The organism is Rhizobium sp. P43 (genome assembly GCF_056730705.1).
Window position 1 is genome coordinate 1,845,692 of the sequence record NZ_CM161539.1, and the last position, 108,826, is coordinate 1,954,517.

120 protein-coding genes, 4 tRNA genes and 2 pseudogenes (2 of these 126 cut by a window edge) are annotated in these 108,826 nt (G+C 61.3%); 49 read left to right on the forward strand and 77 right to left on the reverse strand.

The features are described from left to right. From AC1PUL_RS09180 to AC1PUL_RS09200, 5 genes are all read right to left on the reverse strand, one after another. On the reverse strand, positions 1-628 hold the 5' portion of the coding sequence (locus AC1PUL_RS09180; RefSeq protein ID WP_480467998.1) for a flavin monoamine oxidase family protein. 785 nt of this gene lie to the left of the window's left edge; the window shows 628 of its 1,413 coding nt (coding positions 1-628); its start codon is at positions 626-628; its stop codon lies beyond the left edge, outside the window. Further along, a complete protein-coding gene (locus tag AC1PUL_RS09185) occupies positions 618-2,114 on the reverse strand; it encodes a diguanylate cyclase domain-containing protein (RefSeq protein WP_480468000.1) in 1,497 nt (498 codons plus the stop codon). The genes AC1PUL_RS09180 and AC1PUL_RS09185 overlap by 11 nt, the downstream gene beginning before the upstream one ends. Before the next feature lie 83 nt (positions 2,115-2,197). Then, positions 2,198-3,511 (reverse strand): replication-associated recombination protein A, encoded by a 1,314-nt coding sequence (locus AC1PUL_RS09190; RefSeq protein ID WP_480468002.1) that lies wholly within the window; start codon positions 3,509-3,511, stop codon positions 2,198-2,200. Then, entirely contained in the window at positions 3,508-4,914 is a 1,407-nt protein-coding gene (locus AC1PUL_RS09195) for a DegQ family serine endoprotease (RefSeq protein ID WP_480468004.1), read from the reverse strand. Before AC1PUL_RS09195 ends, AC1PUL_RS09190 begins: the two co-directional genes overlap by 4 nt. Positions 4,915-5,020: 106 nt before the next feature. Next, on the reverse strand, positions 5,021-6,115 hold the full coding sequence (locus AC1PUL_RS09200) for a serine hydrolase domain-containing protein (RefSeq protein WP_480468005.1): 1,095 nt from the start codon (positions 6,113-6,115) through the stop codon (positions 5,021-5,023). Between the two features lie 143 nt (positions 6,116-6,258). On the opposite strand from AC1PUL_RS09200, the gene AC1PUL_RS09205 reads away from it, so the two are divergent. Further along, positions 6,259-6,387: a hypothetical protein gene (locus AC1PUL_RS09205; protein ID WP_480468007.1), complete on the forward strand. Its 129-nt coding sequence runs from the start codon at positions 6,259-6,261 to the stop codon at positions 6,385-6,387. A 94-nt stretch (positions 6,388-6,481) separates the two neighbouring features. On the opposite strand, the gene ilvD is transcribed toward AC1PUL_RS09205, so the two are convergent. Then, the gene (gene ilvD, locus AC1PUL_RS09210) at positions 6,482-8,317 is read right to left on the reverse strand and encodes a dihydroxy-acid dehydratase (RefSeq protein ID WP_480468008.1); all 1,836 of its coding nucleotides are present in this window, start codon (positions 8,315-8,317) and stop codon (positions 6,482-6,484) included. A 240-nt stretch (positions 8,318-8,557) separates the two neighbouring features. On the opposite strand from ilvD, the gene AC1PUL_RS09215 reads away from it, so the two are divergent. From AC1PUL_RS09215 to AC1PUL_RS09250, 8 genes are all read left to right on the forward strand, one after another. Further along, entirely contained in the window at positions 8,558-9,052 is a 495-nt protein-coding gene (locus tag AC1PUL_RS09215) for an RICIN domain-containing protein (protein ID WP_480468009.1), read from the forward strand. A gap of 146 nt (positions 9,053-9,198) precedes the next feature. After that, complete coding sequence (msrP, locus tag AC1PUL_RS09220; RefSeq protein WP_480468010.1) at positions 9,199-10,149, forward strand: protein-methionine-sulfoxide reductase catalytic subunit MsrP; 951 nt, start codon at positions 9,199-9,201, stop codon at positions 10,147-10,149. After that, positions 10,149-10,793: a protein-methionine-sulfoxide reductase heme-binding subunit MsrQ gene (msrQ, locus tag AC1PUL_RS09225; protein WP_480468012.1), complete on the forward strand. Its 645-nt coding sequence runs from the start codon at positions 10,149-10,151 to the stop codon at positions 10,791-10,793. Before msrP ends, msrQ begins: the two co-directional genes overlap by 1 nt. 29 nt (positions 10,794-10,822) lie before the next feature. Further along, entirely contained in the window at positions 10,823-11,230 is a 408-nt protein-coding gene (locus AC1PUL_RS09230; RefSeq protein WP_480468014.1) for a thioredoxin family protein, read from the forward strand. A gap of 4 nt (positions 11,231-11,234) precedes the next feature. Beyond that, positions 11,235-11,954: a cytochrome c biogenesis CcdA family protein gene (locus AC1PUL_RS09235; protein WP_480468016.1), complete on the forward strand. Its 720-nt coding sequence runs from the start codon at positions 11,235-11,237 to the stop codon at positions 11,952-11,954. 170 nt (positions 11,955-12,124) lie between these two features. Next, positions 12,125-12,562 (forward strand): YciI family protein, encoded by a 438-nt coding sequence (locus AC1PUL_RS09240; protein ID WP_480468018.1) that lies wholly within the window; start codon positions 12,125-12,127, stop codon positions 12,560-12,562. A 6-nt stretch (positions 12,563-12,568) separates the two neighbouring features. Then, positions 12,569-12,997: a VOC family protein gene (locus AC1PUL_RS09245; RefSeq protein ID WP_480468019.1), complete on the forward strand. Its 429-nt coding sequence runs from the start codon at positions 12,569-12,571 to the stop codon at positions 12,995-12,997. An 80-nt stretch (positions 12,998-13,077) separates the two neighbouring features. Beyond that, positions 13,078-14,346 carry an RNA polymerase sigma factor gene (locus tag AC1PUL_RS09250; protein WP_480468022.1) on the forward strand — a complete coding sequence of 423 codons (1,269 nt, stop codon included), beginning with the start codon at positions 13,078-13,080 and terminating at the stop codon, positions 14,344-14,346. A gap of 76 nt (positions 14,347-14,422) precedes the next feature. Here AC1PUL_RS09250 and rplQ read toward each other — a convergent pair whose 3' ends face one another. The 31 genes from rplQ to rpsL all read right to left on the reverse strand — a co-directional run bounded on the left by rplQ (position 14,423) and on the right by rpsL (position 33,935). After that, entirely contained in the window at positions 14,423-14,845 is a 423-nt protein-coding gene (rplQ, locus tag AC1PUL_RS09255; protein WP_185810439.1) for a 50S ribosomal protein L17, read from the reverse strand. A gap of 116 nt (positions 14,846-14,961) precedes the next feature. Then, positions 14,962-15,972 carry a DNA-directed RNA polymerase subunit alpha gene (locus AC1PUL_RS09260; RefSeq protein WP_185810440.1) on the reverse strand — a complete coding sequence of 337 codons (1,011 nt, stop codon included), beginning with the start codon at positions 15,970-15,972 and terminating at the stop codon, positions 14,962-14,964. Positions 15,973-16,070: 98 nt separating this feature from the next. Continuing rightward, entirely contained in the window at positions 16,071-16,460 is a 390-nt protein-coding gene (rpsK, locus tag AC1PUL_RS09265) for a 30S ribosomal protein S11 (protein ID WP_136597303.1), read from the reverse strand. A 129-nt stretch (positions 16,461-16,589) separates the two neighbouring features. Continuing rightward, positions 16,590-16,958 (reverse strand): 30S ribosomal protein S13, encoded by a 369-nt coding sequence (gene rpsM / locus AC1PUL_RS09270; RefSeq protein WP_113462289.1) that lies wholly within the window; start codon positions 16,956-16,958, stop codon positions 16,590-16,592. Positions 16,959-17,189: 231 nt separating this feature from the next. Beyond that, a complete protein-coding gene (locus tag AC1PUL_RS09275; protein ID WP_480468025.1) occupies positions 17,190-17,840 on the reverse strand; it encodes an adenylate kinase in 651 nt (216 codons plus the stop codon). Beyond that, positions 17,837-19,177 (reverse strand): preprotein translocase subunit SecY, encoded by a 1,341-nt coding sequence (secY, locus tag AC1PUL_RS09280; RefSeq protein WP_480468027.1) that lies wholly within the window; start codon positions 19,175-19,177, stop codon positions 17,837-17,839. Before secY ends, AC1PUL_RS09275 begins: the two co-directional genes overlap by 4 nt. A 238-nt stretch (positions 19,178-19,415) precedes the next feature. After that, positions 19,416-19,895 carry a 50S ribosomal protein L15 gene (rplO, locus tag AC1PUL_RS09285; protein ID WP_113462292.1) on the reverse strand — a complete coding sequence of 160 codons (480 nt, stop codon included), beginning with the start codon at positions 19,893-19,895 and terminating at the stop codon, positions 19,416-19,418. A 16-nt stretch (positions 19,896-19,911) separates the two neighbouring features. Beyond that, complete coding sequence (rpmD, locus tag AC1PUL_RS09290) at positions 19,912-20,121, reverse strand: 50S ribosomal protein L30 (RefSeq protein WP_113462293.1); 210 nt, start codon at positions 20,119-20,121, stop codon at positions 19,912-19,914. A 14-nt stretch (positions 20,122-20,135) separates the two neighbouring features. Beyond that, entirely contained in the window at positions 20,136-20,705 is a 570-nt protein-coding gene (rpsE, locus tag AC1PUL_RS09295; RefSeq protein ID WP_185810443.1) for a 30S ribosomal protein S5, read from the reverse strand. A 143-nt stretch (positions 20,706-20,848) separates the two neighbouring features. Continuing rightward, positions 20,849-21,211 carry a 50S ribosomal protein L18 gene (gene rplR, locus AC1PUL_RS09300; protein WP_162549194.1) on the reverse strand — a complete coding sequence of 121 codons (363 nt, stop codon included), beginning with the start codon at positions 21,209-21,211 and terminating at the stop codon, positions 20,849-20,851. A 12-nt stretch (positions 21,212-21,223) separates the two neighbouring features. Next, positions 21,224-21,757 carry a 50S ribosomal protein L6 gene (gene rplF, locus AC1PUL_RS09305; protein WP_480468029.1) on the reverse strand — a complete coding sequence of 178 codons (534 nt, stop codon included), beginning with the start codon at positions 21,755-21,757 and terminating at the stop codon, positions 21,224-21,226. A 43-nt stretch (positions 21,758-21,800) separates the two neighbouring features. Further along, a complete protein-coding gene (rpsH, locus tag AC1PUL_RS09310; RefSeq protein WP_136597312.1) occupies positions 21,801-22,199 on the reverse strand; it encodes a 30S ribosomal protein S8 in 399 nt (132 codons plus the stop codon). A 12-nt stretch (positions 22,200-22,211) separates the two neighbouring features. Next, entirely contained in the window at positions 22,212-22,517 is a 306-nt protein-coding gene (rpsN, locus tag AC1PUL_RS09315) for a 30S ribosomal protein S14 (RefSeq protein ID WP_162549192.1), read from the reverse strand. Positions 22,518-22,550: 33 nt separating this feature from the next. Beyond that, complete coding sequence (gene rplE / locus AC1PUL_RS09320; protein ID WP_480468030.1) at positions 22,551-23,108, reverse strand: 50S ribosomal protein L5; 558 nt, start codon at positions 23,106-23,108, stop codon at positions 22,551-22,553. After that, the gene (gene rplX / locus AC1PUL_RS09325; RefSeq protein ID WP_480468031.1) at positions 23,101-23,409 is read right to left on the reverse strand and encodes a 50S ribosomal protein L24; all 309 of its coding nucleotides are present in this window, start codon (positions 23,407-23,409) and stop codon (positions 23,101-23,103) included. Before rplX ends, rplE begins: the two co-directional genes overlap by 8 nt. 14 nt (positions 23,410-23,423) lie before the next feature. Beyond that, entirely contained in the window at positions 23,424-23,792 is a 369-nt protein-coding gene (rplN, locus tag AC1PUL_RS09330) for a 50S ribosomal protein L14 (protein WP_006728677.1), read from the reverse strand. Positions 23,793-24,021: 229 nt separating this feature from the next. Beyond that, positions 24,022-24,258 carry a 30S ribosomal protein S17 gene (gene rpsQ, locus AC1PUL_RS09335; protein ID WP_113462300.1) on the reverse strand — a complete coding sequence of 79 codons (237 nt, stop codon included), beginning with the start codon at positions 24,256-24,258 and terminating at the stop codon, positions 24,022-24,024. A 13-nt stretch (positions 24,259-24,271) separates the two neighbouring features. Then, positions 24,272-24,472: a 50S ribosomal protein L29 gene (rpmC, locus tag AC1PUL_RS09340; protein ID WP_028735898.1), complete on the reverse strand. Its 201-nt coding sequence runs from the start codon at positions 24,470-24,472 to the stop codon at positions 24,272-24,274. A gap of 11 nt (positions 24,473-24,483) precedes the next feature. Continuing rightward, positions 24,484-24,897, reverse strand: a complete 414-nt coding sequence (gene rplP / locus AC1PUL_RS09345) for a 50S ribosomal protein L16 (protein ID WP_006728680.1) — start codon at positions 24,895-24,897, stop codon at positions 24,484-24,486. 39 nt (positions 24,898-24,936) lie between these two features. After that, positions 24,937-25,668, reverse strand: a complete 732-nt coding sequence (rpsC, locus tag AC1PUL_RS09350) for a 30S ribosomal protein S3 (RefSeq protein ID WP_480468032.1) — start codon at positions 25,666-25,668, stop codon at positions 24,937-24,939. Beyond that, complete coding sequence (gene rplV, locus AC1PUL_RS09355) at positions 25,668-26,057, reverse strand: 50S ribosomal protein L22 (RefSeq protein WP_162549187.1); 390 nt, start codon at positions 26,055-26,057, stop codon at positions 25,668-25,670. Before rplV ends, rpsC begins: the two co-directional genes overlap by 1 nt. Before the next feature lie 2 nt (positions 26,058-26,059). Continuing rightward, complete coding sequence (gene rpsS, locus AC1PUL_RS09360; protein ID WP_102019766.1) at positions 26,060-26,338, reverse strand: 30S ribosomal protein S19; 279 nt, start codon at positions 26,336-26,338, stop codon at positions 26,060-26,062. A gap of 15 nt (positions 26,339-26,353) precedes the next feature. Next, entirely contained in the window at positions 26,354-27,190 is an 837-nt protein-coding gene (gene rplB, locus AC1PUL_RS09365; protein ID WP_162549186.1) for a 50S ribosomal protein L2, read from the reverse strand. 17 nt (positions 27,191-27,207) lie between these two features. Then, entirely contained in the window at positions 27,208-27,501 is a 294-nt protein-coding gene (locus AC1PUL_RS09370; RefSeq protein ID WP_054158100.1) for a 50S ribosomal protein L23, read from the reverse strand. Next, a complete protein-coding gene (gene rplD / locus AC1PUL_RS09375) occupies positions 27,498-28,118 on the reverse strand; it encodes a 50S ribosomal protein L4 (protein WP_298469149.1) in 621 nt (206 codons plus the stop codon). Before rplD ends, AC1PUL_RS09370 begins: the two co-directional genes overlap by 4 nt. A gap of 13 nt (positions 28,119-28,131) precedes the next feature. After that, positions 28,132-28,770: a 50S ribosomal protein L3 gene (gene rplC / locus AC1PUL_RS09380; RefSeq protein WP_298469152.1), complete on the reverse strand. Its 639-nt coding sequence runs from the start codon at positions 28,768-28,770 to the stop codon at positions 28,132-28,134. Between the two features lie 170 nt (positions 28,771-28,940). Next, complete coding sequence (gene rpsJ / locus AC1PUL_RS09385; RefSeq protein ID WP_006728688.1) at positions 28,941-29,249, reverse strand: 30S ribosomal protein S10; 309 nt, start codon at positions 29,247-29,249, stop codon at positions 28,941-28,943. Between the two features lie 377 nt (positions 29,250-29,626). Continuing rightward, complete coding sequence (gene tuf, locus AC1PUL_RS09390; protein ID WP_185810194.1) at positions 29,627-30,802, reverse strand: elongation factor Tu; 1,176 nt, start codon at positions 30,800-30,802, stop codon at positions 29,627-29,629. Between the two features lie 72 nt (positions 30,803-30,874). Continuing rightward, positions 30,875-32,974 (reverse strand): elongation factor G, encoded by a 2,100-nt coding sequence (gene fusA / locus AC1PUL_RS09395; protein WP_480468034.1) that lies wholly within the window; start codon positions 32,972-32,974, stop codon positions 30,875-30,877. 32 nt (positions 32,975-33,006) lie between these two features. Continuing rightward, positions 33,007-33,477, reverse strand: coding sequence for a 30S ribosomal protein S7 (gene rpsG, locus AC1PUL_RS09400; protein WP_113462470.1), 471 nt, complete (start codon positions 33,475-33,477; stop codon positions 33,007-33,009). Positions 33,478-33,563: 86 nt separating this feature from the next. After that, complete coding sequence (rpsL, locus tag AC1PUL_RS09405) at positions 33,564-33,935, reverse strand: 30S ribosomal protein S12 (protein ID WP_003507760.1); 372 nt, start codon at positions 33,933-33,935, stop codon at positions 33,564-33,566. 508 nt (positions 33,936-34,443) lie between these two features. Between rpsL and AC1PUL_RS09410 the strand changes: the two genes are divergently transcribed. Next, positions 34,444-34,737, forward strand: coding sequence for a transcriptional regulator (locus tag AC1PUL_RS09410; protein WP_480468042.1), 294 nt, complete (start codon positions 34,444-34,446; stop codon positions 34,735-34,737). Positions 34,738-34,883: 146 nt separating this feature from the next. Here AC1PUL_RS09410 and rpoC read toward each other — a convergent pair whose 3' ends face one another. The 9 genes from rpoC to AC1PUL_RS09455 all read right to left on the reverse strand — a co-directional run bounded on the left by rpoC (position 34,884) and on the right by AC1PUL_RS09455 (position 47,266). After that, positions 34,884-39,095 carry a DNA-directed RNA polymerase subunit beta' gene (gene rpoC / locus AC1PUL_RS09415; RefSeq protein ID WP_480468044.1) on the reverse strand — a complete coding sequence of 1,404 codons (4,212 nt, stop codon included), beginning with the start codon at positions 39,093-39,095 and terminating at the stop codon, positions 34,884-34,886. A 195-nt stretch (positions 39,096-39,290) separates the two neighbouring features. Beyond that, the gene (gene rpoB / locus AC1PUL_RS09420) at positions 39,291-43,424 is read right to left on the reverse strand and encodes a DNA-directed RNA polymerase subunit beta (protein WP_480468046.1); all 4,134 of its coding nucleotides are present in this window, start codon (positions 43,422-43,424) and stop codon (positions 39,291-39,293) included. A gap of 248 nt (positions 43,425-43,672) precedes the next feature. Further along, entirely contained in the window at positions 43,673-44,050 is a 378-nt protein-coding gene (gene rplL / locus AC1PUL_RS09425) for a 50S ribosomal protein L7/L12 (protein WP_138289762.1), read from the reverse strand. Between the two features lie 68 nt (positions 44,051-44,118). Continuing rightward, entirely contained in the window at positions 44,119-44,637 is a 519-nt protein-coding gene (gene rplJ / locus AC1PUL_RS09430) for a 50S ribosomal protein L10 (protein WP_148160991.1), read from the reverse strand. Between the two features lie 343 nt (positions 44,638-44,980). Beyond that, positions 44,981-45,676 carry a 50S ribosomal protein L1 gene (gene rplA, locus AC1PUL_RS09435; RefSeq protein WP_480468048.1) on the reverse strand — a complete coding sequence of 232 codons (696 nt, stop codon included), beginning with the start codon at positions 45,674-45,676 and terminating at the stop codon, positions 44,981-44,983. 2 nt (positions 45,677-45,678) lie between these two features. Continuing rightward, positions 45,679-46,110: a 50S ribosomal protein L11 gene (gene rplK / locus AC1PUL_RS09440; RefSeq protein WP_006728786.1), complete on the reverse strand. Its 432-nt coding sequence runs from the start codon at positions 46,108-46,110 to the stop codon at positions 45,679-45,681. Between the two features lie 148 nt (positions 46,111-46,258). Beyond that, positions 46,259-46,789: a transcription termination/antitermination protein NusG gene (gene nusG / locus AC1PUL_RS09445; protein ID WP_480468050.1), complete on the reverse strand. Its 531-nt coding sequence runs from the start codon at positions 46,787-46,789 to the stop codon at positions 46,259-46,261. 16 nt (positions 46,790-46,805) lie between these two features. Beyond that, positions 46,806-47,006, reverse strand: coding sequence for a preprotein translocase subunit SecE (secE, locus tag AC1PUL_RS09450; RefSeq protein WP_006728788.1), 201 nt, complete (start codon positions 47,004-47,006; stop codon positions 46,806-46,808). A gap of 184 nt (positions 47,007-47,190) precedes the next feature. Continuing rightward, positions 47,191-47,266 (reverse strand) — tRNA-Trp (locus AC1PUL_RS09455). A 322-nt stretch (positions 47,267-47,588) separates the two neighbouring features. Between AC1PUL_RS09455 and AC1PUL_RS09460 the strand changes: the two genes are divergently transcribed. Continuing rightward, the gene (locus AC1PUL_RS09460) at positions 47,589-47,963 is read left to right on the forward strand and encodes a pentapeptide repeat-containing protein (RefSeq protein ID WP_480468052.1); all 375 of its coding nucleotides are present in this window, start codon (positions 47,589-47,591) and stop codon (positions 47,961-47,963) included. A 133-nt stretch (positions 47,964-48,096) separates the two neighbouring features. On the opposite strand, the gene tuf (AC1PUL_RS09465) is transcribed toward AC1PUL_RS09460, so the two are convergent. From tuf (AC1PUL_RS09465) to AC1PUL_RS09475, 3 genes are all read right to left on the reverse strand, one after another. Beyond that, positions 48,097-49,272 carry an elongation factor Tu gene (gene tuf / locus AC1PUL_RS09465; RefSeq protein WP_185810194.1) on the reverse strand — a complete coding sequence of 392 codons (1,176 nt, stop codon included), beginning with the start codon at positions 49,270-49,272 and terminating at the stop codon, positions 48,097-48,099. A gap of 223 nt (positions 49,273-49,495) precedes the next feature. Further along, a tRNA-Gly gene (locus AC1PUL_RS09470) sits at positions 49,496-49,569 on the reverse strand. A 21-nt stretch (positions 49,570-49,590) separates the two neighbouring features. Then, positions 49,591-49,675 (reverse strand) — tRNA-Tyr (locus AC1PUL_RS09475). Positions 49,676-49,881: 206 nt separating this feature from the next. Here AC1PUL_RS09475 and rlmB point away from each other — a divergent pair. The 3 genes from rlmB to AC1PUL_RS09490 are packed head-to-tail and all read left to right on the forward strand — an operon-like array spanning position 49,882 to position 52,807. Further along, positions 49,882-50,763 (forward strand): 23S rRNA (guanosine(2251)-2'-O)-methyltransferase RlmB, encoded by an 882-nt coding sequence (rlmB, locus tag AC1PUL_RS09480; RefSeq protein ID WP_480468054.1) that lies wholly within the window; start codon positions 49,882-49,884, stop codon positions 50,761-50,763. After that, a complete protein-coding gene (locus AC1PUL_RS09485; protein WP_480468056.1) occupies positions 50,763-51,554 on the forward strand; it encodes an HAD-IIB family hydrolase in 792 nt (263 codons plus the stop codon). The genes rlmB and AC1PUL_RS09485 overlap by 1 nt, the downstream gene beginning before the upstream one ends. Positions 51,555-51,592: 38 nt before the next feature. After that, positions 51,593-52,807 (forward strand): glycosyltransferase family protein, encoded by a 1,215-nt coding sequence (locus tag AC1PUL_RS09490; protein WP_480468057.1) that lies wholly within the window; start codon positions 51,593-51,595, stop codon positions 52,805-52,807. Between the two features lie 24 nt (positions 52,808-52,831). On the opposite strand, the gene AC1PUL_RS09495 is transcribed toward AC1PUL_RS09490, so the two are convergent. Both AC1PUL_RS09495 and AC1PUL_RS09500 read right to left on the reverse strand, forming a co-directional pair. Continuing rightward, a complete protein-coding gene (locus AC1PUL_RS09495; RefSeq protein WP_480468058.1) occupies positions 52,832-53,806 on the reverse strand; it encodes an MliC family protein in 975 nt (324 codons plus the stop codon). 83 nt (positions 53,807-53,889) lie between these two features. Further along, a tRNA-Thr gene (locus AC1PUL_RS09500) sits at positions 53,890-53,965 on the reverse strand. A 194-nt stretch (positions 53,966-54,159) separates the two neighbouring features. Here AC1PUL_RS09500 and AC1PUL_RS09505 point away from each other — a divergent pair. The 3 genes from AC1PUL_RS09505 to AC1PUL_RS09515 all read left to right on the forward strand — a co-directional run bounded on the left by AC1PUL_RS09505 (position 54,160) and on the right by AC1PUL_RS09515 (position 56,229). Then, complete coding sequence (locus AC1PUL_RS09505; RefSeq protein WP_480468060.1) at positions 54,160-54,933, forward strand: NAD kinase; 774 nt, start codon at positions 54,160-54,162, stop codon at positions 54,931-54,933. Between the two features lie 7 nt (positions 54,934-54,940). Next, a complete protein-coding gene (locus AC1PUL_RS09510) occupies positions 54,941-55,417 on the forward strand; it encodes a hypothetical protein (protein ID WP_480468062.1) in 477 nt (158 codons plus the stop codon). 92 nt (positions 55,418-55,509) lie between these two features. Then, a complete protein-coding gene (locus tag AC1PUL_RS09515; RefSeq protein ID WP_480468063.1) occupies positions 55,510-56,229 on the forward strand; it encodes a methyltransferase domain-containing protein in 720 nt (239 codons plus the stop codon). A 57-nt stretch (positions 56,230-56,286) separates the two neighbouring features. Here the strand turns inward: AC1PUL_RS09515 and prfB are convergent. From prfB to AC1PUL_RS09530, 3 genes are all read right to left on the reverse strand, one after another. Then, positions 56,287-57,415 (reverse strand): peptide chain release factor 2 gene (gene prfB, locus AC1PUL_RS09520; RefSeq protein WP_298469298.1). Its coding sequence is split into 2 segments (ribosomal slippage): positions 56,287-57,345 and positions 57,347-57,415, totalling 1,128 coding nucleotides; the frame shifts between segments, so codons are not numbered across the junction. Positions 57,416-57,521: 106 nt separating this feature from the next. Continuing rightward, on the reverse strand, positions 57,522-59,975 hold the full coding sequence (locus tag AC1PUL_RS09525) for a penicillin-binding protein 1A (protein WP_480468065.1): 2,454 nt from the start codon (positions 59,973-59,975) through the stop codon (positions 57,522-57,524). A gap of 240 nt (positions 59,976-60,215) precedes the next feature. Further along, on the reverse strand, positions 60,216-61,460 hold the full coding sequence (locus AC1PUL_RS09530) for an N-acetylmuramoyl-L-alanine amidase (protein WP_480468547.1): 1,245 nt from the start codon (positions 61,458-61,460) through the stop codon (positions 60,216-60,218). Positions 61,461-62,156: 696 nt separating this feature from the next. Here AC1PUL_RS09530 and AC1PUL_RS09535 point away from each other — a divergent pair. After that, on the forward strand, positions 62,157-65,066 hold the full coding sequence (locus AC1PUL_RS09535) for an Rne/Rng family ribonuclease (RefSeq protein ID WP_480468066.1): 2,910 nt from the start codon (positions 62,157-62,159) through the stop codon (positions 65,064-65,066). 67 nt (positions 65,067-65,133) lie between these two features. Here the strand turns inward: AC1PUL_RS09535 and AC1PUL_RS09540 are convergent, their stop codons facing one another. Both AC1PUL_RS09540 and AC1PUL_RS09545 read right to left on the reverse strand, forming a co-directional pair. After that, positions 65,134-65,667, reverse strand: a complete 534-nt coding sequence (locus tag AC1PUL_RS09540; RefSeq protein WP_480468067.1) for a GNAT family N-acetyltransferase — start codon at positions 65,665-65,667, stop codon at positions 65,134-65,136. Between the two features lie 145 nt (positions 65,668-65,812). Then, complete coding sequence (locus AC1PUL_RS09545; RefSeq protein ID WP_480468068.1) at positions 65,813-66,979, reverse strand: pyridoxal phosphate-dependent aminotransferase; 1,167 nt, start codon at positions 66,977-66,979, stop codon at positions 65,813-65,815. Between the two features lie 189 nt (positions 66,980-67,168). Here AC1PUL_RS09545 and AC1PUL_RS09550 point away from each other — a divergent pair, with 189 nt between their 5' ends. From AC1PUL_RS09550 to AC1PUL_RS09580, 7 genes are all read left to right on the forward strand, one after another. Next, the gene (locus tag AC1PUL_RS09550; RefSeq protein WP_298469285.1) at positions 67,169-67,930 is read left to right on the forward strand and encodes a DsbA family protein; all 762 of its coding nucleotides are present in this window, start codon (positions 67,169-67,171) and stop codon (positions 67,928-67,930) included. A 140-nt stretch (positions 67,931-68,070) separates the two neighbouring features. Then, positions 68,071-68,511, forward strand: coding sequence for a type II 3-dehydroquinate dehydratase (aroQ, locus tag AC1PUL_RS09555; RefSeq protein WP_480468070.1), 441 nt, complete (start codon positions 68,071-68,073; stop codon positions 68,509-68,511). Between the two features lie 23 nt (positions 68,512-68,534). Next, complete coding sequence (gene accB, locus AC1PUL_RS09560; protein ID WP_480468072.1) at positions 68,535-69,005, forward strand: acetyl-CoA carboxylase biotin carboxyl carrier protein; 471 nt, start codon at positions 68,535-68,537, stop codon at positions 69,003-69,005. 4 nt (positions 69,006-69,009) lie between these two features. Next, on the forward strand, positions 69,010-70,362 hold the full coding sequence (gene accC / locus AC1PUL_RS09565) for an acetyl-CoA carboxylase biotin carboxylase subunit (RefSeq protein WP_480468073.1): 1,353 nt from the start codon (positions 69,010-69,012) through the stop codon (positions 70,360-70,362). Between the two features lie 5 nt (positions 70,363-70,367). After that, complete coding sequence (aat, locus tag AC1PUL_RS09570; protein WP_480468074.1) at positions 70,368-70,982, forward strand: leucyl/phenylalanyl-tRNA--protein transferase; 615 nt, start codon at positions 70,368-70,370, stop codon at positions 70,980-70,982. 116 nt (positions 70,983-71,098) lie between these two features. Continuing rightward, on the forward strand, positions 71,099-71,467 hold the full coding sequence (locus AC1PUL_RS09575) for a type II toxin-antitoxin system RelE/ParE family toxin (RefSeq protein WP_480468075.1): 369 nt from the start codon (positions 71,099-71,101) through the stop codon (positions 71,465-71,467). Further along, positions 71,464-71,799 (forward strand): helix-turn-helix domain-containing protein, encoded by a 336-nt coding sequence (locus tag AC1PUL_RS09580; protein ID WP_480468077.1) that lies wholly within the window; start codon positions 71,464-71,466, stop codon positions 71,797-71,799. Before AC1PUL_RS09575 ends, AC1PUL_RS09580 begins: the two co-directional genes overlap by 4 nt. Before the next feature lie 84 nt (positions 71,800-71,883). Here the strand turns inward: AC1PUL_RS09580 and AC1PUL_RS09585 are convergent, their stop codons facing one another. Next, positions 71,884-72,471 carry a DUF1349 domain-containing protein gene (locus tag AC1PUL_RS09585; protein ID WP_480468078.1) on the reverse strand — a complete coding sequence of 196 codons (588 nt, stop codon included), beginning with the start codon at positions 72,469-72,471 and terminating at the stop codon, positions 71,884-71,886. Positions 72,472-72,714: 243 nt separating this feature from the next. Here AC1PUL_RS09585 and AC1PUL_RS09590 point away from each other — a divergent pair, with 243 nt between their 5' ends. Next, a complete protein-coding gene (locus AC1PUL_RS09590) occupies positions 72,715-73,038 on the forward strand; it encodes a Rap1a/Tai family immunity protein (RefSeq protein ID WP_480468080.1) in 324 nt (107 codons plus the stop codon). A 131-nt stretch (positions 73,039-73,169) separates the two neighbouring features. Here AC1PUL_RS09590 and AC1PUL_RS09595 read toward each other — a convergent pair whose 3' ends face one another. Further along, positions 73,170-73,457 (reverse strand): hypothetical protein, encoded by a 288-nt coding sequence (locus tag AC1PUL_RS09595; RefSeq protein ID WP_480468082.1) that lies wholly within the window; start codon positions 73,455-73,457, stop codon positions 73,170-73,172. A gap of 603 nt (positions 73,458-74,060) precedes the next feature. Here AC1PUL_RS09595 and AC1PUL_RS09600 point away from each other — a divergent pair. Together AC1PUL_RS09600 and AC1PUL_RS09605 are read left to right on the forward strand one after the other, a co-directional pair. Next, positions 74,061-74,804 (forward strand): cytochrome c oxidase assembly protein, encoded by a 744-nt coding sequence (locus tag AC1PUL_RS09600; protein WP_480468083.1) that lies wholly within the window; start codon positions 74,061-74,063, stop codon positions 74,802-74,804. Continuing rightward, the gene (locus AC1PUL_RS09605) at positions 74,804-75,304 is read left to right on the forward strand and encodes a CopD family protein (RefSeq protein WP_480468084.1); all 501 of its coding nucleotides are present in this window, start codon (positions 74,804-74,806) and stop codon (positions 75,302-75,304) included. Before AC1PUL_RS09600 ends, AC1PUL_RS09605 begins: the two co-directional genes overlap by 1 nt. Here AC1PUL_RS09605 and AC1PUL_RS09610 read toward each other — a convergent pair. Then, complete coding sequence (locus tag AC1PUL_RS09610) at positions 75,282-75,788, reverse strand: DUF2231 domain-containing protein (protein WP_480468085.1); 507 nt, start codon at positions 75,786-75,788, stop codon at positions 75,282-75,284. The two genes, AC1PUL_RS09605 and AC1PUL_RS09610, sit on opposite strands and share 23 nt — an antisense overlap. A 30-nt stretch (positions 75,789-75,818) precedes the next feature. Between AC1PUL_RS09610 and coxB the strand changes: the two genes are divergently transcribed. From coxB to AC1PUL_RS09625, 3 genes are read left to right on the forward strand one after another with little or no spacing between them, the layout of a single operon-like run. After that, positions 75,819-76,529: a cytochrome c oxidase subunit II gene (gene coxB / locus AC1PUL_RS09615; protein ID WP_480468087.1), complete on the forward strand. Its 711-nt coding sequence runs from the start codon at positions 75,819-75,821 to the stop codon at positions 76,527-76,529. Next, a complete protein-coding gene (ctaD, locus tag AC1PUL_RS09620; RefSeq protein ID WP_480468088.1) occupies positions 76,526-79,051 on the forward strand; it encodes a cytochrome c oxidase subunit I in 2,526 nt (841 codons plus the stop codon). The genes coxB and ctaD overlap by 4 nt, the downstream gene beginning before the upstream one ends. A gap of 1 nt (position 79,052) precedes the next feature. Next, on the forward strand, positions 79,053-79,388 hold the full coding sequence (locus AC1PUL_RS09625; protein ID WP_480468089.1) for a hypothetical protein: 336 nt from the start codon (positions 79,053-79,055) through the stop codon (positions 79,386-79,388). A gap of 9 nt (positions 79,389-79,397) precedes the next feature. On the opposite strand, the gene AC1PUL_RS09630 is transcribed toward AC1PUL_RS09625, so the two are convergent. The 5 genes and pseudogenes from AC1PUL_RS09630 to AC1PUL_RS09650 form a co-directional block, all read right to left on the reverse strand. Then, positions 79,398-79,871 (reverse strand): VOC family protein, encoded by a 474-nt coding sequence (locus AC1PUL_RS09630; protein WP_480468548.1) that lies wholly within the window; start codon positions 79,869-79,871, stop codon positions 79,398-79,400. A 130-nt stretch (positions 79,872-80,001) separates the two neighbouring features. Further along, a complete protein-coding gene (locus tag AC1PUL_RS09635; RefSeq protein ID WP_480468090.1) occupies positions 80,002-80,241 on the reverse strand; it encodes a hypothetical protein in 240 nt (79 codons plus the stop codon). A 435-nt stretch (positions 80,242-80,676) separates the two neighbouring features. After that, a pseudogene (locus tag AC1PUL_RS09640) lies at positions 80,677-81,111 on the reverse strand (DUF2155 domain-containing protein); the annotation flags it as partial. A 93-nt stretch (positions 81,112-81,204) separates the two neighbouring features. Then, positions 81,205-81,603: an NADH:ubiquinone oxidoreductase subunit NDUFA12 gene (locus AC1PUL_RS09645; RefSeq protein WP_298469253.1), complete on the reverse strand. Its 399-nt coding sequence runs from the start codon at positions 81,601-81,603 to the stop codon at positions 81,205-81,207. A gap of 108 nt (positions 81,604-81,711) precedes the next feature. Next, positions 81,712-82,179 carry an N-acetyltransferase family protein gene (locus tag AC1PUL_RS09650; RefSeq protein ID WP_480468091.1) on the reverse strand — a complete coding sequence of 156 codons (468 nt, stop codon included), beginning with the start codon at positions 82,177-82,179 and terminating at the stop codon, positions 81,712-81,714. Positions 82,180-82,246: 67 nt separating this feature from the next. Here AC1PUL_RS09650 and AC1PUL_RS09655 point away from each other — a divergent pair, with 67 nt between their 5' ends. Beyond that, positions 82,247-82,672 (forward strand): hypothetical protein, encoded by a 426-nt coding sequence (locus AC1PUL_RS09655; RefSeq protein WP_480468093.1) that lies wholly within the window; start codon positions 82,247-82,249, stop codon positions 82,670-82,672. Between the two features lie 23 nt (positions 82,673-82,695). On the opposite strand, the gene AC1PUL_RS09660 is transcribed toward AC1PUL_RS09655, so the two are convergent. Both AC1PUL_RS09660 and gatB read right to left on the reverse strand, forming a co-directional pair. Beyond that, on the reverse strand, positions 82,696-83,193 hold the full coding sequence (locus AC1PUL_RS09660) for an N-acetyltransferase family protein (RefSeq protein ID WP_480468094.1): 498 nt from the start codon (positions 83,191-83,193) through the stop codon (positions 82,696-82,698). Positions 83,194-83,198: 5 nt separating this feature from the next. Further along, the gene (gene gatB / locus AC1PUL_RS09665) at positions 83,199-84,704 is read right to left on the reverse strand and encodes an Asp-tRNA(Asn)/Glu-tRNA(Gln) amidotransferase subunit GatB (RefSeq protein WP_480468095.1); all 1,506 of its coding nucleotides are present in this window, start codon (positions 84,702-84,704) and stop codon (positions 83,199-83,201) included. Positions 84,705-84,851: 147 nt separating this feature from the next. Here gatB and AC1PUL_RS09670 point away from each other — a divergent pair, with 147 nt between their 5' ends. Next, entirely contained in the window at positions 84,852-85,184 is a 333-nt protein-coding gene (locus AC1PUL_RS09670) for a DUF1294 domain-containing protein (protein ID WP_480468096.1), read from the forward strand. Here AC1PUL_RS09670 and AC1PUL_RS09675 read toward each other — a convergent pair. Further along, positions 85,146-85,655 (reverse strand): N-acetyltransferase family protein, encoded by a 510-nt coding sequence (locus AC1PUL_RS09675; RefSeq protein WP_480468098.1) that lies wholly within the window; start codon positions 85,653-85,655, stop codon positions 85,146-85,148. The two genes, AC1PUL_RS09670 and AC1PUL_RS09675, sit on opposite strands and share 39 nt — an antisense overlap. A gap of 274 nt (positions 85,656-85,929) precedes the next feature. Between AC1PUL_RS09675 and AC1PUL_RS09680 the strand changes: the two genes are divergently transcribed. The 3 genes from AC1PUL_RS09680 to AC1PUL_RS09690 are packed head-to-tail and all read left to right on the forward strand — an operon-like array spanning position 85,930 to position 86,753. Beyond that, positions 85,930-86,187, forward strand: a complete 258-nt coding sequence (locus AC1PUL_RS09680; RefSeq protein ID WP_480468549.1) for a YjhX family toxin — start codon at positions 85,930-85,932, stop codon at positions 86,185-86,187. A gap of 49 nt (positions 86,188-86,236) precedes the next feature. After that, entirely contained in the window at positions 86,237-86,521 is a 285-nt protein-coding gene (locus AC1PUL_RS09685; RefSeq protein ID WP_480468100.1) for a BrnT family toxin, read from the forward strand. After that, a complete protein-coding gene (locus AC1PUL_RS09690; protein WP_480468102.1) occupies positions 86,496-86,753 on the forward strand; it encodes a BrnA antitoxin family protein in 258 nt (85 codons plus the stop codon). Before AC1PUL_RS09685 ends, AC1PUL_RS09690 begins: the two co-directional genes overlap by 26 nt. Here AC1PUL_RS09690 and AC1PUL_RS09695 read toward each other — a convergent pair. From AC1PUL_RS09695 to AC1PUL_RS09710, 4 genes are all read right to left on the reverse strand, one after another. After that, positions 86,750-87,205, reverse strand: a complete 456-nt coding sequence (locus AC1PUL_RS09695; protein WP_480468104.1) for a GNAT family N-acetyltransferase — start codon at positions 87,203-87,205, stop codon at positions 86,750-86,752. The genes AC1PUL_RS09690 and AC1PUL_RS09695 overlap by 4 nt on opposite strands. Before the next feature lie 20 nt (positions 87,206-87,225). Beyond that, positions 87,226-88,707: an Asp-tRNA(Asn)/Glu-tRNA(Gln) amidotransferase subunit GatA gene (gene gatA / locus AC1PUL_RS09700; protein ID WP_480468106.1), complete on the reverse strand. Its 1,482-nt coding sequence runs from the start codon at positions 88,705-88,707 to the stop codon at positions 87,226-87,228. Between the two features lie 78 nt (positions 88,708-88,785). Further along, a complete protein-coding gene (gene gatC / locus AC1PUL_RS09705; protein WP_480468108.1) occupies positions 88,786-89,073 on the reverse strand; it encodes an Asp-tRNA(Asn)/Glu-tRNA(Gln) amidotransferase subunit GatC in 288 nt (95 codons plus the stop codon). A 66-nt stretch (positions 89,074-89,139) separates the two neighbouring features. After that, positions 89,140-89,844, reverse strand: a complete 705-nt coding sequence (locus AC1PUL_RS09710; protein WP_480468110.1) for a metal-dependent hydrolase — start codon at positions 89,842-89,844, stop codon at positions 89,140-89,142. A 147-nt stretch (positions 89,845-89,991) separates the two neighbouring features. Here AC1PUL_RS09710 and AC1PUL_RS09715 point away from each other — a divergent pair, with 147 nt between their 5' ends. Both AC1PUL_RS09715 and ruvX read left to right on the forward strand, forming a co-directional pair. Beyond that, positions 89,992-90,288 (forward strand): alkylphosphonate utilization protein, encoded by a 297-nt coding sequence (locus AC1PUL_RS09715; protein WP_298469223.1) that lies wholly within the window; start codon positions 89,992-89,994, stop codon positions 90,286-90,288. 19 nt (positions 90,289-90,307) lie between these two features. Next, positions 90,308-90,805, forward strand: coding sequence for a Holliday junction resolvase RuvX (gene ruvX / locus AC1PUL_RS09720; protein WP_480468112.1), 498 nt, complete (start codon positions 90,308-90,310; stop codon positions 90,803-90,805). On the opposite strand, the gene AC1PUL_RS09725 is transcribed toward ruvX, so the two are convergent. Beyond that, entirely contained in the window at positions 90,739-91,074 is a 336-nt protein-coding gene (locus AC1PUL_RS09725) for a DUF6105 family protein (RefSeq protein WP_480468113.1), read from the reverse strand. The two genes, ruvX and AC1PUL_RS09725, sit on opposite strands and share 67 nt — an antisense overlap. Then, a complete protein-coding gene (locus AC1PUL_RS09730) occupies positions 91,071-91,316 on the reverse strand; it encodes a hypothetical protein (RefSeq protein ID WP_480468115.1) in 246 nt (81 codons plus the stop codon). The genes AC1PUL_RS09725 and AC1PUL_RS09730 overlap by 4 nt, the downstream gene beginning before the upstream one ends. Positions 91,317-91,459: 143 nt before the next feature. On the opposite strand from AC1PUL_RS09730, the gene AC1PUL_RS09735 reads away from it, so the two are divergent. Continuing rightward, the gene (locus tag AC1PUL_RS09735) at positions 91,460-92,395 is read left to right on the forward strand and encodes an AEC family transporter (RefSeq protein ID WP_480468116.1); all 936 of its coding nucleotides are present in this window, start codon (positions 91,460-91,462) and stop codon (positions 92,393-92,395) included. Here the strand turns inward: AC1PUL_RS09735 and AC1PUL_RS09740 are convergent. Then, positions 92,377-94,021: pseudogene (locus AC1PUL_RS09740) on the reverse strand (acyl-CoA dehydrogenase family protein). The gene AC1PUL_RS09735 and the pseudogene AC1PUL_RS09740 sit on opposite strands and share 19 nt — an antisense overlap. 220 nt (positions 94,022-94,241) lie before the next feature. Between AC1PUL_RS09740 and AC1PUL_RS09745 the strand changes: the two are divergent. From AC1PUL_RS09745 to dprA, 4 genes are read left to right on the forward strand one after another with little or no spacing between them, the layout of a single operon-like run. Continuing rightward, entirely contained in the window at positions 94,242-95,198 is a 957-nt protein-coding gene (locus tag AC1PUL_RS09745; RefSeq protein WP_480468117.1) for an aspartate carbamoyltransferase catalytic subunit, read from the forward strand. Next, a complete protein-coding gene (locus tag AC1PUL_RS09750; RefSeq protein WP_480468118.1) occupies positions 95,195-96,487 on the forward strand; it encodes a dihydroorotase in 1,293 nt (430 codons plus the stop codon). The genes AC1PUL_RS09745 and AC1PUL_RS09750 overlap by 4 nt, the downstream gene beginning before the upstream one ends. Before the next feature lie 13 nt (positions 96,488-96,500). Beyond that, positions 96,501-97,118, forward strand: coding sequence for a glycerol-3-phosphate 1-O-acyltransferase PlsY (plsY, locus tag AC1PUL_RS09755; RefSeq protein ID WP_298469202.1), 618 nt, complete (start codon positions 96,501-96,503; stop codon positions 97,116-97,118). A gap of 9 nt (positions 97,119-97,127) precedes the next feature. Continuing rightward, the gene (gene dprA, locus AC1PUL_RS09760) at positions 97,128-98,285 is read left to right on the forward strand and encodes a DNA-processing protein DprA (protein ID WP_480468119.1); all 1,158 of its coding nucleotides are present in this window, start codon (positions 97,128-97,130) and stop codon (positions 98,283-98,285) included. Here dprA and AC1PUL_RS09765 read toward each other — a convergent pair. Further along, positions 98,238-98,471: a hypothetical protein gene (locus AC1PUL_RS09765; protein ID WP_480468121.1), complete on the reverse strand. Its 234-nt coding sequence runs from the start codon at positions 98,469-98,471 to the stop codon at positions 98,238-98,240. The two genes, dprA and AC1PUL_RS09765, sit on opposite strands and share 48 nt — an antisense overlap. Positions 98,472-98,716: 245 nt before the next feature. Between AC1PUL_RS09765 and topA the strand changes: the two genes are divergently transcribed. From topA to rpmG, 5 genes are all read left to right on the forward strand, one after another. Continuing rightward, positions 98,717-101,410, forward strand: coding sequence for a type I DNA topoisomerase (gene topA / locus AC1PUL_RS09770; protein ID WP_480468122.1), 2,694 nt, complete (start codon positions 98,717-98,719; stop codon positions 101,408-101,410). A 77-nt stretch (positions 101,411-101,487) separates the two neighbouring features. After that, entirely contained in the window at positions 101,488-103,770 is a 2,283-nt protein-coding gene (rnr, locus tag AC1PUL_RS09775) for a ribonuclease R (RefSeq protein WP_480468550.1), read from the forward strand. A gap of 22 nt (positions 103,771-103,792) precedes the next feature. Next, on the forward strand, positions 103,793-104,242 hold the full coding sequence (locus AC1PUL_RS09780; protein WP_480468124.1) for a DUF983 domain-containing protein: 450 nt from the start codon (positions 103,793-103,795) through the stop codon (positions 104,240-104,242). 239 nt (positions 104,243-104,481) lie between these two features. After that, positions 104,482-105,666, forward strand: a complete 1,185-nt coding sequence (locus tag AC1PUL_RS09785; RefSeq protein WP_480468126.1) for an MFS transporter — start codon at positions 104,482-104,484, stop codon at positions 105,664-105,666. Between the two features lie 90 nt (positions 105,667-105,756). Beyond that, positions 105,757-105,924 (forward strand): 50S ribosomal protein L33, encoded by a 168-nt coding sequence (gene rpmG / locus AC1PUL_RS09790; protein WP_006727600.1) that lies wholly within the window; start codon positions 105,757-105,759, stop codon positions 105,922-105,924. A 775-nt stretch (positions 105,925-106,699) separates the two neighbouring features. Here rpmG and AC1PUL_RS09795 read toward each other — a convergent pair. Together AC1PUL_RS09795 and AC1PUL_RS09800 are read right to left on the reverse strand one after the other, a co-directional pair. After that, on the reverse strand, positions 106,700-108,073 hold the full coding sequence (locus AC1PUL_RS09795) for a PleD family two-component system response regulator (RefSeq protein WP_480468128.1): 1,374 nt from the start codon (positions 108,071-108,073) through the stop codon (positions 106,700-106,702). A gap of 12 nt (positions 108,074-108,085) precedes the next feature. After that, positions 108,086-108,457 (reverse strand): response regulator, encoded by a 372-nt coding sequence (locus AC1PUL_RS09800; protein ID WP_480468129.1) that lies wholly within the window; start codon positions 108,455-108,457, stop codon positions 108,086-108,088. A gap of 138 nt (positions 108,458-108,595) precedes the next feature. Here AC1PUL_RS09800 and AC1PUL_RS09805 point away from each other — a divergent pair, with 138 nt between their 5' ends. Next, positions 108,596-108,826 carry the 5' portion of a DUF3572 domain-containing protein gene (locus AC1PUL_RS09805; protein WP_480468130.1) on the forward strand. The gene runs 63 nt beyond the window's last position, so only the first 231 of its 294 coding nucleotides appear in the window; the start codon lies at positions 108,596-108,598; its stop codon lies off the right edge, out of view.

The following is a 108,826-nucleotide window of genomic DNA, read 5'->3' on the forward strand; positions in this document are numbered from 1 at the left end:
TCTGTGCGAGAGGGGCGCCGAACTCGCCCTCATAGGCATCGGTCAGCGCCCAGTTGCCGATCGGCTCCTGCAGCATAGCGGGGTCGAGGATGTCGATGACGTCGAGCAGCGAGAATTTTGGGTCGCCATCGGCCTCTTCGACCGCCTTTTCGCCGATGCGCTCGAGGTCGTCGAAGACATCGTCGATCTCGAAGTCCTCGGGCTCGGTGCCGCCACGCTCGAACACCTGCCACTGCTCGTCGTCGATGAAGAAGGGCGTGGCGCCGGCCTCGGTCGACAGGTCGGCCACCGGATTGCCGTTGAAGCCGTGGATGAAGTTTGCACCGTGCTCGACGGGAACGCCAAGGCTGCGATCAGTGAAGATGCGCCCGCCGATGCGGTCGCGGGCCTCAAGCACGATGACTTCGGCACCGGCTTCGGCAAGCCTTGCTGCTGCGGTCAGCCCTGCCATGCCGGCACCGACGACGATGACCTTCAAGCCCTTGCCCGGACCATCGACGGGCGCACCGGACGCGGTTCTTGCGGGACGCGACTGTTGGGCCAGCGCCTGGCGGGAGAAGGGCAGCGCCGACAGGCTCGAGGCCGCCAGCAACAGCAGAAACCGGCGGCGGAGCAGGTCAGGCCGCATCGACTGCGACCTCGACTGGGCTTTCAGCCAGATCTTCGGCAAAGAAGGCCCGACCGCGGCCACCCTCCTTGGAGGTGTAGAGCGCCCGGTCTGCCATTTCCATGATGTCGGCCGAGGAGGCGCCGCTTTCCGGGGCGGTTGCAATTCCAAGGCTGATGCCGACATCGACGACGATACCGTTCGACAGCGTGATCGGCTGCGAGATCGAGGCGATGATCGTCTGGGCGAGCAGCGAGAGGCGCGAGCGGTCGCGGAAAGCGTTGATCAGCATGACGAATTCGTCCCCGCCGATGCGGCTGACAAGGCCCCGATCGCCCACGGCCTCGCGGAGCCGGTCCGCGACGATGCGGATCACTTCATCGCCCGCGGCGTGGCCGTGAATGTCGTTGACGGCCTTGAAGCGATCGAGATCGCTGGCAATCACGGCAAAGGGCGCATGGGCCAGCCGGTCGGCAGCGTCGTTCAGCGCCTTTTCAAAGTGCAGGCGGTTGGCGAGCCCCGACAGGGCGTCGCGGTGGGCAAGCTCGCGGTTGCGGCGTTCGCTCTCCTCAAGCCGCTGCGACAGGCGGCTGATATAACGGCCGAGGATGAAGCTTGCGGCAAACAACAGGCCGCAAAGCAGGACAACCGCCGGCACAACGATATTCCAGATGTCGGCACCCGGCGTAAAAAGCTTCCAGTCGAAGCTTCCGAGCAATTTGCCGTCAACGCTCCTGACCGGTATCAGACCGTCGGCATTGCGGTTGAAGGTCAGGTCTTCAAATTGCGTCTGGCTGTTGATGTCCTTGACGAATTCCGTGTCAATCGGCCGGGCCGAGACGAGAATGACCGGATCACCCTCCGGCAGGGCCACCTCGCCATCATCGGGCACGATCGCCATGGCCGTTGTCAGCATGACATCGCCGTCGATTTCGGCAAAGCCGAAGGCGGCGACGGTGTGGATATCGGACGAGGGCACCGGTTTCTGACCGAAGCCGCCCTCGATCGTGGTGCGGTGTTCCTGGTGACGGGCAATCGCCTGCTCTGCGACCGCGCGCAGATGGTCACCGGGCGCGAGGTCTCGGGCAGTCAGATCCACCTCGTCCTGCCAGGCCGACATCAGAAGCCGACCACCGGGCCCAATCAGAAAACTGCGTTCGTGGCCAAAGTCGTACCACAGCGAGGAGACGAATTCCTCGACGACATAGGAGGGCCGAAACTTCAGCGTGATGTATTTGACGGAGCGATCCCAGCGGGCAAGGCCCAGCTGATCCCGGGCAAGAAGCGTGTGCCGATCGCGCAGGACATTGTCGAGAAGCACGAGTTGCTTGTCGGCTGCGATATCATCGGCCTTGCGCGAGGCGATGTAACCGACGAAGAGCAGGGAGAGCGCGGACAGGGTGATCAGAACGCAGGCGAACACCTTGACCAGAGCGGGCAGACCAAAGCGCGGCGCGCGATCAGCGCCACCGGTGTCCAGAGTCGAGAAGCCGTCATTCCCTGTCATACCAGTTCCCCTTGTTGGCGGGGCATACTAGTGCAGAGCGCTTAAAACCAGCTTAAGCTGACATGACGATAGGCAAGTCCGCGTCAGCCGCCGCCCCGCTCACGGCGAAGTTTCGCCCACCAGTCGAGGCGCTTTCTGATTTCTCGCTCGAAACCGCGCTCCGGGGGATCGTAGAAGGTCTGGCGGCCCATCTTTTCCGGGAAATAGTCCTGGCCGGAAAAGGCGTCCGGCTGGTCGTGGTCGTAGAGGTAACCGTCACCATAGCCTTCGCCCTTCATCAGCTTGGTCGGGGCATTGAGGATATGTTTGGGCGGCAGCAGCGAGCCATGTTCCTTGGCGGCCCGCATGGCCGCCTTGTAGGCGACATAGACGCCGTTCGATTTCGGCGCGGTGGCGAGATAGACGCAAGCCTCGGCGAGCGCCAGCTCGCCTTCCGGCGACCCGAGATAATCAAAGGCATCCTTGGCGGCATTGCAGACAACAAGCGCCTGCGGATCGGCCAGACCGATATCCTCGACCGCCATGCGCACGAGGCGGCGGCCGAGATAAAGCGGATCTTCGCCGGCATCGAACATGCGGCAGAGATAGTAGAGGGCAGCATCGGGGTCGGAACCGCGCACGGCCTTGTGCAGCGCGGAGATCAAATTGTAGTGACCGTCCTGGCCCTTATCGTAGACCGGCGCGCGGCGCTGGACGATCCGGCCCAGACCCTCGGTGTCGAAGACTTCGCCCGGTCGGGCGGCACGCCAGACTTCTTCGGCCAGCGTCAGCGAGGCGCGTCCATCGCCATCGGCCATGCGGATCAGGCTTGCGCGGGCGTCGCTATCCAGCGGCAGCGGCTTGGCTTCGGTCTCTTCGGCACGCTTCAGAAGCGTCTCGATGCTCGCCTCATCATGCGGCTTGAAGGTCAGCACCCTCGCCCTCGACAGAAGAGCGGCGTTGAGTTCGAAGCTCGGATTCTCGGTCGTGGCACCCACGAGAATGACCGTGCCATCCTCCATGACCGGCAGGAAGCTGTCCTGCTGGGCGCGGTTGAAACGGTGAATCTCGTCGACGAAAAGCAGTGTCTGGCGGCCCTCCATGCGGCGCAGACGGGCGCTTTCAAAGACCTTCTTGAGATCCGCCACGCCGGAAAAGATTGCCGAGATCTGCTCGAAGGCGAGACCCGCCTCGCCCGAGAGCAGCCGGGCGACGGTGGTCTTGCCGGTGCCCGGCGGGCCCCAGAAGATCATCGAGCCGAGCGAGCCGGAGGCGATCATCCGGGCGAGAACGCCGTCCTCGCCGGTCAGGTGCTCCTGACCGGTGACCTCGCTCAGGCTTTTCGGCCGCAGGCGATCGGCGAGCGGGCGACGCTCGGCCATTTCCTTCGACATCTGCGGCGCAAAGAGATCACTCATCGGAAGATCTGCCGGATGCGCTGGCCGTCGCGCTCGATTTCGACACGCCAGAAGCCGGGATCGGCCTGAGCAAGCTCGGCGAGCTCATCCACTGAGCGGATCGCCTCGCCATTGACGGATACGACGATGTCGCGCAGTGAAAAGCCGAGACGGGCAGCGGGAGAGCCACGAAGCACGTCGGTCACGACCACGCCGGTGACCTCGGATGGCATCTTCAATTCATAGGCCAGGCGTGGCGACAGATTGCCGGCGCGTATGCCGGCAAAGGGGCTTCGGCCTTCGATCAGCTGGATGTCGCGCGGACGGGTTTCGGGGGCTGCAGCGAGCGTCAGCGGAATTGTCGTCTCTCGCCCGTCCTGCTGGACGGTCAGCTCGGCAATCCGGCCAAGACCGGCAGTCGTCAGGCGGTAACCGAGGGCATCCGGATGCTCGACGGGAATGCCGTTCACCGCAGTGATCACCTGCCCCGGCTTCAAGCCCGCCTTTTCGGCCGGGCCACCCTCGACGACGCGCACGACAAGCGCGCCACGCACAGTCTTAAGGCCCAGCGCCTCAGCGACATCCGAGGTCACCGGCTCGAAGCTTGCACCGACATAGGGGCGCTCGAACGAAGCGTCGCCACGATCGGCGGCATCGAGGAAAACGCGGACGAGATTGGCTGGGATGGCAAAGCCGACGCCGTTCGAGCCGCCGCCGCGCGAGAAGATCGCCGTGTTGATGCCGATCAGTTCGCCATTCATGTTGACCAGCGCGCCACCGGAATTGCCGGGATTGATCGCGGCATCGGTCTGGATGAAGAAGCCGAAATCGCCCTCGGTCACCTGGTTGCGGGCAAGTGCGGAGACGATGCCGGAAGTGACCGTCTGGCCGACACCGAAGGGGTTGCCGATGGCAAGCACGAGATCGCCGACCTCGGTCGCATCGGAATTGCCGATCGGCAGCGTCGGCATGACCTCATTGGTCTCGAATTTCAGTACGGCGAGATCGAGCCGGTCGTCCTTCAGCACGACCTTGACGGGGAATTCCCGGCCATCGGCAAGCGCCACCTTGATGTCATCGGCGCCATCGATGACGTGGTTGTTGGTGACAACAACACCATCGGCCTCGACGATCACGCCCGAGCCGAGCGAGGACTGTCGCTCCGTGCGGTTGGGCATGCGCTGGCCGAAGAACTGCTCGAAGAAGGGATCGCCGGCAAACAGGCTGGGGCGGGTCTCGACCAGGCGCTCGGCATAGACATTGACGACCGCGCCACGCGCCTGCTTGACCAGCGGCGCGAAGGAGAGCTGCATCTCGATCTGGCTTTTCGGCACGGTCCTTTCCTGCGCCAGCGCCGGGGCAGCCAGCGGCACGATCAGGGCGGCGATGACGGCGAAAGGTTTGAGGCAGCGGAGATACTGCATGCGAAGATCCTTCATGCGATATGGACGTTCTAGTCCCGGTTCGTGCGCCGGCAAATAGGCAGAACCAAGGAAGGTGCATCGCAGATGGGGATAATCCGCGTCTGGCTCAAGTCCTGACGGTTTCAATGATACGCGTCATCAATCCGTGCAATTCGTCACGGTAGCCCGTACGGGCGGATGGTGCTGCCTCGTTGGAGGTCATGGCAACGGTCAGGCCGAGGCTCGGGGTGATGTAGAGCATCTGGCCGCCATAGCCCCAGGCATAGTTCACCTGTTCGCCGCCCATCTCCTTCAGGAACCAGGCATAGCCATAGCCATCGCCGTTGAAGACGGAATTGGTCCGGCGAATCCAGCTTTCCCGGATCCAGGCTTCGGAGATCAGGCGGGTGCCGTCTTCGGTCACGCCGCCGCGACGATAGAGCTCGCCGAAAGCATGCAGCGAGCGCGGCGTCATCGCCATCTGATTGCCGCCAAGATAGTAGCCCTGGGGGTCGCGGTGCCAGGAGCCGATGCGGAAGCCTTCCAGCGGCTCCAGCCATTCGCGGGCGAGTGCCAAAGTCGGCTTGCCGGACACCTTGGTGAGGATCACCGACAGAAGATGGGTGGAGGCCGTCGAGTAGAGCATGCCGCCGCCCGGCTCGTCGACGAAATCGGCGGCAAGTGCAAAGCGCGTCCAGTTGCGGCTGGCAACCCAGCGGCCGTAATTCGGGCCCGACATGCGATCGAGGCCCGATCGCATCGAGAGCAGATGGTCGATGGTGATCCTCGACAGACGCGGATCGGGATTGGCAGGAAACTCGGAGCGCAGAACCGTTTCGATGCGCTGGTTGACCCCCTCCAGCAGACCCTTGTCGATGGCGATGCCGACAAGGGCCGAGACGACGCATTTCGAAGCCGACTTGATATTGGCCGAACCGGTGAGCGAGCTGTTGCCATAGGCGCGCTCGGCGAGCGTTTCGCCGTTTCTGGTCGCGATCACGGTCTCCAGCGTTTCGAGCCGGCGGGCTTCTTCCAAAAGTGCTGAAACGCGCGGACGCAGAGCGTCCAGATTGATGGGTGCTGGAGGTGCTGGAGGTGCGAGCGGCGGAGACGGCGGAGATGCCGGCGGAGCGGCATCGGATTGCGCAAAAGTGGATCTCGCCTGGATGGCCGAGAAGGCGCCGGCGGCGAGCATGAGGGAAAGCAGGGTTCGTCTGTTCATGCTCCCAAGGTAGTCACCTCGACCGTCGAAGGAAGGGCCAAAAAGGGAATACTCACCGGATCGTGAGGCCAGTCAGTGGATTGTCAGAGCGAAGGCTCCGGGCGCGGCCGTCGTTGCTCCCGCGTCAGTCAAGAAGAGCGATGATGTGCAGAAACTGCTTCACCCATCTCGGCCTCGCCGCCGCCTATGCCAGCCGCTTGGCGGAGCTGCGCAATGCGGTCGGCGACGTCATCCAGATGATGAAGGCGCAGAGCGTCCCGACGTCCAATTAGCAAATTGCCGAATTTACTAAACCTCTTCGCGCCTCAAGAAAAAAAGCCGGGCCACTTTCGCGCCCGGCTTTTCTAATGCGATGAAGCTTGCCGCTTATTCCGGCAGCTGACGCACGGCGCCCTTGTCGGCGGAGGACGCGAAGGCGGCATAGGCCTTGAGCGCGGTCGTGACATTGCGCTTGCGCGTTTCGGCCGGGAACCAGCCCTTGACATCCTGTTCGGCGCGGCGACGCTCCAGTTCGGCCGGATCGACGACGAGATTGATCGTGCGGTTCGGAATGTCGATGTCGATCAGGTCGCCTTCGCGCACCAGGCCGATCGCGCCACCCTGGGCGGCTTCCGGCGAGGCATGGCCGATCGAGAGGCCCGAGGTACCACCCGAGAAGCGGCCGTCGGTGACGAGCGCACAGGCCTTGCCGAGGCCCTTCGACTTCAGATAGCTCGTCGGATAGAGCATTTCCTGCATGCCCGGGCCGCCCTTCGGCCCTTCATAGCGAATGACGACGACATCGCCGGCAACGATCTGGTTCGACAGGATCGCCTTGACGGCCGAATCCTGGCTTTCGAAAACGCGGGCCGGGCCCTTGAACTTCAGGATCGACTCGTCGACGCCGGCGGTCTTCACGATGCAGCCGTCGAGCGCGATATTGCCCTTCAGAACGGCAAGACCGCCATCCTTGGAGAAGGGATGTTCGACGGAGCGGATGACGCCTTTTTCGCCGTCGGTGTCGAGATCGTCCCAGCGCGAGGCCTGAGAGAAAGCCTGGGTGGTGCGCACGCCACCGGGAGCCGCCTTGAAGAATTCGCGCACGGTTTCGGAATTGGTGCGGGTGATGTCCCAGCGGTCGATGGCGTGGCCAAGGGTTTCGGCATGTACGGTCGGGCAATCGCGGTTGATCAGGCCGCCGCGATCGAGTTCGCCGAGGATGCGCATGATGCCGCCGGCGCGGTGGACGTCTTCCATATGCACGTCCTGCTTGGCCGGTGCGACCTTCGACAGGCAGGGCACCTTGCGCGACAGGCGGTCGATATCGTCCATGGTGAAATCGATGCCGCCTTCATGGGCGGCCGCCAGAATGTGCAGAACGGTGTTGGTCGAGCCGCCCATGGCAATGTCGAGCGCCATGGCGTTTTCGAAGGCGGCCTTGGAGGCGATGTTGCGGGGCAGAACGCTTTCGTCATTCTGCTCGTAGTAGCGGCGGGTGATGTCGACGATCAAGTGGCCGGCCTCGACGAAGAGGCGCTTGCGGTCGGCATGGGTGGCGAGCGTCGAGCCGTTGCCGGGCAGCGAGAGGCCAAGGGCTTCAGTCAGGCAGTTCATCGAGTTGGCGGTGAACATGCCCGAGCAGGAGCCGCAGGTCGGACAGGCTGCCTTTTCGATCTCGTCGACTTCGGCGTCGGAGATCTTGTCATCGGCGGCGGCAACCATGGCATCAACGAGATCGAGCGCGACCTTGCGGCCATGCAGCACGACCTTGCCGGCTTCCATCGGGCCACCCGAGACGAAGACGGCGGGGATGTTGAGGCGCATGGCGGCCGAAAGCATGCCGGGCGTGATCTTGTCGCAGTTGGAAATGCAGACCATGGCGTCGGCGCAGTGGGCGTTGACCATGTATTCGACCGAGTCGGAGATGATCTCGCGCGACGGCAGCGAATAGAGCATGCCGTCATGGCCCATGGCGATGCCGTCATCGACGGCGATGGTGTTGAATTCCTTGGCCACGCCGCCGGCGGCTTCGATTTCGCGGGCGACGAGCTGGCCGAGGTCCTTCAGGTGGACATGGCCGGGCACGAACTGGGTGAAGGAATTGACGACGGCGATGATCGGCTTGCCGAAGTCGCCGTCCTTCATGCCGGTGGCGCGCCAGAGGCCGCGCGCGCCGGCCATGTTGCGGCCATGCGTGGTGGTTCTCGAACGATAGACGGGCATAGGGTGATCCTCTTTTGTCTTTTTCTGACCGTTCCGAGTGTCCGGACGCGGCCAAGCGGCTTCATTTGCTGCACTTCTACCCGATTTGGTAGATCGAAGCACCATCAGAAGCTGGAAAAGCGGTACGCTTTCCGAAACGTGATTTGCGACGGTGCAGACGAAAAGCTGCAAAGTTTGGACGTGGTGGACAGCCGACATCTGCCTAAGCTGGCCGGATATCAAACCTGTCCGGGGAATTTCATGACCAAAGCCCTCAGCCGCCTCCTGTTTTCCTGCATAATCGCCACCGCCCTGCCCGCGCAGGGGCAGATGTTGCCGGATTATCCCATCTTCCTGCGCAATGCGGCCAGCGGCCTTTGCCTCGATATCTTTCAGAACGACACCCGTCCGGGTGGCCAGCTCATTCAGTGGGACTGCCACAGCAATCCCAATCAGCAGTGGATGCTCTATCCGCTCGGCCAGGCCTATCAGATCGTCAATCGGAACAGCGGCTTATGCCTCGATGTGCGCGGGGCGCAGCGCGGCAACGGGATCGATGTCATCCAGTGGAACTGCAGCGGCCAGGCCAATCAGCTCTGGTACGTGACGCCGGGGCCGAACGGCCTGTTCATCCGCAACGTCAACAGCAACAGGTGCCTGGATGTGCGCAGCTCCTCGACGCGATCCGGTGAACGGCTGATCCAATGGGACTGCAATGGCGGGATGAACCAGGCCTTTGGTGCTGAAGTCGGCTGAGGTTGTCGGCGGCATCAGGCGTTTCTTACAGGGCGGGCGCTACACAAAATTGTTCCCGCCTGCCTTCTTTTCGGCGCCATGAAACTCTGTTCTCCTTGGAGCCGTCTCCTATGTCATGTGACATAGAGAGCCCCAAGAGGTTTGCCATGCCCCGTTACCAGCCGCCAAAGATCAGCAGTTCCGAGATCACGCCAAAGTCGCTCTATCTCAGACGCCGGGAGTTCATGGGCGTGGCAGCCGGAGGCCTTGCGGCGGTCGGGCTGGGATCGCAGGCACTTGCCGCCCCGATTGCCGCCAAGCCGAGCATCTACAAGCTCGACGAGAAGCTGACATCCAAGCAGGACGTGACGACCTACAACAACTTCTATGAGTTCGGGACGGGCAAGGAAGATCCGGCGAAGAATGCGGGGTCGCTGACCACGCGACCCTGGACGATCGAGGTCGGCGGACAGGTTGCCAAGCCGCAGGTGATCGACATCGAGGCGATCATGAAGGATTTCGAGATGGAGGAGCGCGTCTATCGGATGCGTTGCGTCGAGGCCTGGTCGATGGTCATCCCTTGGATCGGCTTCCCGCTCTCCGCCCTGCTCGACCGGGTGGAGCCGCTTGGGTCGGCGAAGTATGTGGCGTTCGAAACGCTTGTCCGTCCCGAGGAGATGCCGGGACAATCCGGGCTCTTCCAGGCGCTGGAATGGCCCTATGTCGAGGGGCTCAGACTGGACGAGGCCCGCCATCCGCTGACGATCCTGGCAACGGGCCTCTACGGCGAGACCCTGCCGAACCAGAACGGCGCGCCGATCCGGCTGGTCGTGCCGTGGAAATACGGCTTCAAGGGCATCAAGTCGATCGTCAAGATCACGCTGACCGAAGAGGAGCCGCCGACGAGCTGGAACATCGCCGCACCGCAGGAATATGGCTTCTATGCCAACGTCAATCCTGCCGTCGACCATCCGCGCTGGAGCCAGGCGACCGAGCGGCGGATCGGCGAGGCCGACGGGCTGTTCGGTGGGGCGCGGATCGATACGCTGCCGTTCAACGGCTATGCCGACGAGGTGGCGAGCCTCTACGCCGGTATGGATCTGACGAAGTTCTACTGATGGCCACGCTTGCACTCCCTGCCCTGCCCGCCCGCTACAAGCCGGCATCGATCTGGGCGCTCTATGCGGTCGGACTAATGCCGGGGCTATATGCCTTCTATCTCGGGATCTATGGCGGGCTGGGTGCCGATCCGGTGCGGGCCTTCGAACACCTGCTAGGGCTCTGGGCGCTGAAGTTCCTGTGTCTCGGGCTTGCGTTTACGCCACTGCGTGATCTGTTCGGCGTCAATCTCATCGCCTATCGGCGCGCGCTCGGGCTTCTCGCCTTCTACTATGTGCTGGCGCATTTTGCAGTCTATCTGACGCTCGATCGGGGCATGATCCTGTCGTCGATCGCCGGCGACTTGCTGAAGCGGCCCTATATCATGCTGGGCATGGCGGGGCTGTTGATGCTGATCCCCTTGGCGCTAACCTCGAACCAGTGGTCGATCCGGCGGCTCGGCCCGCGCTGGAACAGTCTGCACAAGCTCACCTATCCGATCCTGATCGTCGCGATCCTGCATTACGCGCTGTCGCTGAAGGTCATCGATCCGGAAGCAGCCTTCTACATCGTCGTGACGATCGTGCTTCTCGGCTACCGGCTGGTCAGGCCGAAGATCATGGAGCGGCGCAGGGCTAAACGCAGGGCGGCAACAAGCGTTTGAGAGATCATTCGAAAACAAGGGGTAACACGATGAAAATCACTCGATACACATGGACTGCGGCTCTCTCCGGCGCCGCGATGCTGCTTGCCACAGCCGGCTTTGCCAACGCCATCGAGATCGCTCCGTTTGAGACCTCCGCGCTCGAAGCGGCCAAGGCGGATGGCAAATCGGTGGTCGTCGATGTCACGGCAAGCTGGTGCAGCACGTGCCGGGCCCAGACGAGGATCATCGACACGCTGGCTGGCAAGCCCGAATTCAAAGACGTGCTGGTATTGAAGCTCGACTACGACAAGCAAAAGGACGAGATGCGCAGTCTCGGGGCGCAAAACCGTTCGACACTGATCGCTTTCAAGGGGGCAGAGGAGACGGGCCGCAGCGTCGCGGACACCAACCCGGCCTCGGTCGAGCAGCTGTTCGTATCGACACTCGGACGATGATCCGATGCTGAGCAGCAGTCTGCTTGCCTTTCTTGCGGGCCTCCTGTCCCTGCTCAACCCCTGCACACTGCCGCTCATCCCGATCGTGCTGGGCACGGCCATCAACCGGCATCGCTACGGACCCGTCGCGCTTGCGGCGGGTCTGACGCTGTCCTTCGTGACGATCGGCCTCTTCGTTGCGCTGGTCGGTTTCTCTATTGGCCTCGACTTCACCGTGTTCCGCCTGGCGGCGGGCGTGATCATGATCGTGTTCGGTGCGGTTCTCATCCTGCCGATGGCGCAGCATCGGGTGGCAGCGGCTGCCGGACCGGTTGCCGCGTGGTCGCAGGCGCGCTTCGGACAGGTCGATGACAAGGGCATCAAGGGACAGTTCCTCGTTGGCCTGTTGCTTGGCGCGGTCTGGAGCCCCTGCGTCGGCCCGACCTTGGGCGCAGCCTCACTCATGGCATCGCGTGGTGAAAACCTTGTGCAGGTGACCATGACCATGGTCGCCTTTGGGCTGGGTGCGGCACTCCCGCTGCTGATCATGGGCCTGTTGTCACGTGAGGCGCTTGCGCGCTCGCGTCATCGTCTGCTGACAATCGGTCAGGCCGGGAAGAGCCTGATGGGTGGGGTCCTGTTCATCACCGGCGCCCTCGTCGTCTCCGGCTTCGACAAGACCATCGAGATCTGGATCCTAGAAAACGCGCCGGCGTCTCTGATCGATCTGACGACCAGGATCTAGAGCCGGGCCCCATTAGCTTGAGCGATCGAGAGACGGAGGGGCATGCATTCCCTTCCCTTTCGACTTCGCTCCTTCAGATTTTTTTCGCATGCCGTGTCGAAATAGGGTTAGCTCGTTCGTTGGGGGAGCAGGATCGCAAAAGCGGTTCTCGCAACGAAAGGAGAGACGACATGCGTGTGATGGTGATGGTCAAGGCAACGGAAGACAGCGAAGAAGGCATCATGCCGCCGCCAAAGCTGTTCGAGGACATGGGCAAGTTCAACGAGGAACTGGTGCAGGCTGGCATCATGCTTTCGGGCGATGGTCTCAAGCCCTCGAAAATGGGCAAGCGGGTCGCCTTCGACGGTCCGGATCGCCGGGTTATCGACGGACCCTTTGCCGAGACACGGGAGCTGGTCGCCGGCTACTGGATCTGGGAGGTGAAGGACATGGACGAGGCGGTCGCCTGGGTCAAACGCTGCCCGAACCCGATGATGACGCCAAGCGAGATCGAGATCCGGCCCTTCTACGAGATGGAGGATTTTGCCGATGTCGCGAGCCCCGAGGGCCAGGCAAGCCATGACCGCGCAGCCGAAGGACTTGCCGCGCAGCAGAACTCGAAGGGCTGAGCCATCATGAGCAAGATGCTCTTCATCAACCTGCCGGTCACCGATCTCGACACCTCGACCCGCTTCTACGAGGCACTGGGGGCAAGGAAGAACCCGCAATTCTCGAACGACAATGCGGCCTGCATGATGCTGACCGACACGATCGGCGTGATGATCCTGACGCATGACTTCTACCGGACCTTCACGAGCCGTCCGATTGCAGACGCCAAGGCGACGAGCCAAACGCTTCTGGCGCTGACCGTCGAGGCGCATGCGGATGTCGACCGGGTTGTGGGCGCGGCAAGCCGCGCCGGCGGACGTGTCGATCCCAACCCGCCGCAGGATCACGGCTTCATGTGGAGCCGCTCGGTGGAGGATCCGGACGGGCATGTCTGGGAGATCTTCTGGATGGACCCGGCGGCTGCAGCCGGCGACACGACCAGCGTCGACGCCTGAACGCGATGTCTTCGGTTGACCGGGCGTGTGGCCGGTCCATACTGCTGACCATGAGACGAGACGGAGACGCGCGTTCGGCCTTGCCTGATCGGGTCGAGGCCATCGCCCGCGACATCGAAGGCATCTATCGCATGGAGCGGGTCCGGCTCACCGCCGGGCTCGCTCGATATGTCGGTGACCTCGGCCTCGCCGAGGAGCTGGCGCAGGAGGCGCTGGTTTCGGCGCTTGCGGCATGGCCGGCTTCCGGCATCCCACCAAATCCCGGCGGCTGGCTGATGACGACGGCGAAGCGCCGGGCGGTGGATCTCTGGCGCCGACGCCGGATGATGGCGCGGCACGAGGCAGCGCTGGCGCATGATATCGAGACCGGCAGGGCAGACGAACATGCGACCGTGGAGACAGCGCTGGACGACGAGATCGGTGACGAGCGGCTGGCGCTGATCTTCACCGCCTGCCATCCGCTGCTCTCCCGCGACCAGCGCACGGCGCTGACGCTGAAGATCATCGGCGGGCTGACGACGGAGGAGATCGCTAGCGCCTTCCTCACGCTGGAAACGACCGTAGCGCAGCGGATCGTCAGGGCGAAGAAGATCCTGCGTGAGGGCGACGTGGCCTTCGAAGTGCCTTTGGGCGCGGCGCGCGATGCCCGCCTCGCCTCGGTGCTGGAAGTGATCTACCTGATCTTCAACGAGGGTTATGCGGCAAGCCGGGGCGAAGACCTGATCCGGACGCAGCTTTGCGACGAGGCGATGCGGCTCGGCCGCATCCTGGTGGGCCTGGCACCTGAAGAGCCGGAAGCGCATGGGCTGCTTTCGCTGATGGAGCTTCAGGCCTCGCGTTTCAAGGCACGGCTCGGAGCGGATGGCAGCGCGCAAACGCTGGAAACTCAGAACCGGCGGCTTTGGGACAGGTTGCTGATCCAGCGCGGTGTGGACGGCCTGGCGATGGTCAGCCGACTGGGCGGCGAAGACGGGATCTATGCCCTACAGGCGGCGCTCGCAGCCGTGCATGCGCGGGCCGCAAAATTTGAAGATACGGACTGGGTCAGAAGTGCTGCGCTCTACGACCGGCTGCTGGAACGCGTCCCCTCGCCTGTCGTGGCGCTGAACCGCGCCGTGGCCCATGCCATGGCGTTCGGACCGGAGACGGGGCTGGCACTGCTGGCGGAGATCGAGGCTGAGCCGCAACTTGCCGACTACCTGCCGCTCTATGCGGCAAAGGGGGATTTCCTGTTTCGGCTGGCGCGGAGGGCGGAAGCACAGGCGGCGTTCGAACGGGCAGCCAGTCTCAGCGATAATGCGGTGGAGCGGGCATTTCTAATGGGGCGTGTTGCCGACTGTGGCCGTTGAATTGCGGTCCGTCAAACGCAAAAAACCGGGTGATCGCTCACCCGGCTTTTTTCATCCTTCCCTTACGGGAGGTAACTTACGCTGCTTCAGCTTCGGCTTCAGCGGCGACGCGGGCCTTGTCGGCTGCGCCCTTGGCGTCAACGTCGCGCTCGACGAACTCGATGACAGCCATGGCGGCGTTGTCGCCCTGGCGGAAACCGGCCTTCATGATGCGCAGGTAGCCGCCGTTGCGGGTTGCGTAACGCGAAGCGATGGCGTCGAAGAGCTTCTTGACGGCATCAACGTCCTTGATCTGCGAGATGGCCTGACGACGAGCGTGCAGGTCGCCGCGCTTGCCGAGGGTGACCAGCTTCTCGACGATCGGGCGAATTTCCTTCGCCTTCGGGAGCGTGGTGACGATCTGCTCATGGGTGATGAGCGAAGCAGCCATGTTGGCGAACATCGCCTTACGGTGGCTGGCGGTACGGTTCAGCTTGCGGCCGGCTTTTTGGTGGCGCATTGCTATTCTCCTTTAAGTGCAGGCTCTGTCTCAGAGGCTGCCGTTTCCTGACACATACGAGCATGCGCTCGCATTTTGACGGGGAAAGGCAGGCTTAGAGGCTGCCTTCACTGTTATCAATACTGGTCTTCGTAACGCTTCGCGAGATCTTCGATGTTCTCGGGCGGCCATGCCGGTACTTCCATACCGAGGTGCAGGCCCATGGAAGCGAGAACTTCCTTGATTTCGTTGAGCGACTTGCGGCCGAAGTTCGGCGTACGCAGCATTTCTGCCTCGGTCTTCTGGATCAGATCGCCGATGTAAACGATGTTGTCGTTCTTCAGGCAGTTTGCCGAGCGGACCGAAAGCTCCAGCTCGTCGACCTTCTTGAGCAGCGCCGGGTTGAAGGCGAGCTCGGTGACGGCTTCCTCTTCGGCTTCCTTCTGCGGCTCGTCGAAGTTGACGAAGACCGAGAGCTGGTCCTGGAGGATGCGGGCAGCGAAAGCGACGGCGTCTTCACCCGTGACCGAGCCATCGGTTTCGATGGTCATGGTCAGCTTGTCATAGTCGAGAACCTGGCCCTCGCGGGTGTTTTCGACCTTGTAAGACACCTTCTTGACCGGCGAGTAGAGGCTGTCGACCGGGATCAGGCCGATCGGAGCATCTTCCGCGCGATTACGCTCGGCCGGGACGTAGCCCTTGCCGTTGTTGACCGTGAACTCCATGCGGATCTCAGCGCCCTCGTCGAGGGTGCAGATCACATGGTTGGGGTTCAGGATCTCAATGTCGCCGACCGTCTGGATGTCACCGGCGGTTACAACGCCCGGACCCTGCTTGCGGACAACCATGCGCTTGGCATCGTCGCCGTCCATCTTGATGGCGATTTCCTTGATGTTCAGGACGATGTCGGTGACATCTTCACGAACGCCCGGGATAGACGAGAACTCGTGCAGAACGCCGTCGATCTGGACAGCCGTAACGGCTGCACCACGGAGCGACGACAGGAGAACGCGACGCAGAGCGTTGCCGAGCGTCAGGCCGAAGCCACGCTCAAGCGGCTCGGCGACGAGGGTCGCCTTGGTGCGGCCGGAGGAGGAAAATTCCACCTTGTTCGGCTTGATCAGTTCCTGCCAATTCTTCTGAATCATGATTTTACCTTCCGTTCGCCATCACCATTCAATCGTGACGGCCGAATATGAGAAGCACCGGGAAGGCGTATAAGCCTGCCCGGCAAGACGAAGGATGATCAGACGCGACGCTTCTTGCGCGGACGGCAACCATTGTGCGGGATCGGCGTCACGTCGCGGATGGACGTGATCATGAAGCCGGCAGCCTGGAGGGCGCGCAGAGCGGATTCACGACCGGAGCCCGGGCCGCAAACTTCAACTTCCAGCGTCTTCATGCCGTGTTCCTGGGCCTTCTTGGCGCAGTCTTCGGCAGCGATCTGGGCAGCGAACGGGGTCGACTTGCGCGAACCCTTGAAGCCCTTCGCACCAGCAGACGACCAGGCAATCGCGTTGCCCTGTGCGTCGGTGATGGTGATCATCGTGTTGTTGAAGGTCGAGTTGACGTGGGCGACGCCCGTCGAGATGTTCTTGCGTTCGCGACGGCGGACGCGTGCGGCTTCCTTGGCCATGGTCTTCCTTTCAGTTGATCTAATCACCGCCGTAATGCCAGCGGCTACACCAATCGAGGCAAAAGGATTTAGGCAGTCGCCAGTAGTATCCCTACTGCCCACTGCCTATTGCCAACTGCCTCGAAAAAATTACTTCTTCTTACCAGCGATCGCCTTCGCCGGACCCTTGCGGGTGCGGGCGTTGGTGTGCGTGCGCTGACCGCGAACCGGCAGACCACGACGATGGCGCAGGCCACGGTAGCAGCCGAGGTCCATCAGACGCTTGATGTTCATCGCGGTTTCGCGACGCAGGTCACCTTCGACCTGGTAATCGCGGTCGATGGTTTCGCGGATCTGGAGTACTTCAGCGTCGGTCAGCTGGTGAACGCGCTTGTCAGCCGGAAGACCGACCTTCTCCATGATTTCCGATGCGAACTTCGGGCCGATCCCGTGAATATAGGTCAGCGCGATAACAACGCGCTTCGCAGTCGGGATGTTGACGCCAGCGATACGTGCCACGCCTATTCTCCTTGCTTCCAGTTGCCATCCGGCAAGTGGTGTCTCGTTACACGGCCCAAAGGGACCGCAATTACAAATCGGGTTCTCGACAAACCAAAACGATCGAACCCGGTCTCCCAGCGTTTTGGAAGAACGCGCCGATCGCAGTCATGTCGCGAGTTGGCGCGGTCTTTAACGGAATCGGTTGCCAAAAGCAACCGGCCCCGCGAAGATTCTTGGATCAGCCAGCCTTCAGAGCTTAGCGAGAATGGCTTCGATCTCACCGGTGACGGCATCGATCTCGCCCATGCCGTCGACCGAATGCAGCTTACCCTTGGCGTGGTAATAGCCGATCAGCGGCGAAGTTTCCTTGTAATAGGCCTGCAGGCGGGTGCGGACCGTATCACGATTGTCGTCGGGGCGACGCTTGAAGTGGGTGGAACCGCACTTGTCGCAGACGCCTTCAACCTTCGGCTTGAGGTTTTCGTCGTGATAACCGGCACCACAGTTGGCGCAGGTGTAACGACCGGCGATTCGATCTGCCAGGATCTCGTCGTCGACGCGGATCTCGACCACGGCCGAGAGGTCAAGATTCTTGCCCTTCAGCATGGCCTCGGTCGCGTCCGCCTGCACGAGCGTGCGCGGGAAACCGTCGAGGATGAAACCCTTTGCACAATCGGGCGCATCGATGCGCTCGGCGACGATGGCGATGACGATGTCGTCGGAGACAAGCTTGCCGGCGTCCATGACGGCCTTGGCGCGCTTGCCGACTTCCGTGCCGGCGGAAACCGCGGCACGGAGCATGTCACCGGTGGAGAGCTGCGGAATGCCGTGCTTCTCCACGATCCGCTGGGCCTGGGTCCCCTTCCCCGCGCCCGGCGGTCCTAACAGAATCAGTCTCATCGTCCCCTCTTTCCTCCACGCAACTTCGACTTCTTGATCAGGCCCTCATACTGCTGGGCGATCAGATGTCCCTGCACCTGTGCTACAGTATCAAGGGTGACGCTGACAACAATCAAAAGCGAAGTACCACCAAGGGCTAATGGGATCCCGGTGCGCGCGATGAGGATTTCGGGCAGTACGCAGACAAAGACGAGGTAGACGGCGCCGACGACCGTGATGCGGGTCAGCACGTAGTCGATGTATTCGGCGGTGCGGTCACCGGGGCGGATGCCCGGGATGAAGCCACCATGCTTCTTCAGATTGTCGGCCGTATCCTTCGGATTGAAGACGATGGCCGTGTAGAAGAAGGCGAAGAAGGCGATCAATGCACCGTAGAGCAGCATGTAGACGGGATGACCGTGCTGCAGCGCTGCAATGATCGTGGTCGCCCAGCCCGGAAGCTCGCTGGTGCCTGCAAAGCCGGCAGCCGTTGCGGGCAGCAGCAGCAGCGAGGACGCGAAGATCGCCGGGATAACGCCTGCAGTGTTCAGCTTCAGCGGCAGGTGCGAGGTGTCGCCCTGGAACATGCGGTTGCCGACCTGGCGCTTCGGATACTGGATCAGCAGCCGGCGCTGGGCGCGCTCGACGAAGACGATCAGCGCGATAACGGCGATCGCAACGAAGATGACCGTGAGGATCAGCAGGGTCGAGAGTGCGCCGGTGCGGCCGAGTTCCAGCGTATGGGCGATCGCCATGGGCAGGCTGGCTGCGATGCCGGCGAAGATGATCAGCGAGATGCCGTTGCCGATGCCGCGCGAGGTGATCTGCTCACCGAGCCACATCAGGAACATGGTACCGCCGAGCAGCGTCAGGACGGTCGAAATACGGAAGAACCAGCCCGGATCGGCGACGATGCCCTGGCCCGATTCGAGGCCGACAGCTATGCCGTAGGCCTGCAGGGTACCGAGCAGAACCGTGCCGTAGCGGGTGTACTGGTTGATGATCTTGCGGCCCTGCTCGCCCTCTTTCTTGAGCTGCTCGAGGGCCGGAACGACCGAGGTCATCAGCTGCACGATGATCGATGCGGAGATATAGGGCATGATGCCCAGCGCGAAGATCGCCATGCGCTCGACGGCGCCGCCGGCAAACATGTTGAAGAGACCGAGGATACCACCGGACTGGCCCTGGAAGGCCGCAGCGTAAGCTTCGGGATTGAGGCCGGGCAGCGGAATATGCGTGCCGAGGCGATAGACCAGCAATGCGGCCAAAGTGAACCACAGACGCTTCTTCAGATCTTCCGCCTTGGCGAAAGTCGAGAAGTTGAGGTTCGAGGCCAGTTGTTCCGCTGCAGAAGCCATAGAATTCTCCGCAAACCTGAACCGGTGACGACGACGTGCCAGACCGGAAGGCTATTCGTTCAAACTGTTTTCAGAAACCAGAGCGCGGGAGAAGTTGCGAATAACCGCATGCCTCACACACTTGTTTTCCAGATGACCCGGAAGACGAAACGACGTCCATTCCGTCCTGGGATCGTGAGGCTCACATATGGGAGCAAAATCGCCCGGTGTGAAGCACCCCGGGCGATTTGTCTGTCACTTATTCAGCGGCTTCCTTGGCTGCTTCGAGCAGCTTGATGGAACCGCCAGCCTTTTCGATCTTCTCGACGGCGGCCTTGGAGGCGCCGGCAACTTCGATCGTCAGCTTGGCCTTCAGTTCGCCATCGGAAAGAACGCGAACGCCGTCCTTGGCGCGACGGATCACACCGGCGGCCTTGAGCGAAGCTGCGTCAACCGTTGCCTTGGCGTCGAGCTTGCCAGCATCGATCGCGGTCTGGATACGGCCGAGCGAAACGGTGACGTATTCCGATGCGAAGATGTTGTTGAAGCCGCGCTTCGGCAGGCGACGGTAGATGGGCATCTGACCGCCTTCGAAGCCGTTGATGGCAACGCCCGAACGAGCCTTCTGACCCTTCACGCCGCGACCACCGGTCTTGCCCTTGCCGGAACCGATACCGCGACCTACGCGGATACGCTCCTTGGAGGCGCCTTCGTTGTCTTTGATTTCATTCAGTTTCATGATGACTTCCCCCGTCTCACTTCTCGTCGACGACGCGAACGAGATGCTGGACAGCACGGATCATGCCGCGAACCGAAGGAGTGTCCTCCAGGGTGCGGACCCGGTGCATCTTGTTGAGGCCCAGACCGATGAGCGTCTTGCGCTGCACTTCCGGACGGCGAATGGGCGAACCGATCTGCTCGATCGTGATCGTCTTTGCTTCAGTCTTCTTCGTAGCCTTAGCCATGGATCCGACTCCTCTTATTCTTCAGCTGCGTTGCCAGAGGCAGCGCGGCGAGCCTGGAGGGTAGCGTACTTCAGGCCACGCTGAGCAGCGATGTCCTTCGGGTGCACCTGGTGCTTCAGGGCGTCGAAGGTGGCGCGAACCATGTTGTAGGGGTTCGACGAACCAGTCGACTTGGCGACGACGTCGTGCATGCCGAGCGTTTCGAAAACGGCGCGCATCGGGCCACCGGCGATGATACCGGTACCGGCCTTGGCGGAGCGAAGGAGAACCTTGCCGGCGCCGTGACGGCCGTTGACGTCGTGATGCAGAGTGCGGCCATCACGCAGGGGAACGAAAATCATGTCGCGCTTGGCGGCTTCGGTAGCCTTGCGGATGGCTTCCGGCACTTCACGTGCCTTGCCATGGCCGAAGCCTACGCGGCCCTTCTGGTCGCCGACGACGACGAGGGCTGCAAAGCCGAAACGACGGCCGCCCTTGACGACCTTGGCGACGCGGTTGATCGCGACAAGCTTGTCGACGAACTCGCTATCGCGCTCTTCACGGTTCTGGCGATCTTCGCGCGAACCACGCTTTTCTTGTGCCATTGTCCTTTTCCTTTTTCTTTTCCGGGTGCAATCGGCAGATTACGCAAAGTTCCACCCTGCCCTTCCGGTGCAAGGTGGAATCCGGTGTGACCGGCTTAAAGCCGGAAATCCACCCGGACGCAAGCCCGGGTGGAAACTTCTGATTAGAAGGTCAGGCCACCTTCACGAGCCGCTTCGGCGAGAGCCTTGATGCGGCCGTGATAGATGAAGGCGCCACGGTCGAACACAACTTCCTTGACGCCAGCCTTGGTGGCGCGCTCGGCGACCAGCTTGCCGACGGCAGCAGCTGCTGCGATGTCCGCACCGGTCTTGAGCGAGCCCTTCAGGCCGCCATCGAGAGTCGAGGCTGCCGCGAGGGTCTTGCCAGCGACGTCGTCGATGATCTGAGCGTAGATGTTCTTCGACGAGCGATGTACCGACAGACGCGGACGGCCATTGGCCACCGCCTTGATCTGACGCCGTACGCGGTTGGCACGACGAACAAGTGCTTCTTTTCTGCTTGCCATTTCGCGCGTTCCTTACTTCTTCTTGCCTTCTTTGCGGACGATCCGCTCTTCGGCATACTTGACGCCCTTGCCCTTGTAGGGCTCGGGGCCGCGGTATTCACGGATCTCAGCGGCGACCTGGCCAACCTGCTGCTTGTTGATGCCGGTCACGATGATTTCGGTCGGCTTCGGAACAGCAATGGTGATGCCCTGCGGCGGCTCATAGACAACGTCGTGGCTGAAGCCGAGAGCCAGCTGCAGGTTCTTGCCCTGGAGCGACGCGCGGTAACCAACGCCGTTGATTTCGAGCTTGCGCTCGTAGCCGTCCTTAACACCCTTGAAGATGTTCTCGATCATCGTGCGGGACATGCCCCACTTGGAACGAGCATTCTTGGAGTTGTTGTTCGGCTGAACGACAACAGCGTTGTCTTCGAGCTTCACTGAGATTTCGTCATTTGCGACGAAGAAAAGTTCACCCTTCGGGCCCTTCGCCGTGACCTTCTGGCCATCGACGGCGGCAGTCACACCAGCCGGAACCGGAACGGGCTTCTTACCGATACGAGACATAGTTTTTATCCTGTCTGTTCGCTATGGAGATCCCCTGCCCGTCTTAGAAGACGGAGCAGAGTACCTCACCACCAACGTTCTGTTCGCGAGCCTGGTGATCGGCCATCACACCCTTCGGAGTCGAAAGGATGGTGATGCCGAGGCCGTTCGCGACCTGCGGGATGGACTTAACCGAGACATAAACTCGGCGGCCCGGCTTGGATACGCGGCCGATTTCGCGAATGACCGAAGCACCTTCGTAGTACTTCAGTTCGATCGTGATCTCAGACTTGCCATTGTCGTAATCGACCTGGCTGTAGCCACGGATGTAACCTTCGGCCTGCAGAACGTCGAGAACGCGGGCACGGAGCTTGGAGGCCGGGGTGGTGACGGAGCTCTTGCGGCGAGCGGCACCATTCCGGATACGGGTGAGCATATCGCCCAACGGATCAGTCATCGTCATATTGGCCTCTCCTTACCAGCTCGACTTCACAACGCCCGGCACCTTGCCGGTGTTGCCAAGCTCGCGAAGCGCGATACGCGACATTCCAAGCTTGCGGTAGAATGCACGCGGACGACCGGTGACTTCGCAACGGTTGCGAATACGGGTCTTGGAGCCATCGCGCGGCAGTTCTGCCAGCTTCAGGGTGGCCTTGAACCGCTCTTCAATCGAAAGAGACTGGTTCATGATGATCGCCTTCAGGCCTGCACGCTTGGCAGCCTGGTTGGCGACGGTCTTGCGGCGGCGCTTGTTCTTTTCAACTGCGCTTGTCTTCGCCATATCGAAGTTCCTCTTCTACGCTCGTCGTTACGGTTACTGACGGAACGGGAAGTTGAACTCTTTCAGAAGAGCCCGAGCTTCGTCGTCGTTGGTCGCCGTCGTGCAAACGATGATGTCCATGCCCCACATCTGATCAACCTTGTCGTAGTTGATCTCCGGGAACACAATGTGCTCCTTGATGCCCATGGCGAAGTTGCCACGGCCGTCAAAGGACTTCGGGTTCAGGCCGCGGAAGTCGCGAACGCGCGGAAGCGCGATGTTGACCAGGCGGTCCAGGAACTCATACATGCGGGCGCCGCGCAGGGTGACCTTTGCGCCGATCGGCATGTTTTCGCGGACCTTGAAGCCAGCGATCGAGTTGCGAGCGCGCGTGATGACCGGCTTCTGGCCGGCGATCGCTGCGAGGTCGGCAGCAGCAACAGTGGGCTTCTTGGAGTCGGCAGTTGCCTCGCCCACGCCCATGTTGATGACGATCTTGTCGAGCTTCGGGATCTGCATCTCATTGGCGTAGGAGAACTGCTCCTGAAGCGCCTTGCGGATGCGGTTTACGTATTCGGCCTTGAGCCGCGGCTCATACTTTGCCTCAGCCATCGATCACTTCTCCCGAACGCTTGGCCACACGAACCTTCTTGCCGTCGACGACCTTGAAACCGACGCGGGTCGGCTTGCCGTCCTTGTCGACGATCGCGATGTTCGACAGGTGGATGGAGGCTTCCTTGCTGATGATGCCGGCTTCCGCGGTCTGCGTCTGGCGCTGGTGGCGCTTGACAATGTTGATGCCGCGAACGACCGCACGGTCTTCCTTCGGCATGACCTGGAGGACTTCGCCCGAACGGCCCTTGTCCTTGCCAGCGAGTACGACGACCTTGTCGCCCTTACGAATCTTGTTCATCGCTGTAGCTCCCCTTACAGTACTTCCGGAGCCAGCGAGATGATCTTCATGTGGTTCTTGGCGCGAAGTTCGCGCGGAACCGGTCCGAAGATACGGGTGCCGATCGGCTCTTTCTTGTTGTCGATAAGAACGGCTGCGTTGTTATCGAATCTGATGACGCTGCCGTCGGCGCGACGGATGTCCTTGGCGGTGCGAACGACAACCGCCTTCATCACGTCACCCTTCTTCACGCGGCCGCGCGGGATCGCTTCCTTGATCGAAACGACAATGATGTCGCCGATGGAAGCGTACTTGCGCTTGGAGCCGCCCAGCACCTTGATGCACATGACACGACGTGCGCCGGAATTATCCGCCACGTCGAGGTTAGTCTGCATCTGAATCATGTCAGGTCGCCTTCTTGTTGTAACCCGAACGGTTGGGCCGAGGCCCCCTATCCAGGCTTATGATAAATTTCTGGTGTGCGCGGGAAGATGGATACAGGGTGGTTTCCCATATGGGACCTTCCGTGCGCTCAAAGCAAAAGAACGCCCGATTCCGAGCGTTCTCAGCCAGTGGCCTGCTTCATACAGATTTCTGCGCAAGGTGCAAGCCCTTGCGCAGGAAGTCCGTAAATTAAGCCTGGGCGGAAATTACCGTCCAGCGCTTGTCCTTGGAAATCGGTGCACATTCCTGGATGGAAACGACGTCACCGGTCTTGTACTGGTTGGTTTCGTCATGTGCCTTGTACTTCTTGGACCGGCGAACGGTCTTCTGAAGCAGCGGGTGGGCGAATCGACGCTCAACGCGAACAACGACAGTCTTGTCGTTCTTGTCGCTGACAACTACGCCCTGCAGAATGCGTTTCGGCATATTCTTCTGGTCCTTAGGCCTTGGCTTCTGCCGCCTTCTGGCGGGCAATGGTTTTCACGCGTGCGATGTCACGACGGACTTCCTGTATACGGGAAGACTTCTCGAGCTGGCCGGTGGCCTTCTGGAAGCGCAGGTTGAACTGCTCCTTCTTCAGCTTAGCAAGCTCGTCGTTCAGCTGGTCGGCGCTCATGGCGCGTACGTCTGCGGCTTTCATCGACTTGATCCTCACTCTGCAATGCGCTGTACGAAGCGCGTCGTGACAGAGAGCTTGGCGGAACCGAGGCGAAGAGCCTCGCGCGCGATCTCTTCCGAAACGCCGTCGATCTCGAACATGATACGGCCGGGCTTGACCTTGCATGCCCAGTATTCGACCGAACCCTTACCCTTACCCATACGAACTTCGGTCGGCTTGGCCGTGACCGGAACGTCAGGGAATACGCGGATCCACACGCGACCAGCACGCTTCATGTAGCGGGTGATCGCACGACGGGCTGCTTCAATTTCGCGAGCGTTCACGCGGTTCGGTTCCAGAGCCTTGAGGCCGAATTCACCGAATGCCAGATCAAAACCGCCCTTGGCGACGCCCTTGATGCGGCCCTTGAACTGCTTGCGGTACTTTGTACGCTTTGGCTGCAACATTTTCTTACTTCTCCGAGCTTATCTTTCGCCAGCGTTCAATCAAGCGTTCTCGCGGCGACGGTCGCCACGATCACCGCGTTCACGGCTTGCGGGACCCTGAGCATCACCCTCAAGTGCACGGCGTTCCGATGCCATCGGATCGTGCTCGAGGATTTCGCCCTTGAAGATCCAGACCTTCACGCCGCAAATGCCGTATGCGGTTTCGGCTTCAGCCGTACCGTAATCGATGTCTGCACGCAGGGTGTGGAGCGGAACGCGACCTTCGCGGTACCATTCGGTACGAGCGATTTCGGCACCACCGAGACGGCCGGCGCAGGTGATCTTGATGCCTTCGGCACCCAGACGCATGGCCGACTGAACGGCGCGCTTCATGGCGCGACGGAAAGCGATACGACGCTCGAGCTGCTGGGTGATCGACTGGGCAACGAGCGTTGCGTCGATTTCCGGCTTACGCACTTCAACGATGTTGAGGTGCGTTTCCGAGTTCGTCATCGACGAGATCTTCTTGCGAAGCTTCTCGATGTCTGCACCCTTCTTGCCGATGATCAGACCCGGGCGAGCCGAGTGGATCGTGACGCGGCACTTCTTGTGCGGACGCTCGATGACGACCTTGGCGATGCCGGCCTGCTTCAGCTCTTCCATCAGATACTTGCGGATCTTCAGGTCTTCGTGGAGCAGCTTGCCGTATTCGGCGTTGTCGGCGAACCAACGGCTATCCCAGGTGCGGTTAATCCCGAGGCGGAAGCCAATCGGATTGATTTTCTGACCCATTATGCGGCCTCCCCTTTGGCTTCGACTTCGCGCACAACGATGGTGAGGTGCGAGAACGGCTTTTCGATGCGCGATGCGCGGCCGCGGCCACGAGCGTGGAAACGCTTCATGGTGATCGACTTGCCAACATAGGCCTCTGCGACGATCAGCTGATCGACGTCGAGATCATGGTTGTTCTCGGCGTTGGCGATCGCGGATTCCAGGGTCTTCTTGACCGTGCCGGCGATGCGCTTGCGGGAGAATTCCAGGTCAGCGAGAGCGCGCTCGACCTTCTTGCCGCGGATCAGCGCGGCAACCAGGTTGAGCTTCTGGGGGCTGACGCGGATCGTGCGGGCGACTGCCTGCGCTTCGTTGTCCTTCAGCCGGCGTTCGGCTTTTGCCTTGCCCATTGTTACTTCCTCTTCGCCTTCTTGTCCGCACCGTGACCGTAATAGGTCCGGGTGGGAGCGAATTCACCGAACTTGTGGCCGACCATGTCTTCGTTGACCGAGACGGGCACATGCTTTGAGCCGTTGTAGACGCCGAAGGTGAGACCGACGAACTGCGGCAGGATGGTGGAGCGACGGCTCCACATCTTGATCACTTCATTGCGGCCGGTCTCGCGAACCTTCTCAGCCTTCTTGAGAAGATAGCCGTCGACGAACGGGCCTTTCCATACTGAACGAGCCATTTCTGACTACCTCTCTTACTTCTTCTTCAGGTGGCGCGAGCGCATGATGAACTTGTCGGTCGACTTGTTCGAACGAGTACGCTTGCCCTTGGTCGGTTTGCCCCACGGGGAAACCGGGTGACGACCACCGGAGGTACGACCTTCACCACCACCGTGCGGGTGGTCGACCGGGTTCATGACGACACCGCGGTTGTGCGGAGTCTTACCGCGCCAGCGGGTACGACCGGCCTTGCCGTCGTTGATGTTGCCGTGGTCCGGGTTGGACACGGCGCCAACGGTGGCGAGGCAGGCGCCCGGAACGAGGCGCTGTTCACCCGAGTTGAGACGCAGGATCGCCATGCCGGCATCGCGGCCGACGAGCTGGACGTAAGTGCCAGCCGAACGTGCGATCTGACCGCCCTTGCCGGGCTTCATTTCGACGTTGTGAACGATCGAGCCGACCGGGATGTACTGCAGCGGCATGGTGTTGCCGGGCTTTACGTCGACGGCCTTGTCGGACGAGATGACCTTGTCGCCGGCAGCAATGCGCTGCGGCGCCAGGATGTAGGCCTGCTCGCCGTCGGTGTAGGTGACGAGTGCGATAAAGGCCGAACGGTTCGGGTCGTATTCCAGGCGCTCGACGGTGCCTTCGACGTCGAACTTGCGACGCTTGAAGTCAACCAGACGATAGGTGCGCTTGTGACCACCACCGATGAAGCGAGCCGTGATGCGGCCGAGGTTGTTACGACCACCGCTCTTGGAAAGACCTTCCGTCAGCGCCTTGACCGGCTTGCCCTTCCACAGGCCCGAACGGTCGACGATGACCAGCTGACGCTGGCTGGGGGTCGTCGGATTGTAGCTTTTCAATGCCATTGTTCTTGTTCCCTACCTCAGACGCCCGTCGACACGTCGATGGACTGACCTTCGGCGAGCGTCACGACGGCCTTCTTGACGTCCTTCTGCTTGCCGGCGAAGCCGCGGAAACGCTTGGTCTTGCCCTTGCGGACGAGCGTATTGACGGCGGTGACCTTGACGCCGAAGAGGGCTTCGACAGCAGCCTTGATTTCCGGCTTGCTTGCACCCTTGGCGACGTTGAAGACGACCTGGTTGTACTCAGACACCATGGTCGACTTTTCCGTGATCGACGGAGATACGATCACGTCGTAGTGGCGAAGATCCGTCATTTGAACCGCTCCTCCAGAGCTTCCACAGCAGCCTTGGAAAGCACGAGCTTGCCACGGCGCAGGATGTCATAAACGTTGATGCCCTGAACCGGGAGAACATCGATGTTCGGGATGTTCGAAGCGGCGAGCTTGAAGTTGCTGTCGATTTCGGCACCGCCGATGACGAGAGCGTTGGTGAGGCCGAGCGAGGCGAAGGTACCGACGAGCGCCTTGGTCTTGGCTTCAGCCGCAACCAGGTTGTCGACGATGATCACGTCTTCCGACTTGAACTTGGCAGAGAGAGCGTGACGCAGAGCGAGCGCACGGACCTTCTTCGGCAGGTCATGGGCATGGCTTCGAACAACCGGGCCATGAGCCTTACCACCGCCGCGGAACTGCGGAGCGCGGGCCGAATGGTGACGAGCACGACCGGTGCCCTTCTGCTTGTACATCTTGGAGCCGGTTCGGGAGACTTCCGAACGGCCCTTGATCTTGTGCGTGCCGGCGCGCTTCTTGGCGAGCTGGTAGCGGACCATACGGGCGATCAGGTCTTCACGGGGCTCAAGGCCGAAGATTTCGTCCGACAGAGAAACCTTGCCGGCGTCCTTGCCCTCGAGGGTCTTGACGTTAAATTCCATGTGCTTGGCTCCCTTACTTCGCCGACTTGACGGCGTCGCGGACGATGATCCAGGAACCCTTGGAGCCGGGAACGGCGCCCTTCACAAGGATAAGACCGCGATCTTCATCAGTCGAAACGACTTCGAGGTTCTGGGTGGTGACGCGCGTCTGGCCCATGTGACCAGCCATGCGCTTGCCCTTCCAGACCTTGCCCGGATCCTGGTTCGAACCCGTCGAACCGTGCGAGCGGTGCGAAACGGAAACACCGTGGGTAGCGCGGAGACCGCCGAAGTTGTGGCGCTTCATGGCACCAGCAAAACCCTTACCGATCGTCGTGCCAGTGACGTCGACCAGCTGGCCGGCTTCGAAATGGCTCGCGGTCAGCTGGGAGCCGACTTCGATGAGGTTGTCTTCGGAAACGCGGAACTCGACGAGCTTGGCCTTGGGCTCAACGCTCGCAGCAGCGAAGTGGCCACGCAGGCCCTTCGTGGTATTCTTGACCTTGGACGTGCCGGCACCGAGCTGGAGCGCGGTGTAGCCGTTCTTGTCAACCGTACGCTGGGCAACGACCTGTACGTTATCCAGCCGCAGAACTGTTACCGGGATATGTTCGCCGGCGTCGTTGTAGACGCGGGTCATTCCCACTTTCTGTGCAATCACACCTGAACGCATTGGTTCATTCCTCTTGAGAGTCGCGGCCTCGATCAGATCTCGGCCTTTCCTCTTTGTTTAAGGATTCCACTCCGGCCCTTCCGAACCTTCGGGTTTCCCGTTTCGAGAAGTCGTTGGCAGGTCTTGCCACGTACCTTCCTTGTTATTTCGGCTCTCGCCGGAATTCCTTCTTAGAGCTTGATCTCGACGTCAACGCCGGCAGCCAGGTCGAGCTTCATCAGAGCGTCGACGGTCTGCGGGGTCGGGTCTACGATGTCAAGCAGGCGCTTATGCGTGCGCATCTCGAACTGTTCGCGGCTCTTCTTGTCGACGTGCGGCGAACGGTTGACGGTAAACTTTTCAATACGGGTCGGGAGCGGTACCGGGCCGCGAACGCTTGCACCGGTGCGCTTTGCGGTGGAGACAATCTCCCGCGTAGAGGCATCGAGAACCCGGTGATCAAACGCCTTCAGGCGGATGCGGATATTCTGGCCGTTCATTCGACTTGTCCTTGTTTCTTTTCTTGCGTCCCGCATACGCAGAGACAGTGAATTACCATGACTGGCCGGCCCCTAATTTTCAAAAATCACAGGGACACCACGGGGTGCCCCTGTCACTCTTTTCATTCATGAGGAGCCCTGCCGAACTCGACCCGTCACCAGGCCTTGAAATCTGCAGCGCTAAGAACTGACGGTGCAAATCACCGTGCGATTCTGATCGTTGCCGGCGACATACACCGCAATCGGCCTTTCGTCAATCCGCCCGACGGGACGAATTGGCGACATGCGCGCTGTCTGCATGACTGGCTTGCGCCAGCCGACAGACGGAAACGAAAAGCGGCCCCGGGCTGATGGCCCAGGGCCGCCCTCTCAATCGATTACTCGATGATCGAAGCGACGATGCCGGCGCCGACGGTGCGGCCACCTTCGCGGATCGCGAAGCGCAGCTTTTCTTCCATCGCGATCGGAACGATCAGCTCAACGGCAACCGTGACGTTGTCGCCCGGCATAACCATTTCCGTGCCTTCCGGAAGCGACACGATGCCGGTCACGTCCGTCGTGCGGAAGTAGAACTGCGGACGATAGTTCGTGAAGAACGGCGTATGACGGCCGCCTTCTTCCTTCGTCAGGATGTAGGCTTCTGCCATGAACTTCTTGTGCGGCTTGACCGAACCCGGCTTGCACAGGATCTGGCCACGCTCAACGCCGTCACGGTTCACACCGCGCAGCAGCGCACCGATGTTGTCGCCGGCCTGGCCCTGGTCGAGCAGCTTGCGGAACATTTCAACGCCCGTGCAGGTCGTCTTCGTCGTCGGACGGATGCCGACGATTTCGATTTCTTCGCCGACCTTGACGATACCGCGCTCAACGCGACCCGTCACAACCGTACCACGGCCAGAGATCGAGAACACGTCTTCGATCGGCATCAGGAACGGCTGGTCGATCGGGCGCTCAGGCGTCGGGATGTAGGCGTCGACCTGAGCCATCAGCTCGCGGATCGCGTCTTCGCCAATCGTCTTGTTCGAGTCTTCCAGAGCGGCCAGAGCCGAGCCCTTAACGACCGGGATGTCGTCGCCCGGGAAGTCGTAGGATGACAGCAGTTCGCGAACTTCGAGTTCAACGAGCTCGAGCAGCTCGGCGTCGTCGACCTGGTCAACCTTGTTGAGGAAGACAACGATCGCCGGAACGCCAACCTGGCGGGCGAGCAGGATGTGCTCGCGGGTCTGCGGCATCGGGCCGTCAGCAGCCGAGCAAACCAGGATCGCGCCGTCCATCTGGGCAGCACCGGTGATCATGTTCTTGACGTAGTCGGCGTGGCCGGGGCAGTCAACGTGGGCGTAGTGGCGGTTGGCGGTCTCATACTCGACGTGGGCCGTCGAGATGGTGATGCCGCGGGCCTTTTCTTCCGGAGCTGCGTCGATCTGGTCGTAGGCCTTGAACTCACCGAAGTACTTGGTGATCGCTGCCGTCAGAGACGTCTTGCCGTGGTCGACGTGGCCGATCGTGCCGATGTTGACGTGCGGCTTGTTGCGCTCAAACTTACTCTTTGCCATTTTCGGCTCTCCATTTTGTGGTCCCCGTCAGGGGAAATTCAAATCTTCAATTGGACGGACGGCGTATCCCGGTCACTTCTGACCGGAATACTTTGCCTGGATTTCAGCAGCAACGTTCGACGGGACCGGTGCGTAATGGTCGAAGACCATCGAGTACTGGGCGCGGCCCTGCGACATGGAGCGCAGGTTGTCGACGTACTTGAACATGTTGGCGAGCGGAACGTGAGCGTTGATCACGATCGCGATGCCGCGCTGTTCCTGGCCCTGGATCTGGCCACGACGGGAGTTCAGGTCGCCGATAACGTCGCCGACGTAGTCTTCCGGGGTCACGACTTCGACGCGCATCATCGGCTCGAGCAGCTGAGCGCCGGCCTTCTTGGCTGCTTCACGGAAGCAGGCACGCGATGCGATTTCGAAGGCGAGAACCGACGAGTCGACGTCGTGGAAGGCGCCGTCGATGAGGGTGGCCTTGACGCCCAGCATCGGGAAGCCAGCGAGCGGACCCGAGGACAGAACGCTTTCGATACCCTTCTGAACGCCCGGGATGTATTCCTTCGGAACAGCACCGCCGACGATCTTGGACTCAAACTTGAAGTCTTCGCCATCCGGGTTCGGTTCGAAGACGAGCTTGACGCGCGCGAACTGACCGGTACCACCGGACTGCTTCTTGTGCGTGTAGTCTTCTTCGTGCTGCTTCGTGATGGTTTCGCGGTAAGCAACCTGCGGTGCACCGACGTTGGCTTCAACCTTGAACTCGCGACGCATGCGGTCGACGATGATGTCGAGGTGAAGTTCGCCCATGCCGGCGATGATGGTCTGGCCGGATTCCTGGTCGGTCTTGACGCGGAAGGACGGGTCTTCGGCAGCCAGGCGGTTGAGCGCGAGGCCCATCTTTTCCTGGTCGCCCTTGGACTTCGGCTCGATCGCGATCTGAATGACCGGCTCGGGGAATTCCATGCGCTCGAGGATAACCGGCTTCAGGGGATCGCAGAGCGTGTCACCCGTGGTGGTTTCCTTGAGGCCAGCGAGAGCAACGATGTCGCCTGCGAAGGCCTCTTCGATGTCTTCACGGCTGTTGGAGTGCATCTGAAGCATACGGCCGACGCGCTCGCGCTTGTCCTTGACCGTGTTCATGACAGACGAGCCCTTTTCGAGCTTGCCGGAATAGATGCGGGCGAAGGTGAGCGAACCGACGAAGGGGTCGTTCATGATCTTGAATGCCAGCATGGCGAGCGGCTCGGCGTCATCTGCATGGCGCTCGATTTCGGCTTCGGTCTTGAAGTCGATACCCTTGATGGCCGGGATGTCGAGCGGCGACGGCAGGTAGTCGACAACCGCGTCGAGGAGCGGCTGAACGCCCTTGTTCTTGAAGGCGGTGCCGCAGAACATCGGGTGGAACTTGACGTCGATGGTGCCGCGACGAACGAGTTCGCGGATCTTGTCGTTGTCCGGCATGTCGCCGTTCAGGTAGGCTTCCATCGCTTCTTCGTCGATCTCGACAACGGTCTCGATCAGCTTTTCGCGATATTCTTCGGCCTTTTCCTTCAGGTCGGCAGGAATTTCGACAACGTCCCAGGCAGCGCCGAGGGACTCGTCGCGCCAGATCAGAGCGTTCATCTCGATCAGGTCGACAACGCCCTTGAAGTCGCTTTCAGCGCCGATCGGCAGCTGCATGACAACAGCGGTGGCGCCAAGACGGGTCTTGATCATTTCTACCGAGCGGTAGAAGTCAGCACCGGTCTTGTCCATCTTGTTGCAGAAGATCATCCGCGGAACGTTGTACTTTTCAGCCTGACGCCAGACGGTTTCGGTCTGCGGCTCAACACCAGCGTTGGCGTCGAGAAGAGCAATCGCACCGTCGAGAACGCGCAGCGAACGCTCGACTTCGATGGTGAAGTCAACGTGGCCGGGGGTGTCGATGATGTTAAAGCGGCGCATCTTGCCGTCGCGACCCTTCCAGAAGGTCGTGGTAGCAGCAGAGGTGATCGTGATGCCACGCTCCTGCTCCTGCTCCATCCAGTCCATGGTGGCTGCGCCGTCATGAACTTCGCCGATCTTGTGAGACTTACCGGTGTAGTAGAGGATACGCTCGGTGGTCGTGGTCTTGCCGGCGTCAATATGCGCCATGATACCGAAGTTGCGGTAGTCTTCGATTTTATATTCGCGAGCCATAACGGACTGCCTTTCGATATTCGATCGGTTGATTACCAGCGGTAATGCGAGAAGGCGCGGTTTGCATCGGCCATCTTGTGGGTGTCTTCGCGCTTCTTGACGGCGCTACCGCGGTTGTTCGCTGCGTCGAGCAGCTCGCCGGAGAGGCGGTCGACCATAGTGGTCTCGTTGCGCTTGCGGGCAGCGGTGATCAGCCAGCGGATCGCGAGAGCCTGGCGGCGCTCCGGACGAACATCGACCGGGACCTGGTAGGTTGCACCGCCGACGCGGCGCGAACGGACTTCAACATGCGGCGCGACATTGTCGAGCGCCTGATGGAAGACGGCAATCGGTTCCTGCTTGGACTTGTTCTGAACGACGTCGAAGGCACCGTAGACGATGCTTTCTGCGACCGACTTCTTGCCGTGAAGCATGATGGCGTTCATGAACTTGGTTACGACGAGATCGCCGAACTTCGGGTCCGGATTGATTTCGCGCTTTTCTGCACTGTGGCGACGGGACATACTATTTGTCTCTCAACGGTTAGGGACGCTTTATCACGCGGAGAACCTCGCGCAGCGCCGGTATCTGATGGATGAAGGACCGAAGCTTACTTCGGACGCTTCGCACCGTACTTCGAACGGCGCTGCTTGCGGTTCTTGACGCCCTGGGTGTCGAGAACGCCGCGGATGATGTGGTAACGAACGCCCGGCAAGTCCTTAACGCGGCCGCCACGGATCATGACGACAGAGTGTTCCTGCAGGTTGTGACCTTCGCCCGGAATGTAGCCGATGACTTCGAAGCCATTGGTCAGGCGGATCTTGGCGACCTTACGGAGAGCCGAGTTCGGCTTCTTCGGGGTCGTGGTGTAGACGCGGGTGCAAACGCCGCGCTTCTGCGGGTTTTCCTGCAGAGCAGGAACCTTATTGCGCTTTACCTGTGCCTGACGCGGCTTGCGGATCAGCTGGTTTACGGTAGGCATATACCCATCCCTTGCAAAATCTAGTCTCAAGCCCTTTCAGGCCCTGTTGGTTTGCCGTTTCCGGCGGCGGCCGCACTGTTTTCTTCATGCGCAAAATGTGGCCCGACCCGTTTTCGCGGATGGACCACAAAAGACAGAGGACGCACTGCGAGAGTGCGTCGTGCGAGCAGCATTCGTGTCGTCAACGTGCGTTTGGAGACCTGTTTGAGATGAACTTCAGGACGCGTCGTCCCGAAAAACCCGATCTCACATGGGCTCCGATGGGCGGGGTACTACTGTTTTCCCCCCTTAACGTCAAGTCACATCTGACAATTAATGCCCTAAGCGCCCTGCCCGAGCGGGAGTCTGGCCGCTCAGCACAGGAAAAAGCGGCTGCACGGACGATTTGGCTTGGCTTGCGGCGTGAAACTTCTAGATAGGTAGAGAGAGAGGGTCAACCTCCCTGCCCGTCTGGTCGAATCGGCCGCGGCGAAAGAATCGATCCGCCACAACAGGAAGACCAGGCGCCATGATCACCAGCCCCGACAATGACAACAACCGCGACGAGCCGATGGTGTTCATCGTGATCGCCAAGGCCTACGAGACCGAAGGCGGCGAACCGATCGACCTGCATGTGCTGCTGACGGCCCCGGACGACGATACGGCCGTTCGGCTGACGCTGAACGCGTTGTCCGAAGAAGGCTTCCTGGAGGCCGATCTCGACCAGATCGGCATGATCAACGGCGCTCCGGACGAAGAGCCGCATGCCTCTGCCTATCAGGGCGCGCTGGAAGGCGAAGTGGCGATCATCCGTTTCGCCTGAGCGGCAACTCCCCAAGACATGACTTCAGGCCGGTCGCTTGCGATCGGCCTTTTTCGTTGCCGCAAGGGATCCCTGCCCCGGCTTACACGAAAAAGGCCGCCCGGATCGCTCCGGGCGGCCTTTGATCTTGTAAACCTCAGCGCCGATTACTCGGCTGCAGGCGCGCTTTCGCCAGCGAGGTTCTGCAGCATCGGGGTCGCCACGTCGGCGCCCGTGCCCTTCTTGCGCTCCTCGAGGATGAGGTCGTCGCGCGAGGTGGCGATGCGGCGGATCTGCGTCATGGTGCCGCCGGTACCAGCCGGGATGAGGCGGCCGACGATGACGTTTTCCTTCAGACCCTGCAGCGTGTCGGTCTTGCCGGCGATTGCAGCTTCCGTGAGAACCTTGGTGGTTTCCTGGAAGGATGCAGCCGAGATGAACGACGGCGTCTGCAGCGAGGCCTTGGTGATGCCGAGGAGCACGGGCTCGCCATAAGCGGGCTTCTTGCCTTCCTCGATCAGGCGCTCGTTCATGTCATCCAGTTCAATGCGGTCGACATTGTCGCCGACGATGTACTGGCTGTCACCCGAGTCGGTGATCTCAACCTTCTGCAGCATCTGGCGAACGATCACCTCGATGTGCTTGTCGTTGATCACAACGCCCTGCAGACGGTAGACTTCCTGGATTTCGTTGACCAGGTACGAGGCAAGTGCCTCGACGCCCTTGATCGCCAGGATGTCGTGCGGAGCCGGGTTACCGTCGAGGATGTAATCACCCTTTTCGATGTAGTCGCCTTCCTGAAGGTGGAAGGGCTTGCCCTTCGGGATCAGGTATTCGACCGGCTCGACACCGTCTTCCGCCGGCTCGATGATGACGCGACGCTTGTTCTTGTAGTCGCGGCCCAGACGGATCGTACCATCAATCTCAGCGATGATGGCGTGGTCCTTCGGACGACGGGCTTCGAACAGTTCGGCAACACGCGGCAGACCACCGGTGATGTCCTTGGTCTTGGCGCTTTCGAGCGGCGAACGCGCGAGAACGTCACCCTGAGACACCTTCTGGCCGGGCTCGACCGAGAGGATCGCATCGACGGACAGCTGGAAGCGTGCCTCGCCGCCACGGGCGACCTTGAGCACGTTGCCGCTGGCGTCCTTGATGACGATCGCCGGCTTGAGGTCCGAACCGCGCGGGGTCGAACGCCAGTCGATAACCTGACGCTTGGTGATACCGGTCGACTCGTCGGTGGCTTCGAGAACCGAGAGGCCGTCAACGACGTCCTCGAAGTGCACGATACCCTCGACTTCCGTCATCATCGGGCGGGTGTACGGATCCCACTCGGCGAGACGCTGGCCGCGCTTCACCTTGTCGCCGTCATCGACGAAGACCTTCGAACCGTAGGCAACGCGCTGCGAAGACCGCTCCACACCACGCTCGTCGAGGATGGTGATGGCCATGCTGCGGCCCATGGCAATGAGAGTGCCTTCGGAGTTGCGCAGCATGTTGCGGTTCTTGATCTGCACCGTACCTTCGTACGAGGCTTCCAGGAACGACTGGTCAACCACGGTCGCGGTACCGCCCAGGTGGAAGGTACGCATGGTGAGCTGGGTGCCCGGCTCACCGATCGACTGCGCGGCGATGACGCCGACGGCTTCGCCCATGTTGACGGGTGTTCCGCGAGCAAGGTCGCGGCCGTAGCAGATCGAGCAGACGCCGGTCTGAACTTCGCAGGTCAGGGCCGAACGGATGCGGATCGACTGGATACCAGCCTTTTCGATCTCGATGACATCGGGCTCAAGGATCATCTTGCCGGCATCGACGATGCGCTCACCCGTGACCGGATGATCGATGTCGTCAAGCGCGGTACGACCGAGAACGCGGGCGCCAATGGAGGCCACGACCTGACCGGCGTCGACGATCGCCGTCATGGTCAGGCCCTTGTCGGTGCCGCAATCGACCATGTTGACGATGCAATCCTGGGCCACGTCGACTAGACGACGGGTCAGGTAACCGGAGTTCGCGGTCTTCAGAGCGGTGTCTGCGAGGCCCTTACGGGCACCGTGGGTCGAGTTGAAGTACTCGTTAACGGTCAGACCTTCCTTGAAGTTCGAGATGATCGGCGTCTCGATGATTTCGCCCGACGGCTTGGCCATGAGGCCGCGCATGCCGCCCAGCTGACGCATCTGGTTCGGTGAACCACGGGCACCCGAGTGCGACATCATATAGATGGCGTTCATCGGCTTCTGACGACCGGTCTCCTTGTCGAACTCGACAGCCTTAATGCGGGCCATCATGTCCTCAGCGACCTTTTCGGTGGCCTTGCCCCAGGCGTCAACGACCTTGTTGTACTTCTCGCCCTGGGTGATCAGGCCGTCGTTGTACTGCTGCTCGTATTCCTTGACCAGCGTTTCGGTGTCGCCAACGATCTTCGCCTTGGTTTCCGGGATGATCATGTCGTCCTTGCCGAACGAAATGCCGGCGCGGCAGGCATGGGTGAAGCCGAGCTGCATGATGCGGTCGCAGAAGATGACCGTGTCCTTCTGGCCGCAATGACGGTAGACCGTGTCGATCATCTTGGAGATGTTCTTCTTGGTCATTTCCTGGTTGCAGATGTCGAAGGGCACGTTGACGTTCTTCGGCAGGAGTTCGCCGATGATCATGCGGCCAGGCGTGGTTTCATAGATCTTCGAAACCGGGTTGCCCTCGGCGTCGACGGTCTTGAAGCGGCCACGGATCTTGGCGTGCAGCGTGACGACCTTGTTTTCCAGAGCATGGTGCAGTTCGCCCATGTCGGAGAAGGCCATGCCTTCGCCCGGCTCGTTCTGGTTCTGGATCGACAGGTAGTAGAGGCCGAGAACCATGTCCTGCGACGGCACGATGATCGGCTGACCGTTGGCCGGGTGCAGGATGTTGTTCGTCGACATCATCAGGACGCGGGCTTCGAGCTGGGCTTCGAGCGACAGCGGCACGTGAACGGCCATCTGGTCACCGTCGAAGTCGGCGTTGAAGGCCGTGCAGACGAGCGGGTGCAGCTGGATCGCCTTGCCTTCGACCAGGATCGGTTCGAACGCCTGGATGCCCAGGCGGTGCAGCGTCGGTGCGCGGTTCAGGAGAACCGGATGCTCGCGGATGACCTCGTCGAGGATATCCCAAACTTCCGGCTTTTCCTTTTCAACCAGCTTCTTGGCCTGCTTGACGGTCGAGGAGTAACCCTTGGCGTCGAGGCGGGCGTAGATGAACGGCTTGAACAGTTCGAGCGCCATCTTCTTCGGCAGGCCGCACTGGTGCAGCTTCAGTTCCGGACCGGTCACGATGACCGAACGGCCGGAGTAGTCGACGCGCTTGCCGAGCAGGTTCTGACGGAAGCGGCCCTGCTTGCCCTTGAGCATGTCGGAGAGCGACTTCAGCGGACGCTTGTTGGCGCCGGTGATGACGCGGCCACGACGGCCGTTGTCGAAGAGCGCGTCCACAGATTCCTGCAGCATGCGCTTTTCGTTGCGGATGATGATGCCCGGAGCGCGCAGTTCGATGAGGCGCTTCAGACGGTTGTTACGGTTGATGACGCGGCGATAGAGATCGTTCAGGTCAGACGTCGCGAAGCGGCCGCCATCGAGCGGAACAAGCGGACGCAGATCCGGCGGGATCACCGGAACGACCTTCATGATCATCCATTCCGGACGGTTGCCTGACTCCATGAAGTTCTCGACGATCTTCAGGCGCTTCATCAGCTTCTTCTGCTTGAGATCCGACGTGGTGTCGGCAAGCTCGGAACGCAGATCGCCAGCGATACGCTCGAGGTTCATCGAGGCCAGCATTTCATAGATGGCTTCAGCACCGATCATGGCGGTGAACTGGTCTTCGCCGAACTCGTCGACGGCCATCATGTACTCTTCTTCAGAGAGCAGCTGGTTTTCCTTGAGCGAGGTGAGGCCCGGCTCGGTCACGATGTAGTTCTCGAAGTAGAGAACGCGCTCGACATCCTTCAGCGTCATGTCCAGCAGTGTGGAGATGCGCGACGGCAGCGACTTCAGGAACCAGATGTGGGCGACCGGGGCTGCGAGCTCGATGTGGCCCATGCGCTCGCGGCGAACGCGCGACAGCGTGACTTCGACGCCGCACTTTTCGCAGATGATGCCCTTGTACTTCATGCGCTTGTACTTGCCGCACAGGCACTCGTAGTCCTTGATCGGTCCGAAGATACGCGCGCAGAAGAGACCGTCACGCTCGGGCTTGAACGTGCGGTAGTTGATGGTTTCCGGCTTCTTGATCTCGCCGTAGGACCAGGAAAGGATCTTTTCCGGGCTCGCGATCGAGATCCGGATGCTGTCGAAGTGCTGGGCCGGCACCTGCGGGTTGAAAAGGTTCATGACCTCTTGGTTCATGCCTGTCTCCTTGATGGGGCAAAGAGCCCTCGATTGGGTCGCGGTGGCGGCGAAGTCCCGGGATGCCGCACCGAACCCTGAAATGACAATAACCGCGAAATGCGGCGAAACTCGCCGTCCCTCCCCGATATTGGCCTTCGGGGCGAGCCGGGAATGGCGTGCGAGGCGATGTCCGCCACGCACGCCTTGTCAAACTTACTCGGCTGCGTCGGGCAGCTGACCGTCTTCCGGCAGTATCTTCGAGTTCTCGAGTTCGACGGAAAGGCCGAGAGAGCGCATTTCCTTGACGAGAACGTTGAAGCTTTCCGGAATACCGGCCTCGAAGGTGTCGTCGCCACGGACGATCGCTTCGTAGACCTTGGTACGGCCGGCCACGTCGTCCGACTTGACGGTGAGCATTTCCTGCAGGGTGTATGCCGCACCGTAGGCCTCGAGTGCCCAGACTTCCATTTCCCCGAAGCGCTGACCGCCGAACTGCGCCTTACCACCGAGCGGCTGCTGGGTGACGAGCGAGTACGGGCCGATCGAGCGAGCGTGGATCTTGTCGTCGACCAGGTGGTTCAGCTTGATCATGTACATGTAGCCGACGGTGACCTTGCGGTCGAAGGCTTCACCGGTACGGCCATCATACAGGACCGACTGACCCGAGGGGTCGAGACCCGCACGCGTGAGCATCGCGGAGACGTCGCTTTCATGCGCACCGTCGAAGACCGGGGTGGCGATCGATACGCCACGCTTGGCTTCTTCAGCGAGCTTGACGAGAGCGTCATCGTCGAAGTGCTTCACTTCGTCATGGGCTTCCGACTCGTAGATCTCCGTCAGCTCCTTACGCAGATCGGTGATGTCGAGGTGCTTGCGATAGTCCTCAAGCATCTGACCGATCTTCTTACCCATGCCGGCGCAAGCCCAGGCAAGGTGGGTTTCGAGGATCTGACCGACGTTCATGCGCGAGGGAACGCCGAGCGGGTTCAGAACGATGTCGACATGCGTGCCGTCTTCGAGGAACGGCATGTCCTCGACCGGTACGATGCGCGAGACAACACCCTTGTTGCCGTGACGGCCGGCCATCTTGTCGCCCGGCTGGATCTTGCGCTTCACAGCGACGAAGACCTTGACCATCTTCATGACGCCCGGGGGCATTTCGTCGCCGCGCTGGACCTTTTCGACCTTATCCATGAAGCGCTGTTCAAGGCGCGACTTGGATTCGTCGTACTGGCCGCGGAGCGCTTCGAGTTCGCCCTGCACCTTTTCGTCTTCGACTGCGAACATCCACCACTGCGAGCGGGGATATTCGGAGACGATGGCGTTGGTGAGTTCGACGCCCTTCTTGAAGCCCTTCGGACCGGCGATCGACATCTGACCACGCAGCATATCCATCAGACGGCCGTAGACGTTACGGTCGAGGATCGCCTGTTCGTCGTCGCGGTCCTTGGCGAGGCGTTCGATTTCCTCGCGCTCGATGGCCATCGCGCGCTCGTCCTTTTCAACGCCGTGGCGGTTGAAGACGCGCACTTCGACGATGGTGCCGAAGGTGCCCGGAGGCATGCGCATGGACGTGTCACGAACGTCGGAGGCCTTTTCACCGAAGATGGCGCGCAGAAGTTTTTCTTCCGGCGTCATCGGGCTTTCGCCCTTCGGGGTGATCTTGCCGACCAGAATGTCGCCAGGAGCAACTTCTGCACCGATGTAGACGATACCGGCTTCGTCGAGGTTCTTCAGCGCTTCTTCCGACACGTTCGGAATGTCGCGCGTGATTTCTTCCGGACCAAGCTTGGTGTCGCGGGCCATGACTTCGAATTCCTCGATGTGGATCGAGGTGAAGACGTCTTCAGCGACAATGCGCTCGGACATCAGGATCGAGTCTTCGTAGTTGTAGCCGTTCCAGGGCATGAACGCGACGAGCGCGTTACGGCCAAGAGCCAGATCGCCGAGGTCGGTCGACGGACCGTCCGCGATGATGTCGCCCTTGTTCAGAACGTCACCGACGGTGACCAGCGGACGCTGGTTGACGCAGGTGTTCTGGTTGGAACGCTGGAACTTCTGCAGACGGTAGATATCGACGCCGGACTTCGACGGATCGAGGTCTTCGGTGGCGCGGATAACGATACGGGTCGCATCGACCTGGTCGACCACGCCGCCGCGACGGGCACCGATGGCAGCGCCGGAGTCACGGGCCACGATCGGCTCCATGCCGGTTCCGACGAACGGGGCTTCGGCACGCAGAAGCGGCACGGCCTGACGCTGCATGTTCGAGCCCATGAGAGCGCGGTTGGCGTCGTCGTTTTCGAGGAACGGGATGAGAGCGGCCGCAACCGAAACCAGCTGCTTCGGCGAGACGTCCATCAGGTTGATGGTGTCGCGCGGGGACAGCATGACTTCGCCAGCATGACGGCAGACGACGAACTCTTCGACGAACTGGCCATCGGCCGTCAGCTCGGAGTTGGCCTGGGCCACGTAGTACTTGGCTTCTTCCATCGCCGACAGATAGACCACCTCGGTCGTGACCTTGCCGTCCACGATCTTGCGGTACGGGCTTTCGATGAAGCCGTACTTGTTGACGCGGGCGAAGGTTGCGAGCGAGTTGATCAGACCGATGTTCGGTCCCTCAGGCGTTTCGATCGGGCAGATACGGCCGTAGTGGGTCGGGTGAACGTCGCGGACTTCGAAGCCTGCGCGCTCGCGGGTCAGACCACCCGGGCCAAGAGCCGAGAGACGGCGCTTGTGGGTGATTTCCGAAAGCGGGTTCACTTGGTCCATGAACTGCGACAGCTGCGAGGAGCCGAAGAATTCGCGAACGGCGGCGGCAGCCGGCTTGGCGTTGATCAGGTCCTGCGGCATGACGGTGTCGATTTCGATCGACGACATGCGTTCCTTGATCGCGCGCTCCATGCGGAGCAGGCCGAGACGGTACTGGTTTTCCATCAGTTCGCCGACGGAGCGAACGCGACGGTTGCCGAGGTTGTCGATGTCGTCGATCTCGCCCTTGCCGTCACGCAGTTCGACCAGCATCTTGACCACGGCCAGGATGTCGTCCTTGCGCAGAACGCGAACGGTATCCGGGCAGTCGAGATCGAGACGCATGTTCATCTTGACGCGACCAACGGCCGACAGGTCGTAACGCTCGGCGTCGAAGAACAGCGACTGGAACATGGCTTCGGCCGATTCCATGGTCGGCGGTTCGCCCGGACGCATGACGCGGTAGATGTCGAACAGCGCATCCTGACGGTTCTCGTTCTTGTCGGCCGAGAGCGTGTTGCGGATGTAGGCGCCGACATTGATGTGGTCGATGCCGAGAACCGGGATCTCGTCGAAACCGGAGTCCAGGATCTGCGGGAGCGACTTTTCGTCGATCTCGTCGCCGGCTTCCATGTAGATCTCACCGGTCGACATGTTGACCAGGTCTTCAGCGAGATAGGAGCCGTAGAGATCTTCGTCGGAGGCCTTCAGGAACTTGACGCCCTTGTCGGTCAGCTGACGCAGGAGACGCGGGGTGAGCTTCTTGCCGCCTTCGACAACAACTTCGCCGCTGTCGGCGTCGACGAGGTCGGAGATGGCCTTGGCACCCTTGAGGGTCTCAGGGTTGAACGGGAAGCGCCAGCCCTTGCCATCACGCTGATAGACGGACTTCGAATAGAAGGTCGACAGGATTTCTTCGCCGTCCATGCCAAGCGCCATCAGCAGCGAGGTCACGGGGATCTTGCGGCGACGGTCGATACGGGCATGCACGATGTCCTTGGCGTCGAACTCGATGTCGAGCCAGGAACCGCGATAGGGGATGACGCGGGCAGCAAACAGCAGCTTGCCCGAGGAATGGGACTTGCCCTTGTCGTGGTCGAAGAAGACACCCGGCGAACGGTGCATCTGCGAGACGATGACGCGCTCGGTACCGTTGACGATGAAGGTACCGTTGTTGGTCATCAGGGGCATGTCGCCCATGTAGACGGACTGTTCCTTGATGTCCTTGATCGAACGGGCGCCTGTATCCTCGTCAATATCGAACACGATCAGGCGCAGCGTAACCTTCAGCGGTGCGGCATAGGTCAGATCGCGCTGACGGCATTCGTCGACGTCGAACTTCGGCGGCTCGAATTCGTAGGAGACGAATTCCAGCATCGATGCACCGGAAAAATCGGTGATCGGGAATACGGACTTGAAAACAGCATTGAGCCCCTCGTCGGGACGGCCACCTTGCGGCTCGTCAACCATGAGGAACTGGTCATAAGATGCCTTCTGAACCTCGATGAGGTTCGGCATTTCTGCGACTTCTGGAATTTTTCCGAAAAACTTGCGTACGCGCCTGCGACCGTTAAAGGTAAGGGTCTGAGCCATCGTCGCTCCTTGTCAGTTTGCACCCGGGCCTGCAACAGACGGTGACCGCTGGCCAGGCGGCTCCGTCAAAAAATGGATCACTCAATCTCGTCCCGAAATCCGAAAGGCCGGCCGGTTTGCCGGGCGTTCGGGTCAGGACCATCCTCTTGAGAACCCATTACCCAGGAACCGTTTTCAGACGGTTCCTGGGTAATATGTTCCGGAGAAGTCGGCGGAAGAAGGAAATCTTCTCCCGCCGCATTCCAATATTACTTGACGTCGACCTTAGCGCCGGCTTCTTCAAGCTTCTTCTTGAGGTCAGCAGCTTCAGCCTTGGAAACAGCTTCCTTGACCGGCTTCGGAGCGCCTTCGACGAGGTCCTTGGCTTCCTTGAGGCCGAGGCCGGTGATGCCGCGAACTTCCTTGATGACGTTGATCTTGTTGGCGCCAGCGTCAACGAGGATAACGTCGAACTCGGTCTTTTCTTCTTCAGCAGCAGCCGGAGCAGCACCGCCAGCAGCAGCAGCAACAGCTACCGGAGCAGCAGCAGAAACGCCCCACTTTTCTTCGAGCATCTTGGAAAGCTCAGCAGCTTCCAGGACGGTCAGCGAGGAGAGGTCTTCAACGATCTTTGCGAGATCAGCCATTGTCGTACTTCCTTATAGATGTTCGGTTCGAAACGAACTGGTTTTGATTTGAACAGCGAAAAACCGCCTTACGCGGCTTCGTCCTTCTTTGCGTAGGCCGCGAAAACACGCGCCAGCTGTGCAGCCGGGGCCTGTACGACGCCTGCGATGCGGGTTGCCGGGGTCTGAATCATACCCAGCAGCTTTGCGCGCAGTTCGTCCAGCGAAGGCAGGGTCGCAAGCGACTTGACTGCTTCGGCGTTCAGCGTGGTCGTGCCCATGGCGCCACCGAGAACAACGATCTTGTCGTTGGTCTTGGCGAAATCCACGACGACCTTGGGAGCCACGATCGGGTCGGTGCTGTATGCAATCAGCGTCTGACCCTTGAAGAGATTGCTCATCCCTTCGGCTTCCGTGCCCTGAAGAGCGATCTTGGCCAGACGGTTCTTCGCGACTTTGACGGTGCCGCCAGCAGCGCGCATCTTCGAACGAAAATCGTTCATCTGCGCAACTGTGACACCAGCATAGTGGGCCACGACAACCGAACCGGAAGCCTTGAAGACTTCGTTCAGCTCCGTGACAAATTCGCGCTTTTCCGCTCTTTCCACTGTCTGTCTCCAGTTGATGGGACCGCAATCCTGCAGGCCCCACCGGGTTTGCCTTTGCCTCAAGGGATCCAAACATGTCGGACCCCGAGCGACGCTTGAGGATCCTGTCCCCTCTGCTTGGAGCACGCTCCAGGCACAAGGCAAATAAGGCTCGAACCGAACTTCAAGACGTCATCAGACGTTTAAAAACGGATCTTACCCGTCTCATGAGGGCAATCATTAAGGCCCGAAGGCCACCCACAATCTCGGACAGGAGTGTCTGGTCTTTCGGACCAGACATTTCCGGCCCCGAAAGGCCGGAAACTTGGTGGACCGGAGCGCAACGCTCCGGCCGAATTCACAATCAGGCCGTGACCGTCGACGGATCGATCTTGACGCCCGGACCCATGGTCGAGGAGATCGCTACGCGCTTGACGTAGTTGCCCTTGGCGCCAGCCGGCTTCGCCTTGATGACAGCGTCAGCGAAGGCCTTGATGTTTTCTTCGAGCGCCTTGGCGTCGAAGGAAGCCTTGCCGATGCCGGCATGAACGATACCAGCCTTCTCGACGCGGAACTCGACGGCACCGCCCTTGGAAGCCTTGACGGCGCCCGTGACGTCCATGGTGACCGTGCCAACCTTCGGGTTCGGCATCATGCCACGCGGGCCGAGTACCTTACCGAGACGGCCGACGAGCGGCATCATGTCCGGGGTCGCGATGCAGCGATCGAAGTCGATCTTGCCGCCCTGAACGATTTCGAGCAGGTCTTCGGCGCCGACGATGTCTGCACCGGCAGCCTTGGCTTCGTCAGCCTTGGCGCCACGCGCGAAGACGGCAACGCGAACGTCACGGCCCGTACCGTTCGGCAGGTTGACCACGCCGCGGACCATCTGGTCTGCGTGACGCGGGTCAACGCCGAGGTTCATGGCGATTTCGATCGTCTCGTCGAACTTGGCGACGGCACGTTCCTTGACCATCGAGATGGCGTCGGTGAGGGCGACCAGCTTGGTCGGGTCCACGCCTTCGCGGATCTTCTGAATACGCTTTGCTACCTTGGCCATGATCAACCTACCACTTCCAGGCCCATGGAGCGGGCAGAGCCCTCAACCATCAGCATTGCGCCTTCGATGTCGGCGGCGTTCAGATCCTTCATCTTGCCTTCGGCAATTGCGCGGACCTGCGCCTTGGTGATCGTACCGACCTTCGCACCCTTGCCCGGAGTCTTCGAGCCAGAGGTGATCTTTGCTTCCTTCTTCAGCCAGTAGGTGACCGGCGGCTGCTTCATTGCGAAGGTGAAGGACTTGTCCTGGTAGTAGGTGATGACGACCGGGATCGGCATACCCTTTTCCATTTCCTGCGTGGCGGCATTGAACGCCTTGCAGAATTCCATGATGTTAATGCCACGCTGACCAAGGGCCGGGCCGATCGGCGGGGACGGGTTCGCCGATCCTGCCTTGACCTGGAGCTTGAGCTGGCCTGCAACTTTCTTAGCCATTACTCTCTGCCTTTCATTTCAGACCGGTTGCCCGATCCATTATGCCAGCGTCACGCTGGCGGCTGCGGTTGCGTGGTGCGTCTGGACGGTCCGGCTTAGAGACCGCCATCCTCCCACGCGGATCGGGGAGTTGCCTCCCCTTCTGCGATCAGACCTTTTCGACCTGACCGTATTCGAGTTCGACGGGGGTCGCGCGACCGAAGATCGAAACCTCGACCTTGAGGCGCGAGCGCTCTTCGTCCACATCCTGGACGATGCCGTTGAAGGAGGCGAAGGGACCGTCGGAGACGCGAACCTGCTCGCCGATTTCGAAGGACACGGAGGACTTCGGACGCTCAACACCTTCCTGGACCTGACCCAGGATGCGCTCGGCCTCAAAATCCGGGATCGGAACCGGCTTATTGTCGGAACCGAGGAAACCCGTGACCTTCGGGGTATTCTTGATCAGGTGATAGGCTTCGTCCGTCAGGTTCGCCCGCACCAGCACATAGCCGGGGAAGAACTTGCGTTCGCTATCGACCTTACGACCGCGGCGAACCTCGACGACCTTCTCGGTCGGAACGAGGATCTTTTCGAAGAGATGATCAAGGCCCTTCTGACGCGCCTTGTTCTCGATGTCTTCCGCGACCTTCTTTTCAAAATTAGAATACGCGTGGACGATGTACCAACGTGCCGCCATGTTCGTCTCCGCCCGATTAATTGCCGACGCTCAGCACAAGGCTAAGCAACCAGCTGATCAGCTGGTCCGCGCCGAAGAAGAACAGCGCAGCGAAAAACACCATCGCCAGGACCATGAGCGTCGAAATCGTGGTCTCGCGGCGCGAGGGCCACGTCACCTTGGACGTCTCGGAGCGAACCTGCTGCAGAAACGCGAATGGATTACCCTTGGATGCCATTTAATGCCCACGCATTTACGGCGCGTAAAGCCGACCTTGGTCAGCCCCACGCACCGCGTGTCTGTTTGAACCCTACATAGAGAGCGATTCCCTTTTTCACAAGAGGGAAAAACTCTCCAGCAACTTTTCGGCTATGCCAGATCTTCTTGCACGTCGCAGCTTCAAAAAGCGCGCCGCGCGGACATGGCAGGGGCAGAGGGGCTCGAACCCCCGACCTGCGGTTTTGGAGACCGCCGCTCTACCAACTGAGCTATACCCCTAAGCCTTACCCTGGACCGGAACGCTCCCGTCCGAGGCATGGCGCTCCCTTTAAGACGGGAGCGATGGAATGGCAAGTGCCTTTTTTCTGCTTTTCACCAGAGTGGTCAATGGCATGCCGATCCCTCGGAGGAAATGCCCGGGACACTGGCTAACCAAGCCCCCCGTCGCCCGCCCAGTTCTCGATCATTTGAAGGTCCAGGGGACATCCGATGCGGCGTGACGCGACGTTGGCTGCGGCAGCACACGTGCGAGTCGCGACGCAGCGCTTGCCAGACTCTTCCCTTTGCCTGATAGTTCTGTCGTGCTTCTCGGAGGATTGCCATGATCCGCATCAGCAATGCCAGCCTGCCCGGTTCCGAGTTCGATGACGCCGACATGTCGGAATCCCGTTTCAGCGATGTCTCCCTGAAGGAGGCGGTGTTCAGCAACGTGGATCTCGGTCGCAGCCTGATGACCGATGCCAATGCCGAGCAGATGGTGATCCGCAACGTGGCGATGAACGCGGCTGTCATGGAGAATGTCGTGATGCATGCGGCAAGCCTCACCCATGTCGACCTGAACGGCAGCACCATTCGCTTCGCCAGCCTTGCGGACACCTCGATCGCGGAATGCGACCTGACCGGGCTGACGATCAACGGCTACCTCGTCACCGATCTGTTGCGGCTGGCGGAAGAGCAGTTTCTGCAGCGGGCGTGACCGCAACTGCCTCCCAGGGCATTCCCACCAGGGGCGTGCTATAGCCGCGACCATCTGAACCTTCATTCCCCAACGAAAAAGGCCCCGCTGTTTCCAGCGAGGCCCTTTTTGATCTTGTCGATCAGATCATCGATTACTCGATGATCGAAGCGACGATGCCGGCGCCGACGGTACGGCCGCCTTCGCGGATCGCGAAGCGCAGCTTTTCTTCCATCGCGATCGGAACGATCAGCTCAACGGCAACCGTGACGTTGTCGCCCGGCATAACCATTTCCGTGCCTTCCGGAAGCGACACGATGCCGGTCACGTCCGTCGTGCGGAAGTAGAACTGCGGACGGTAGTTCGTGAAGAACGGCGTATGACGGCCGCCTTCTTCCTTCGTCAGGATGTAGGCTTCTGCCATGAACTTCTTGTGCGGCTTGACCGAACCCGGCTTGCACAGGATCTGGCCGCGCTCAACGCCGTCACGGTTCACACCGCGCAGCAGCGCACCGATGTTGTCGCCGGCCTGGCCCTGGTCGAGCAGCTTGCGGAACATTTCAACGCCCGTGCAGGTCGTCTTCGTCGTCGGACGGATGCCGACGATTTCGATTTCTTCGCCGACCTTGACGATACCGCGCTCAACGCGACCCGTCACAACCGTACCACGGCCAGAGATCGAGAACACGTCTTCGATCGGCATCAGGAACGGCTGGTCGATCGGACGCTCAGGCGTCGGGATGTAGGCGTCGACCTGAGCCATCAGCTCGCGGATCGCGTCTTCGCCGATCGTCTTGTTCGAGTCTTCCAGAGCGGCCAGAGCCGAGCCCTTGACAACCGGGATATCGTCGCCCGGGAAGTCGTAGGACGACAGCAGTTCGCGAACTTCCAGTTCAACGAGTTCGAGCAGCTCGGCGTCGTCAACCTGGTCAACCTTGTTGAGGAAGACAACGATCGCGGGAACGCCAACCTGACGGGCGAGCAGGATGTGCTCGCGGGTCTGCGGCATCGGGCCGTCAGCAGCCGAGCAAACCAGGATCGCGCCGTCCATCTGGGCAGCACCGGTGATCATGTTCTTGACGTAGTCGGCGTGGCCGGGGCAGTCAACGTGGGCGTAGTGGCGGTTGGCGGTCTCATACTCGACGTGCGCCGTCGAGATGGTGATGCCGCGGGCCTTTTCTTCCGGAGCTGCGTCGATCTGGTCGTAGGCCTTGAACTCACCGAAGTACTTGGTGATCGCTGCCGTCAGAGACGTCTTGCCGTGGTCGACGTGGCCGATCGTGCCGATGTTGACGTGCGGCTTGTTGCGCTCAAACTTACTCTTTGCCATTTGAATGCTTCCTGTGAACGAAACGGGGTTGCCCCGGCGAACCGGTTTGGTCCCGCCGTTTAAGGCTTTCATGCGCAATGCGCAAGCCTTAATTAATTGGCCTTCCGGAGGCCGAAAAGCACGATTTCCTGCACCAAAACTTCACGCTGCGGAAAGATCCTGCCGTAAGCCGAGCTGAAGCTGGAAAATCGTTCGAATTCTTTGGCTTAGTGATTGTCTGGTCTGGAGCGGGTAACGGGAATCGAACCCGTGTATTCAGCTTGGAAGGCTGCTGCTCTACCATTGAGCTATACCCGCATTTTCAGATCCGAGGACGAATGGTGGAGAGAGTTGGATTTGAACCAACGTAGGCTGAGCCAACGGATTTACAGTCCGTCCCCTTTAACCACTCGGGCATCTCTCCATTCTTTCGTCCGGATCTGGCGACCAAGCTTTGTAGTCCCGACCAGAGTGCGTCGCCCCCTGATCTGCGGCGGGTATATGACGGCCCAACCGGCTCCTGTCAACACGAAGTTTGACGAAAAATTCCGAAAAGTTTCATGCGCCAGACACAGACGGGATTTTCGCTCCGGGTCTATGCCCGCCCCCTGCCCGCCGCTATAAGGGCGCATGGCAAAAGATCCGAAAACCGACAAAACCGCCCGTGACACCCATTATGCGACGCTGCGCCGACAGGTGCGCGATGCCAAGCGCGAACGCGGCGAAATCCCCACTCCAGGCCCGCAAAAGCCGCGCAAGAGCAATGCCGACTGGACGCCGCCAAAGCTCGCACCCGAGCAGGTTCTGCTCTACGGGCTGCACACCGTTCGCGCCGCTCTGGAGAACCCTGAGCGCAAGCTGATCAAGCTTTCGGCAACGCAGAATGCGCTTGTCCGGCTTGAAATTCCGTCTGTGGAAAACCTCGGTATTCCCTTCGAGACGGTCACACCGCAGGATCTCGACAAGATCCTTGGTCCCGAGGCGATCCACCAGGGCGTGATGCTGGAAACCCGCCCCCTGCCCGTTCGGCGGTTGGAAGCGCTGAAGGACAGCCCGCTGATCCTGGTGCTCGATCAGGTGACCGATCCGCATAATGTCGGCGCCATCATGCGCTCGGCGGTCGCATTCGACGCGGGCGCCGTTATCACGACGCAGCGGCACAGCCCGACTGAATCGGGTGTGCTGGCGAAATCCGCCTCCGGCGCGCTGGAACTCATCCCCTATATCCAGGTGACCAATCTCGCCGATGCACTGGGTGAGTTGCATAAGCTCGGCTTCTTTTCTGTCGGTCTTGATTCGGAAGGGCCGGCGCCGATGGAACGGACGCTCACCGGCGACCGTATCGCGCTGGTGCTCGGATCCGAGGGCAAGGGGCTCCGGCAGAAGACGCGCGAGACCGTGTCGGCGCTCGCCCGTCTCGACATGCCGGGCGCGATCAAGTCGCTGAACGTCTCCAATGCGGCGGCGATTGCGCTTTATGCGTCCCGCCTGCATCTGGCGGCCAAGGGCTGATGAAGCTCGTCTTCACCGACCTAGACGGTACGCTGCTCGACCACGACAGCTATTCCTTCGAGGCGGCGCGGCCGGCGCTTGAGCTGCTCGCAGCACGTGGAATTCCCGTGATCCTGGCAAGCAGCAAGACGGAAGCCGAGATGCGACCGATTGCGGAAGCGATCGGGCTTTCACACCCGATGATCGTCGAAAACGGCGCCGGTTTGGTCGGGCTGAATGCCGAGGATCCCGTCATCGATAGGGATTTTCCGCGTCATTACAGTCGCTTGCGAAGCTTTCTTAGGGAAATACCTAAAGACCTTAGCGCCTGTTTCGAGGGCTTTGGCGACTGGGATGTGGCGCGCGTTGCAAACGAGACCGGCCTGCCCGTCGCGTCTGCCGCGCTTGCCCGACAGCGGCGGTTCTCGGAGCCCGGGTATTTCACCGGGACCGAGGCGCAAAAAGCGGCTTTCCTCGGCTTGCTGTCCTCGCAGGGCTTTACCGCCGTTCAGGGCGGACGCTTCTTCACGCTGATGCCGAAGACGTCGAAGGCTGCGCGCATGGCCGAGGTTGTCGCGCATTATCGGCGCCTGACCGGCGAGACGATCCGGACGGTTGCGCTTGGAGATGCACCGAACGATCTCGCCATGCTAGAAGCCGCTGATTGCGGCATCGTCATCGCCAATCCCGCGCATCGCCCGCTCCCCGTCACAGAACGGGAAAGACAGGGGGCTATTTTGCGCTCGGAACAATCCGGTCCTCTCGGCTGGAACATCATGATCCATCAACTCGTTGCCACGGGGTTTCTCTGAGCCGGCCGCAACCGGCTCCTTTGACGAAAGGAATAGACATGGCGGATTTTCACCAGAACGGCGTGGTTGCCACCCTGCACAATCTCAGGGAGCGCTCGCTGGAGCGGATGGAGAAGGAGCTCTCGGTCTTTTCCGCCTCCCGACCGATCACGCTGATCCTGCCCTCGCTCTATTCCGAGCTCGAAGCACCGGCCCTCGAGCATATCGTCTCCGAACTCTCCCAGGCGCCCTATATCGCCGAAATCGTCATCGGCCTCGACCAGGCGGACGAAGGGCAGTTTCGCCATGCGAAGCAGTATTTCTCTCGCCTGCCGCAGAAGCACACCATTCTCTGGCATGACGGGCCGCGCATGCGGGCCGTCGACGAGAAGCTTAAGGCGGAAGACCTGTCTCCCGATCAGCCGGGCAAGGGCCGCAATGTCTGGTTCTGCATGGGCTATGTGCTGGCCGCACGCCAGGCCGGCGTGGTTGCCCTGCATGACTGCGATATCACCACCTATTCGCGCGACATGCTGGCACGGCTCGTCTATCCCGTCGCCAATCCGCGTTTCCCTTACGTCTTTTCCAAGGGCTATTATCCGCGCATCGCCGACCGGTCACTGAATGGCCGCGTCACCCGCCTTCTGGTGACGCCGCTGCTGCTCAGTCTGGAAAAAGTGATCGGTCACCACCCTTACATCGATTACCTGAAGGCCTTCCGCTATCCGCTGGCGGGCGAATTCGCGATGCAGACGCAGATCTTGTCCGACATCCGCATCCCCTCCGACTGGGGACTGGAGATCGGCGTGCTGTCGGAGCTCTGGCGCAATTATTCCAATCACGCGATCTGCCAGGTGGATATTGCCGACGCCTATGATCACAAGCACCAGCCGCTCTCCCCGGAAGATGCCGCCAAAGGCCTGTCGCGCATGTCGATCGACATCACCAAGGCGCTTTACCGCAAGCTGGCGACCGATGGCGTGGTGTTCGGCAATGACTCGTTCCGGACGCTGAAGGCGACCTATTACCGAACGGCGCTCGATCTGGTGGAGACCTACTACCACGACGCGCGCATGAATGGGCTGACGACCGACCGGCATCGTGAGGAGCAGGCGGTGGAGCTGTTCGCGGCCAATCTGATCGAGGCTGGCCAGGTCTATCTCGACAATCCCAACGCGACACCCTTCATGCCGAGCTGGAACCGGGTGCAAAGCGCCCTGCCCGATCTCTTGCGCGACATCCAGGAGGCCGCAAGGCTCGACGCCGAGGACTGATGTCGGTCTTTCCCTGCCGTCCCGTCACATCGCCGGGCGGCAGGTCAGATCGCCATCGACGGCCACGAAGGTGGTTCCGGATGCCGAAAGCTTGCGCTCGACGGGATGGTCGATGACGCTGGGCCAGGCTTCGATGTCCTTGGCGGCATTCGGATCGGCGTCGATGGCAGGCTGGTAGGCGGGGCGGCAATCCGGCAGGGGGCGATCGGCGGCGAGACCAAGCTCCTGGCGGATGGTTGCCGCACAAGAATCCGGCGCGGCGAGCAGCGAGCAGGACGCGGCGAAGGTGCGGCGGTAACGCAGAGTGAGCTCTTCACCGGCGAGAGACAGGCCAGCGAACTCTCCGGCGATCACATCCTCCATCAGTCGCGTGCCGCTGCGCGCATCATAGACGACGAATGGCATGCCGCCGTTCCAGCCATCGGCACCACGGAAGAAGGCATAAGGGCCAACCGCGCCCCAGAGATAACCGGCGGTATCGTCTTCGATCTTGCGGTCGAGCGTCGGATTGAGCTGACAGGGCCCTTCCGACGAAGCGATATAGATGCCGGCGGCCCCCTTCTCGCCGAGGTCGAGCTCCTTGAGGGCGAAATCGGGATAACGCAGGCAGGTGAGCTTGCCCTTCATGTCAAAGCCGGTGTCAGATTCGGCAAGCTCGACCTCGGCACGCGTGGCACGGTCGAACTGGCCGGTGTCCTCGCCCGCATTGCGGCAGGTGACCGGCGCCATCCGGCCGATCGCAAACTGCAACTCCTCGCCCTTGCCACGAATCTCGTAACGACCGTCGGAATACCAGAAGCCGCTGGCGGCCTGCTGCTGCGGCAGTGAGAACTGTGAGCCATCGGGGATGGTGATATCGGCGGCGGCCTCACTGAAGGAGACCGTCAAAACCGTGCCGTCGTCGCAGGCATATTTGATGTCGGCGGCCCGGCTTTCGGCCGGAAGCAGGAACAGAGCAGTCGCGGCCACGGCAAGGCCGGCATAAAACGTCTCGCGCATCAGGTCTCCCTCGGCTGTCGGCCGAGACCATGCCAAAGAACTGCCGCTGAGGACAATGGCAAAAACGATGATGTGATGAGAAGTGGTGCCCCCGGCAGGGTTCGAACCCGCGACCCCCTGATTACAAATCAGGTGCTCTACCAACTGAGCTACAAGGGCAGTGGCCGGTGTTTAGGCGGAAATCGGTTTGCGGTAAAGCAAAAAATCGCCGTTGGGCTGTCGTCAGTGGTGATTATTCCGGGCGACACAAGACGGGTCACAGCGGCGCGAGCCGAACCGATTCCGGGGCGAAACGGCTTGTGGTTACAGGTAGATGTCCTATACCACTTGGCGACATCTCATCAGGGCTCGCCATGTCTCGCACGTTCCGGTCGCTCGCCTTCATCGCCTCCAGCACGGACGAAGCCCAGGCTTCGCGCAGTGAGCTGATTCGCCTTTACGGTCATACCGAACCTGCCGACGCCGATGTCATTGTGGCGCTTGGCGGCGATGGCTTCATGCTGCAGACGCTGCATGACACGATGAATAGCGGCAAGCTGATCTATGGTATGAACCGGGGCTCCGTCGGTTTCCTGATGAACGACTTTTCCACGGAAGAGCTGCCCGAGCGGATTTCGGTCGCGGTGGAGAACGCTTTTCACCCGTTGAAGATGACGACCAGCAATGCAGACGGCTCGACCTCCTTTGCGCTCGCCATCAACGAAGTCTCGGTGCTCCGGCAATCCTATCAGGCGGCGAAATTGCGCGTCCTCGTTGACGGTCAAGTGCGGCTCGAAGAGCTGATCTGCGACGGGCTGATGGTGGCAACACCGGTTGGGTCGACGGCCTATAATCTCTCGGCGCATGGCCCGATCCTGCCGCTCGAGGCGCCGCTTCTGGCACTGACACCGGTCAGCCCCTTCCGTCCACGGCGCTGGCGCGGGGCCCTGCTTCCGGACAAGGTGACGGTCGTGCTGGAGGTGCTGGAGCCTGAAAAGCGACCGGTGAACGCGGTGGCAGACCATACGGAAGTCAAATCGGTTCTAAGGGTCGAGATCGCGCAGTCGGAGGATACCACAGCGCGCATCCTGTCTGATCCTGATCGCTCGTGGTCCGACCGGATCATTGCCGAACAGTTTTCCGATTGAGGGACCCATGAAGTCTTTTACCTCGACCGCCCTGCTCGTCGCGCTGGCCCTCACCTCTCCGGCCAAAGCGGATGAGATCGGCGCCTTGCCGGTGACGGCCACCTTTGTCATCAGCGGCGGATATTGGGAATCAGGCCCTGAAGGCGTTGCCGGAGCCGAGACCTCTATGCAGGCGGGTGAGCGCGGCTACTACAAGCTGGTCGCCATCCGCCAGGCAGACCGGACCGCCAGGCTTTATCTGCAGATGATTGCGTCCGGCGAGGCAGGGCTCAGACTGATCGAGAGCGTCGAGCTTGAGGAGTTCACCGCGATCAAACCCTATGTAACCGGGATCCGCCCGGAAAGCATGACGGGCGTTGCTGCAACACCCGGCTTCTTTGCCACGGTTTATCTGAAGACCTCACCAACCACCGATCGTGTCGAAGAATGGACCGTGCTGATCGATGAACTCGGGGACATCAAGGTGGAACGGGCGAGCAACTAGCTTCTCGTTAACCACTTATTAAGCATCGCATTTACAAGCCTATCGCGGATTGCCTATGGCTTGCCTTCTGAGGCAACGCTAGGAACCCCGATATGTTCAACATCTCCCCGACGTCGTCGGGCAATCGGTTCCGCCTCAGACGCATCGAACAACTTGGGCGAATGATCGATGACGTGATTGCCATGAAGGGCACTTGCCGTATCGTCGACCTCGGCGGGACTGCCGAGTTCTGGCAGATATGGCAAACGCGGCTCGACCTGGCGCATACCACGATCGAATGCATCAACATTGCGGATCAGTCCCCGACGACGATCAGTGGTCTGCCTGGCGTGACAACCCGGATCGGCGATGCCTGTTCACTTCCAATGTTCGCGGACAATGCCTTCGATATCGTCTTCTCCAACTCGGTCATCGAACATGTGGGCTCCTGGGCTCGGAAGCGTGCCTTCGCATCTGAAGTCAGACGACTCGCGCCATCCTATGCGATCCAGACACCGAGTTTCTCATTCCCGATCGAACCGCATGCGCGGTTGCCCTTCATTCACTGGCTTCCGCACCCCATGCGCTATCGGACCCATATGATGATGCGCACGGGGTTCTATCCGAAGGCCGCCAACCTCGACGAAGCCATGGGTGCTTTGGAGGATGCGAGCCTTCTCGACCGTCGCCAGATGCAGCACCTGTTTCCGGACGCCTTGATTTGTACAGAGACCTTCCTCGGATTTGCGAAGTCCTTCACCGCGATACGCCACAGCGCGGCAGGTGCTACGAACGGCGATACGCGGAACGTCGCGAGAATGGGGTCGGCATGAAAAAGGCGGAGCACTCGGTGCCCCGCCTTCGCATTTCATGCCGATTGGCCGGAACCATCAATCGATATCAGAGACTTCCGAGGCCTTGCCACTGATGCGGTGGGCGAGAGCCGCTTCCATGAACTCGTTCAGCTCACCGTTCAGGACGCTATCCGGATCGGTGCTTTCGACGCCGGTGCGCAGGTCCTTGACCAGCTGGTAGGGCTGCAGCACGTAGGAGCGGATCTGGTGGCCCCAGCCGATATCCGTCTTCGAGGCGGCTTCGGCATTGGCGGCTTCTTCGCGCTTCTTCAGCTCGACCTCGTAGAGACGTGCGCGCAGCATGTCCCAGGCCTTGGCGCGGTTCTTGTGCTGCGAGCGTTCCTGCTGGCAGGCAACCGCGATGCCGGTCGGGATGTGGGTGATGCGAACGGCCGAGTCGGTCGTGTTGACGTGCTGTCCGCCGGCACCCGACGAACGATAGGTATCGATGCGGCAGTCGCTTTCGTTGATCTCGATGTTGATCGAGTCATCGACCACCGGATAGACCCAGATCGACGAGAAGGATGTATGGCGACGGGCATTCGAATCGTAGGGTGAGATGCGCACCAGGCGATGCACGCCCGATTCGGTCTTCATCCAGCCATAGGCATTGTGGCCCTTGACCAGGATGGTCGCGGACTTGATGCCGGCTTCTTCGCCGTCATGCACTTCCAGCACTTCGACCTTGAAGCCGGAGCGTTCGGCCCAGCGGGTATACATGCGCAGAAGCATGTTGGCCCAGTCCTGGCTCTCGGTGCCGCCTGCACCGGAATGGACTTCGACATAGGTGTCGTTGCCGTCTGCTTCGCCCGACAGCATGGCCTCGACCTGACGGCGGGCCGCTTCGGTCTTCAGCGCCTTCAGCTGGTCCTCGGCGTCCTTGACGACGGTTTCGTCGCCCTCTTCCTCGCCCATCTCGATCAGCTCGATGTTGTCATTCATCTGCTGTTCGAGGCGTTTGACGCCATTGATGCTGTCATCCAGCTGCTGGCGCTCGCGCATCAGCTTCTGGGCTTCCTGGGCATCGTTCCAGAGGTTTGGATCCTCTGCCTTGTTGTTCAACCAGTCCAGTCGTCTTATCGCCTGGTCCCAGTCAAAGATGCCTCCTCAGCAGGCTTATGGCCTGCTTGATTTCGTCGACGACATTCTCGATTTCATTGCGCATGCGTTGCGTTCTCAACCTCTGAAACTGGTGAAAATCTGGTCTTTCGCATAGTTGCGCCCGGCCCCGATGTAAAGGGCCGTGAAGGCAACTGATGGCAAAGGCTGGGTTAGAACAGGCCGCCGGAACCGGAGGTGACCGCCTGGTTCGCCTGCGGCGAGTCGCGCAGGATTTCCTCTGGCGGAGCGTAACCGTCCATGCCGATGATCGACAGCGTGTCGGCCGGACCGGTCCCGGGCTTGAAGGCTTCGATGATCGTGTCGGGCTCGCCTTCCAGTGCGAACATGCCGGTGGTGCGGTTGACCGCGATGAAGCTCATGCCCGCGGGCACAAAGAACTGGCCGGGCGGCGTGTTGGCTGTCGCCATCTGCATGAAGTCGTTGAAGACGGGGGCTGCAAGCGAGCCACCGGTCGAACCACGGCCCATGGGTGCGGGCTGGTCGAAGCCGATATAGACGCCGGCAACGAGGTCCGGCGTATAGCCGACAAACCATGCATCCTTTTCGTCATTGGAGGTACCGGTCTTGCCGGCGACCGGGCGGTCAAGCTTGATCTTGCCCCCAGCCGTGCCGCGAGCAACAACGCCTTCCATCATCGAGGTGATCTGATAGGCGGTCATCGGATCGAGAACCTGCGGACGATTATCGACCACAAGCGGCTCTTCCTGACCGGTGAAGCGCTCTGCGTTGCACGACTCGCAGATCCGGTCCTCGTGACGGAAGATGGTCTTGCCGTGGCGATCCTGGATACGGTCGATCAGCGTGGGCTTGATCTGCTTGCCGCCATTGGCAAACACAGCATAGGCCGAGACCATGCGCATGACCGTGGTTTCACCGGAACCGAGCGACATGGCGAGAACAGGGTTCATCTTGTCATAGATGCCGAAGCGCTCAGCATATTCGGCAACGAGGTTCATGCCCATGTCATTGGCGAGGCGCACCGTCATCAGGTTACGCGACTTTTCGATGCCCAGGCGCAGCGTCTGCGGACCTGCCGCGCCACCGCCGTAGTTCTGCGGGCGCCAGACCTGGCCACCGGAGACAAACTCGACCGGCGCGTCCATGATGACCGAGGCCGGGGTGTAGCCCGTGTCGAGAGCGGCCGCGTAGACGAAGGGCTTGAAGGACGAACCGGGCTGGCGCATGGCCTGGGTTGCGCGGTTGAATTCGGACTGCGCGTAGGAGAAACCACCGGCGAGCGCCAGAACACGGCCGGTATGCGGGTCCATGGCGACGAGACCGCCCTGGACCTTCGGCAGCTGGCGCAGACGATAGGCGCTCGACCCTTCTTCCAGAGCTTCGACATAGACGACATCGCCCGGGTTCAGGACGCCAACCGGCGACTTGGTCGATTTGCGATCGCCCGTGGCGGAGCGGAAGGCCCATTCCATGTTGTCGGGGGCGATGCGGCCACGGACACGCTCGGCCACGACCTTGCCGCCGGCTTCCTTGGCGGGCTGCAGGCCAATGTCGACGCCGTCGGAGGCCACGTCGAGCACGACGGCGACCTTCCATTCCGGCACATCGCTGAGAGCCGGAATTTCTGCGAGCGGAACACCCCAGTCGCCTTCCAGCGGGATCTGCTGGATCGGGCCGCGGAAGCCGCGACGCTGGTCATAGGTGAGCAGTGCCGACTGCAGCGCCTTGCGGGCTGCGATCTGCATCTGCGGATCCAGCGAGGTCCGGACAGACAGACCGCCTTCATAGAGCGCCTTGTCGCCATATTTCTCAATAATCTGGCGGCGGACTTCCTCGGCGAAATAATCGGATGCGAAGAGCGACGAGCCCGAACGGCGCAGGTTCACGCCGAGCGGCTGCTTCTTGGCTTCCTCGCCCTCTTCCCGGGCGACAAAGCCGTTTTCGACCATGCGGTCGATGACCCAGTTGCGGCGCTCAAGTGCGGCTTCTGTGCGGCGGAAAGGATGATAGTTGTTCGGGCCCTTCGGGAGAGCCGCAAGATAGGCTGTTTCGGCAATGGTCAGTTCGGTGACGGACTTGTCGAAATAGGTGAGTGCAGCACCCGCTATGCCGTAAGAATTCAGCCCGAAGAAAATCTCGTTAAGATAGAGCTCGAGGATCTTGTCCTTCGAATAGGCCTGCTCGATGCGGAAGGACAGGATCGCTTCCTTGATCTTGCGGTCCATGGTCTGGTCCGACGAGAGAAGGAAGTTCTTCGCAACCTGCTGGGTGATGGTCGATGCGCCGACCGGGCGACGGCCCGAGCCGAGGTTCTGGACGTTGACGAGGATCGCGCGACCGAGGCCGTAGATATCGACGCCGGGATGATTGTAGAAGTTCTTGTCTTCGGCCGAGAGGAAGGCTGCCTTGACGCGGTCCGGGATGGCCTGAATGGGCAGGAAGAGGCGCCGCTCGCGGGCATATTCGGCGACAAGCGCACCGTTGCCGGCATGGATGCGTGTTGTTACCGGCGGCGAATAGCTGGCGAGAACTTCATAGTCCGGAAGATCCTTGGTCACCCCGTTCAGATAGACGGCGACGACCGCTGCGACGCCGAGCGCCAGCACGGACGCCAATCCGAAGAGATATCCAATGAGTCTGATCATGTTTCCGCTACCGGCTCTGCTTCAGGTTCCGCGCGCTGTGCCAAAGCTTCGCATACACTGTGGCGTTTTGCACGTCATGCGGTGGATGGCAAGACATGCGCACTTCGAGAACGAAGCCATGCGATTCGATATCGCTCGCCTTCGTGTTCTCTCACTCCGAGTAACGGAGACAATGTGAGGAAAATAGGGCCGTTGACGGCAGAAGCCCTGTCTACCCAAGGTTCCACTCACAGATGTTGTCTATCCGCCATTGGCGAGCTGCGGCTCGCGGTAACGCTTGATCGCCTCCACCAGAAGGTCGGCCACCCTGTCGCGCCAGGCGGGGTCGAGGAGCAGCTTCTCGTCTTCCTTGTTCGACAGGAAACCCAGCTCGAGCAAAATAGAGGGAACGTCGGGGGCCTGCAGGACCCGGAAGCCGGCATGACGATGAGGATTGTTGATCAGCGAGATCTGCCCTTCGAAGGAGCCGACGACGGCCTGGGCCATGGCAATCGAAAAGGCCTGAGTCTCTCGGCGTGTGAGATCGAGCAGGATGTCACCAACCTCGGCTTCCGTTTCCGTCGGCAGTTCGACACCGCCTATCGTGTCGGAGAAGTTTTCGCGCTCGGCCAGCTGGGCCGCCATATGGTCGGATGCCTTGTCGGAAATCGTATAGACGGTCGCGCCGCGGATATCGGCCTGACGCAAGGTGTCGGCATGCAGCGAAATCAGGAGGTCGGCACCCTTCTGGCGGGCGATCAGCACACGCTCCGACAGCGAGAGGAACTTGTCGGTGTCGCGCGTCATGATCGCGCGGATGCCAGGCTGGTTCTTCAGCTTCTCATAGAGGATCTTGGCGAATGCCAGGGTGATGTCTTTTTCGGGCGTCTTTGTCGCAACGCCCGTGGCACCGGCATCGATCCCGCCATGGCCGGCGTCGATGGCGATGACGAATTCGTCGCTCGATGGCGCGGCGACCGGGACAGAGGCCTCGGGAACCTGCTGCACTCCGCTCCATGCCTGGCCGGAGACGAGTGCCGCAAAGTCCTGCTCAGGCACCAGTTCGGCATCGAGTACGAGACGATAGCCGCCGCCGGTCTCGTTGGGCATGACCTTGGCGATCGCAAGGCGCGCCGGGCGCGCCGCCGTCAGGACCAGACGGGCAGACGTTGCATCCATGGAGCCGTAGCGGATATCGCTGAACAGGCCGGTCGCCTTCAGATCGTCTTCTGCAAAAGCAAAGGCGGTGGCCGGAAGATCGACGACGATCCGATCAGGATTGGCGATGTAGCGGGTTTCAATTGTCGGCGCCCGGTCAAAGTCCATGACAATGCGCGTCCGGGCATCGTCACCCGCAATTCGCGCCGAATAGGCAACGAGCCGATCGACGGACGCTTCAGCAGACACCGCATGAGCAGGTCCGGCAAAGATCGCGCCGGATGCCAAAACGGCGAGGGCTGCGCATGCGATTCGGACCAAAAACGCGCATTTTCGCGCCGCCGACAGCGGCCAAAGTCTTGTCAAATCCTGCCCCCGTCATGGCTGCGGCGCATCTGTGACACGCGTCACAGTCCGCACATCGCGCCATTTTGATCGTCTATCCGCCGCATGCTTCATTGCCGGGACCCGTTGAGCGTCAAAATTGCGGTCTGCAACCGCTTTGACCATCGGAATCATCTGGAATGAAACATCTCCCCTAATTCACTGCCATTATGGCATAAATCCGTTTGCTCTTGCTATTGTGACGTAGAAAACATACAAGGCAAACGAGGGATAAAAGTGCAAACGGGATAGAGTTTCCGCCCACGGCTGCCAACCTCAGACAATGGAATTGGCGCCTGTTCAACCGGACATTCATCTGCCGCATCCGCATTTTTTCCTGAAACTGGTTCAACACGCCGGCAGCAGGGCCGGCACATCATCGGTGGCTATCCACCAAAGCTCTTGACCGAGCATTCATCGGACCCCGAGGGGTCCATATCATTGTCGTTGACGTACGGTTTTTGATGTCTTTGCAACAGGTTGACATGACCAGGAACGGACCGGGATCAGAAAGTTCCCCGCAGTCCGTCCGTATGTTGCAAACCCGGTCCCCCGTGCGTCCACATCTATATCCGGCGCACAGTCCGCTAGGTTCCAGCCGCTTTGAAGTTCAGCGCGCGGGTGGACCACCGACCGAGGGCGCCGAGGAGCACAGCTTAAATGGCAGACAAAATGCTTATCGACGCGTCTCACGAAGAAGAGACGCGCGTTGTCGTCGTTCGCGGTAACCGTATTGAAGAATTCGACTTCGAATCCCAGCATAAGAAGCAGATACGCGGCAACATCTATCTGGCGAAGGTAACGAGGGTCGAACCCTCGCTGCAGGCCGCTTTCGTCGATTACGGCGGCAACCGCCACGGCTTCCTGGCCTTCGCCGAAATTCACCCCGACTACTACCAGATCCCGCTCGCCGACCGCCAGGCGCTGCTTCGTGCCGAAGCCGAGGAGCATCGCAAGGAAAACGATGTCGAGGGCGATGAGGTCTTCAACGACCCTGCGCTGCAGGATCAGCCGGACATCGGCATCATCCCCACCAATTCCGTCGCCTCGGCGATCGTCGATGAGGTGGCAGCCGAACTCGCGGCAGAAGCGGATGCCGACGTAGCGGCTGCCGCTGCAGTCGAGAGCGGGGGCGAGAGCGAGGCAGCTGCCGAAGAGCCCGCTGCAAAGGCCAAGCCGAAGCGCGTCCGCAAGCCGCGCGCCAAGAAGGCCGCCGCCGAAGAGACCGCCGCCGAAGATGGTGGCGATGATGTCGAAGGCGGGACGATTGCTGCCATGGTCGACATGGACGAAATCTCCGAGGAAGCCGGTGGACGTCGTGGCGGCCGTCGCGACGATGATGACAGCGACGATGATGACGACGATCACATCGAGGAAAAGGAAGAAATCGAATCCGTCGGCGCCGAAGACGCCATGGAAGAGGTTCCGGATCGCGTCCAGCGCAAGCCGCGCAAGCAGTATCGCATTCAGGAAGTGATCAAGCGCCGGCAGATCCTGCTGGTGCAGGTCGCCAAGGAAGAGCGCGGCAACAAGGGTGCTGCTCTCACCACCTATCTGTCGCTTGCCGGCCGTTATTCGGTTCTGATGCCGAACACGGCGCGTGGCGGCGGCATTTCCCGCAAGATCACCCAGCCGACCGACCGCAAGCGCCTGAAGGAAATCGCCCGCGGCCTCGACGTGCCGCAGGGCATGGGCGTGATCCTGCGCACCGCCGGTGCCAACCGCACCAAGGTTGAGATCAAGCGCGACTTCGAATATCTGATGCGTCTGTGGGAAAACGTCCGCACGCTGACGCTCGCCTCCACTGCGCCCTGCCTCGTCTACGAAGAAGGTTCGCTGATCAAGCGCTCGATCCGCGACCTCTACAACAAGGACATTTCCGAGATCATCGTCTCGGGTGAAGAAGGCTATCGTGAAGCGAAAGACTTCATGAAGATGCTGATGCCGAGCCATGCCAAGGTGGTTCAGCCCTATCGCGACCTGCACCCGATCTTCTCGCGCTCCGGCATCGAAGGCCAGCTCGACAAGATGATGCAGCCGCAGGTGACGCTGAAGTCCGGCGGTTACATCATCATCAACCAGACGGAAGCGCTGGTTTCGATCGACGTGAACTCCGGTCGCTCGACCCGCGAGTATTCGATCGAAGACACCGCACTCCAGACCAACCTCGAAGCGGCCGAAGAAGTGGCGCGCCAGCTGCGCCTGCGTGACCTCGCCGGCCTGATCGTCATCGACTTCATCGACATGGAAGAAAAGCGCAATAACCGCGCCGTCGAGAAGAAGCTGAAGGATTGCCTGAAGAACGACCGCGCGCGTATCCAGGTCGGCCGCATCTCGCATTTCGGCCTTCTGGAAATGTCGCGCCAGCGCATCCGCGCCTCGGTGCTGGAATCGACCACGCAGGTTTGCCCGCATTGCGCAGGCACCGGCCTCATACGCTCGCAGTCTTCCGTTGCCCTGCATGTCCTGCGCGGCATCGAGGAGTTCCTGCTGAAGAGCACCACGCATGACATCGTCGTGCACACGACGCCGGAAACGGCGCTCTATCTGCTCAACCAGAAGCGTGACACCATCGTCGACTACGAAGGTCGCTTCGGCGTCTCGATCGTGATCGATGCCGGCATGCCGGCCCAGCATGGCGGCTCGCAGCACTTCACGATCGAGCGCGGCGAAGCCGTTGCCAATCCGGTGAAGATCGAGAGCCTGCTGTCGCTCCTGCCGGAGATCGAAGAAGAGGACGATTACGTTCCGGAGCCGGAAGACGAGGACGAGGAAGAAACCGTCGTCGTTGCCGCCAAGGCCGAGAGCGCGCCGCAGCAGGCGCGCGCCGAAGGCGACGAACAGGGCAACCGCAAGCGCAAGCGTCGCCGTCGCCGCCGTGGCAAGAACGGCCATAACGGCAATGGCCCGCATGCTGATATGCAGAACGGCGACCACGGTGCTGATGGCGATGACGAGGATGGAGATGAGGGCGAGGATGACGCCGTCGAAACCATCGGCGAAGCCCGTGCGACCGACGCTGAAGGCGACGGCAATGGTGACGAGGCGCAGAAGCGCAAGCGTCGCCGCCGTGGCAAGCGTGGTGGTCGTCGCAACCGTCCGGGCGAAGAAGGTTCGGTCGAGGCATCAGGCGAAACGGCTGGTGACGAAGAGGGCGATGAGGCCGATGAGGCATCGGATGACGCCGTAGCCGTCGAAGCCCCTGCCCCGGTTGCCGAGGACGTGGTCGAAGAGGCTGTCGCCGCCGACAAGCCGAAGCCGCGCCGTACCCGCAAGGCCAAGGCGAGCGCCGAGCCTGACGTCGTGGCCGAGGCAGCACCCGTGGCCGCCGCTCCGGTCGAGACGGTTGCCGAAACGGTCAAGGAAGAGGCTGCCGCTGAACAGGCTGCGACTGCCCCGGCCCCTGCCCCTGCGCCCGTTGCCGAAGAAGCCAAGCCCGTTCGGGCCAACCGCGAATCCAACGTCGCGTCGTCAGAGCCGGTCGTGACCTCGGTCAAGACTTCCGAGGATGGCGCCGACGCTTCCAAGCCCAAGAAGGGCGGCTGGTGGCAGAAGCGCGGCTTCTTCTGAGATCGGATGATCAGCGATAGAATGCAAAAGGGCCCTCAGCGGGGCCCTTTTTCGTTTGCGGGGATCTTCAGGCTGTCGGTCGCATCAGGCGCTTCATCACGGCCGTTGTCTCGCCGTTCAATTTCGCCTCGTGGTCGAAGGCATATCCGCACTTCTCCGCCACGCGCAGCGATGCGTGGTGCGAGGGGTCAAGGATGCAGGTCGTGCGGCCATGGGGATTGTGCTCATCCATCCAGGCATGGGCGGCCGTCATGACTTCCGTTGCAAGACCGCGTCCATGGGCGGTCGAAACGATCGCCCAGCCAGCCTCCGGCGAGGGCCCCAGCGGCGGTTCCATGTCGCGATGAAAATCGGCAAAACCCGCTTCGCCGAGATAATGCCCGGTTGCGCGGTCCTCGATCACCCAATAGCCGAAGCCCAGACCATGCCAGTGACCCATGTAGCGCAGCAGGCGGGACCAGGTCTCGTTGGATGTCGACGGGCGACCGGTGATGTGGCGGAAGATCGCTTCGTCCTGCCACATCTCCATCATCGGCTCGAAATCGTCGAGGCGGTGCGCCCTCAGCCGCGTGCGTTCGGTGTCAATGTCTGGCGCCGCCATGAGGGAGCTGATCCGTTCGGTTGGCAAATGACCCTCTCCCCTGGTTTCCGGCAGATTTGACGTTCACAGATTGAATCATGTCGTTGAGACAATGATTCAGCCGGCCTGCTCAAGTCATTGACCAAGAATCCATTTCGCTCAATGCCTAACCAATCTTCGGCAGCCACGCCTCGAGCCGATCGGTTGCCTCGACCATCTCTGCCATGGTGCCGGCATAGGACAATCTGAGCGCCAGGTGGCCGTCGATCGGATCGAAATCCCGACCCGGGGTGACGGCGACGTCGGTCTCGGCGAGCACGCGCCTTGCGAAACTCATGCTGTCATTGGTGAAGCTTTTGGCGTCGACATAGGCGTAGAAGGCGCCGTCCATCGGCGAGAGCAGCGGCAGGCCGAGCGCCGGCAGGCGGGCTATCAGGAAATCGCGATTGGTCTGGCAGGCGGCCTTATAGTGTTCCAGCTCGTCCGTGGCGCTCAAGGCGGCGAGTGCCGCGATCTGCGACAGTTCCGGGGCCGAGATGTAGAGGCTCTGGGCGACGCATTCGACGGGGCGCACCAGTTCCTCCGGCAGCACCATCCAGCCGATGCGCCAGCCGGTCATGCAATAGTATTTGGAGAAGGAATTGATGATGACGGCCTCGTCGCCGATCTCGAGCGCCGTCGTCTCCTCCGCGCCATAGGTGAGACCATGGTAGATCTCGTCAGAGATCAGAGTGATCCCCTGCCCCTGGCAATAATCGTAGACGGCTTTCAGCTGCGCCCTGGTGGTGACCGTGCCGGTCGGGTTGGCGGGGCTGGCAAGCAGCACGCCCTTGAGGCGGACACCGGCTTCTGCCTGCGCGCGCTCCAGGCTTTCCGGCGTGAGCGTAAAGCCGGTCTCGGGGCCGACAGCGACTTCGATCACCCTCAGGCCAAGCGCGGCCAGGATGCTGCGATAGGCGGGGTAGCCGGGGCGCGCGATGGCGACGGCGTCGCCGACATCGAAGAGCGAGAGGAAGGCGAGGTTGAAGCCGGCAGAGGAGCCGGTGGTAACGACGATGCGGTTCCAGTCCACGGAGACATTGTGCCGGCGGCGATATTCCTCCGCGAGCGCCTGGCGCAGAGCGGTCAGCCCGAGCGCGTCGGTGTAGCCGATGCGGCCACCATCGAGCGCCTTGCGGGCGGCTTCGAGTGCTGCCTGGGGTGCCGGATGCCCCGGCTGGCCGACGGCCATGGAGATGACCGGGCGACCTTGCTGCCGCCTGCGGGTGGCCTCCGCCAGGATATCCATGGCGTGGAAGGGTTCGACGGCACTGCGCTTGGAAATCGAAATCAACTTATGCTCCTCGGTCAGACGCCCGACATTTGCCGCAAAGCGCGCGTCATCACAATGGAGAGGCTGGACAAGGCAGTGCAAAAAAGCCATTCCGCTTGTCACCCTGAGCCTTTAGGCTCGACGTCGGCCGGCAGGAAGATACGACACCGCCGGCGATGAACTGTGCAGACGGCAAGGACGAGGAAAGACATGGGCCCGAATTTCAAGATGATCGCCAGCGCCGGTATCGCGCTCCTCCCCGCCCTGATGCCGCTGCCCGCTGCTGCTCTCGACGAGGCGCAGAAGAAGGAATTCGGCGAATTCATCCGCGAATACCTGATCGCCAATCCCGAGATCATGCTGGAAGTGCAGGACGCGCTGCAGAAGAAGCAGGAAGAGATCCGCCAGCAGCGCTCGGCGGAAGCGCTCTCGACCAACAAGGATGCGATCTTCAACTCGGCCTATGATCTGGCGATCGGCAATCCACAGGGTGACGTGACCGTCGTTGAATTCTTCGACTACAATTGCGGCTATTGCCGCCGCGCCCATGCCGACATGGAAGCGGTGATCGCCGAGGACAAGAATGTCCGCTACGTGCTGAAGGAATTCCCGATCCTCGGCCCCGACAGTGAAGCCGCCCACAAGGTATCGGATGCCGTGCGCAAGCTGTCGCCGGAGAAATACGGCGATTTCTTCCGTGCCATGATGACCCAGGACGGCCGCGCTTCGGAAGAGAGCGCGATCGCGATTGCCGGGGAGCTTGGCATTGCCGAGGACGCGATCCGCGCCAAGATGGCGGAGAGCCCGAATACCGAACAGGTGCAGGAAGCCTATCAGCTGGCGACCAGCCTCGGGATTACCGGCACCCCCTCCTATGTGATCGGCAACGAGACCGTTCCGGGCGCCGTCGGCAAGGAGGCGATCGTGGCCAAGGTCAGCAATGTGCGCGCCTGCGGCAAGGCCACCTGCTGAGACAAGAAGCCGTCCCGAACGTGCGTGATCTTAACCGTGACCCGGATTTCCGGGGACGGTTTGGCGTGATCACGGCAAAGGGCTTTCCCTGCAGGGCCTCTCGGTCTATAGGAGGCGGTTCAAAGTCGACGGAAGCGTAGATGAGCAAAACCATTTTCGTGTTGAACGGCCCCAATCTCAACATGCTGGGAAAACGGGAACCCGGGATCTATGGCGGCAAGACGCTCGCCGATGTCGAAGCGGACTGCAAGGCTTACGGTGCCGATATCGGGCTTTCCATCGACTTCCGCCAGTCCAATCACGAGGGCGACCTGGTGAGCTGGCTCCACGAGGCCGGGGACAAGGCAGTCGGCGTTGCGATCAATGCCGGTGCCTATACGCACACGTCGATTGCCCTGCATGACGCGATCAAGGCCGTCTCCCCGCTTCCGGTGATCGAGGTGCATATCTCGAACGTGCATGCACGAGAAGAATTCCGCCACAAATCGGTGATAGCGCCCGCGTGCAAAGGCGTCATCTGCGGTTTCGGACCTCAAAGCTACATCCTGGCGCTCCAGGCGCTGAAAACCATCACGCAATAACAAGAATACAGGACACCCCATCCATGGCTGACAAGAAATCGGGTATCGATCAGGCGCTGATCCGTGATCTCGCAAACATCCTCAACGACACGGATCTCACCGAGATCGAAGTGGAGCAGGACGACCTGCGCATCCGCGTCTCGCGCAACGGCACCCCGGTTCCGATGCAGATGCCGGCATACAATTTCCAGGCCCCTGCTGCCCCGACTCCGGCCGCAGCTCCGGCTGCCGCACCGGCTGCTCCTGCCGGCCGTGACCTGTCCAAGGCCGTGACCGCGCCGATGGTCGGCACCGTCTATCTGTCGCCGGCGCCGGGTGCCCGCCCGTTCGTGGAAGTCGGCTCGACGGTCAAGGAAGGCCAGACGCTCTTGATCATCGAAGCCATGAAGACCATGAACCAGATCCCCTCGCCCAAGTCCGGCAAGGTCGTCGAGATCGTTATCGACGATGCAAGCCCGGTCGAATACGGCGAGCCTCTCGTGATCATCGAGTGATCCGATGAGCGGCATCTCGAAGATCCTCATCGCCAACCGAGGCGAAATCGCGCTGCGCGTGCTGCGCGCTTGCAAGGAGCTCGGCATTGCGACCGTGGCCGTCCATTCGACGGCTGATGCGGATGCCATGCATGTGCGTCTTGCCGACGAGAGCGTGTGCATCGGCCCGCCGCCGTCGCGCGACAGCTATCTCAACATCCACCAGATCGTCGCGGCCTGCGAGATCACCGGCGCGGACGCCGTGCATCCGGGCTACGGCTTCCTGTCGGAGAACGCCAAGTTCGCCGATATCCTTGATGCCCATGGCATCACCTTCATCGGACCGACGGCGGAGCATATCCGCCTGATGGGCGACAAGATCACGGCGAAGAAGACGGCGGTTGAACTCGGCATCCCCGTTGTTCCCGGCTCGGACGGCGAAGTGAAGCCGGAAAACGCGCTGGAAATCGCCCGTCAGATCGGCTTCCCCGTGCTGATCAAGGCGACCGCTGGTGGCGGTGGCCGCGGCATGAAGGTGGCCAAGACCGAGGAAGAGCTGGAAGAGGCCGTTTCGACCGCCCGTTCCGAAGCGCTCGCCGCCTTCGGCAACGACGCCGTCTACATGGAAAAATATCTCGGCAAGCCGCGCCATATCGAGGTGCAGGTTGTCGGTGACGGTGCCGGCAACGCCATCCATCTCGGTGAACGCGACTGCTCTTTGCAGCGCCGCCACCAGAAGGTCTGGGAAGAGGCAAACTCCCCTGCCCTTAACGTCGAGCAGCGGATGAAGATCGGTTCGATCTGCGCCGAAGCGATGAAGAAGATGAAGTACCGGGGCGCCGGCACGATCGAATTCCTCTACGAAAACGGCGAGTTCTATTTCATCGAAATGAACACCCGCCTGCAGGTGGAGCATCCGATCACCGAAGCCATCACCGGCATCGACCTCGTGCATGAGCAGATCCGCGTCGCTTCCGGTGCCGGCCTCTCGGTCACGCAGGACGAGATCGTCTTTTCCGGTCACGCCATCGAATGCCGCATCAATGCCGAGGATCCGCGCACCTTCGTACCGTCGCCCGGCACGATCACGCATTTCCATGCGCCGGGCGGTCTTGGCGTTCGCGTCGATTCCGGCGCCTATGCCGGCTACAAGATCCCGCCTTATTATGACAGCCTGATCGGCAAGCTGATCGTGCATGGACGCACCCGCGTCGAATGCATGATGCGTCTGCGCCGCGTGCTCGACGAATTCGTCGTCGACGGCATCAAGACGACGCTGCCGCTGTTCCAGGATCTCGTGGCCAACCACGATATCGCCAACGGCGACTACGACATTCACTGGCTGGAAAAATACCTGGCCGAAACCTCGGCCAAGTAACGACCATGGCTGGGCGACGCAGCAGGGACCGAAGCATTACGCCGGAACTCCTGCTGCGCGCCTATTCCATCGGGATGTTCCCGATGTCGGAATCGGCCGATGACCCCGAACTCTTCTGGGTCGAACCCGATATTCGCGGGATCATCCCGCTCGACGGTTTCCACGTCTCGAAAAGCCTGCAAAAGGCCATCCGCAAAGCCCCCTTCGACATCCGCTTCGACACCGCCTTCGACCAGGTGGTGGAAAAATGCGCCGAAGCCGCCGAAGATCGGCCGAGCACCTGGATCAACCAACAGATCAAGGACCTCTACGGCGCGCTGCACCGCCTCGGCCACGCCCACAGCGTCGAAGCCTGGGAGGGCGACGAACTCGTCGGCGGCCTTTATGGCGTGACCCTCGGCTCCGCCTATTTCGGCGAAAGCATGTTTTCGCGGCGCACGAATGCGTCGAAGATCTGTCTGGTTTATCTCGTGGAACGGTTGCGGGAGCGTGGGTTCACCCTGCTCGACACGCAGTTTACGACCGAACATCTGAAGACCTTCGGGGCGGTGGATATTCCGAAGGCGGAGTATGGGGTGTTGTTGGATCGGGCGATGGAGAGTGAGACGTTGAGGTTTTGAGGGGTGTGGGAGCGGCACGCAGCTTGCCCCATATGCGATCTCATTCCAGGCGAACCACCCCGGCAATTGCAAACTATCGCTCCACGCACTATAGTTCACGGGACTAGGGTTGCTGCATGCGGATCCTCATAACCAAATGGATGGTGCGATTTGCCCGCAAGCAGCGGATTGCGGATTCCAGCCTGCGGGAAGCAATCGCGCGAGCCGAGTCCGGCTTAGTGGATGCCGACCTCGGCGGCGGTCTTATCAAACAGCGTGTGGCACGCAGCGGTCAGGGACGGTCGGGCGGCTACCGCATGATCGTGGCCTACCGGGAAGGCAATCGGGCTGTGTTTCTCTACAGTTTTGCCAAAAGCGAGCAAGAGAACATCGAGCCGGACGAGTTGCTGACATTACGAGAAATCGGGGCAGCATGGCTTGCTGCAGATGATGCGAAATTGGCGAAGGCCCTGAGTGATGGAACGGTTCAGGAGGTCGGTGAATGACAGGACGTAAGCAGGTGAGCCGCTTAACCGAGGCCTTGCTCGAAACGGCTGCGGACATGAACAAAAGTGGGATTTTGAGTTCCGAAGCGCACGAAAAGATCACCATGCGGCATCTGGGGCAGGGTCTTGAGCCTTTGCATGAGGAGATGTCTCCGGAAGACATCCGCAAGCTCCGTGAGGAAGCCCATCTCAGTCAGGCGGTGTTTGCCCGCTATCTCAACCTCACGCCGGGCTATGTTTCCCAGCTTGAGCGTGGAGCAAAACGCCCAACCGGTCCGGCCCTGGCGCTTCTGAACATCATTCGCCGCAAAGGGATCGAGGCGATTTCGTAATCGCCTGCCGGCTCTGAGCCGGCGGACATAGTGGGCAGCGACGCGTCAACAGTCATCGTCCGGCGCGCTACCTGACCAGCCCCCTCAACTCCCGTCGCGCAAATCCGCGATCTCGCCTTCCGCCAGCCAAAGCTGCGTAAACCGTGCCTCGCAGCCCTTGCCCGTCGGCGACTGGGCGATGAGGTCGATGGTGGCGGTGTGGCCGTTCAGGCGGAAGAGGCGCAGCAGGTCCCAGGTTTTGCCGTCTTCGGAGATGTGGAAGGCGGTCAGGTTTTGCCAGCGGTAGATGCGGAGGAACAGGCCGTCGCTCGGCAAGGTCGGGCCGTTGGCATCATCGGAACAATCGTTTGTCACGACACTGACTGCGGTCCTGCGACCCTGGGGTGAGAGTTCGAAGGCGAGCTTGGCCCATTTGCCCTGATCCGTGCGCAGCATCAGGGCGCCGGCATCATAGGTGGAGGTGAGGACGGGGGCGACATGGACCGACAGGGCACAGGGCCCGTCAGGAAGCGCCAGGCGCGCGCCCGGTAGCCGGTCGATTGTGGTCTGCCCGTCGGGCGAGACGAAGGCGTCCGTGCCGCCGATGGCCTGGACATGCACATGATCCGCGCCGATCGAGACCTGACCGAAGTCCGATCCAACGGTCTGCAAACTGTGATAGAGCCCGGCCATACTATCCTCCCCGTGAACGCCACCCCGCTGCATTGGAGATAGACGGAGCGCATCCGTCAAGCGGGATCGGAGGGCTGTCCCGCCCGCCACGGTCCACAGTTGCAGACCTGTCGGAGACGGCTGCTCTTGAGGCTTACGGCGCAACCGTAGCGGAGGAGAACCAGACTCCGAGCCCTCCTGGCTCAATTGACAACGGCAGGAGGTAGAGAGCAATCTCTGCCTGTATTCTCAAGAGGGGGACACATGCGCAGTGCAGCTTTGGCCTTTATCTCGGCGTTGTCCGTTACCACACCATCAAGCGCTGAGACCGTTTTCTACGTTACTGGCACAACACTGATCGCCTCATGTGAGAAAAAGGATGTGTTCTGCCTCGGTTATGTCACCGGTGTTGTCGAGGGATTGTCCTGGGCTCAGCCCAACGCTTTTTGCATTCCCAGGGAAGTGAAGAACACCCAGATCGCGAGGGTGGTCACAAAGCATCTTCAAGATAACCCTGATAAGCTTCATCTCAACGGAACAGTGCAGGTGGCCGATGCTATATTCGCGGCTTGGCCATGCCCGAATTGACTAAAATCGATTACCCCACCCCTTAGGAGGAAATCTAGTCCCCCCTCCGTTTCGATATATCTATATGACTATCTATCAGGGGGAGACTGATCATTCAGTCATAAGCATAACAGGTAAAGCTATAACACTGCTTACAGTGTTCCCTGTTCTGCTCCTCCCTTATCAGCCTTCTTTTCCAGCTCCCTCTCCTTGGCCTTCAGCCAAAGGGAGACCACACGCAGGGGCAGGGGTGTGCTATCCGATGCGGTAGTGGTGAGTAGGTAGACTAGGTTCAGGACAGCAGTGGCCAGCAGCGCGAGAGCCAGGGAGAGGCTCCCCGCGTCTATGCTGTAGCGACCTGCCTCCTGCAGCGTGATATTCCCCATCATGAGGACTGCACCCAGAGAAGCCAGAACCAGATAAGCCTTGATGAATTTCATGCTCGATCTCCTGCGCAGGTTTTCCCTTTTGGTTTCTCGGACTGCCGTCCTCGCAACCAAAAGTCAACAGCCAAACACAGGAGCGCTTTAAGGAAGCTCCAGGCTGTTATCCGTGCTGCTCACCCCTCGTAGCCCCTACAGGGACTCCTATGCCGGCCTACTGCCTGCTTGAAGTGGACCCAGGAAATTTTTGGGGGGAAATCCGAGGCGGCAATCGATAAAGAGGCAACCGCGCCCCCTCTCCCCCGCTCGACGAGCGCTCACAGCCCGCGAAAAAGGGCATAATGCCACCTGATGCGCCACATACCCCGCGAAAAGCCCTGAGAATGCTGGCCTCGCACTGGATTTAGAAGCCGGTGCGGTGGCATTAGGTGGCGTTTGGGCGGCGTTATGGCCGGCTCCGTGAGCTTGCCGCACTCGGCTTCGCGCGACCTATTGCTGCCCCTGCACATGTCCTGATGATCACCGATGGAACAATGTCGCGTCATCGGTGTTGCACAGACGGGCGGTCGGCCAAAGGCGCGTCTGCATTTAGCAGCCGGTCCCGGGCGATGGCCGCTAGCGGGCGACGGCCGGCTTTGACGGCGTTTGGGGACGGAGACCATGAATCTCGACATCTATTGCGGCCCGGCGCCGACACCGGATATGCTGTGGCGCGACTGGAATTTTGATCCGCCGCTTCTGGCGGCGATCGGTGCCGTCTTCGTGTTGCTGATGACGACCGCCGCCCATCGACGGCAGCGGATGGCGGCGGGTGCTGCCCTTCTGATGATGCTGATTGCCATTGTTTCGCCGCTCTGCGCGCTTTCGTCTGCGCTCTTTTCGGCCCGTGTTCTGCATCACATCTTGCTTGTGACGTTTTTAGCCCCTCTCATCGTCCTTTCCATCCCGTCCAAGGCGCGCGAGCGTCAGCTGCTGCCCGCGCAGCTCTCCTTCCTCGTGCATACGTTGCTGATGTGGGCCTGGCATGCGCCTGGGCCCTATCTCTTCGCCCTCTCGTCGCCGGCGGCCTATTGGCTGATGGAACTGACGCTGATCGGCTCGGCGGTCTGGCTTTGGTACGACATTCTATCGCCACGGCGCACGGTTGGGCCTTCCGTGGCGCTCCTGCTCGGGACGACGATCCAGATGGGCATGCTGGGGGCTTTACTGACCTTTTCGCGCGAGCCGCTGTTTGCGGCCCATATGGATACGACGCATCCCTTCGGCCTGTCTCCGCTCGCCGATCAGCAGCTGTCTGGGCTTCTGATGTGGGTGCCGGCGGCCCTCCCCTATCTCTTCGCGGCCCTTCTCAAGCTGCGCAGCCTGTTTGCGGGGCGCAGCTTCGACAGCGAGGCGCCGCGCTGATGATCGCCTTGCTCAAGTTCGTGCATATCGCGGCCATCGCCATCTGGACCGCCGGGCTGATCAGCCTGCCGAGCCTCTATGTGCAGCGGGCCCATGTCGACGATGACGACGCGCTCTACCGCATGCAACGGATGACTCGCTTCGCTTTTGTTGCGCTGATCTCGCCGGCGGCCTTCATTGCAGTCGCGAGCGGGATCGCGCTCAGTTTCATGCGGGAAGTCTTTGCGCCCTGGTTTTCCTGGAAGCTCGCCTTTGTCGGGCTTCTGGCGATGTTCCACGTCTTTTCCGGCCTCGTCGTCATCCGGCTGTTCAAGCAGGGGGAAGTCTATCCGGCCTGGCGCTTCGTCGTGGCAACCGTGAGCTGCTGCGCCGTGGTTCTGGCCATTCTCATTCTCGTGCTGGCCAAGGAGGCGCCGCAACTCACCCTGCCTTCGGTCATGTCCGAACCGGGCGGGCTGGGGCGCCTGCTTGAACCCTTCAATCCTTGGGCGACACCATGAGGCCGATACCGTGATCGAAGATCAGCTTGCCACCGTGCCAGCCTGCAACACCAGTCAAGGCGGCCGCCAGAACCGAAAGCAGCATGCCATGTGGCAGGACGGCATGGGGATCGACAAGCCGCAAGCCCCAGTTGGCGCCGGCGACCGAGATCAGCGTGATCGCGGCAATGGCATGGGCCCAGCTTGCCGCGCGGGCGCGAATGCCGGGGACAAGCAGCAGTTCTGCGGTGCCGACAATGCCAGCCGCGACGCCGGCGAGGAAGGCCGTGCCCGAGGTCCAGAGACCTGCACGCAACCAGAAAGGATCGGCGCTGAACCAGTAGAAGACATCGACGGCCAAGGTGCCGAAGACGAGAGCAATCGGGAAATGCACGCTCATGGCATGCAGCGGGTGACCCGCTACAGCCACGGCAGACGTGGTGTCCTTTTCCTCGAGCTTCTTGATGACGGGATTGGAATCGTCGGTCTCGGACATATTGGCCATGAAAGCCCTCCTTTTGCGGGGGAAAGGCCGATGCGGGCTCGAAGGTTCCCGCGTCTCGCCGCCATCGGCGTCTGCGGGTTGGCGCTGGGTTCCTGCTCGGGAGATCTGTCGGCGCTGGATCCGGCTGGTCCTTATGCCGGGGCAATTGCCAATCTCTGGTGGATCATGCTCGTCGGCTCCGCTTTCATCCTCGGGCTCGTGCTGGCGCTGCTCGGTCTGGTCTTCTTCAAACCCGGCTTCGGACGGAGCCTTTCGCCCAAAGGCTGGATGATCGCCGGCGGGCTGTTTCTCCCCATCCCCGTGCTGATTGCGCTGATGACCTATGGCATGGCGCAGGGGGAGTATCTGATCGGCGCCTGGCAGAGTGAGCCGGTGGTCGCCCGCGTCGAGGCGCGCGGCGCCATGTGGCGCTGGGGTTTTCGCTACCCGGATCTGGGAAATGAGATCGCGACCGAGGGGACGCTGCATATCCCGGCGGGCGGCGTGGTGGAGGTGCGGGTGACGAGCGCCGATGTCGTGCACAGCTTCTGGATCCCGAGGCTTGCCGGCAAGATTGATGCCGTGCCCGGGCATGAGACGGTCGTGCGCATCCGGGCCGATGTGCCGGGCCGCTATGGGGGCATTTGCGCCGAATATTGCGGCACCGGCCATGCCGGCATGCGCTTCACTGTCGAGGCGCATGCACCGGAAATCTATCGCCAACGACTGACAGCGCTTGTCTCAGGAGGGGCCGCACCATGAATGATGCCAGACCCGAGACGGGCTATCAGCCACCGGACACCGCGATCCGGCTGCATCATCAGCTTGATGCGATCTGGGGCTCGGGCCGTGGCCTGCAGCGGCTGTCGGCAGTCAACCACAATGTCGTGGGCAAGCGCTTCATGGTGACGGCGCTCGTGTTCTTCGCGATCGGTGGCGTTCTTGCCATGCTGATCCGGGCGCAACTCACATCCAGCAACAGTGCCTTTCTCGATGCCGCCCAATATGCCCAGGTCTTCACCATGCATGGCGTCATCATGATGTTCCTGTTCGCCATCCCCTTCTTCGAGGGGCTGGCGATCTATCTGCTGCCGAAGATGCTGGGCGCCCGCGACCTCGCCTTCCCGCGCATGTCGGCCTATGGCTACTGGTGTTATCTCTTTGGCGGCTCCTTCCTGGTGGCGGCGCTCGTCTTCGGCATTGCGCCGGATGGCGGCTGGTTCATGTACACGCCGCTTTCGTCGCGGCCCTATTCGCCCGGCATCAATGCCGATGTCTGGCTGCTCGGCATCACCTTCGTGGAGATTTCGGCGCTGTCGGCGGCGATCGAAATCATGGTGACCATTCTCAAGCTCCGGTCTCCTGGCATGTCGCTCACACGCATGCCGATCTTCGCCTGGTACATGCTGGTCGTGGCAGCCATGATGCTGATCGGTTTTCCGCCGCTGATCCTCGGCTCCATTCTGCTGGAGGTGGAGCGGGCCTTCGACCTACCCTTCTTCGATCCGACCCGGGGCGGCGATCCGCTGCTCTGGCAGCACCTCTTCTGGCTGTTCGGCCATCCGGAGGTCTACATCATCTTCCTGCCCGCCGCCGGGGCGCTGTCGACCATCATCCCGGTCCTGTGCCGCACGCGGCTTGAAGGCTACGGGCTGATCGTCGCGGCGATCGTTGCCATGGCCTTCCTCTCCTTCGGGCTTTGGGTGCACCACATGTATACGGTGGGCATTCCGCATGTGGCGCTCTCCTTCTTCTCGGCAGCGAGCGCGCTGGTCGCCATCCCCACGGGTATCCAGATCTTCGCCTGGCTCGCCACCATGGCGCATGGAAGACCCCGCTATTCGATCCCCATGCTGCACATCTTCGGCTTCTTCTTCGTTTTCGTGGCCGGCGGGCTGACCGGCGTGATGCTGGCCATGGTGCCCTTCGACTGGCAGGCGCATGACACGCATTTCGTCGTGGCGCATCTGCACTACGTGCTGGTGGGCGGATTCGTCTTTCCAATGATGGCGGCGGCTTACTACTGGCTGCCACACATCACCGGGCGCCAGCCCGTGCAGCACCTCTCGAAGCCCGCCTTCTGGCTGGTCTTCATCGGTTTCAACGTCACCTTCTTCATCATGCATCTGACGGGGCTTCGCGGCATGCCGCGCCGGGTCTTCGAATATCCGCAGGAGGCGGGCTGGGAGGTCTTGAACTTCATCTCGTCGGTCGGTGGTTTCGTCATGACGATCGGCTTTGCGCTGGTCGCCCTCGACCTGATCATGCTCATACGCCACGGAAAGCCGTTTCGTCGCGACCCCTGGGAAGCCGGCACGCTCGAATGGGCGACGCCCACGCCGCCGCCCTCCTATAATTTCGGCTCGCTGCCGCATATCGAAGGGCGAGCCGATGGGCTCGGGCCGCGCCAACTTGGCCCGGAACTGGCCGCCGGACGCGGTTACCTGGGCTTTATGCGCAATGGCTGGATGGAGACGCTGACCGTCGACATGGTGAGCGGTCGCCTCGACCATGTGGTCGTTCTTCCAAGGCCCACTTATCTGCCGCTCTGGACGGCGATCGCGACGGCGGCCTTCTTCGCCAGCCTGCTCGCCAAACTCTACTGGTTGACACCCGTTGCCTTTGTCGCGGTGATCATCCTCTTCTTCCTCTGGACGCCGGCGACGGGCTTGAAGCAGGATCTCGGCCCGCTGGACGTGGGGCGCGGAGAACGGGCACTGCATCATCAGGAAGTGGCGCAACCGCCCTCCTGGTGGGCCGTGGTTTTTGTGCTCGCCGCCAATGCGACGCTTTACACGTCACTGGTTTTCGGCGCCTTCTTCCTCTGGCTTTCCGCCCCTAACTGGCCGCCGCCGGATCTCGACTTCACCTTCCTGGCTCCGTCCCTGGTCGCGGCGATCGGCCTCGCCACGGCGGCGATCGCCGGACGCTTCGCCGATGGCCGGGCCGGATGGACGATCACGAGCCTGGGCGTGACGCTTGCTGCGCATATCGTCAGCGTCGGCGCGGTTGCGATACTGCAGATGTCGATCCCGGCGCCGACGGGGCATGCGGCCTCCGCAGCGGCCTTCGCAGTGGCCGTTTACGTTGGGCTGCATGCAGCGATCGGCGCCGTGCTGGCGATCTATGGTCTGTGGCGTTGGAACAACGGCTACATCGGGCCGGCGCGCGTGCTCGATTTGCGAATCGGCCAGCTGTGGCACGATTACACGGCCGTCGCCGGGTTGATCGGGCTCGCCTTCCCCTTCGTGCTGCAGAGCCTGACCGGGATCGGAGGGCGATGAGATGAAAGTGTCCCCCTTCGTCCTGCTGCTGACAGGCTTTGTGATTTGGTCCGGCGCCTTCCTGCTTCTCTACGGGGCGCAGGCGACCGGATGCCATCTCGGCTGGCACCAGATCGATGTCGGTCCCACTTCGGCGCTGCGGCTGGTGCTCGCGTTCATGCTGATCGTCACACTGGGTCTGATCGGTGGCCTCCACTGGTATGCGACCAGGGAACTCACAGAGCCGCAAACCGATGAGGCGCGGCTTCTGCACAAGATCGCCGGCATGCTGCAGGTTGCGGCGCTGGTGGCAACGGTGATCACCTATGGCGGCGTGATGTGGCTGACGCTTTGCTAGAAGCTCGCCTCAGCCGCGACGGGCGGCATCAATCTTCGCCACGTCGATCTTGCCCATCTGCATCATCGCCTCGAAGGCACGCTTTGCCTCGTCGCCGCCAGCGGCCAAGGCTTCGGTCAGGGTGCGCGGTGTGATCTGCCAGTTGACACCCCATTTGTCCTTGCACCAGCCGCAGGCACTCTCCTGGCCGCCATTTCCGACAATGGCGCTCCAGTAACGGTCGGTCTCTTCCTGATCATCCGTTGCGATCTGGAAAGAGAAGGCTTCGCATTGTTTGAAGGCCGGGCCACCGTTAAGTCCCAGACAAGGGATGCCGCAAACGGTGAAATCGACGGTCAGCACATCGCCTGCCTTACCGGAGGGATAATCCGAGGGGGCACGGTGGACGGCTCTGACTTCTGAGTCGGGAAAGACAGAGGCGTAGAACTGAGCTGCGGTTTCGGCGTCACGGTCGTACCAGATGCAGATTTTGTTCTTTGCAATTGCCATGGATCATCCCTCCCCAAATTCCGAGGATCCCAAACTCCACACTGGAAGCAAGGTTCCGTCGAGGACGGCCCTCGCTTCCGCGTACGCCGACATCGCTCTGTCGGGGCCAAGAGAAGCGCCAAGCTCAGGCTGCGTTCAGATCCGCCGTTTCGCCGAAGCCGATGATGAGTTTGGGGCTTGTCATGTCACCACTTTCCTCATCGACCTGGACAGAATAGGCGGCGACGCCGATGTGGCGGGCAGCCATGGCGGTGGCGATCTTTTCGGCGGCGGCAGCGCTGGAGGCCTGGCGCATTTCGCCGGGCACGACACTGCCGCGATTCATCTTGAAGGGAAGGACGATGAATTTTTGAGCGAGCGACATTTCGAGAACTCCCGTTTGTTCTCTTAATGTTCTCAAATGACCTAGATGTCAATGGAAAGCTTGTGCCGGGGGTTACCCCCCTCTTCCTTGCCAGGCATCTCCCCCACACGGGGGGAGATCGGACTACGGCGAGCGCGATGCTTGTGGCCCCTAGAACAGACCGACGCTGCCGGGCGGCGTCACCGGCGGGGGTGGCGGGGCGGGGTTGCCCTGCAGCAGAGGATCGCCTGAAGGCGGGAGACCGGCCGGCGCGCCGCCGATCACTTCCGTCGGAACCTCGACCGGCGCGTCCAGCGGCGGAAGGGCCGTCTGGTTGGGATCAATTTCCTGCGTCGTACCCTGGGTCGGATCGACAACTGCTGCACCCGGCTGAACCGAAGCGGCGGTCGGTGCCGGCGTCGCGGCGTCGGCCGGCTTTGCGGGCTCGGGCGCAAGCTTGGCAACGGCTTCAACGCCGGGCGGCGGAGGAACGTCCGACTCGACCTTGCAGCCGGTCAGCCAGACGTCATAGATCGGGTGTTCGACGGCGTTCAGCGCCGGGCTGTCGGCGAACATCCAGCCGGAAAAGATGCGGCGGATCTTGCGGTCGAGCGTGATCTCGTCAACCTCGATGAAGGCGTCGATCTTCTGGGCTTCGGTCTCATCGCGCGAATAGCAGACCTTGGGCGTCACCTGCAGGGCGCCGAACTGGACCGTTTCGTTGACATAGACGTCGAAGGTGGTGATGCGGCCGGTGATCTTGTCGATACCGGCGAATTCAGCGACGGGGTTTTCGAGGCGGGCGGCATCGGCTCTGCCGGCAAGGGTCAGGGAAGCCGCAGCAGCAAGCCCGACAACCGGAATGGCCCATGCCCATGCACTCAATTTCATCGTCCCGCTCGCTTTCATCGATCCACTGGAGGCCAGATACGAGAAGGGCCTCCCAGAAGAGGCCCTAACGCCGGATTATGGCCAAAACGGGTATCAGCTGCCCGGCGTCCAGGCATCGTAGTCGCCGGTGACGCGCGGACGCTCACCGGAAGCAGCAATCGAACCCTGCGGACGATAGGCAGCCGCCGTGCCGGTCGGGTTCGGGCGATGCGCCTTTTCCCATTCGCGCGGCTTGTAGTCTTCCTTCGACGGCGGCGTGTCGGTGCGGTAATGCATCCAGCCGTGCCAGCCAGCGGAAATCTTCGAGGCTTCGGCGTAACCGTTGTAGATCACCCAGCGCTTCGGCTGGCCCCAGCTCGTCATCGGGCCTTCGTAATAGACATTGCCGAATTCGTCTTCGCCGACGCGCTTGCCGTGCCGCCAGGTGAAGAAACGGGTCCCCATGGTCTGGCCGTTCCACCAGGTGAAGATCTGCAAGAGGAGCTGCTTCATCGTGTATCCTTGGGCAATTAACGCAGGCCGCAGGACGGCCTTGTCGAACCTGTCTCGCTTATGCCGCCTCACCATCGGCTTGTCCAGTGATTCCCCGTCGCACCCCCGTCATTTCAGCCTGATCTTGAAGCCGATATGGGAGGCCTTGAAGCCCAGCCGCTGATAGAAGCGATGGGCGTCCTTGCGCGCGGCATTGGAGGTCAGCTGGACGAGGCGCATGCCGTCCGCCCTCGCCTTCTCGACGGCAAACTCGATCATGGCGGCGCCGATACCCCTGCCCCGCATATCGGCGCGCGTCTGGACGGCCTCGATGATCAAGTTGCTGCTGCCGCAGGCCGTCAGGGTGGTGGTGACCATGGTCTGGAAGGTCCCGACCACTTCCGCATCGAGTTCTGCCACATAGAGCGTCTCGTTCGGCGAGGCGGCAATACGTTGGAAAGCGGCGTGATAGTCGGGCAAGGCTGCCGGATCGGTCGTGTCGCCATGGCCGCCGAGCGGATCGTCGGCGAAGAGGGCGACGATCGCTTCCAGATCATTTTCGGTCGCTTCCCTTATCTGCATTGTTTGGACTTGCATGCCGGCTCCGCTCTTGCGCTAGTCTGGCCTTCCAATATCGATCCCGGGGGACGTCTTGATGACAAACATGCGACGACTGCTGACAATTCTGTCCGTAATCTTATGCTGCACGCCACTTCAGGCGCAGGAAAATCGACGCCAGGCAATCGCCTATGCGCAAGCCTACGAGATGAGTTCGGGTCTGTGCATCGAGAAGACGACCGCCAATGCGATCGATTGCGCGGTAAAGCGATGCATAGAAGGCGGCGGAACCGCCGAGTTCTGCGACGTCAATGCATCCTGTTATCCAGCCAACTGGAGCGTCGATATCTTCATGATGGCCGATGGCGGACCGCACTGGCATACATTCTCCTGCGGCTGGCAGACCAGAGAGCTCGCGCTCAAGGCGGCGGAGCTTGCCTGCAGCAATGCCAAAGACAACAATCTCGTCGAGTGCAGCGTGGTACAACTGATCGATGAAGACGGCACCGTGACGGAGCCACCATTCAACTGAAAATCACGGCAGCGAGAAGCCGCTCACTTGAGCGGCTTTTCCATGATCAGTGCTTCGATCCCGCTGTCGGGACCGCCACAATTCTTCGTGCGATCGACCTCGACGAAGTCGTGCGCTTCATAAAAGGCGATGGCACCCGCATTCTGCGGCTCGACCTCGAGGCGCAGGATCTCCGCATCCGGGAAGCAGGTTTCGATCTCGGCAAAGAGATCGCGGCCGATGCCCTGGCGCTGGTGATCGGGATGGACATAAAGCTGGTGCAGGATGGCGGTCTTGGTGAGCTTTTCAGACATGGCCGCAAAGGCCATGCCACCGATCCGCTTGCCGTCATCGGCGACGAGATATTCGCCGCCTTTCACATGAATGCGCCGCTTGATCTCAGCCGGCGAATGCCAGGCCGCGATCAGCTCGGCGACCTTGGCCGGCCCATAGAACCGGTCATAGGCCGCGTGGAAACTCTGCGTCAGCAAGGCGCGGAGCGGCTCGACATCCCGATCGGTCGCCGTGCGGACGAAGAACACCGGCTTTACTCCTCCGGCAGACCGAGCTTGGCCTTGACCAGCGCCTGGACGGCCTGCGGGTTGGCCTTGCCGCCGGTTGCCTTCATCACCTGGCCGACGAACCAGCCGGCAAGCGTCGGCTTGGCGAGCACCTTGGCAACCTGATCCGGATTGGCGGCGATGATCTCGTCGACGGCCTTTTCGATGGCGCCGGTGTCGGTCACCTGGCGCATGCCGCGCGCTTCGACGATTTCAGCCGGATCGCCGCCCTCGTTCCAGACGATCTCGAACAGGTCCTTCGCGATCTTGCCAGAGATGGTCTCAGACTTGATCAGGTCGATGATGCCGCCGAGCTGGGCGGGCGAAACCGGAGTCTCTTCAATGGCTTTGCCGGCTTTGTTCAAGGCGCCCAGCAAGTCGTTGATGACCCAGTTGGCGGCCGTCTTGCCGTCACGGCCTGCGGCCACGGCTTCGAAATAGTCGGCGATCGCCTTTTCCGAGACGAGGACCGAGGCGTCGTAGACGGAGAGGCCGAGTTCGGCGACGAAGCGGGCCTTCTTGTCGTCGGGCAGTTCCGGCAGGCTCTTCTTCAGCGCTTCGACGAAGGCATCGTCGAATTCGAGCGGCAGCAGATCCGGATCGGGGAAATAGCGATAGTCATGCGCATCTTCCTTGGAGCGCATCGAGCGCGTCTCACCCTTGCCCGGATCGAAGAGGCGGGTTTCCTGGTCGATCGTGCCGCCATCCTCGATGATCGCGATCTGGCGACGGGCTTCGTATTCGATGGCCTGGCCGATGAAGCGGATCGAATTGACGTTCTTGATCTCGCAGCGCGTGCCGAATTCGCCGCCCGGCTTGCGCACGGAGACGTTGACGTCGGCGCGCATCGAGCCTTCGTCCATATTGCCGTCGCAGGTGCCGAGGTAACGCACGATCGAGCGCAGCTTGGTCATATAGGCCTTGGCTTCGTCGGACGAGCGCATGTCGGGCTTCGAGACGATTTCCATCAGCGCCACGCCCGAGCGGTTGAGATCAACGTAGGACATGGTCGGATGCTGGTCATGCATCGACTTGCCGGCATCCTGCTCCAGATGCAGGCGTTCGATGCCGATTTCGATATCCTCGAAATTGCCCTGTCGGTCAGGACCGAGGGATATGATGATCTTGCCCTCGCCGACAACAGGGTCCTTGAACTGCGAGATCTGATAGCCCTGCGGCAGGTCCGGATAGAAGTAGTTCTTGCGGTCAAAGATCGAGCGCTTGTTGATCTGCGCCTTCAGGCCGAGACCGGTGCGCACGGCCTGGGCCACGCATTCCTCGTTGATGACGGGCAACATGCCGGGCATGGCTGCATCGACGAGCGAGACGTTGGCGTTCGGCGCATTGCCGAAGACCGTCGAAGCGCCAGAGAACAGCTTGGAATTCGACAGGACCTGCGCATGGACCTCCATGCCGATGATGACTTCCCAGTCGCCGGTGGCGCCGGGAATGAAGCGTTTCGGATCGGGTGTGCGGGTGTCTACCAGGGTCATCGGATGCTCGTGTCATGCTTGGACGTGTTGCCTCGTGAGGTAGAGCAATTGCGCCGAAGGTGCAAGGCTGGAGAGGGTTCGAAGCTCGTGCGGACAAGGGATGTTGCGTGAAGGCGAACGTTAAGGGGTGGGCGGATAGAAAAGTGTATGCCCGACCTGCTGCTCCCCTTGCCTGCGATCCCTATCCTTGCCCTCCTGGTTGTCTGGAACCTTGCGACGCTGATGGCCTTCGGCCTCGACAAGCGAGCCGCCATCCATGGACATCGCCGGGTGCCCGAGAAACGTCTGGTGACGATGATCGTGTTCTTCGGGGCGTTCGGGGCTTTTGCCGGACAGCGGTTCTTTCGGCACAAGACGAAGAAGGCGCCGTTTACCTGGCTGGTGCCGGCCATGGCGTTGATCCAGACCGCCGTGCTGGCGACCCTGTTGACCGGACAGGCTTCAGAATTCCTGGCCGTAGCCGCTTCCGGCGGGATCTGAGAGCGACTTGGAGAGGCCCACCGACTGAACATCGCGATCGAGCTTCGGATTGTAACTGACCGTCAGCCAGTTCACCGAATAGCCCTTCTTCTCGAAGAATTTCAGGGCATCGCTGTTCATCGCATGGGTCTGCAGGCGTGCAAGCGAGATACCCTGGGCTTTCAGCTCGCCCTCCACGGCCTTGAGCAGCGCGCCGCCGAGACCCTGGCCCTCGACATCAGGATCTATCCAGAAGTCGGTAATCGTCTCATCCATATCCTCGCGGGCGGCCCAGCCAACGGGAACGCCGGATTTCTCGACGATCGTGATGGTGATCCAGCCCTCCTCGGTGAAGCGGGCAAAGGCCTCGCGCGCATTGGCAGCCATCTCGGCCGCCTCGCCCACCGATGCCATCGCCTTTCGCCAGGCACGCATGCCGATCTCCGTCAGGAGTTCTGCATCGTCCTGTCGCGCCTTGCGGATCGTGACCATCCTCACCTCTTCGTTGCAAACAGTAAAACACCGGGGATGATTCTTGACCAGAGTGTGTGGCCTTGACGCAATAGACGCATCGCAGCGGACAGTGATACCGTCGGTGGGTCAACAGGAGTTTTGATGTTCGGTTTGTCCGAGACCCGGTAAAGGCCCTGCCCGCGATCCCGTGATAGGGCTCGACCGGCCAGGGCCAGAAAACGAAGCCCCGACGCCTTGAGGCGCCGGACCCGTTTTCATGCGCAGCAATCTGCGCTTCTCCGGACATCAGACAATGGACATATCACGCTCAGACCAGCGTATCCTTCACCTCATGGCCCAAGGCGGCTGGATCGAGATCCACCGCGACGACCGACGCAAGATCGAAAAGGCTCTGTGCTTCTCCCGCGACGGCTGGCTCTATCCCGGTTTCGATCTTGAGCTGTTTCGCAGGCTCAAACGCTTGAAGGCGATCAGCTCGAGACAGGGCAAACCGTATCGCATCACCGAACGGGGATTGCGGCTCGTGAGGTCGGAGCTGGACAATAGGTGAGTTAAAGGCCAAGACTTGCCGAGCACTACATTCGTAGTTACATTTGCACATGAACTATGAATGGGACGCCGCGAAGAATGTCGTCAACCAGATCAAGCACGGAATCTCTTTCGAGGAAGCCCGGCTGATCTTCGAGGGCGATGTTCTGACCGGCGTCGATAGCCGTCGCGACTACGGAGAGACCCGCTATACCAGCATCGGCGCCATCGAAGGTCTGATCGTGATTGCAGTCGTTCACACCGACCGAAATGGCATCGTCAGAATCATATCCGCTCGTCTGGCAAACAGAAGAGAAAGGCAGAAGTATCATGACCATCTCCGCCGCTCGTCTTAAGGAGTTACAGTCCCGGTCGGACGCGGACATTGACTACAGCGACATCCCAGAGCTCGACGATGCTTTCTTCGAGACGGCTGTGCTGGTCACACCATCGACCAAAACGCAGATCACCGTCCGGCTCGACAGCGATGTGCTGGACTGGTTTCGTCAGCAAGGCAAGGGCTATCAGACGCGGATGAATGCCGTGCTCAAGGCCTATATGGAAAGCCAACGGCGTCGGTCGCGCTAGAACACATGCTGCATCTTCACCTTGTCGACCATCATGCCCATCGATGGGGAATGCTGCATGCCGCGCCAGACGATGGCGAAGCCCAGGTCCTTGTAGAGGCGGATCGCACCTTCGTTGGCGGCATGGGTGTCGATCCGCGCACGCTTTAGGCCTTCCGAGCGCATCTCGCGCAGGAGCCGCGAGACGAGCGCCGAGCCGACGCCGAGGCCCTGATGTGAGGGGCTCACCCAGAGGTCGGAGATGTAGTCGCGGGCGCCTTCGCGGGCGGTCCAGCCGACGATCTCGTCCCCGAGTTCTCCGACTGTTATCAGGCTGAAATGCTCCTGGGAAAAGCGGCGGATATTCAGGCGGATCTTGACCATCATATCGACGCCGAAGGCATTGAGCACCGGATTGGCGGCCCAGGCGTCGAACCCGACACGGCCGACGCTGTCTGCATCGGCCGCAGTCATATCACGGATGACGAAGTCCCTTACCACCACTTGGCCGGCGTGAACTTGCCGGCGGCCTGTTCGATGACATGGGCGGTCTTGAAGAGGGTTTCTTCCTCGAAAGGCTTGCCGATGACCTGGAGGCCAAGCGGCAGGCCCTTGTTGTCGAGGCCTGCAGGAACGGAGATGCCCGGGAGGCCGGCCATATTGAGCGTGATGGTGAAGACGTCCTGCAGGTACATCTTGACCGGATCGGCAGCCAGTTCCTTGTCGCCGATGGCGAAAGCAGAGGACGGCGTGATCGGGGCGAGGATCGCATCGACGCCGGCTTCGAACGCGAGTTCGAAGTCGCGCTTGATCAGGGTGCGGACCTTCTGGGCCTTCAGGTAGTAGGCGTCGTAGTAGCCGGCCGAGAGCACGTAGGTGCCGATCATGATGCGGCGCTGGACTTCCTTGCCGAAGCCGGCTGCACGGGTCTTCTCGTACATGTCGACGATGTCCTTGCCGTCAACCCGCAGGCCGTAGCGGACGCCGTCGTAACGGGCAAGGTTGGAAGACGCTTCGGCCGGCGCCACGATGTAATAGGCCGGAAGGGCGTATTTGGTGTGCGGCAGGGAGATGTCGACGATTTCGGCACCGGCTTCCTTGAGCCAGGCGATACCCTGTTGCCAGAGCGCGTCGATTTCTTCCGACATGCCTTCGACGCGGTATTCCTTGGGAATGCCGATCTTCATGCCCTTGACCGAGCCGCCAATCGCCTTTTCGTAGTCTGGAACGGGCAGATCGACCGAGGTCGTGTCCTTCGGATCGACGCTTGCCATGGACTTAAGGAGGATTGCCGCATCGCGCACATCACGGGCGATCGGTCCGGCCTGGTCGAGCGACGACGCGAAGGCGACGATGCCCCAACGCGAGCAGCGGCCATAGGTCGGCTTAATGCCGACAGTGCCCGTAAAGGCGGCCGGCTGGCGGATCGAGCCGCCGGTGTCGGTGGCGGTCGCACCGGCGCAGAGATGGGCGGCGACGGCGACGGCGGAACCACCCGACGAGCCACCGGGTACGCGCTTCTCGTCGGAGCCATTCGCCTTCCACGGATTGACGGCGGGACCGTAGTAGGAGCTCTCGTTCGACGACCCCATGGCGAACTCGTCCATGTTGAGCTTGCCCAGCATGACGGCACCAGCATCCCAGAGGTTCTGGGTGACGGTCGATTCGTACTTGGGCTTGAAGCCGTCGAGGATGTGGCTGCAGGCCTGGGTGTGGACGTCGCGGGTGGCGAACAGGTCCTTGACGCCGAGCGGGATGCCTTCGAGCACACCGGCTTTGCCATCAGCGATCCTGATATCGGACGCCTTGGCCATGTCGCGGGCCACATCCGGGGTGACGGCGACATAGGCGTTCAGCGCGCCATTCGCAGCCTCGATCGCGGAGAGATAGGCATCCGTCAATTCGACGGCCTTGATCTCCTTGGCGACGAGTTTCGCGCGGGCTTCGGCGATGGTGAGGCTGGTCAATTCGCTCATGGCAGGTTCACTTCAAACTGTCGGCGGGCCGGCAGGCCCTCAAGAAACGGGAGACGGTCTCAGAATGCAGATGGCGTCTTATTCGACGACCTTCGGCACCTGGAAGAAATTGCGATCGGTGGCGGGCGCATTGGCGACGATATCGTCGGCCTTGTTGCCATCGGTGACGGCATCCTCGCGCTTTTTCATGGCCATCGGCGTCACCGAGGTCATCGGCTCGACACCGGTGACGTCCACTTCATCCAACTGCTCGACGAAACCGAGAATGCCATTCAATTCCCCGGTCATGCGTGCGGCATCCTCCTCGCTGACAGCGATGCGGGCAAGGCGGGCGACGCGCTTGACGGTGGCGAGGTCAACAGACATGGCATTCTCCGGATAAGCTGTTTTCTTCGCTATAATGGCCGTCAAGCGCAGGCGCAACGGGGTTTGTCAGACCGTGACGGCCGATCCGGCCTGGGGAGCGACGACGCGGGTGCGCGTACCATCCATGCCGGCAATGAATTTTTCAGGCGTCTGGTCGATGATCGGAAACGAGCCATAGTGGCAGGGGATCGCCGTCTTGAAGTCGAAGAAGCGCTGGCAGGCGAGTGCGGCAACCGCGCCGCCCATGGTGAAGCGATCGCCGATCGGCACGATGCCGACATCCGGCTGGTGCAGTTCGTTGATCAGCTTCATGTCGGAGAAGATGTCAGTGTCGCCCATGTGGAGGACGGAAGCCTCGTCATCGAAATGCAGCATCAGGCCGTTGGCATTGCCAAGCGCGTGCGACACACCGTCTTCGGTGACCTGTGCGGAAGAATGCAGCGCATTGGTGAAGGTGACGGTGAAGCCTTCGAAATGGATGGTGCCGCCGGTATTGCCCATTTCGAGCTTGTCGACGCCCTTGGTGCCGAGCCAGGCTGCGAGATCGGCATTGGCCAGCACGGTTGCGCCGGTATCCTTGGCAAGCTGAACCGTGTCGCCAACATGGTCGCCATGTCCATGGGTGAGCAGAATATGCGTAATGCCCTTGGTCATCTCCTTGCGGTCGAGACCGGCAAAGCCCGGATTATGGGTGAGGAAGGGATCGATGAGGATCGATGCCTTGGCCGAGTCGAGGCGAAAGGCGGCGTGGCCGAGCCAGGTGATTTTCATGAAACGAGTCTCCGGGGTTTGACTATCATCGCAATATATGGCGTGCCCCTCCGGCGGCAACGGGCGAGCCGAGTTGCTTATGGGGCGGCACTGGTCTAAGCCGCCAGCATGACAGCCGTAGCGCTGCGCACAAGAAGGGATCCGACCATGGCCGATGACGACTACGTGTATGACGAGGCGACCGGCGAATGGCGGCCCGCATCGGAAATCGCTGCGGCTGCTGCGGCCAAGCCTGTGGCGCGTGACGCGTCCGGGACGGAGCTTGCCGATGGCGACTCGGTGGTGCTGATCAAGGACCTCAAGGTCAAGGGCGCCGGCCAGACGCTGAAGCAGGGCACGGTCATCCGGTCAATCCGGCTGACCGACGATCCCGAGCATGTCGATTGCCGCTATGACGGGATCAAGGGCCTCGTGCTCAGAACCGAATTCGTGCGCAAGCGCTGATCAGCGGGCAAGACAGATCATGGCGACCTTGACGATCGAGGAACTGGCAGAACGGTTGAAGCCCGGCGAGGCGATTGCCGGGCTCGATCTTGGCACGAAGACGATCGGGCTATCGGCGTCGGATCTCGGCCGCCGCTTCGCCACCCCTCGCCCGGTCATCAAGCGGGTGAAGTTCACTCAGGACGCCGAGGTTCTGCTCGCCTTTGCGGCGAAGGAGAAAGTCGTCGCCTTCGTGATCGGGTTGCCGGTCAACATGGATGGCTCGTCCGGGCCGCGTGTGCAGGCGACGCGGGCCTTCGTTCGCTCGATGTCGGAAAAAACGGACATCCCCTTCGTCTATTGGGACGAGCGGCTATCGACGGTCGCCGCAGAGCGGGCGCTTCTCGAAATGGATGTGTCGCGGGCCAAGCGCAGCGAGCGGATTGATTCCGCTGCTGCGAGCTTCATTCTTCAGGGCGCGCTGGACAGGCTCTCGGCACTCGCCCGCGCTTCGGACAACGCCGCCGACTTTTCCTGACGGGCCAGCCACCAGGCCTTGATCTGCTTGCGACGGCGGAAGCCAAGGATCGCAAACAGGATAAGGCTGTCGACGATGATGGCACGCAGCACCAGCGGGGGGATCGTCTCGGGCGCGATGCCGAGAATGTCTCCATAGACCTGGAAGACCAGATCATGGGCATCGCGCGTCAGCATGAAGATGCCGAAGCTCATGTCGTAGTAGGACAGACCGTACCAGGCGCCCAGGATCGTGATGGGCAGAGCCCATAAAAGCAGAAGTGTCTTCATGCCGTTTCCGCCTTTTGATCGAACGGCAAGTCATTTGCCGAAGGCCAGTTTTCCACCAGCCATTTCAGGGAAGCCATGACGGTCAACACGGCAGCCGGGACGGCGATGTCGAGCGCCAGCCCCGAGAAAAACACCATCATCATGATGGTTGCCACCGGTCGTGCACCAAGCGCGTCCGTCACCACTTCGCCCTTTAACGTCTGTCCCGCCCAAAAGGTGGCCCGTTCGGCTGTCCGGCGCAACGTAAACCCTTTGTTAAGGTTAACGCCGCCTGTGGATGAAGAGTTTCAGAGCCTTGCTGGAAAATGTCTTGGATACGCGATTTCCCATTGAATGCGAGGGATGTCGGGGCTAACCCTCCCCTGCCCGCCAGACTGGACCTATCATGCTGATCATCTTCGAAAGCATTCTGCCGATCTTCCTGCTCGTGATTCTCGGGGTGATTCTCAAACGCAGCGCACTCATCAACGAAAGCTTCTGGGGTGGTCTTGAGCAATTCGGCTACTTCTTGCTGTTCCCTGCGCTGCTCTTTCAGACCCTCGCCACGACGGACTTCTCATCCCTGAACAGCGGCGGCATCGGTCTGGTATCGCTCATGGCGGTTTGCGTGATGACGGCTCTCGTGCTTGCAGTCTGGCCAATTCTGCGCGGCCGAGGCATGACGGGTCGAACCTATACCTCCGTCTTCCAGACCTCGACGCGGTGGAATGGCTTCATGGCGCTGGCGATCGCCGAAAAGCTCACCGGCGAAACGGGGCTGGCGGTCATCGCCATCATCATGGCGTCGATCATCGTGCCGCTCAATCTCATCAATGTCGGCGTGCTCGTGTGGTTCTCGGGGGAAAGCCGGGGCCTCAAAACCTTCGTGCTCCGCATCGTCACGAACCCGATCATCATCGGGGCGGTCTGCGGTGTTCTTGTCAATGTGACGGGGATCCCGGTCTACGCGCCTGTCATGACGGCTGTCGATCTGATCGCCAGCGCCTCGCTCGGCCTCGGTCTGGTCACGGTCGGAGCCGGTCTGCGGATCGTGGATGCACTGAAACCCCAGCCAAGCGTCCTGCTGACACTGGGTTTCAAACTGATCATCTTTCCCGCTGTCGCCGTCCTGCTGGCTCTCGCCTTCGGATTTTCGGGCGAGGTTCTGGTGATGATCGCGCTCGGTGCTGCCGTCCCGACCGCCATGAATGGCTATGTACTGGCCAAGCAGATGGGCGGCGATGCCGATCTCTATGCGGCAGCGGCCACCGTTCAAACGGTCGCCGCATTCTTCACGATCCCGGTCGTGCTCTACCTCGCCGGTCAGGTGGCCGGCGGGTAAAGCAGATCCAGCACGTAGCGCGAATCGAAGCGCGCATCGAGCACGCCATAGGTATGGCGCCAGCCGCCCGCGAGGCGTGATTCGAGGAAGGCATCGGCGATCTTGCCGGCCCCTAGGCGATAAAGCTCTGCGGCACCGGCAGCGAGCGCCAGTTGCTCGATCAAGAGGCGACCGGCGGCTTCATCGCGTTCGGCAAGCGCCGTTGCCGCACGCAGCACTTCCACGGTCTTCTTGCCGGAGGGGCCGAGATCGCGCTCAAGGCCGGCAAACAGCGTTTCGAAGAGATCCTTGCCGCGGCTGAGCACGCGCAGGACGTCGAGCGCCATGACATTGCCGGAGCCTTCCCAGATCGCGTTGACCGGGGCCTCGCGATAATGGCGGGCGATCGGGCGCTCCTCGACATAACCATTGCCGCCGATGCATTCCATGGCCTCATAGATCAGCGCGGGCGCAATCTTGCAGATCCAGTATTTGGCAACCGGCGTCATGACACGGGCATAGGCCGCGTCAACAGGGCTCTCGCGCGCCTTGTCGAAGCTGTCGGCGAGACGGAAGGCAAGTGCAGTGGCTGCAGCCACGTCGAGCGCCATGTCGGCCAACACGCGGGTCATCATCGGCTGGTCGATCAGGTTCTTGCCGAAGACCATGCGGCCACGCACGTGATGCACGGCCTCGGCCATGGAGGCACGCATCATGCCGGCCGATGAGAGCGCGCAGTCGAGACGCGTCAGCGTCACCATATCGAGGATGGTGCGCACGCCATCGCCGGGCGTGCCAAGCAGGAAGCCGAAGGTTTCGGAGAATTCGACTTCGGACGAGGCATTGGAGCGGTTGCCAAGCTTGTCCTTCAGACGCTGAAATTCGAGACCGTTGGCAGAGCCGTCTTCCAACAGACGGGGCACGAGGAAGCAGCCCATGCCGTCCTTGGTCTGAGCGAGCATGACGAAGGCGTCGCTCATCGGCGCCGACATGAACCACTTGTGGCCGGAGAGACGGTAGATCCCCTCGCCCACGCGCTCGCCCGAGGTGGTGTTGGCGCGCACGTCCGTGCCGCCCTGTTTTTCGGTCATGCCCATGCCGATGGTCACGGCGCTCTTCTGCATCGGCGGCTTGTTGCTGCTGTCGTATTTGCGCGACAGGATGCGCGGCGTCCATTCCTTCTGAACCGCCGGCGAGGCCACGAGAGCGGCGACCGAGGCGCTGGTCATGGTGAGCGGGCAGAGATGCCCCGATTTCGAGCTGGGCCGTCAGGAAGAACCTGACCGCGCGGGCCTTGTGTTCATGGCCACGGGCTTCCGGTGCATTTTCCCAGACGGAGGAGTGCAGGCCAGACGCCATCGAGCGGCGCATCAGGGCATGCCAGGCTGGATGGAATTCGACGACATCGAGACGTTCGCCGCGCGCTCCATGGGTTCTCAGCTGCGGCGGGCTGGCATTGGCCATGCGCGCCAGTTCCTGGGCTTCCGGCGATGTCACATATTTGCCGATGACATCGTATTCCTCGCGCAAGGGGCGTGACAGCGACGAGGTGAGATCAACGAGCAGAGGATCGGCACGATAGGCGTTGACGCCGGACCAGGGCTTGGGCTGGTTCAGCGCTGCGAGTTTTTCTTCAGTCCGGTTCATCAATCTTGCCGATCTCGTGGGGAGGCGCGCCTTGCAGCAACAATGCTGCGCCTGTCAAATTTCCGATGCGGTCGAAGCATCCAGGGCGCAAAATGCGCCGGTGTTCCCTACCTTCTCTTCGCTCCTATTACATGGGGACCGTGCGTCAATCCACCTAGCATGTGCTTGCCGGGTCCGATCCCACACTTTATAGACCGCGTGACACCTCAGGAGGACGTCCATGGTCTTCTTTCCCCATCGCCATCTCATCGGCATCAAGGGCCTTACCGAGCAGGACATCACGTACCTTCTCGACAAGGCGGACGAAGCCGTCAAAATCAGCCGCCAGCGGGAGAAGAAGACTTCGACGCTGAGGGGCCTCACCCAGATCAACCTTTTCTTCGAAGCCTCGACACGGACTCAAGCGTCGTTCGAGCTTGCGGGCAAACGCCTTGGCGCTGACGTGATGAACATGTCGGTGGGCAATTCCTCCGTGAAGAAGGGCGAAACGCTGATCGACACGGCGATGACGCTGAACGCCATGCGGCCGGACGTGCTGGTGGTGCGCCACTCTTCGGCGGGTGCTGCTGCTCTGCTTGCGCAGAAGGTTGCCTGCTCCGTGGTCAATGCCGGCGACGGACAGCATGAGCATCCGACCCAGGCGCTTCTCGATGCGCTGACCATCCGTCGCGCCAAGGGCAAGCTGTCGCGCATCATCGTGGCGATCTGCGGCGATGTGCTGCATTCGCGCGTGGCACGCTCCAATATCCTGCTGCTCAATGCCATGGGTGCCCGCGTCCGCGTCGTCGCACCTGCGACGCTGCTGCCAGCAGGGATCGCCGACATGGGCTGCGAGGTCTTCCACGACATGAAGGAAGGGCTCAAAGACGCCGACGTCGTGATGATGCTGCGCCTGCAGCGCGAGCGCATGTCCGGCTCCTTCGTGCCTTCGGTGCGCGAATACTTCCATTTCTACGGGCTCGACTCCGAAAAGCTCAAAGCTGCCAAGGAGGATGCGCTCGTCATGCATCCGGGTCCAATGAACCGTGGTGTCGAGATCGCCTCCGAAGTTGCCGACGGTCCGCAGAGCGTGATCGAAAGCCAGGTCGAGATGGGTGTTGCAGTGCGCATGGCGGTGATGGAGACGCTGCTCGTCTCGCAAAATCAAGGTCCACGTTCGGAGGGAATGGGCGCATGAACAAGCCTCTCGTCCTCAAGAATGTCAGGATCGTCGATCCCTCGCGCAAGCTGGACGAAGTCGGCACTGTTATCGTCGGCCATGACGGGCTGATCCTTGCGGCTGGCGCCGATGCGCAGAACCAGGGCGCACCCGAGGGTGCCGAAATCCGCGATTGCAGAGGCCTCACCGCCGTTCCGGGTCTCGTCGATGCGCGCGTTTTCGTCGGTGAGCCGGGATCGGAACATCGCGAGACGATTGCATCGGCAAGCCGTGCGGCGGCGGCCGGCGGCATCACCTCCTTCATCATGATGCCGGAGACGGATCCCGTCATCGACGACATCGCGCTCGTTGAATTTGTGAAGAAGACGGCCCGCGATACGGCGAGCGTCAACGTCTATCCGGCAGCGGCTCTGACCAAGGGCATGACCAGCGCCGAGATGACCGAGATGGGTCTCTTGCAGCAGGCCGGTGCGGTTGCCTTCACCAATGGTCGCCATGGGCTGAACGACACGCAGGTGCTGCGCCGTGCGATGACCTATGCCCGCGAGTTTGGCGCCGTGATCGCACTCGAAACACGCGAAAAATATCTGGCGGCCAATGGCGTCATGAATGAAGGGCTGCTCGCGAGCTGGCTCGGGCTCGGCGGCATCCCGCGCGAAACCGAGATCATCCCGCTCGAGCGCGACCTCAGGATCGCGGCGCTGACGCGCGCCAAGTATCACGCCTCGCAGATCTCGGTGCCGGAATCGGTCGAGGCCATCCAGGTGGCACGCAAGCGCGGCGCCAAGGTCACCTGCGGCATCTCGATCAACCACCTGAGCCTCAACGAAAACGACATCGGCGAGTACCGGACCTTCTTCAAGCTCTATCCGCCACTGCGGTCGGAAGACGACCGCATGGCGATGGTCGATGCGCTGGCCAAGGGGCAGATCGACATCATCGTCTCGTCGCATGATCCGCAGGACGTCGACACCAAGCGGCTGCCCTTCGGCGAGGCGGCGGACGGCGCGATCGGGCTCGAGACCATGCTGTCGGCGGCCCTTCGCCTGCATCATGCCGGTCAGGTGCCGCTGATGCGGCTGATCGACGCCATGTCGACACGGCCTGCCGAGATCTTCGGCCTGCCCGGCGGCACGCTGAAGCCGGGTGCGTCGGGAGACATTGCGCTTATCGATCTCGATGAACCGTGGCTCGTCTCGCGTGACAGCCTGCTGGCCCGCTCGAAGAACACGCCGTTCGAAGACGCCCGCTTTTCGGGACGCGCCGTTGCGACCTATGTCGCCGGCAAGTGCGTCCATATGCTCTGAGGGATAGACAGACATGTCCGACATCAACTTCGCCTTCCTCGACTGGCAGACGGTCGCGATCGTCAGCCTGTTCGGCTATATTCTCGGCTCCGTGCCGTTCGGCCTGCTGCTGACCAAGATGGCCGGTCTCGGCGATCTGCGCTCGATCGGGTCGGGCAATATCGGCGCCACCAACGTGCTGCGCACCGGCAACAAGAAGCTTGCGGCGGCCACCCTTTTGCTGGATGCCTTCAAGGCAACGGCAGCGGCTGTCATCGCGCAGTCCGTGTTTGGCGGCGATGCCGGGCTGATCGGCGGCTTTGCGGCCTTTATCGGACACCTCTTCCCCGTCTGGCTCGGCTTCAAGGGCGGCAAGGGAGTTGCGACCTATATCGGCACGCTGCTCGGCGTCGCGCCAATCATGGTGCTGGTCTTCGCCATCGTCTGGCTCTCCGTCGCCTTCCTCTCTCGCTACTCTTCGTTGTCCGCCCTGGTTGCGACACTTGTCATTCCGGTTGCATTGTGGATACTCGGAAGCCAGGAAGCCGCGTTGGTGACGGCGCTGATGACGGTAATCACCTACTGGCGCCACAAAGAGAATATCGAGCGTTTGATTTCGGGAACGGAAAGCAAGATCGGCAAAAAGGGCTAGAGGAGAGCCATGGGGTCAGGTGGCGCAAGACGAACAGGGATTGCGCTGACGGACCGGCAGAGAATTGCCTGGTTGAGGCTGATCCGCAGCGACAATGTCGGACCTGCCACCTTCCGCGATCTGATCAACCACTTCGGCTCGGCAGAGGCTGCACTGGAAGCGCTTCCAGAGCTCTCTCGACGGGGTGGGTCGACCCGCAGCATCCGTATTGCGACCGTGGCCGATGCGGAGCGCGAGATCGAAACGGCTCGCCGCTTCGGCGCCCGGTTCATCGGCATCGGCGAGCCCGACTATCCGCCCACCCTTCGCCAGATCGACGCCGCCCCTCCTCTGATTGCGGCCAAGGGCGACCTCGGCGTGGCCGGTCTGCCGGCCGTTGGTATCGTCGGGTCTCGCAATGCCTCGATCAGCGGGGCGAAGTTTGCGGCGATGATGGCACGCGACATCGGCAATGCGGGCTACAGCATCATTTCCGGACTGGCCCGCGGGATCGATGCGGCGGCGCACCGGGCCAGTCTAGAGACCGGCACCATTGCGGCCATGGCCGGGGGGCTCGACCAGCCCTATCCTCCGGAGAATATCGACCTTCTCGACCAGATCTGCAGCGGCCGGGGTCTGGCGATCTCGGAAATGCCCTTCGGTTGGGAGCCCAGGGCTCGGGATTTTCCAAGGCGCAACCGGCTAATCGCAGGGGTAGCGCTCGGAGTGGTGGTGATCGAGGCTGCGGCCCGCTCCGGCTCGCTGATCACGGCTCGACTGGCCGGCGAGTTCGGCCGCCTGGTGTTCGCCGTACCCGGCTCACCGCTCGACCCGCGCTGCGAGGGGACAAACGGCCTTTTGAAGGACGGGGCGACGGTGACGACGAAGCCGCAGGATGTGCTGCAGGCGCTCGCCCCGATTTCGGAACTTGATCTCTTCAGTTCCAACGAGGCCGACGAGCCTGCCGAAGATGACACCGGAGGCCGGTCGCTGGCGCCGCCGCCGAATGACGACGAACGGCTCGTCATCATTCAATCGCTCGGGCCCACCCCGGTGGAGATCGACGACATCATCCGCCACACTGGGCTTGCCGCCTCTTCCGTCTATCTCGTCTTGCTGGAGCTCGATATTGCCGGCCGACTAGAGCGGCATGCGGGGGGCTTTGTCTCGCTGAGCATGATGGATTGAGAGGGCCCGACGACCGGCCTGAACATCGCCGGCCTCAACATAGGCCATCTCGATCAGGTAGCACAGCATTTCGGCGCCCTCGTTTTCCGCAACCATCCGCAACTCGGCGAGCATCTGGCGGATATAGGCGATGTTCTCCATGGTGCGGCTTCCCCGACCATTCATGTCGATTGTGTCTCGTGCCATCGCTCTCGCCCGTCGTCACCGGAGGTCGCCACAACCAGACCTCGCCATACCCTGCAAAATACAATAGATCATTTATCTAAGATTGCAATCTACCTATGATCTCCTATCGGTTGTATTGATCCATAGGTCGTAAAATGGGGTCCGCCTCTTGACCGCAGGCGTTTCGCCCTCCATGTCGGAAAACCGTGTTCCGAAGACGGTGGTGCGGTGCCGCTGATCGGATCCGTTGAAGGTACATCTGTCCAATGAACGTCGTAGTCGTAGAATCCCCGGCCAAGGCCAAGACGATCAACAAGTATCTGGGATCCGGATACAAGGTGCTCGCCTCGTTCGGCCATGTGCGCGATCTGCCAGCCAAGGATGGCTCCGTTCTCCCGGACCAGGATTTCGAGATGTTCTGGGAGGTGGATACCGCTTCGCAGAAGCGGATGAAGGACATTGCCGATGCGGTGAAGTCCTCCGACAGCCTGTTTCTCGCGACCGACCCGGATCGCGAAGGAGAAGCGATTTCCTGGCACGTGCTCGACCTTCTGAAAAAGAAGCGCGTCATCGGCGACAAGCCGGTCAAGCGCGTCGTCTTCAACGCGATCACCAAAAAGGCCGTGCTCGATGCCATGGCCAATCCGCGTGATATCGACACACCGCTGGTCGATGCCTATCTCGCCCGCCGTGCGCTCGATTATCTCGTCGGCTTCAACCTGTCGCCGGTTCTCTGGCGCAAGCTGCCGGGCGCCCGTTCGGCAGGCCGCGTGCAGTCGGTGGCGCTGCGCCTGGTCTGCGACCGCGAAAACGAGATCGAGCGTTTCGTCGCCGAGGAATACTGGAATATCTCCGCACTCCTGAAGACGCCGCGCGGCGACGAGTTCGAGGCAAAGCTGGTCTCGCATCTCGGCAAGCGCATCCAGCGCAATTCGGTCACCAATGGCGATCAGGCGGCGACCATCAAGGCGCTTCTGGAAGGGGCCCGCTACGGCGTGGAGAGCGTCGAGGCGAAGCCCGTCAAGCGCAATCCCGGCCCGCCCTTCACAACCTCCACTCTGCAGCAGGCTGCGTCCTCCAAGCTCGGTTTCTCGGCCTCGCGCACCATGCAGATCGCCCAGAAGCTTTACGAGGGTATCGATATCGGCGGCGAGACCGTTGGTCTGATCACCTATATGCGTACCGATGGCGTGCAGATGGCACCCGAAGCCATCGATGCCGCACGCGCTGCCGTGCTCGACCAGTTCGGCCCGCGTTACGTTCCGGAAAAGCCGCGCTTCTACTCCACCAAGGCGAAGAACGCCCAGGAAGCCCACGAAGCCATCCGCCCGACGGACTTCAACCGCTCGCCGGACAAGCTGCGCCGCTTCCTCGACAGCGACCAGATGCGGCTTTACGACCTGATCTGGAAACGCGGCATCGCCAGCCAGATGGCATCCGCCGAGATCGAGCGCACGACCGTTGAAATCCTCGCCGACAACAATGGTGAAAAGGCCGGCCTGCGCGCCGTCGGTTCGGTCATCCGGTTCGACGGCTTCATCGCTGCCTATACCGACCAGCGCGAGGAAGGCGAAGCACCCGAGGATGGTGACGACGAGGATGGTCGTCTGCCCGAGATCAACGCGCGGGAGGCGCTGGCCAAGCAGAAGGTCAGTGCCAGCCAGCATTTCACCGAGCCGCCGCCGCGTTACTCGGAGGCGTCGCTGATCAAGAAGATGGAAGAGCTCGGCATCGGTCGTCCGTCGACCTATGCGGCGACACTGAAGACGCTGAGCGACCGCGAATATGTGATCACCGACAAGCGCAAGCTGGTGCCGCATTCGAAGGGACGGCTGGTCACGGCGTTCCTCGAAAACTTCTTCACCAAATATGTCGAATACGACTTCACGGCCGATCTCGAAGAGAAGCTCGACAAGATCTCGGCGGGCGAGCTGAACTGGAAGGACGTGCTGCGCGCCTTCTGGCAGGACTTCTTCGCCCAGATCGAAGACACCAAGGAACTTCGCGTCACCAACGTGCTCGATGCGCTGAACGAGGCGCTGGCACCGCTCGTCTTCCCCAAGCGTGAAGACGGTTCTGATCCGCGCATCTGCCAGGTCTGCGGCACGGGCAACCTGTCGCTCAAGCTCGGCAAGTATGGCGCCTTTGTCGGCTGCTCGAACTATCCGGAATGCAATTTCACGCGCCAGCTGACCAATGACGGTGGCGCGGAAGCGGAGGCCGGCGGCAGCAACGAGCCGCGCGCGCTCGGCAAGGATCCGGTGACGGAAGAAGAGATCACACTGCGGTCGGGCCGGTTCGGGCCCTATATCCAGCGTGGTGACGGCAAGGAGGCCAAGCGCTCGTCGCTGCCGAAGGGGTGGACGCCTGCCTCGATCGACCTGGAAAAGGCCCTTTCGCTGCTGGCGCTGCCGCGCGATGTCGGTCCGCATCCGGAGACCGGCAAGATGATTTCGGCCGGTCTCGGTCGCTATGGACCCTTTGTGCTGCATGACGGGACCTATGCCAATCTCGAAGGCATCGAAGATGTCCTTTCAATCGGCATCAACCGCGCCGTAACGGTGCTGGCGGAAAAGCAGAGCAAGGGCCCCGGCGGGCGCGGAGGTGCGGCGGCGGCCGCATTGAAGGAACTCGGGGAACATCCCGACGGTGGCGCGATGACCGTGCGCGACGGCCGCTACGGCCCTTATGTGAACTGGGGCAAGGTCAATGCGACCCTGCCCAAGGGCAAGGACCCGCAGAGCGTGACCGTCGAGGAAGCCCTCGTGCTGATCGCCGAGCGTGCGGCCAAGGACGGCGGCGGCAAGACCAAGGCGAAGAAGGCTCCGGCCAAGGCTGCCAAGGCAAAGTCGGATGACGGTGCTGCCGAAAAGCCGAAGAAGGCTGCGGCCAAGCCGAAGGCGGCAGCATCCAAGAAGGCCCCCGCAAAGGCAAAGACAACAAAGAAGAGTGCGACTTGAGCAAGAGACACCGCGACCCCTCCGAGATCCCCGGCTCCGGCAACCGCAAGAGCCGGCGTGCGGAAGGCGCGGCCAAGGTGAAAGCCAGCAATCCCGCCGCGTTGATCCATGGCGAAGTTCCGCCGCGCGACGTGCTCATGCAGTTCATCACCGACAATCCGGACCGCGCCTCCAAGCGCGAGATCGCCAAGGCCTTCGGGTTGAAGGGCGAACAGCGGGTGGAACTCAAGCAGGCACTGAAGGATCTGGAAGATGACGGCCTGGTGCAGAAGAGCCGCAAGTCGCTGACGCGGCCCGGCGCGCTGCCCCCGGTCACCGTGCTCGACATCACCACCCGGGACAAGGATGGCGAGCTGATCGGCCGTCCGGCAGAATGGCCGGAGGAAGCCGGTGCGGCACCGGCCGTGCTGATCCGGCAGTCGAGCTCAGACCGCTCCAAGGGCAAGACGCCAGTCGGTGGGCTGGGCGATCGGGTGCTGGCCAAGATCTTCGCCAACAAGGATCGCTCGGGGCCAGCCTATACGGCGCGGGTGATCAAGATCCTCGACCGGCATGTCGGCTCGGTCATGGGTGTTGTCAGGCTGCTGTCCGATGGTGGCGCCCGCCTGATGCCGATCGATCGTCGCGGCGAGGAAATGCAGATCGACGCGACCGATCTCGGAGAGGCCAAGGATGGCGATCTGGTCGAGGTCGAAGTCGGTCGTGCCGCCCGTTTCGGCCTGACCCGGGCCAAGGTGCTGACGGTTGTCGGCTCAGTCGCTTCGGAGAAGGCGATCTCGATGATTGCCATCCATGCGCATGGCATTCCGCATATCTTCCCGCAGTCGGTGATTTCGGAAGCAGAGGCGGCCAAGCCCGCCTCCATGTCGCATCGCGAGGACTGGCGCGACCTGCCGCTGATTACCATCGATCCGCATGACGCCAAGGACCATGACGACGCCGTCTATGCCGAGCTCGACCCCTCGCCCGACAATCCTGACGGCGTGATCGTGACTGTCGCGATTGCCGATGTATCCTACTACATCCGGCCGAAATCGGCGCTCGACCGCGAGGCGCTGAAGCGCGGCAATTCCGTCTATTTCCCGGACCGCGTCGTGCCGATGCTGCCCGAGCGGATCTCCAACGACCTCTGCTCGCTGCGCGAGGGCGTTGACCGTCCGGCGCTGGCTGTGCGCATGGTCTTCTCGCATGAGGGGCGCAAGGCAAGCCACACCTTCCACCGCATCATGATGAAGAGTGCTGCCAAACTCTCCTACCAGCAGGCCCAGGCCGCGATCGACGGCAAGCCTGACGACAAGACCGGCCCGCTGCTGGAACCGATCCTGAAGCCCCTGTGGCATGCCTATGCCGTGATGAAGCGTGGCCGTGACCGGCGCCAGCCGCTCGAGCTCGACATGCCCGAGCGTAAGATCATCCTCAAGGAAGACGGCACGGTCGATCGCGTGCATGTGCCGGAACGGCTTGATGCGCATAAGCTGATCGAGGAGATGATGATCCAGGCCAACGTCTCTGCCGCCGAGACGCTGGAAAAGAAGCGTCAGCCGCTGATCTATCGCATCCATGACGCACCGTCGCTTGCCAAGCAGGAGGTGCTGCGCGAGTTCCTCGGCACGCTTGGCATGTCGCTCGTCAAGGGCGGCAACATGCGGTCGAACTCGTTCAACGGCATTCTCGCCAAGGCGGAAGGTACGCCGCACCAGACCATGGTCAACGAGATGGTGCTGCGCAGCCAGAGCCAGGCGATCTACAGTCCGGAGAATATCGGCCATTTCGGCCTCAACCTGATGAAGTACGCGCACTTCACCTCGCCGATCCGGCGCTATGCCGACCTGATCGTGCATCGGGCGCTGGTGGGATCGCTTGGCCTCGGCGAAGGCGGGATTACGCCCGATGAGGAAGCGAGCCTCGAGGATATCTCCGCCGAGATCTCGACCTTCGAGCGTCGTGCCATGGCGGCCGAGCGAGATACGATCAACCGGCTGATCGCCCATCACCTTGCGGGCCGCATTGGTGACGAATTCGACGGCCAGGTTTCTGGTGTCACGAAGTCGGGCCTGTTCATCAGCCTGCCGCAATTTGGCGCAGATGGCTTTATCCCGGTTTCCACGCTGGGCCGCGACTACTATATCTACGACGAAGCGCATCAGGCGCTCACCGGCGAGAAGTCCGGTCTTGGCTATCAGCTCGGCGATACCGTCGAGGTTCGCCTGGTGGAGGCGGTGCCGCTTGCAGGCGCGCTGCGCTTTGAAATGCTGAGCGAGGGACGCAAGATGCCAGTGGCGACGCGCTCCTTCCACAAGGCGGGACGGCGCAATGGGCGCAAGCAGCCCGGTACGCGTCCCCCGCGCTCACGACGTTGACACTTTCGCCCCGGAGGCAGACATGAGCGGCAACCAGACCCCGGCAACCATTCAGTATGGTGGCAGCGAAAAGACCGAGCGGCCGCTCGGCCAATCGATCAAGCGCGGGATGCTCAATCAGTGTCCCTCCTGCGGCTCGGGCAAGCTGTTCCGCAGCTACCTGAAGGTCGTCGACAAATGCGCCGCCTGCGGCGAGGACTACCACCACCACCGCGCAGACGACCTGCCGGCCTATCTCGTCATCCTGATCCTCGGCCATGTGCTGGTCGGCGGCTTCATGGCCACCGATCTGGTGTTCATTCTGCCCGCCTGGGTGCATTTCGCCATCTGGGCGCCGATCGGCGTCGTCACCTCGCTCATGTGCCTCCAGCCGATCAAGGGTGGCGTTGTGGGGCTGCAATGGGCGCTTCGCATGCATGGATTTGGTGGGCACCACGACGAGCCGGAAGCCTTCACTGACGGGCGCGACTAAGCCATCTGACCGTCATGTGGCTGTGGCGGTTTATCGATAAATGTCCAAAAATGGCGCCAGGCCGATTCGCATCGAGAGATCATCAGCGCTTGACAGGCGCGCAGTTTCCGGTCTGAACATGCCCCGCCGATCGACTATGCCCGGGAGCTGGTACGCGCCGATGCCATCACAGATTTCGACACCCGCCCGCATGCCGTCTTGTGGCTGCCGGGGACGCGACCGCAACGACCGGGTGTCCGATGTCTGAGACCAGTAACGGCCTCAACGGCCATCGCGAGGAGATCCACTGGCCCTCGCTGGTCGCAGCGATCTCGGCCATCTCGGCGGTCGGCATCGCGATCGGCCTCGGCCTGCCGCTGCTCAGCATCATTCTGGAAAAGCGCGGCATCTCCTCGACCCTGATCGGACTCAACTCGGCCATGGCCGGCATTGCCGCCATGGCCGCCGCGCCGGTGACCACCAAGCTCGCCCACCGCTTCGGCGTGGTGCCGACCATGCTCTGGGCCGTGGTGCTGTCAGCCATCAGCGCGGTCGGCTTCTATTATGCCGAACAATTCTGGATGTGGTTTCCGCTGCGCATCGTCTTCCATGGCGCGACAACCACGCTCTTCATTCTCTCCGAATTCTGGATCAATGCCGCCGCTCCCTCGCGAAAGCGCGGGCTGGTCATGGGCATCTATGCGACGATGCTCGCTGTTGGCTTCGCCTGCGGTCCCCTGCTCTTCTCCGTCCTTGGCAGCGAGGGGCTTTTGCCGTTTGCCGTCGGTGCGATTGCGATCCTTGCAGCGGCCATCCCGATCTACATCGCCCGGAACGAGAGCCCTGTCCTGGGCGAGAAACCGGAGATGCATTTCCTCCGCTACATCTTCCTGGTCCCGACCGCGACAGTTGCCGTCTTCGTCTTCGGCGCCGTGGAAGCCGGCGGTCTCTCTCTCTTCCCGATCTACGCAACCCGCAGCGGCTTCACGGAGACGCAGGCAGCCCTGCTGCTGACGGTGATGGGCATCGGCAACATGATCTTCCAGATCCCGCTCGGACTGCTCTCCGACCGTATGCGCGACCGGCGCCTGCTTCTCTCCATCCTCGCCATCGTCGGCCTCGCAGGCTCGCTGGCGCTGCCCTGGCTGTCCGGCCACTGGCAGTTGATGGCGATTGTCCTCCTGTTCTGGGGCGGCTGCGTCTCCGGCCTCTACACGGTGGGCTTGAGCCATCTCGGCTCGCGACTCACGGGGGCTGATCTTGCAGCCGCCAATGCCGCCTTCATTTTCTGCTACGCCGTCGGGACTGTCGCTGGTCCTCAGGCCATCGGCGCGGCAATTGATTTGACCGGCAATGACGGTTTTGCCTGGGCGATTGCGGGCTTCTTTGCGCTCTATGTGGTGCTTTCCCTGGGACGCCTGCTTTTTAACCCGAAACGCACTTGACTTTTCAGGCGCGATTTGTAGTTTCGCGCCAGATTTGCCGTGGGCCTCGTTCGGTCGTCCACGGCTTCGTTTATTAGAGGCAGGACGACCATGGCCAAGGCTACAACCATCAAGATCAAGCTTCTGTCGACGGCTGACACGGGTTTCTTCTACGTAACCACGAAGAACAGCCGTACCATGACGGAAAAAATGACGAAGACCAAGTACGACCCGGTTGCTAAGAAGCATGTCGAGTTCAAGGAAACCAAGATCAAGTAACACTTGATTGCCGGTTATTCAAAAAGGCGTGTCGCTTATCGCGACGCGCCTTTTTCTTTTGGTGCGCTCTGAGGCGCCGCTTACGCCAAGCCCTGCCCCTGCCCCAACAGCAGCCAAAACTAAAAACACCGGCCTCCTTGCGGAAACCGGTGTCTTTTCAATAGGGGGTCGGCCGGCGCGCAACACGGCACGAGGAACCGTTTTGACGTTACACACCAACCGACCGACCCCACGACCCAGGAGATGCGGCGGACCTGAGCATCATGGGGTATCTGCGACCTCGCCAGGAGATCTTGTCTGCTGAGTGCAAGTTCTCTCAAGTAGAGACAAAAATCAACAGTTTCTTAACGCTGTACCCAATCATCGTCGCAATATGGTTAAATTGCGCCCGGATGAACTTGCGACAATGAAGCGATAGTCAGTTCTACACACATTGAGACCTAAATAAACTGCAGATACTTTCGAGTTCATCTGAAGCTTAGTCGCACCAGAACACAGAGCTCACCTCGTTCAGCCGAGGTAATCCGCCTGATTGCGACCCCAGTATTCAGTTATGTACAAACCAGATGAAGAAACTTCGGGACGCAGGCACGTTGTGTCACGGAAATTTGACAGAGTAATCTTGCGAAACAGCCAACACAGGGGCCCATCATTGCTCAAAAAACTGGCAAGCTTGAAATTTGTCAGCACAAGAAGACGACAACAAAAAACTGTGAAAATCTTTCCAGAGGCCTGTTTGCACAGTGTTTTTGCGGCGACTTGACCGCCCGAACCGTCAGGCGGCGGCTGCGACAACCCTGTTACGGCCAGAATTTTTCGCTTCATAAAGCGCCCGGTCAGCCTGCTTCAGAAGTTGTTCGGGTGTTTCAATCCCTGGGCCGATCGTGGCAATGCCCATGGATGCCGTCAGCATCAGGGGTGTCTCTCCGGACCGGAGCTGGAAGGGACGTGCCTCGATCATGCCACGCAGACGCTCTGCAACCGTGGCAGCCACCTCGGCAGACGTGTCTGGCATGACCACCACGAACTCCTCGCCGCCAAAGCGACACGCGAGATCGGCCCCACGGACGGTTGAGCGAATGCGCCCCGCGAATTCCTTCAGGACTTCATCGCCGGCGTCGTGGCCGTAGACGTCGTTGACCTGCTTGAACCGATCGATATCCGTGATGCAGAGCGTCAGCGGGCGCCCGCGAACCTTGGCACGGGCAAAGAGGGTTCGCAGATGGGTGTCGAGATAGCGGCGATTGTGCAGGCCCGTCAGCCCATCAGTGACGGCCAGTTCGATTGTCTGGCGGACACTGTTGCGCAGGCGATCATTGTAACGCTTGCGGCGCACCTGAGTGAGCGCGCGGGCGATCAGTTCGTTCGGGTCGAGGGGGCGCACGATGTAGTCGTTGACCCCGAGATCCAGCGAACGGATGATCATCTGTTCGTCACCCTGCTCGGTGATGAGAAGGATCGGAATGAAGCGGGTGCGCTCCAGGGAGCGGATCTGCGAGCAGAGCCTCAAGGGGTCATAATCTTCGAGATTGCTGTTGACGATGACGAGATCGACAGGGTTTTCTGCAGCTTCAAAGACCGCCGCCTGCGGATCGGACATAGCGATCACTTCGGCAATCGGCTTCAGCGACTTGATGATGCGCTCCTGGGAGGCGCCGCGGCTGTCGACCAGAAGGATTTGTGCCTGCTCCTCAAGACGCCCGTCCTGAAGGCGCAGCATGTCGTCTAGCCCGGCCTGACGGGTCGAGTCATGACGGATGCGAAGCTCGTCCGTCAGCGTCTTCAGGCGGACGAGGCTTTTGACGCGGGAGATCAGCTGCAGATCATTGACCGGCTTGGTGAGAAAGTCATCAGCGCCGGCCTGCAGGCCGCGCACACGGTCGGACGGCTGATCGAGGGCAGTCACCATGACAACGGGGATATGCGCCGTGCGTGGATTGGATTTCAACCGCTCGCAGACTTCAAAGCCGTCCATCTCCGGCATCATGATGTCGAGCAGGATCACATCGACCTGCGTCCGGTCGCAGATATCAAGCGCGTCGCGGCCATTGCTCGCGGTCAGCACGTCGAAATATTCCGCCATCAGCCGCGCTTCGAGCAGCTTCACATTGGCGGGTATATCATCGACGACCAGGATACGCGCAGTCATGTCACAAACTCCTCACGCGTCTCCGAGATAGGTCTTGATCGTCTCGATGAATTTCGGGACCGAAATCGGCTTGGACACATAGGCCTCGCAGCCACCCTGGCGGATGCGCTCCTCGTCACCCTTCATGGCGAAAGCCGTCACGGCAATCACCGGGATGACGTGCAGATCGGGATCATCCTTCAGCCACTTTGTGACTTCGAGGCCCGAGACCTCGGGCAGCTGGATGTCCATCAGGATCAGATCGGGGTGATGACGCCGGGCGAGATCCATGGCTTCCATGCCGTTGCGGGTCTGCACGGTCTCATAGCCGGATGCCTCGATCAGATCGCGGAAGAGCTTCATATTGAGCTCATTGTCTTCGACAATCATCACCTTTTTCGGCATTCACCCGGTCCTTTGTCCCGCGCATTTCCCTGGCCGTTCATCCCGACCCTGGCGCGAGTTGCGTCTTCCGTCTGCGTGCATGCTAGTGCTATTTGGTTTCGAAATCGGTAACTTGCCAGTGCCGGAGGAAAAGACTTTATGAAAAACAGAGATATACCCGCCGACGCCGAGGCGACTGCCGTGGCTGTGCTGGGCTGGTTGGCAAATGAGCCGGAGATGCTGTCGCGTTTCCTTGCACTTTCCGGTGTGCAGCCGTCACAACTTCGCAGTGCAGTCAATGACCCTGCCTTTCTCGCCGGCATGCTGGAGTTCCTGATGCAACACGAGCCGACGCTGCTGGCCTTCTGTTCGGCGAATGAGACGAAGCCG

Excerpts from the sequence above, each read along its gene's own strand:
- AC1PUL_RS09260 (WP_185810440.1), bottom strand. The coding sequence starts at position 15,972 with ATGATTCAGAAGAATTGGCAGGAACTGATCAAGCCGAACAAGGTGGAA.
- AC1PUL_RS09795 (WP_480468128.1), bottom strand. The coding sequence starts at position 108,073 with ATGACTGCGCGTATCCTGGTCGTCGATGATATACCCGCCAATGTGAAG.
- accC (WP_480468073.1), top strand. The coding sequence starts at position 69,010 with ATGAGCGGCATCTCGAAGATCCTCATCGCCAACCGAGGCGAAATCGCG.
- secE (WP_006728788.1), bottom strand. The coding sequence starts at position 47,006 with ATGGCATCCAAGGGTAATCCATTCGCGTTTCTGCAGCAGGTTCGCTCC.
- rplP (WP_006728680.1), bottom strand. The coding sequence starts at position 24,897 with ATGTTGCAGCCAAAGCGTACAAAGTACCGCAAGCAGTTCAAGGGCCGC.
- rplE (WP_480468030.1), bottom strand. The coding sequence starts at position 23,108 with ATGGCTGAGGCAAAGTATGAGCCGCGGCTCAAGGCCGAATACGTAAAC.
- dprA (WP_480468119.1), top strand. The coding sequence starts at position 97,128 with ATGGGGTCAGGTGGCGCAAGACGAACAGGGATTGCGCTGACGGACCGG.
- AC1PUL_RS09185 (WP_480468000.1), bottom strand. The coding sequence starts at position 2,114 with ATGACAGGGAATGACGGCTTCTCGACTCTGGACACCGGTGGCGCTGAT.
- rplR (WP_162549194.1), bottom strand. The coding sequence starts at position 21,211 with ATGGCAAGCAGAAAAGAAGCACTTGTTCGTCGTGCCAACCGCGTACGG.
- AC1PUL_RS09460 (WP_480468052.1), top strand. The coding sequence starts at position 47,589 with ATGATCCGCATCAGCAATGCCAGCCTGCCCGGTTCCGAGTTCGATGAC.
- coxB (WP_480468087.1), top strand. The coding sequence starts at position 75,819 with ATGCGGGCTCGAAGGTTCCCGCGTCTCGCCGCCATCGGCGTCTGCGGG.
- AC1PUL_RS09635 (WP_480468090.1), bottom strand. The coding sequence starts at position 80,241 with ATGTCGCTCGCTCAAAAATTCATCGTCCTTCCCTTCAAGATGAATCGC.
- nusG (WP_480468050.1), bottom strand. The coding sequence starts at position 46,789 with ATGGCGGCACGTTGGTACATCGTCCACGCGTATTCTAATTTTGAAAAG.
- AC1PUL_RS09690 (WP_480468102.1), top strand. The coding sequence starts at position 86,496 with ATGACCATCTCCGCCGCTCGTCTTAAGGAGTTACAGTCCCGGTCGGAC.
- tuf (WP_185810194.1), bottom strand. The coding sequence starts at position 49,272 with ATGGCAAAGAGTAAGTTTGAGCGCAACAAGCCGCACGTCAACATCGGC.
- rpmD (WP_113462293.1), bottom strand. The coding sequence starts at position 20,121 with ATGGCTAAGGCTACGAAGAAGACTGAAGCAAAGACGATCACGATCGAG.
- AC1PUL_RS09205 (WP_480468007.1), top strand. The coding sequence starts at position 6,259 with ATGTGCAGAAACTGCTTCACCCATCTCGGCCTCGCCGCCGCCTATGCC.
- AC1PUL_RS09195 (WP_480468004.1), bottom strand. The coding sequence starts at position 4,914 with ATGCAGTATCTCCGCTGCCTCAAACCTTTCGCCGTCATCGCCGCCCTG.
- msrP (WP_480468010.1), top strand. The coding sequence starts at position 9,199 with ATGCCCCGTTACCAGCCGCCAAAGATCAGCAGTTCCGAGATCACGCCA.
- AC1PUL_RS09715 (WP_298469223.1), top strand. The coding sequence starts at position 89,992 with ATGGCCGATGACGACTACGTGTATGACGAGGCGACCGGCGAATGGCGG.
- AC1PUL_RS09800 (WP_480468129.1), bottom strand. The coding sequence starts at position 108,457 with ATGCCGAAAAAGGTGATGATTGTCGAAGACAATGAGCTCAATATGAAG.
- AC1PUL_RS09215 (WP_480468009.1), top strand. The coding sequence starts at position 8,558 with ATGACCAAAGCCCTCAGCCGCCTCCTGTTTTCCTGCATAATCGCCACC.
- rpoC (WP_480468044.1), bottom strand. The coding sequence starts at position 39,095 with ATGAACCAAGAGGTCATGAACCTTTTCAACCCGCAGGTGCCGGCCCAG.
- rpmC (WP_028735898.1), bottom strand. The coding sequence starts at position 24,472 with ATGAAAGCCGCAGACGTACGCGCCATGAGCGCCGACCAGCTGAACGAC.
- AC1PUL_RS09605 (WP_480468084.1), top strand. The coding sequence starts at position 74,804 with ATGATCGCCTTGCTCAAGTTCGTGCATATCGCGGCCATCGCCATCTGG.
- rplX (WP_480468031.1), bottom strand. The coding sequence starts at position 23,409 with ATGAACAAGATTCGTAAGGGCGACAAGGTCGTCGTACTCGCTGGCAAG.
- AC1PUL_RS09200 (WP_480468005.1), bottom strand. The coding sequence starts at position 6,115 with ATGAACAGACGAACCCTGCTTTCCCTCATGCTCGCCGCCGGCGCCTTC.
- AC1PUL_RS09230 (WP_480468014.1), top strand. The coding sequence starts at position 10,823 with ATGAAAATCACTCGATACACATGGACTGCGGCTCTCTCCGGCGCCGCG.
- AC1PUL_RS09490 (WP_480468057.1), top strand. The coding sequence starts at position 51,593 with ATGGCGGATTTTCACCAGAACGGCGTGGTTGCCACCCTGCACAATCTC.
- rpoB (WP_480468046.1), bottom strand. The coding sequence starts at position 43,424 with ATGGCTCAGACCCTTACCTTTAACGGTCGCAGGCGCGTACGCAAGTTT.
- AC1PUL_RS09595 (WP_480468082.1), bottom strand. The coding sequence starts at position 73,457 with ATGAAATTCATCAAGGCTTATCTGGTTCTGGCTTCTCTGGGTGCAGTC.
- rpsG (WP_113462470.1), bottom strand. The coding sequence starts at position 33,477 with ATGTCCCGTCGCCACAGTGCAGAAAAGCGCGAAATCAATCCGGACCCG.
- AC1PUL_RS09695 (WP_480468104.1), bottom strand. The coding sequence starts at position 87,205 with ATGACTGCGGCCGATGCAGACAGCGTCGGCCGTGTCGGGTTCGACGCC.
- AC1PUL_RS09725 (WP_480468113.1), bottom strand. The coding sequence starts at position 91,074 with ATGAAGACACTTCTGCTTTTATGGGCTCTGCCCATCACGATCCTGGGC.
- rplV (WP_162549187.1), bottom strand. The coding sequence starts at position 26,057 with ATGGGCAAGGCAAAAGCCGAACGCCGGCTGAAGGACAACGAAGCGCAG.
- AC1PUL_RS09535 (WP_480468066.1), top strand. The coding sequence starts at position 62,157 with ATGGCAGACAAAATGCTTATCGACGCGTCTCACGAAGAAGAGACGCGC.
- AC1PUL_RS09625 (WP_480468089.1), top strand. The coding sequence starts at position 79,053 with ATGAAAGTGTCCCCCTTCGTCCTGCTGCTGACAGGCTTTGTGATTTGG.
- AC1PUL_RS09515 (WP_480468063.1), top strand. The coding sequence starts at position 55,510 with ATGTTCAACATCTCCCCGACGTCGTCGGGCAATCGGTTCCGCCTCAGA.
- AC1PUL_RS09410 (WP_480468042.1), top strand. The coding sequence starts at position 34,444 with ATGATCACCAGCCCCGACAATGACAACAACCGCGACGAGCCGATGGTG.
- aat (WP_480468074.1), top strand. The coding sequence starts at position 70,368 with ATGGCTGGGCGACGCAGCAGGGACCGAAGCATTACGCCGGAACTCCTG.
- rpsS (WP_102019766.1), bottom strand. The coding sequence starts at position 26,338 with ATGGCTCGTTCAGTATGGAAAGGCCCGTTCGTCGACGGCTATCTTCTC.
- AC1PUL_RS09645 (WP_298469253.1), bottom strand. The coding sequence starts at position 81,603 with ATGAAGCAGCTCCTCTTGCAGATCTTCACCTGGTGGAACGGCCAGACC.
- rpsJ (WP_006728688.1), bottom strand. The coding sequence starts at position 29,249 with ATGAACGGCCAGAATATCCGCATCCGCCTGAAGGCGTTTGATCACCGG.
- gatC (WP_480468108.1), bottom strand. The coding sequence starts at position 89,073 with ATGTCTGTTGACCTCGCCACCGTCAAGCGCGTCGCCCGCCTTGCCCGC.
- AC1PUL_RS09275 (WP_480468025.1), bottom strand. The coding sequence starts at position 17,840 with ATGAGACTGATTCTGTTAGGACCGCCGGGCGCGGGGAAGGGGACCCAG.
- AC1PUL_RS09585 (WP_480468078.1), bottom strand. The coding sequence starts at position 72,471 with ATGGCCGGGCTCTATCACAGTTTGCAGACCGTTGGATCGGACTTCGGT.
- AC1PUL_RS09485 (WP_480468056.1), top strand. The coding sequence starts at position 50,763 with ATGAAGCTCGTCTTCACCGACCTAGACGGTACGCTGCTCGACCACGAC.
- rplL (WP_138289762.1), bottom strand. The coding sequence starts at position 44,050 with ATGGCTGATCTCGCAAAGATCGTTGAAGACCTCTCCTCGCTGACCGTC.
- AC1PUL_RS09765 (WP_480468121.1), bottom strand. The coding sequence starts at position 98,471 with ATGGCACGAGACACAATCGACATGAATGGTCGGGGAAGCCGCACCATG.
- AC1PUL_RS09710 (WP_480468110.1), bottom strand. The coding sequence starts at position 89,844 with ATGAAAATCACCTGGCTCGGCCACGCCGCCTTTCGCCTCGACTCGGCC.
- ilvD (WP_480468008.1), bottom strand. The coding sequence starts at position 8,317 with ATGCCCGTCTATCGTTCGAGAACCACCACGCATGGCCGCAACATGGCC.
- rpsL (WP_003507760.1), bottom strand. The coding sequence starts at position 33,935 with ATGCCTACCGTAAACCAGCTGATCCGCAAGCCGCGTCAGGCACAGGTA.
- AC1PUL_RS09745 (WP_480468117.1), top strand. The coding sequence starts at position 94,242 with ATGGTCTTCTTTCCCCATCGCCATCTCATCGGCATCAAGGGCCTTACC.
- rplC (WP_298469152.1), bottom strand. The coding sequence starts at position 28,770 with ATGCGTTCAGGTGTGATTGCACAGAAAGTGGGAATGACCCGCGTCTAC.
- rplN (WP_006728677.1), bottom strand. The coding sequence starts at position 23,792 with ATGATTCAGATGCAGACTAACCTCGACGTGGCGGATAATTCCGGCGCA.
- ctaD (WP_480468088.1), top strand. The coding sequence starts at position 76,526 with ATGAATGATGCCAGACCCGAGACGGGCTATCAGCCACCGGACACCGCG.
- rpsK (WP_136597303.1), bottom strand. The coding sequence starts at position 16,460 with ATGGCCAAGGAAGCCGCACGCGTCCGCCGTCGCGAACGCAAGAACATC.
- topA (WP_480468122.1), top strand. The coding sequence starts at position 98,717 with ATGAACGTCGTAGTCGTAGAATCCCCGGCCAAGGCCAAGACGATCAAC.
- accB (WP_480468072.1), top strand. The coding sequence starts at position 68,535 with ATGGCTGACAAGAAATCGGGTATCGATCAGGCGCTGATCCGTGATCTC.
- AC1PUL_RS09600 (WP_480468083.1), top strand. The coding sequence starts at position 74,061 with ATGAATCTCGACATCTATTGCGGCCCGGCGCCGACACCGGATATGCTG.
- AC1PUL_RS09580 (WP_480468077.1), top strand. The coding sequence starts at position 71,464 with ATGACAGGACGTAAGCAGGTGAGCCGCTTAACCGAGGCCTTGCTCGAA.
- AC1PUL_RS09650 (WP_480468091.1), bottom strand. The coding sequence starts at position 82,179 with ATGCAAGTCCAAACAATGCAGATAAGGGAAGCGACCGAAAATGATCTG.
- rpsE (WP_185810443.1), bottom strand. The coding sequence starts at position 20,705 with ATGGCACAAGAAAAGCGTGGTTCGCGCGAAGATCGCCAGAACCGTGAA.
- rplB (WP_162549186.1), bottom strand. The coding sequence starts at position 27,190 with ATGGCATTGAAAAGCTACAATCCGACGACCCCCAGCCAGCGTCAGCTG.
- AC1PUL_RS09240 (WP_480468018.1), top strand. The coding sequence starts at position 12,125 with ATGCGTGTGATGGTGATGGTCAAGGCAACGGAAGACAGCGAAGAAGGC.
- AC1PUL_RS09575 (WP_480468075.1), top strand. The coding sequence starts at position 71,099 with ATGCGGATCCTCATAACCAAATGGATGGTGCGATTTGCCCGCAAGCAG.
- AC1PUL_RS09610 (WP_480468085.1), bottom strand. The coding sequence starts at position 75,788 with ATGGCCAATATGTCCGAGACCGACGATTCCAATCCCGTCATCAAGAAG.
- msrQ (WP_480468012.1), top strand. The coding sequence starts at position 10,149 with ATGGCCACGCTTGCACTCCCTGCCCTGCCCGCCCGCTACAAGCCGGCA.
- rpmG (WP_006727600.1), top strand. The coding sequence starts at position 105,757 with ATGGCCAAGGCTACAACCATCAAGATCAAGCTTCTGTCGACGGCTGAC.
- AC1PUL_RS09680 (WP_480468549.1), top strand. The coding sequence starts at position 85,930 with ATGGACATATCACGCTCAGACCAGCGTATCCTTCACCTCATGGCCCAA.
- AC1PUL_RS09235 (WP_480468016.1), top strand. The coding sequence starts at position 11,235 with ATGCTGAGCAGCAGTCTGCTTGCCTTTCTTGCGGGCCTCCTGTCCCTG.
- ruvX (WP_480468112.1), top strand. The coding sequence starts at position 90,308 with ATGGCGACCTTGACGATCGAGGAACTGGCAGAACGGTTGAAGCCCGGC.
- AC1PUL_RS09780 (WP_480468124.1), top strand. The coding sequence starts at position 103,793 with ATGAGCGGCAACCAGACCCCGGCAACCATTCAGTATGGTGGCAGCGAA.
- AC1PUL_RS09550 (WP_298469285.1), top strand. The coding sequence starts at position 67,169 with ATGGGCCCGAATTTCAAGATGATCGCCAGCGCCGGTATCGCGCTCCTC.
- rplA (WP_480468048.1), bottom strand. The coding sequence starts at position 45,676 with ATGGCCAAGGTAGCAAAGCGTATTCAGAAGATCCGCGAAGGCGTGGAC.
- aroQ (WP_480468070.1), top strand. The coding sequence starts at position 68,071 with ATGAGCAAAACCATTTTCGTGTTGAACGGCCCCAATCTCAACATGCTG.
- AC1PUL_RS09675 (WP_480468098.1), bottom strand. The coding sequence starts at position 85,655 with ATGGTCACGATCCGCAAGGCGCGACAGGACGATGCAGAACTCCTGACG.
- gatA (WP_480468106.1), bottom strand. The coding sequence starts at position 88,707 with ATGAGCGAATTGACCAGCCTCACCATCGCCGAAGCCCGCGCGAAACTC.
- plsY (WP_298469202.1), top strand. The coding sequence starts at position 96,501 with ATGTCCGACATCAACTTCGCCTTCCTCGACTGGCAGACGGTCGCGATC.
- rplO (WP_113462292.1), bottom strand. The coding sequence starts at position 19,895 with ATGAAACTGAATGAAATCAAAGACAACGAAGGCGCCTCCAAGGAGCGT.
- AC1PUL_RS09505 (WP_480468060.1), top strand. The coding sequence starts at position 54,160 with ATGTCTCGCACGTTCCGGTCGCTCGCCTTCATCGCCTCCAGCACGGAC.
- AC1PUL_RS09245 (WP_480468019.1), top strand. The coding sequence starts at position 12,569 with ATGAGCAAGATGCTCTTCATCAACCTGCCGGTCACCGATCTCGACACC.
- AC1PUL_RS09655 (WP_480468093.1), top strand. The coding sequence starts at position 82,247 with ATGCGACGACTGCTGACAATTCTGTCCGTAATCTTATGCTGCACGCCA.
- tuf (WP_185810194.1), bottom strand. The coding sequence starts at position 30,802 with ATGGCAAAGAGTAAGTTTGAGCGCAACAAGCCGCACGTCAACATCGGC.
- fusA (WP_480468034.1), bottom strand. The coding sequence starts at position 32,974 with ATGGCTCGCGAATATAAAATCGAAGACTACCGCAACTTCGGTATCATG.
- rplQ (WP_185810439.1), bottom strand. The coding sequence starts at position 14,845 with ATGCGCCACCAAAAAGCCGGCCGCAAGCTGAACCGTACCGCCAGCCAC.
- rpsC (WP_480468032.1), bottom strand. The coding sequence starts at position 25,668 with ATGGGTCAGAAAATCAATCCGATTGGCTTCCGCCTCGGGATTAACCGC.
- AC1PUL_RS09495 (WP_480468058.1), bottom strand. The coding sequence starts at position 53,806 with ATGCGCGAGACGTTTTATGCCGGCCTTGCCGTGGCCGCGACTGCTCTG.
- AC1PUL_RS09370 (WP_054158100.1), bottom strand. The coding sequence starts at position 27,501 with ATGACGGATCTTCGCCACTACGACGTGATCGTATCTCCGTCGATCACG.
- rpsQ (WP_113462300.1), bottom strand. The coding sequence starts at position 24,258 with ATGCCGAAACGCATTCTGCAGGGCGTAGTTGTCAGCGACAAGAACGAC.
- gatB (WP_480468095.1), bottom strand. The coding sequence starts at position 84,704 with ATGACCCTGGTAGACACCCGCACACCCGATCCGAAACGCTTCATTCCC.
- AC1PUL_RS09785 (WP_480468126.1), top strand. The coding sequence starts at position 104,482 with ATGTCTGAGACCAGTAACGGCCTCAACGGCCATCGCGAGGAGATCCAC.
- rplK (WP_006728786.1), bottom strand. The coding sequence starts at position 46,110 with ATGGCTAAGAAAGTTGCAGGCCAGCTCAAGCTCCAGGTCAAGGCAGGA.
- AC1PUL_RS09590 (WP_480468080.1), top strand. The coding sequence starts at position 72,715 with ATGCGCAGTGCAGCTTTGGCCTTTATCTCGGCGTTGTCCGTTACCACA.
- AC1PUL_RS09525 (WP_480468065.1), bottom strand. The coding sequence starts at position 59,975 with ATGATCAGACTCATTGGATATCTCTTCGGATTGGCGTCCGTGCTGGCG.
- rplD (WP_298469149.1), bottom strand. The coding sequence starts at position 28,118 with ATGGAATTTAACGTCAAGACCCTCGAGGGCAAGGACGCCGGCAAGGTT.
- secY (WP_480468027.1), bottom strand. The coding sequence starts at position 19,177 with ATGGCTTCTGCAGCGGAACAACTGGCCTCGAACCTCAACTTCTCGACT.
- AC1PUL_RS09190 (WP_480468002.1), bottom strand. The coding sequence starts at position 3,511 with ATGAGTGATCTCTTTGCGCCGCAGATGTCGAAGGAAATGGCCGAGCGT.
- AC1PUL_RS09510 (WP_480468062.1), top strand. The coding sequence starts at position 54,941 with ATGAAGTCTTTTACCTCGACCGCCCTGCTCGTCGCGCTGGCCCTCACC.
- AC1PUL_RS09735 (WP_480468116.1), top strand. The coding sequence starts at position 91,460 with ATGCTGATCATCTTCGAAAGCATTCTGCCGATCTTCCTGCTCGTGATT.
- AC1PUL_RS09685 (WP_480468100.1), top strand. The coding sequence starts at position 86,237 with ATGAACTATGAATGGGACGCCGCGAAGAATGTCGTCAACCAGATCAAG.
- AC1PUL_RS09540 (WP_480468067.1), bottom strand. The coding sequence starts at position 65,667 with ATGGCGGCGCCAGACATTGACACCGAACGCACGCGGCTGAGGGCGCAC.
- AC1PUL_RS09670 (WP_480468096.1), top strand. The coding sequence starts at position 84,852 with ATGCCCGACCTGCTGCTCCCCTTGCCTGCGATCCCTATCCTTGCCCTC.
- rpsN (WP_162549192.1), bottom strand. The coding sequence starts at position 22,517 with ATGGCGAAGACAAGCGCAGTTGAAAAGAACAAGCGCCGCCGCAAGACC.
- rpsH (WP_136597312.1), bottom strand. The coding sequence starts at position 22,199 with ATGACGATGACTGATCCGTTGGGCGATATGCTCACCCGTATCCGGAAT.
- AC1PUL_RS09750 (WP_480468118.1), top strand. The coding sequence starts at position 95,195 with ATGAACAAGCCTCTCGTCCTCAAGAATGTCAGGATCGTCGATCCCTCG.
- rplF (WP_480468029.1), bottom strand. The coding sequence starts at position 21,757 with ATGTCTCGTATCGGTAAGAAGCCCGTTCCGGTTCCGGCTGGTGTGACT.
- rlmB (WP_480468054.1), top strand. The coding sequence starts at position 49,882 with ATGGCAAAAGATCCGAAAACCGACAAAACCGCCCGTGACACCCATTAT.